This window comes from Bacillus sp. PS108, from assembly GCF_037963335.1.
Classification (GTDB): domain Bacteria; phylum Bacillota; class Bacilli; order Bacillales; family Bacillaceae; genus Bacillus; species Bacillus subtilis.
The window spans coordinates 35,001-150,343 of record NZ_CP150155.1; the positions used below are offsets into that span (position 1 = coordinate 35,001).

Consider the following 115,343-nt stretch of genomic DNA (forward strand, 5'->3'; position numbering starts at 1 on the left):
TTAATCATACATGTGTGATTTGTGATCAAGAGAAGAATAGAGGCATTCATCTTTATACGAAATTCATATGCTTAGATTGTGAGAGAAAAGTAATTTCTACATCAACTTCTGATCCTGACTATGCGTTTTACGTAAAAAAACTAAAGAGCATTCATACACCGCCATTATATTCATAGACCTGAAAAGGTCTTTTTTTGTACTCTTAATAATAAAAAGAAGATGAAACTTGTTTAAGGATTGAACGTAGTAGATAATAATATTAAAACTGAGTATAGACACAGGAGTCGATTATCTCATGCATAGATTTTTTCACTTTTTAATGTGGAGTTTAACTAGCAGTGCGACTTTTGTTTTCATAGGAATATTGAGCTTTTTTGGTTTAAACCAGTCGCTTTTTTTATCTATTGTTTATGGGCTTGCTTCTGGAGCAGCCGTATATATAGCTGGCATCTGGAATGCAAGACGGTTATTTCTTAAAAAGCATGAATTGACAGGAAGAGAGTATGCTTACATTAAGAAAAACTTAGAGGAAGCAAGGCAGAAAATGGTCCGTCTTAGGAAAGCCTTGTTTCAGGCTAAAAGCATTCAAATGTTTAAGCAAAATGCAGAAATGCTAAGGATTGTGAGAAGGATTTATCTCCTCACCAAAAAAGAGCCAAAGCGGTTTTATCAGGCAGAACGATTTTTTTATCAAACTCTCGATTCGGTTGTTGAATTGACAGAGAAGTATGCTTTTCTATCATCTCACCCAAAAAAAAGCAAAGAACTGTCGATGTCGTTAAGTGAGACACGCATCACTCTTACTGAATTGACCAAGCGTTTAGAGGAAGATTTAACTCAAGTAATGGGTGATGACATTGACGAGTTGCACTTTGAATTAGACGCAGCAAAACATTCATTAAAGAAATAAGGGAAGAGGGTAAGAGCGATGAACCGAGACCAAAGCGACCTTCATATAGATGAATTATTGGCAGATCCTTTTGGTGGTAACATAGAGATACCAGGTTCGGAGGCTGTAAAAGCAGAGAAAGAGCAAGTACGGCTTGTTGATGTTCTTCCTGAGGAAAACAAGGAAAAAGCAATTCAGCTTGCTGGACAGATTGATCATAAAAATATGCAAAGCATTGTCTTATACGGTTCACAAGCTCAATCTAAACTGCTGAACTTTTCTCATGATATGATTAATCATGTTCAAAAGAAGGATGTCGGGGAGATTGGCGAAATACTTGGAGAGCTGATGAAAAAGCTGGAGCAAGTAAATCCTGATGATCTCCAATCTAAGAAAAAGGGTTTTTTGGCACGCATGTTTGGAAGAGTATCAAGTTCTCTTCAAGAGGTGCTGTCTAAATACCAAAAGACCAGTGTGCAGATAGACAAAATCAGCTTGAAGCTGGAGCACTCTAAAAATGCTTTAATCAGTGACAACAAGCTGTTAGAGCAGTTATATGAAAAAAATAAAGAATATTTTGCCGCGCTGAATGTTTATATTGCTGCAGGAGAACTGAAGCTGGAGGAATTAAAAACAAAAACGATTCCTGAACTGAAGCAACAGGCTGAATCGAGTGATCATAACCAAATGGCCGTTCAAGAGGTGAATGATTTAATTCAATTTGCTGACCGGTTAGATAAAAGGGTGCATGATTTGCTGCTGAGCAGGCAAATTACAATCCAAAGTGCACCGCAAATCAGGCTGATTCAAAATACAAACCAAGCGTTAGCTGAAAAGATTCAGTCATCCATTGTGACAGCGATTCCGTTATGGAAAAATCAAGTTGCCATTGCACTGACGCTTTTAAGGCAGCGCAATGCAGTGGATGCACAGCAGAAAGTATCTGATACAACCAATGAGCTTTTGCTGAAAAATGCGGAGCTTTTAAAAACCAATACAATTGAAACTGTACGAGCAAATGAACGAGGCCTTGTTGATATAGATACCTTAAAAAAGGTGCAGGAAAGCTTAATAAGCACGCTTGAAGAAACACTGACTATACAAGAAGAAGGACGAATCAAACGCCGTCAGGCAGAAGAAGAGCTGATGATGATGGAAGGCGACCTAAAGCAAAAGCTGCTTACAATAAAGGAAAGATAGTTACCAGTAAGTCTGGCTTTAAGTTCTGTCAGAGGAACGATATAATAAGGTGTAAGAAGACACATTCAAAGGATTGTTTTCATGAACACACCTTTATATAAAGCATTAATTCAACATGCGAGAAGAAATTCTCATTCATTTCATGTTCCGGGACATCACAATGGAGATGTCTTTTTTGATGACGCTAAGTCAATATTCGATCCGCTTCTCACCATTGATGTAACTGAACTGGCAGGACTGGATGATCTCCATCATCCTTCTGGGGTGATTAAGGAAGCTCAGGAGCTTGCCAGTCAATTATATGGATCGGCGGAAAGTTTTTTTCTGGTAAATGGTACGACTGTCGGAAACTTAGCGATGATTTTATCTGTTTGTGAACCTGGTGATACAATTCTGGTTCAAAGAAACTGTCATAAGTCTGTATTTCATGCTGTTGATTTGTCCGGTGCTGAGCCGGTTTATCTTGCTCCTGACGTTGATTCAGCGATGCATGTGCCTACGCATGTTCCGCTTGGAACAATTAAAGAGGCCTTGGCAGCATATCCAGATGCGAAAGGCTTGGTACTGACCAATCCGACATATTACGGACATAGTGCTGATTTGACTGAGATCATTACTGAAGCCCATCATTACGGGATTCCTGTTTTGGTCGATGAAGCGCATGGCGCACATTTTATTTTAGGTGAGCCTTTTCCGGTCTCAGCTTTAAAAATGGGGGCAGATATTGTTGTTCAGTCGGCCCACAAAACGTTGCCTGCCATGACGATGGGTTCTTATTTGCATCTCAACAGCAGCTGCAGGATTAACAGGGATCGGGTGGCAGAGTATTTAAACCGATTACAAAGCAGCAGCCCGTCTTATCCGATTATGGCTTCGTTAGATATTGCCCGCGCTTATGTACAGCATATTATAGAAGAACAAAAGCTTTCTGACATTCTGCAGCGGATAGAAACACTTAAACAAACGTTTGATTCACTTACAAATGCAGAAGCTGTTAACCCTGCTAATCCACTGATCATCACGGATCCGCTAAAGCTCACAATTCGTTCAAAACGCGGGCATTCTGGCTATACGCTGCAAAGCATATTAGAGCGTGCCAACATATTCACTGAGCTTGCTGATGAAAATCAAGTTCTGCTCGTTCTCCCATTGGGGGGAAAACGGAGAATAAATGCTGAAACCATTAGAAGCATTGATGAAGAGATTGAGAAAACGCCTCCGGATCAGGCGTTTGTTTCTGCAGAATGGGGAGTGCAGCCTGTTACTGTCTTGCCTTATCCAAAAAAGGTCTTACATTCGTTTAAGAAAGAATATGTGGACTTTGAGGAAGCAGCTGGCCGGCTGAATGCAGAAGATATCATCCCTTATCCTCCGGGTATCCCGATGATTATGGCGGGAGAAAGAATAACAAAAGAAAGTGTGCAAAAGCTCAGCCGCTTGATCAGCATGAAAACGCATGTTCAAGGGAATATGAAAATCAAAGAGAAACAACTACTTGTTTATATAGAAGAGGAGAAATCATGAGCGGTTTATTTATTACATTCGAAGGTCCTGAAGGTGCAGGAAAAACGACTGTTCTGCAGGAGATCAAAAACATACTGACAGCAGAAGGCCTTCAGGTTATGGCAACTCGAGAGCCAGGCGGAATAGATATTGCAGAACAAATTCGAGAGGTTATTCTGAATGAGAACAATACATTAATGGACCCAAAAACAGAAGCTCTCTTATATGCGGCTGCAAGACGCCAGCATTTAGTTGAAAAAGTAAAACCTGCTTTAGAACAGGGGTTTATCGTTCTTTGCGACAGATTCATAGACAGTTCTCTTGCGTATCAAGGATATGCAAGAGGGCTTGGAATTGATGAGGTTCTGTCCATTAATGAATTTGCCATTGGAGATATGATGCCCCATGTAACGGTTTATTTTTCAATTGATCCGGAAGAAGGACTGAAGCGTATTTACGCAAACGGCTCACGGGAGAAAAACAGGCTCGATTTAGAGAAACTGGACTTTCATACAAAAGTACAGGAGGGTTATCAAGAGCTGATGAAGAGATTTCCGGAAAGATTTCATTCAGTTGATGCCGGGCAATCCAAAGACCTCGTCGTTCAGGATGTTCTAAATGTGATCGATGAAGCGTTGAAAAAAATTCAATTGTGACCTGTTTCCCAATAGTTGATATAATAATGTAAACGAGATCACGTTGTTTCCAATCTAAAGGAGGCCTTCACAGATGAAATTGATAGTGGCAGTTGTACAAGATCAGGACAGCAACAGACTTTTGAAAACCTTAACGGATCACAACTTCAGAGTCACAAAGCTTGCGACGACAGGAGGATTTCTTAAATCAGGCAATACAACGTTTATGATCGGTGTCGAGGATATACGCGTCAATAAAGCGTTGAGTCTCATTAAAGAAAACGGGCAGAAACGTGATCAAATGATTGCCCCTGTATCTCCAATGGGCGGAAATGCTGATTCCTATGTCCCTTATCCAGTCGAAGTTGAAGTTGGCGGAGCGACAGTATTTGTCCTTCCAGTCGATGAATTTCATCAATTTTAAGGATCTGAAACTGTGAAAATTAATAAAGATATACGTACATTTATAGATAATAAGCAGATTCCCTCTGTGAAAACATCTGAGATCACAGCATCGTTTAAAACATCAATGGAAAACCAAAGCAGCAAAATGAAGCTTGATCAGCTTACCAGGCTGTTATCTGATATAGAGGCATTCGGAAAAAGGCTAACGAAATCTCGGAATTTTAAAGACTTAGCGAGATTTAAAGGACTTGTGAAACGTTTTGTCAAAGAAGCTGTGGACAGCGGTCTTTCACATGAAACATCGAAAAGCTTTGACCTTTATGGGAACAGCAGAACGCTGGGGCTTGTGAAAGAAATAGATGACAAATTGATACAGCTTACGGAAGAGATGATGGATCAGGAAAAACCGGCAATAGATTTGCTGGAGCGTATTGGCGAAATAAAAGGTTTATTAATTAACCTTTACACATAGAGAGTGATACAATGGCAATATCCTGGAAGGAAATGAACGAGCTTCAGCCCAGAGTGATGAAGCTTTTATATAATAGTATTGAGAAGGACAGACTATCACACGCTTATTTGTTTGAGGGGAAAAAAGGAACAGGCAAGCTTGATGCCGCGCTGCTTCTTGCAAAAAGCTTCTTTTGTCTGGAGGATGGCGCCGAGCCTTGTGAGAGCTGTCGAAACTGTAAACGGATAGAGTCAGGGAACCATCCTGATCTCCATCTTGTTCAGCCTGATGGCTTATCAATCAAAAAGGCGCAAATTCAAGCGCTCCAAGAAGAGTTTTCTAAGACAGGACTTGAATCGCATAAAAAGCTGTATATTATTTCGCACGCAGATCAAATGACAGCAAATGCGGCGAACAGCCTGCTGAAATTTTTAGAAGAACCGAACAAAGACACAATGGCCGTCCTCATCACTGAGCAGCCCCAAAGGTTATTGGATACCATTATTTCAAGATGCCAAACCCTTCCTTTTCAGCCTTTGCAACCGAAAGCAATTGAAGACAGACTGATCGAACAGGACGTCTCGCCTCATATGGCAAGGCTTCTGGCCAACATGACTAATAATGTAGCAGAAGCAGTCGAATTAAGTCGAAATGATGAGTTTGCAGAGTCTAGAGCGAAAGTGATAAAATTGTATGAAGTCCTACACCAGCGGAAAGGACATGCTTTTTTCTTTATTCAAGATCAATGGATGCCCTTTTTCAAAGAAAAAACCCATCAAGAAATGGGTCTTGATATGCTCTTATTGATATATCGTGATGTGTTGTCCATCCAAATAGGAAATGAAGATAAATTGATTTATCAAGACTTATTCCAATCAATAAAACAGCATGCGCTACAATCAACACAACAAAGCGTTACGAATCAGATACTTGCTGTTTTAGAAGCAAAGAAACGGCTTCATTCCAATGTGAATGTACAAGGATTAATGGAGCACTTGGTGTTAATGTTGCAGGAGGGATAAGCTTGTACAATGTAATTGGTGTCCGCTTTAAGAAAGCGGGTAAAATATATTATTTTGATCCGAATGGATTTCATATAGAACATGACAGCTGCGTAATTGTAGAAACTGTCAGAGGCGTTGAGTACGGCCAGGTCGTAATTGCAAATAAACAGGTGGATGAGCATGATGTGGTGCTTCCCCTTCGAAAAGTGATACGTGTGGCTGACGAGCGCGATCTTCTCATTGTAGAAGAAAATAAACAGGAAGCACTATCAGCATTTGATATCTGCCAAAAGAAAGTGATTGAGCATGGCTTGGATATGAAGCTGGTCGATGTTGAATTCACGTTTGATCGCAATAAAGTCATTTTTTACTTCACTGCTGACGGCCGAGTCGACTTTAGAGAGCTTGTAAAGGATTTGGCTTCTATCTTTAAGACAAGAATTGAGCTGCGCCAAATCGGAGTGAGGGATGAGGCAAAAATGCTCGGAGGAATCGGTCCTTGCGGAAGAATGCTTTGCTGTTCAACGTTTCTTGGAGATTTTGAACCCGTTTCCATTAAAATGGCCAAGGATCAGAACTTGTCTTTAAATCCTACGAAGATTTCGGGTCTTTGCGGACGATTGATGTGCTGTCTAAAATATGAGAACGATGAGTATGAGACGGCAAAAGAACAGCTTCCGGATATAGGAGAAATGATTACGACAGCAAACGGTCCCGCGAAGGTCGTCGGACTAAATATTCTGGAACGGGTGCTTCAGGTGGAACTGATAAACCGTGAAAAAGTGATAGAATATACTTGGGAAGAGCTCTTGGAAGAGGGCGTCGTATCCGCACAAACCACAGATTAACGAGGTGTGGAACCTTGGATAAAAAAGAGTTATTTGATACAGTCATTAACTTAGAAGAACAAATTGGCTCACTGTACCGGCAGCTGGGGGATTTGAAGCAGCATATCGGTGAGATGATTGAGGAAAATCATCATTTACAGCTTGAAAACAAGCATTTGCGCAAACGGCTGGACGATACGACGCAACAGATTGAAAAGTTCAAAGCTGATAAAAAAGAATCAAAAACACAGAAGACAGAGCAAACTGATATAGGGGAAGGATATGATAATCTGGCACGTCTGTATCAAGAAGGATTTCATATCTGCAATGTCCACTATGGAAGTGTTCGAAAAGAGGATTGTCTTTTCTGTCTGTCATTCTTAAATAAAAAATAGGGAAAAGGCTTCCGCATAAGACGGGAGCCTTTTTCAAAGGTACTGAAAGGATAAGAAGATGGTTTCATTACATGATGATGAAAGATTAGACTATTTGCTGGCAGAGGACATGAAAATCATACAAAGCCCAACAGTGTTTGCTTTTTCGTTGGACGCTGTGCTTCTGTCCAAATTTGCGTACGTTCCGATTCAAAAAGGGAAAATTGTTGATTTATGCACCGGCAATGGTATTGTGCCGCTGCTGCTCAGTACAAGATCAAAAGCAGACATTCTGGGAGTCGAAATTCAAGAACGGCTGCATGATATGGCTGTTCGCAGCGTGGAGTATAATAAGCTGGACGATCAGATCCAGATCATACATGATGACCTGAAAAACATGCCGGAGAAACTTGGGCATAATCGATATGATGTTGTCACCTGCAATCCGCCGTATTTTAAAACGCCGAAACAAACTGAACAAAACATGAACGAGCATCTCCGAATCGCAAGACATGAAATCCACTGTACACTGGAGGATGTCATTTCAGTCAGCAGCAAGCTGCTCAAGCAAGGGGGAAAAGCAGCTCTTGTTCACCGGCCGGGAAGGCTTCTGGAGATTTTTGAACTGATGAAGGCTTATCAAATCGAGCCGAAACGTGTACAATTTGTCTATCCGAAGCAAGGGAAAGAAGCCAATACCATTCTGGTTGAAGGTATCAAAGGCGGGCGCCCAGATTTGAAAATTCTTCCTCCCTTATTCGTTTATGATGAACAAAATGAATATACAAAAGAAATCAGGACCATTTTATATGGAGACAAATAACCATTTCTTCTACGTCGTGAAATGTAAGGACAATAGCTGGTATGCCGGATATACCAACGATCTGCATAAACGAGTGAAAACGCACAATGATGGAAAGGGCGCAAAGTACACAAAAGTAAGACGTCCGGTTGAATTAATTTTTGCCGAGAGCTTTTCAACAAAGCGGGAAGCTATGCAGGCGGAATATTATTTCAAAAAACTAACTCGGAAGAAAAAAGAGCTTTATATAGAAGAAAAGCGGAACAGCAAGGAGGCTGTATATGTTAAGGCGCCAAATGAGCTTTAATGGAAAGTCGGACATGGGGATTCTTTACTTGGTCCCAACCCCAATCGGAAATTTAGAGGATATGACATTCCGGGCGATCGACACGCTGAAATCAGTGGATGCGATTGCTGCGGAAGATACGAGGCAAACGAAAAAGCTTTGTCATGTATATGAAATTGAAACACCGCTCGTCAGCTATCACGAACACAATAAAGAAAGCAGTGGGCACAAAATTATTGAATGGCTAAAATCGGGAAAAAACATTGCTCTTGTCAGTGATGCCGGTCTGCCGACGATTTCTGATCCCGGAGCGGAAATTGTAAAGGATTTTACGGATATAGGCGGTTATGTTGTTCCGTTGCCGGGAGCAAATGCTGCATTAACAGCTCTTATTGCTTCAGGTATTGTACCGCAGCCTTTTTTCTTTTACGGTTTTCTCAACAGACAGAAAAAAGAAAAGAAGAAGGAGCTTGAAGCCCTTAAAAAACGGCGGGAAACGATCATTTTTTATGAAGCGCCTCACAGATTGAAGGAAACCTTGTCAGCGATGGCAGAGATATTAGGAGATCGGGAAATTGCTGTAACACGTGAACTCACTAAGAAATATGAAGAGTTTATCCGAGGAACCATATCTGAGGTCATTGGATGGGCAAACGAGGATCAGATACGCGGCGAGTTTTGTCTTGTCGTAGAAGGAAGTAATAATGAAGAGGTAGATGAGGAAGAACAATGGTGGGAAACCCTCACTGCGAAAGAACATGTCGAGCATTACATCTCGAAAGGCGCTACGTCTAAAGAAGCCATTAAAAAAGCAGCAGTCGATCGCAATGTACCAAAGCGTGAAGTGTACGATGCTTACCATATTAAGCAATAAAAAAACGTTCTTGTGTCATAACAAGAACGTTTTTTGTACAAGAAATGATTATTTAAGGTTTTGAAGCTGGTTTTGGATTTCGCTGATGATTTGCTCAGCGCCTTCTTTACTAAGAACCAATTTACCGCCTGCAAGTTTAAGGTTATCATCAGAAACTTCACCAGTTACTTGGCAAGTCATGTTTGGTTTATATTTTTTAAGGATGATTTTTTCATCATCAACATAGATTTCAAGAGCATCTTTTTCTGCGATTCCAAGAGTACGACGCAGTTCGATAGGAATAACTACACGTCCTAATTCATCAACTTTACGTACAATACCAGTAGATTTCATAAACATTCTCCTCCCAAGAGATACTTATTTGTTTAAATTATATTTTTCTTCGTCATTATTCGACAAAATCCTTACCTTCATAGCATAACAAGGTTTCCAATAATCGTCAATCATTTTGTTTACTATTGATTGTAAGAATTAGTTCTTATAGTCAGTAATGTCTTAGAAACTACCGAAATAACAGCATTTTATAAATATTTAATAAAGCTATTATCCTACTAAAAATCCTTTTAAATCAAGACTTTCGAACCAAAGTTTTTTATTTCATTTGATTATATACGACAAAATTCGACACGAACAGACTTTTTTTATTTTCATTAAAGATTTTTAATTTTAATTATTCTTTTTCAGGGCGTATGTATATATTCTTGATCTTAAAGGCTAAGATGGTATCATAGATAAAGGATAAATATAAATAATATTCATATATGATTTGCACTTATCGCCGCTCTCGTCCTTTGGGCGGGAGCTTTTTGACATTCTGATTAGGAGGTTTCAAGATGCCGCAAGAAAACAATACATTTTACATTACAACACCGATTTATTATCCGAGCGGAAAATTACATATCGGCCATGCATATACGACAGTCGCGGGAGATGCAATGGCACGTTACAAAAGATTAAAAGGGTTCGATGTTCGCTATTTAACGGGAACGGACGAGCATGGACAAAAGATCCAGCAAAAAGCTGAACAGGAAAACATTACACCTCAGGAGTATGTGGATCGTGCAGCGGCAGATATTCAAAAACTGTGGAAGCAGCTTGAAATCTCAAACGACGACTTTATCCGCACGACAGAAAAACGGCATAAAGTTGTCATTGAAAAAGTGTTTCAAAAGCTTCTTGATAACGGGGACATCTATCTTGATGAGTATGAAGGCTGGTACAGCATCCCTGATGAAACGTTCTACACGGAAACTCAGCTCGTTGATATTGAGCGGAATGAAAAGGGAGAGGTCATCGGCGGAAAAAGCCCTGACAGCGGTCACCCAGTTGAATTGATCAAAGAGGAATCTTATTTCTTCCGCATGGGGAAATACGCGGATCGACTTCTGAAATACTATGAAGAAAACCCGACATTCATTCAGCCAGAATCACGCAAAAACGAAATGATTAATAACTTTATCAAACCTGGACTTGAGGATTTGGCAGTATCACGTACCACTTTTGATTGGGGCGTGAAGGTGCCGGAAAATCCAAAGCATGTTGTATATGTTTGGATTGACGCACTATTTAACTATTTAACGGCACTCGGTTATGATACAGAAAATGATGAGCTTTATCAAAAATATTGGCCTGCCGATGTTCATTTAGTCGGTAAGGAGATTGTACGATTCCATACTATTTACTGGCCAATTATGCTGATGGCGCTGGATCTTCCGCTGCCAAAGCAAGTATTCGCGCATGGATGGCTTTTGATGAAAGACGGAAAAATGTCGAAATCTAAAGGAAACGTTGTAGATCCGGTTACATTAATTGAACGCTATGGTTTAGACGAACTTCGCTATTACTTGCTTCGCGAAGTGCCGTTCGGATCAGACGGTGTTTTCACGCCGGAAGGATTTGTTGAGCGAATCAACTATGATTTAGCGAATGATTTAGGAAATCTATTGAATCGTACTGTTGCGATGATCAATAAGTATTTTGACGGACAAATTGGTTCTTACAAAGGTGCTGTTACGGAATTTGACCAAACGCTCACTTCTGTTGCTGAAGAAACAGTGAAAGCTTATGAGAAAGCAATGGAAAATATGGAGTTCTCGGTAGCACTTTCGACTTTATGGCAGCTCATCAGCCGCACAAACAAATACATTGACGAGACAGCTCCATGGGTGCTTGCGAAAGATCCGGCAAAAGAAGAAGAATTGCGATCAGTTATGTATCATCTCGCTGAATCATTGCGTATTTCAGCGGTACTGCTTCAGCCATTCTTAACAAAAACACCTGAAAAAATGTTCGAGCAGCTGGGCATTACTGATGAATCTTTAAAAGCTTGGGACAGCATTACAACTTTCGGCCAGCTGAAAGATACAAAAGTACAAAAAGGCGATCCATTGTTCCCTCGTTTAGAGGCAGAAGAAGAAATTGCTTACATCAAAGAGAAAATGCAAGGTTCGGCACCAGCGAAAGAAGAAACAAAAGAAGAAGAGCCGCAAGAGGTCGATCGTTTACCTGAAATTACGATTGATCAATTTATGGATGTAGAGCTTCGCGTAGCTGAGGTCATTGAGGCAGAACCAGTGAAAAAAGCAGACCGTTTATTGAAGCTGCAGCTTGATCTTGGTTTTGAAAAGCGCCAAGTGGTATCCGGCATTGCGAAGCATTATACGCCTGAAGAGCTTGTTGGAAAAAAACTCGTTTGTGTAACAAATCTAAAACCGGTTAAACTCAGAGGAGAGCTTTCTCAAGGTATGATCCTTGCAGGAGAAGCAGACGGCGTTTTAAAGGTCGTATCTATCGATCAGTCGTTACCAAAAGGCACAAGAATTAAATAATGATAAACAAAAGGTGTTTCACGTGTAACAATTCGTCGAACACCTTTTGTGTTTCGACAAGAAAGGAGTTTTTCACTTATGTTGTTTGACACTCACGCGCATTTAAATGCAGAACAATATGATACTGATCTTGAAGAGGTTATTGAACGGGCAAAAGCTGAAAAAGTTGAACGAATTGTCGTAGTTGGTTTTGACCGTCCGACGATTACCCGTGCGATGGAAATGATTGAGGAATATGATTTTATTTATGCAGCCATTGGCTGGCACCCTGTTGACGCTATTGACATGACAGAGGAAGACTTAGCGTGGATTAAAGAGCTTTCTGCTCATGAGAAAGTGGTAGCGATAGGGGAAATGGGACTGGATTATCATTGGGATAAATCACCTAAAGATATTCAAAAAGAGGTGTTTAGAAAACAAATCGCCTTAGCGAAAGAGGTCAATTTGCCTATTATCATTCATAACCGTGATGCAACGGAGGATGTCGTGACCATTTTGAAAGAGGAAGGCGCAGAAGCTGTGGGCGGAATCATGCACTGCTTTACAGGAAGTGCGGAAGTGGCAAGAGAATGCATGAAAATGAATTTTTATTTATCATTTGGGGGACCGGTGACATTTAAAAATGCGAAGAAACCGAAGGAAGTAGTGAAGGAAATTCCCAATGACCGGCTGCTGATTGAAACGGACTGCCCGTTTCTCACACCGCACCCTTTCCGCGGGAAAAGAAATGAGCCAAGCTATGTGAAATATGTGGCAGAACAAATCGCCGAATTAAAAGAAATGACCTTTGAAGAGATTGCTTCCATCACGACTGAAAATGCGAAAAGACTTTTCCGTATAAACTGACAAAAAACGCTAGCGGGTTTTGTAAGAGCTTGTCCCTTACAGCGTTTTTCTATAAAAGTTCTACATGCTTTCTTCTCCTCATAGGATAGGTTTGTCGACAAGTCTTTCTTCCGTTTCTCAGTGTATTTCAGGATAATGAAGAGGACACTGAGCTTTTGGGAGAAAGAGAAGGGAGGGTTGACAGCCTTTTAGATACTCTATATAATCTCTCCGAGGAGAAGGAGGCGTTTTTCATCACACAAAAAATGAAAAAGCTGTTTTCCGTAAAGCTTAGCAAAAGCAAAGTCATTCTGGTTGCTGCTTGTTTGCTTTTGGCAGGAAGCGGGACTGCGTACGCGGCTCATGAGCTGACGAAACAATCAGTCTCAGTTTCTATCAATGGCAAAAAGAAACATATACGCACACATGCAAATACAGTCGGTGATCTTTTGGAGACGCTTGATATAAAGACAAGAGACGAAGACAAGATCACACCTGCTAAACAGACAAAGATAACAGCAGACATGGACGTTGTGTATGAGGCTGCAAAACCTGTGAAGCTTACAATAAACGGGGAAGAAAAGACGTTATGGTCAACAGCAAAAACGGTCGGTGCATTACTGGACGAACAAGATGTTGATGTGAAAGAACAAGATCAAATTGATCCCGCAATAGATACAGATATTTCGAAAGACATGAAGATTAACATAGAGCCCGCATTTCAGGTTACTGTGAATGATGCAGGGAAACAAAAGAAGATCTGGACGACTTCGACTACGGTCGCTGACTTTTTAAAACAGCAAAAGATGAACATAAAAGACGAAGATAAAATCAAGCCTGCGTTAGATGCAAAGCTGACGAAAGGAAAGGCTGATATTACAATTACTCGTATCGAAAAGGTCACCGATGTAGTTGAAGAGAAGATTGCGTTCGATGTGAAAAAGCAAGAAGACGCTTCTCTTGAAAAAGGGAAAGAAAAGGTCGTCCAAAAAGGAAAAGAAGGCAAGCTAAAAAAACATTTCGAAGTCGTTAAAGAAAACGGTAAAGAAGTGTCCAGAGAGCTTGTAAAAGAAGAAACAGCTGAACAAAGCAAAGATAAAGTGATTGCTGTCGGCACAAAGCAAAGCAGTCCAAAATTTGAAACGGTCAGTGCTTCAGGTGATTCAAAAACAGTTGTGTCCCGCAGCAATGAATCAACAGGCAAAGTCATGACTGTATCATCTACGGCTTATACGGCAAGCTGCAGCGGTTGTTCAGGACATACAGCGACAGGCGTCAATTTAAAAAATAATCCGAATGCCAAAGTCATCGCTGTGGATCCAAATGTCATTCCGCTAGGCTCCAAAGTCCACGTGGAAGGCTATGGATATGCCATTGCTGCAGATACCGGTTCAGCGATTAAAGGGAACAAGATAGACGTCTTTTTCCCAGAGAAATCATCGGCGTACCGATGGGGAAATAAAACAGTCAAAATTAAAATCTTAAATTAGTATATACTTATGTATTCAGAGGGTTTTGCGCCCTCTGTTTTTTTCGTTATAATAGACAAAGTGCATTTTCTGCTTATTAGACGCTCGATATAAGAAAAAGTTTCATGAATATACAAAAGTTTTTATTTTGTCTTGGAGGAAATAATGAAAATTAAAGAGATCATTGTGGTCGAGGGGCGTGACGATACGGCCCGCATCAAATTGGCTGTTGATGCAGACACAATTGAAACAAATGGTTCAGCCATCGATGATCATGTGATTGACCAAATCCGTTTGGCCCAGAAGACGAGAGGCGTCATTATTTTAACGGATCCGGACTTTCCGGGAGAGAAGATTCGCAAAACCATCTCAGAGGCTGTACCCGGCTGTAAGCATGCATTTTTGCCAAAACATCTTGCCAAACCTAAAAACAAGCGGGGAATTGGTGTGGAGCATGCATCGGTTGAAAGCATTAGGGCATGTTTAGAAAATGTGCATGAGGAGATGGAAGCGCAGCCGAGTGACATTTCAGCTGAGGATTTGATTCATGCCGGACTAATAGGCGGGCCTGCGGCCAAATGCCGCCGGGAACGACTGGGTGATCTGTTGAAAATCGGCTATACAAATGGCAAACAGCTTCAAAAACGGCTGCAAATGTTTCAAATTAAAAAAAGTGATTTTATGAGTGCGCTCGATACCGTTATGCGGGAGGAACAGAATGAATAAAGATATTGCGACACCGATTAGAACGAAAGAGATACTGAAGAAATACGGTTTTTCTTTTAAAAAGAGCTTAGGACAGAATTTCTTAATTGATACGAACATTTTAAACAGAATTGTTGATCACGCGGAAGTGACGGAGAAAACAGGTGTCATTGAAATCGGCCCGGGAATCGGGGCTTTAACCGAACAGCTTGCCAAGCGGGCGAAAAAGGTCGTGGCATTTGAGATTGACCAGCGATTATTGCCGATTCTGAAGGATACACTGTCACCTTACGAAAATGTCACTGTCATTCATCAGGACGTGTTAAAGGCTGATGTCAAATCAGTCATTGAAGAACAATTTCAAGATTGTGATGAGATCATGGTAGTTGCCAACCTTCCTTATTACGTAACAACACCGATTATCATGAAACTGCTTGAAGAACATCTTCCGCTGAAAGGGATTGTGGTTATGCTGCAAAAAGAAGTGGCTGAGCGCATGGCGGCTGATCCTTCATCTAAGGAATACGGCTCGCTTTCAATCGCGGTGCAGTTTTATACAGAAGCCAAAACGGTGATGATCGTCCCGAAAACCGTATTTGTTCCTCAGCCTAATGTCGATTCCGCAGTCATTCGTCTGATTCTCCGAGACGGCCCGGCAGTGGACGTGGAAAACGAATCCTTTTTCTTTCAGCTCATCAAGGCAAGCTTTGCACAGCGCCGTAAAACGCTGCTCAATAACTTAGTTAACAATCTGCCTGAAGGAAAAGCACAAAAATCAACGATTGAACAAGTGCTCGAAGAAACAAATATTGACGGTAAGCGCCGAGGTGAATCCCTGTCTATTGAGGAATTCGCAGCGCTGTCTAACGGATTGTATAAAGCCCTTTTCTAAAAGGGCTTTTTGTTTTGCGCACCACATGGACTGCCGCTACATAGGCTAGAGAAGGACCTTTCATTCAATGATAAGAAAAAACTTGGACTCAGCGAAAAAAGGCGCTTTCTCAAGGCTCTTTCTTTCATGATGAGGCTTAGTCTATGTGTGGAGTGAGGAACGTGCAATTTCAAATAGGGGATATGGTAGCCAGAAAATCCTATCAGATGGATGTTTTGTTTCGAATTATAGGAATAGAGCAAACAAGCAAAGGAAATTCAATTGCCATTTTGCATGGAGATGAAGTCAGGCTGATTGCTGATTCGGATTTTTCTGATCTGGTGGCAGTGAAAAAGGATGAGCAGATGATGCGGAAAAAGAAAGATGAGAGCAGAATGAATGAGTCGCTCGAATTGCTCCGCCAAGATTATAAGCTGCTCAGAGAAAAGCAGGAGTACTATGCGACAAGCCAATATCAGCATCAGGAGCATTATTTCCATATGCCGGGCAAAGTGCTTCATCTGGATGGTGACGAAGCATATCTGAAAAAATGCCTGAATGTCTATAAAAAAATTGGAGTGCCGGTCTATGGCATCCATTGCCATGAAAAGAAAATGTCTGCTTCTATTGAAGAATTGCTCGACAAATATCGACCTGATATCCTGGTGATCACAGGGCATGATGCGTATTCGAAGCAAAAGGGCGGCATTGATGATTTGAATGCGTACAGACATTCTAAGCACTTTGTTGAAACTGTTCAAACAGCCCGAAAAAAGATCCCTCACTTAGATCAGCTTGTTATTTTTGCGGGGGCCTGCCAATCCCATTTTGAATCACTCATCAGAGCGGGTGCGAATTTTGCAAGTTCACCGTCAAGAGTCAATATTCATGCGCTTGATCCGGTATATATCGTCGCGAAGATCAGCTTTACGCCGTTTATGGAACGGATTAATGTATGGGAAGTGCTCCGTAATACGCTGACAAGAGAGAAAGGGCTTGGAGGTATTGAAACAAGAGGAGTTCTGAGAATTGGTATGCCTTATAAGTCCAATTAACAGTTGAAAACCTGCATAGGAGAGCTATGCGGGTTTTTTATTTTACATAATGATACATAATTTACCGAAACTTGCGGAACATAATTGAGGAATCATAGAATTTTGTCAAAATAATTTTATTGACAACGTCTTATTAACGTTGATATAATTTAAATTTTATTTGACAAAAATGGGCTCGTGTTGTACAATAAATGTAGTGAGGTGGATGCAATGGCGAAGACGTTGTCCGATATTAAAAGATCGCTTGATGGGAATTTAGGTAAAAGGCTGACGTTAAAAGCAAACGGTGGCCGCCGAAAAACGATTGAGCGTTCGGGCATTTTAGCTGAGACGTACCCTTCTGTTTTTGTGATACAACTAGATCAAGACGAGAACTCGTTTGAAAGAGTTTCATACAGTTATGCTGATATTTTGACTGAGACTGTTGAGCTGACATTTAATGATGACGCCGCAAGCTCAGTGGCATTTTAACGGGCAGTGAACCTTTTGTTTACTGCTTTTTGTTTTGCCCTTTTTTGGTTTCCAGTAATTTAAACGAAAGTTCCATCTGATTTAACAAAAGATAAAACAGTCACATATTATCGTGACGTGCACGAATGGCTATCACTTCTAAAAAAGGGGTTGTTTCGTTTGGGCAGACGTCGTGGAGTTATGTCAGATGAGTTTAAATATGAGCTGGCTAAAGACCTTGGTTTTTATGACACAGTAAAAAATGGCGGCTGGGGCGAAATTCGGGCTCGCGATGCCGGTAACATGGTAAAGCGCGCTATAGAAATCGCCGAACAGCAAATGGCTCAGAATCAGAATAACCGATAAGGATGTGACCCGGGGGACGTGCTGTTCCCTGGTTTTTTTATTTTGGATATAAATACATAATGGGCTGAATATGGATATGTTCATCCTGTACTTCAAATGTGATACAATGTTCATACTTATGTTTAGATGGAGAAGTAGGTGAAAGCTATGCGTATTTTAGAAAAAGCGCCAGCTAAGATCAATCTGTCACTTGACGTCACCCGAAAACGCCCGGATGGCTATCATGAAGTCGAAATGATCATGACGACAATTGATTTAGCTGATCGAATTGAATTGACGGAGCTTGCAGAGGATGAAGTGAGGGTCTCCTCCCACAACCGATTTGTGCCTGATGACCAAAGAAACTTAGCTTATCAGGCTGCCAAGCTGATCAAGGACAGATACAACGTGAAAAAGGGAGTTTCCATCATGATTACGAAGGTAATTCCGGTGGCTGCCGGTCTTGCCGGCGGAAGCAGTGATGCGGCGGCGACGCTCAGAGGGCTGAACAGACTGTGGAATTTAAATCTGTCCGCGGAAACGCTTGCTGAGCTTGGAGCGGAAATTGGCTCTGACGTTTCATTTTGTGTCTATGGCGGAACTGCATTAGCAACAGGGCGCGGCGAGAAAATTAAACATATCAGCACGCCTCCGCACTGCTGGGTCATTTTAGCGAAGCCGACAATCGGTGTTTCAACTGCTGAAGTGTACAGAGCGCTGAAACTGGATGGTATAGAGCATCCCGATGTACAAGGCATGATCGAGGCGATAGAAGAAAAGAGTTTTCAGAAGATGTGCAGCCGGTTAGGCAATGTGCTTGAATCTGTTACACTCGATATGCATCCTGAAGTTGCGATGATCAAAAACCAGATGAAACGCTTTGGTGCAGATGCCGTGTTAATGAGCGGGAGCGGCCCGACAGTGTTTGGACTGGTTCAGTATGAGTCGAAGGTGCAGAGAATTTATAACGGGTTAAGAGGCTTCTGCGATCAAGTTTATGCGGTGAGAATGATCGGCGAACAGAACGCTCTTGATTAAATCCGTATGTTAAGTTATATTGATCTTAAAATATTCGGATTTTGGGGGTAAGTTCATGAAGTTTCGTCGCAGCGGCAGATTGGTGGACTTAACAAATTATTTGTTAACCCATCCGCACGAGTTAATACCGCTAACCTTTTTCTCTGAGCGGTATGAATCTGCAAAATCATCGATCAGTGAAGATTTAACAATTATTAAACAAACCTTTGAACAGCAGGGGATTGGTACTTTGCTTACTGTTCCCGGAGCTGCCGGAGGCGTTAAATATATTCCGAAAATGAAGCAGGCTGAAGCTGAAGAGTTTGTGCAGACACTTGGACAGTCGCTGGCAAATCCTGAGCGTATCCTTCCGGGCGGTTATGTATATTTAACGGATATCTTAGGAAAGCCATCTGTACTCTCCAAGGTAGGGAAGCTGTTTGCTTCCGTGTTTGCAGAGCGCGAAATTGATGTTGTCATGACCGTTGCCACGAAAGGCATCCCTCTTGCGTATGCAGCTGCAAGCTATTTGAATGTGCCTGTTGTGATCGTTCGTAAAGACAATAAGGTAACAGAGGGCTCCACAGTCAGCATTAATTACGTTTCAGGCTCCTCAAACCGCATTCAAACAATGTCACTTGCGAAAAGAAGCATGAAAACGGGTTCAAACGTACTCATTATTGATGACTTTATGAAAGCAGGCGGCACCATTAATGGTATGATTAACCTGTTGGATGAGTTTAACGCAAATGTGGCAGGAATCGGCGTCTTAGTTGAAGCCGAAGGAGTAGATGAACGTCTTGTTGACGAATATATGTCACTTCTTACTCTTTCAACCATCAACATGAAAGAGAAGTCCATTGAAATTCAGAATGGCAATTTTCTGCGTTTTTTTAAAGACAATCTTTTAAAGAATGGAGAGACAGAATCATGACAAAAGCAGTCCACACAAAACATGCCCCAGCGGCAATCGGGCCTTATTCACAAGGGATTATCGTCAACAATATGTTTTACAGCTCAGGTCAAATCCCTTTGACTCCTTCAGGCGAAATGGTGAACGGCGATATTAAGGAGCAGACTCATCAAGTATTCAGCAATTTAAAGGCGGTTCTGGAAGAAGCGGGTGCTTCTTTTGAAACAGTTGTAAAAGCAACTGTATTTATCGCGGATATGGAACAGTTTGCGGAAGTAAACGAAGTGTACGGACAATACTTTGACACTCACAAACCGGCGAGATCTTGTGTTGAAGTCGCGAGACTCCCGAAGGATGCGTTAGTCGAGATCGAAGTTATTGCACTGGTGAAATAATAAGAAAAGTGATTCTGGGAGAGCCCGGGATCACTTTTTTATTTACCTTATGCCCGAAATGAAAGCTTTATGACCTAATTGTGTAACTATATCCTATTTTTTCAAAAAATATTTTAAAAACGAGCAGGATTTCAGAAAAAATCGTGGAATTGATACACTAATGCTTTTATATAGGGAAAAGGTGGTGAACTACTGTGGAAGTTACTGACGTAAGATTACGCCGCGTGAATACCGATGGTCGCATGAGAGCGATTGCATCCATCACGCTGGATCACGAATTTGTTGTACATGATATTCGTGTGATTGATGGAAACAATGGTCTTTTCGTTGCGATGCCGAGTAAACGCACCCCTGATGGAGAGTTCCGCGATATTGCTCATCCTATTAATTCAAGCACGCGAGGAAAGATTCAAGATGCCGTGTTAAATGAGTATCATCGTCTGGGTGACACTGAAGCATTAGAATTCGAAGAAGCTGGAGCTTCTTAAAAAATAACCAAAAAGCAAGGACTGCTGAAAGGGCTGACATAAGCCTTTTGCCGGCGGTCCTTTTTTAATTCTGATTTTTCAAACTTAGTTGCACTCAATAGAAAATTCTTGCACTTCATGAAGTCTCCTTGAAATCAGAAGATATTTAGGATATATTTTTCTATGGATAAAAGGGATATTGGAGGCCAATAAATGGATAAGCGGTTTGCAGTTGTTTTAGCGGCTGGACAAGGAACGAGAATGAAATCGAAGCTTTATAAAGTCCTTCATCCAGTTTGCGGTAAGCCTATGGTAGAGCACGTCGTGGACGAAGCCTTAAAATTATCTTTATCGAAGCTTGTCACGATTGTTGGACATGGTGCGGAAGATGTGAAAAAGCAGCTTGGTGATAAAAGCGAGTACGCGCTTCAAGCAGAACAGCTTGGCACTGCTCATGCTGTAAAACAGGCGCAGCCATTTCTTGCTGACGAAAAAGGCGTCACAATTGTCATTTGCGGAGATACGCCGCTTTTGACAGCAGAGACGATGGAACAGATGCTGAAAGAACATACACAAAGAGAAGCGAAAGCTACGATTTTAACTGCGGTTGCAGAAGATCCAACCGGATACGGCCGCATTATTCGCAGCGAAAACGGAGCGGTTCAAAAAATCGTTGAGCATAAGGACGCCTCTGAAGAAGAACGTCTTGTAACTGAGATCAACACCGGTACGTATTGTTTTGACAATGAAGCGCTATTTCGGGCTATTGATCAGGTGTCTAATGATAATGCCCAAGGCGAGTATTATTTGCCGGATGTCATAGAGATTCTTAAAAATGAAGGCGAAACTGTTGCCGCTTACCAGACTGGTAATTTCCAAGAAACGCTCGGAGTTAATGATAGAGTTGCTCTTTCTCAGGCAGAACAATTTATGAAAGAGCGTATTAATAAACGGCATATGCAAAATGGCGTGACGTTGATTGACCCGATGAATACGTATATTTCTCCTGACGCTGTTATCGGAAGCGATACTGTGATTTACCCTGGAACTGTGATTAAAGGTGAGGTGCAAATCGGAGAAGATACGATTATTGGCCCTCATACGGAGATTATGAATAGTGCCATTGGCAGCCGTACGGTTATTAAACAATCGGTAGTCAATCACAGTAAAGTGGGGAATGATGTAAACATAGGACCTTTTGCTCACATCAGACCTGATTCTGTCATCGGGAATGAAGTGAAGATCGGGAATTTTGTAGAAATTAAAAAGACTCAATTCGGAGACCGAAGCAAGGCATCTCATCTAAGCTATGTCGGCGATGCTGAGGTAGGCACTGATGTAAACCTGGGCTGCGGTTCAATTACTGTCAATTATGATGGAAAGAATAAGTATTTGACAAAAATTGAAGATGGCGCGTTTATCGGCTGCAATTCCAACTTGGTTGCCCCTGTCACAGTCGGAGAAGGCGCTTATGTGGCGGCAGGTTCAACTGTTACGGAAGATGTACCTGGAAAAGCACTTGCTATTGCCAGAGCGAGACAAGTAAATAAAGACGATTATGTGAAAAATATTCATAAAAAATAATCCTAAATTCGGAGGTTTATCCATGTCTAATCAATACGGAGATAAGAATTTAAAGATTTTTTCTTTGAATTCGAATCCAGAGCTTGCAAAAGAAATCGCAGATATAGTTGGAGTTCAATTAGGGAAATGTTCTGTCACAAGATTTAGTGACGGGGAAGTCCAAATTAATATCGAAGAAAGTATTCGTGGATGTGATTGTTACATCATCCAGTCTACAAGTGACCCCGTTAACGAGCATATTATGGAACTGCTGATTATGGTAGATGCGTTAAAACGCGCTTCTGCAAAAACGATTAACATTGTTATTCCTTATTACGGTTATGCGCGTCAAGACAGAAAAGCAAGATCCCGTGAGCCAATCACAGCTAAACTTTTCGCTAACCTGCTTGAAACAGCCGGTGCGACTCGTGTGATTGCACTTGACCTGCATGCGCCGCAAATTCAAGGATTCTTTGATATACCGATTGACCACTTAATGGGTGTTCCGATTTTAGGAGAATATTTTGAAGGCAAAAATCTTGAAGATATCGTCATTGTTTCACCAGACCATGGCGGTGTGACACGTGCCCGCAAACTGGCTGACCGACTAAAAGCGCCAATTGCGATTATCGATAAACGCCGTCCGCGTCCAAACGTGGCGGAAGTCATGAATATTGTAGGTAACATCGAAGGGAAGACTGCTATCCTCATCGATGACATTATTGATACTGCAGGTACGATTACACTTGCTGCTAATGCGCTCGTTGAAAACGGAGCGAAAGAAGTATATGCATGCTGTACACACCCTGTACTATCAGGCCCTGCGGTAGAACGGATTAATAATTCAACAATTAAAGAGCTTGTTGTGACAAACAGCATCAAGCTTCCTGAAGAAAAGAAAATTGAACGCTTTAAGCAGCTTTCAGTCGGACCGCTTCTGGCCGAAGCGATTATTCGCGTTCATGAGCAGCAATCTGTCAGCTACCTTTTCAGCTAAACCGATTTTGAAAGGTTTAAACCTTTATCGTTTTGGGTATTGTTTGTAATAGGACAACTAAAACGACAATAGGATGGTGCTGAATATGGCAACTTTAACGGCAAAAGAAAGAACGGACTTTACTCGTTCGTCTCTTCGGAATATCCGTACTTCAGGACATGTTCCAGGTATCATATATGGGAAGGATACGGGCAACAAACCTGTGTCACTAGACAGTGTGGAGCTCATCAAAACGCTGAGGGACGAAGGCAAAAATGCAGTCATTACGCTTGAGGTCAGCGGAGAAAAACACTCAGTCATGGTAACAGACCTGCAGACGGACCCGCTGAAAAATGAAATCACTCATGCTGATTTTCAAGTAGTTAATATGAGTGAGGACATTGAAGTGGAAGTTCCGATTCATCTGACCGGAGAAGCCATTGGAGTGAAAAACGGAGGCGTACTGCAGCAGCCGTTATATGCACTTACTGTAAAGGCCAAGCCAAAAGCCATTCCGCAAACGATTGAGGCTGATATTTCAAGCCTCGATGTAAATGAAGTACTGACGATTGCGGATTTGCCTGCTGGCGGTGACTACTCCTTTAATCATGAATCAGATGAGGTTGTGGCTTCAATCCTTCCTCCGCAGCAGCAGGAAGCAGCTGAGGTCGATGAAGAGGAATCTGCCGATGCTCAGCCAGAAGGTGAAAACGAACAATAATAGCTTAAGGCGTAACCCTCCCGCGGTTACGTCTTTTGTGCTAGAATGAGAAGAATTATAGCCCGATTATGAAGACGGGAGTTATGTGACTAAGGGAGGATTCGCCATGCTTGTGATTGCCGGTCTCGGAAACCCGGGGAAGAACTATGAAAATACACGGCATAATGTCGGATTTATGGTGATAGATCAGCTTGCAAAGGAATGGAATATAGAGCTGAATCAAAATAAATTTAACGGATTATACGGAACCGGATTTGTTTCCGGCAAAAAGGTTCTACTTGTTAAACCGCTTACATATATGAATTTATCAGGAGAATGTTTGCGGCCTTTAATGGACTACTATGATGTCGATAACGAAGATTTGACAGTCATTTACGACGACCTTGACCTTCCTACTGGCAAGATCCGTTTAAGAACGAAAGGAAGCGCCGGAGGGCACAATGGCATCAAATCACTGATCCAGCATCTTGGAACATCCGAGTTTGACCGTATCCGCATCGGAATCGGCCGGCCTGTAAACGGCATGAAGGTCGTTGATTATGTGTTAGGCTCCTTTACCAAGGAGGAGGCACCTGAGATCGAAGAAGCGGTTGATAAATCTGTGAAGGCTTGTGAGGCTTCTTTGAGTAAACCGTTTTTAGAAGTCATGAACGAATTTAACGCAAAGGTATAAAATGTAACAACAAAGTCCATACTACACCAAAATGACTTTTTCATCAGGAGGTCCCTTGTATGGCTTTGCATTATTATTGTCGTCATTGCGGAGTGAAAGTAGGTAGTCTCGAATCTTCAATGGTATCGACAGACTCACTTGGATTTCAGCACTTAACAAATGAGGAAAGAAACGATATGATTTCTTATAAAGAAAATGGAGATGTCCATGTTTTGACGATATGTGAAGACTGCCAAGAGGCGCTTGACCGAAATCCGCATTACCACGAATATCACACATTTATTCAATAAAAAGCTTTGGTGTAGACACTAGACCAAAGCGTTTTTCTGTTCTCGCAGGAAACAGAGAGGAGGGGCCATATGGACAACATTCAAACCTTTATAAAAGAAAGCGATGACTTTAAATCCATCATCAACGGTTTACACGAGGGCCTGAAGGAACAGCTGCTCGCGGGTCTGTCGGGTTCCGCGCGTTCTGTTTTTACTTCTGCTCTGGCTAATGAAACGAATAAGCCTATCTTTCTCATCACCCATAACTTATATCAAGCCCAGAAAGTAACAGATGATCTGACTTCACTTCTAGAGGATCGGTCTGTCCTTTTGTACCCCGTCAATGAACTCATTTCATCAGAAATCGCAGTTGCAAGCCCTGAATTGCGGGCGCAGCGATTAGATGTCATTAATAGACTAACGAATGGAGAAGCGCCAATTGTCGTTGCTCCGGTAGCTGCAATCAGAAGAATGCTGCCGCCTGTTGAGGTGTGGAAAAGCAGCCAGATGCTCATTCAAGTAGGCCATGATATTGAACCTGACCAGCTTGCCTCACGGCTGGTAGAGGTAGGGTATGAGCGGTCTGATATGGTTTCTGCGCCCGGGGAATTCAGTATTCGCGGGGGAATCATTGACATTTATCCGCTGACTTCAGAGAATCCGGTGAGAATTGAACTTTTTGACACCGAGGTGGATTCAATCCGCAGCTTTAATTCAGATGATCAGCGGTCAATTGAGACCCTTACCTCGATCAATATCGGTCCCGCGAAGGAATTAATTATCAGACCGGAAGAAAAAGCGCGGGCGATGGAGAAAATCGATAGTGGTCTTGCCGCGAGCTTGAAAAAATTAAAGGCTGACAAACAAAAAGAAATACTTCATGCGAATATTTCTCACGATAAAGAACGCTTGTCTGAAGGCCAGACAGATCAGGAGCTCGTGAAGTATCTCTCATATTTCTATGAAAAGCCTGCTAGTTTACTAGATTATACACCTGATAATACACTTCTGATTTTGGATGAAGTCAGTCGGATTCATGAGATGGAAGAACAGCTTCAAAAAGAAGAAGCGGAGTTTATAACAAATCTTCTTGAGGAAGGGAAGATTTTGCATGACATTCGTTTGTCATTCAGCTTCCAAAAAATAGTGGCTGAGCAAAAACGGACTCTGCTGTACTACTCTTTATTTTTGCGGCATGTACACCATACGAGCCCGCAAAATATCGTCAATGTGTCAGGCCGGCAAATGCAGAGTTTCCATGGCCAAATGAACGTGCTTGCGGGCGAAATGGAGCGTTTTAAAAAATCAAATTTCACTGTTGTGTTCTTAGGAGCAAACAAGGAACGTACGCAGAAATTGTCATCTGTTTTGGCTGATTATGATATCGAGGCCGCCATGACAGACAGCAAAAAAGCGCTTGTTCAGGGACAGGTCTATATCATGGAAGGCGAGCTCCAATCGGGATTTGAGCTGCCGTTAATGAAGCTTGCCGTTATCACGGAAGAAGAACTGTTCAAAAACCGTGTAAAGAAGAAGCCGCGAAAACAGAAGCTTACCAATGCAGAGCGCATCAAAAGCTATTCTGAGCTTCAAATTGGAGATTATGTCGTTCATATTAATCACGGGATCGGAAAATACCTGGGGATTGAGACTCTTGAAATCAACGGCATTCATAAAGACTATTTAAATATACATTATCAGGGCAGTGACAAGCTTTACGTCCCTGTAGAACAAATTGATCAGGTCCAAAAATATGTCGGCTCCGAAGGAAAAGAGCCAAAGCTGTATAAATTAGGCGGAAGTGAATGGAAGCGGGTCAAGAAAAAAGTAGAGACATCCGTTCAGGATATTGCTGATGACTTAATTAAGCTGTATGCCGAAAGAGAAGCGAGCAAGGGCTATGCGTTTTCTCCTGACCATGAGATGCAGCGTGAATTCGAATCGGCTTTCCCTTATCAAGAGACTGAGGATCAGCTCCGTTCGATTCACGAAATCAAAAAAGACATGGAAAGAGAACGTCCGATGGACCGCTTGCTGTGCGGAGATGTGGGCTACGGTAAAACAGAGGTTGCCATACGTGCCGCGTTTAAGGCGATCGGTGACGGAAAGCAGGTAGCTCTGCTCGTTCCGACAACAATTTTGGCACAGCAGCACTATGAAACCATAAAAGAGCGCTTCCAGGACTATCCGATTAATATCGGCCTTCTCAGTAGGTTCAGAACGCGAAAAGAAGCAAACGAAACAATCAAAGGGCTGAAAAACGGAACGGTTGATATCGTCATCGGGACGCATCGGCTGCTATCAAAGGATGTCGTGTATAAAGACTTAGGGCTCCTCATCATTGATGAAGAGCAGCGTTTCGGTGTAACCCATAAAGAAAAGATCAAGCAAATAAAAGCCAATGTTGATGTATTAACGTTAACAGCAACACCGATTCCGCGTACGCTGCATATGTCTATGCTTGGCGTAAGGGACCTTTCAGTCATCGAGACTCCGCCGGAAAATCGCTTCCCCGTACAGACGTATGTTGTGGAATATAACGGCGCTCTTGTCAGAGAGGCGATTGAACGTGAGCTTGCACGCGGAGGCCAGGTCTATTTCTTGTACAACCGGGTAGAGGACATTGAGCGGAAAGCGGATGAAATTTCAATGCTAGTCCCTGACGCGAAGGTAGCATATGCGCATGGGAAAATGACAGAAAATGAATTAGAAACCGTTATGCTAAGTTTCCTTGAAGGAGAATCAGACGTTCTCGTCAGCACAACCATTATCGAAACTGGCGTGGACATCCCGAACGTCAATACGCTGATCGTATTTGACGCCGACAAGATGGGACTTTCTCAGCTTTACCAGCTGCGGGGGCGTGTCGGCCGTTCTAACCGTGTGGCGTATGCGTACTTCACGTATCGCCGGGATAAAGTGCTGACAGAAGTGGCTGAAAAAAGGCTGCAGGCTATTAAAGAATTCACAGAGCTAGGTTCCGGTTTTAAAATCGCAATGCGTGACTTAACGATTCGCGGAGCTGGGAATCTTCTTGGTGCCCAGCAGCATGGCTTCATCGATTCGGTCGGATTTGACCTCTATTCACAAATGCTGAAGGAGGCCATTGAGGAGCGTAAAGGAGACACAGCGAAGACAGAGCAGTTTGAAACAGAAATTGATGTCGAGCTTGATGCGTATATTCCGGAAACTTATATTCAAGACGGCAAACAGAAAATTGATATGTATAAACGCTTCAGGTCTGTGGCGACAATCGAAGAGATGAATGAGCTTCAAGATGAAATGATCGACCGCTTTGGAAACTATCCAAAAGAAGTCGAATACTTGTTTACTGTTGCAGAAATGAAAGTCTATGCGAGACAGGAACGTGTCGAGCTGATTAAGCAGGATAAAGATGCTGTCAGATTGACGATTTCTGAAGAAGCAAGTGCTGAAATTGACGGGCAGAAGCTGTTTGAGCTTGGCAATCAATATGGCAGACAAATCGGACTGGGAATGGAAGGGAAAAAACTCAAAATCTCCATACAGACGAAAGGCCGTAGTGCTGATGAATGGCTCGACACCGTGCTGGGCATGCTGAAGGGCTTAAAAGATGTGAAAAAGCAAACCATTTCATCAACGTAAATTTTGTTACTCTCTGGTGTATATTACATTTGATGTGACGGATACTAATTTCAAGCGAGGCGGAAGGTACATAAAGTAACTGCTTTAGGTCTTTCCCACATGTATATACCATCAAATGAAAGAGAGGCACCAGAGATGAAAGCAACCGGTATCGTACGTCGTATTGATGACTTAGGTCGGGTCGTGATTCCTAAAGAAATTCGAAGAACTCTGAGAATCAGGGAAGGCGATCCGCTTGAGATTTTTGTAGATCGTGACGGAGAAGTGATTTTGAAAAAGTACTCTCCGATCAGTGAGCTTGGAGACTTTGCAAAGGAGTATGCAGACGCGCTTTACGACAGCCTCGGCCATTCAGTGCTGATTTGTGATCGTGATGTATATATTGCCGTGTCCGGCAGCTCCAAAAAAGATTACTTAAACAAGTCAATCAGCGAAATGCTGGAAAGAACAATGGATCAGCGCAGCTCCGTGCTTGAGAGTGATGCGAAATCAGTACAGCTTGTGAATGGAATTGATGAGGACATGAATTCTTATACTGTAGGCCCAATTGTGGCGAACGGTGATCCGATAGGTGCTGTGGTGATCTTTTCAAAAGATCAGACAATGGGCGAAGTAGAGCATAAAGCCGTTGAAACAGCAGCTGGATTTTTGGCTCGTCAAATGGAACAGTAGGTCTTATTCCTTTCTTCGAAAATAGGTATGTAAAGAACAGCTCTCCTTGGGACGCTGTTCTTTTTCATGCGTGCCGAAAAAGGAATCCAAGGGTTGGGATGTGGTATAATAACCTCGTTTTTATTTGTGCCGCGGTAATACGTGAACCGTATTGCCCCTGACGTTGGGAAGGAGCTTTTGGATGGACGATTCAATAGGCGTTAAACGGCATTGGATTTGGCAGGGGGCTTTTGTTTTAATTCTGGCAGGCATCATCACAAAAATTTTAAGCGCTGTTTACAGAGTCCCGTTTCAAAACATTGTCGGCGATGTTGGATTTTATATATATCAGCAGGTATATCCCTTTCTTGGTATTGCGGTCATGCTGTCCACATCAGGATTTCCAGTCATTATTTCAAAGCTGATGAATGATTATAGTGAAAAAAATCATCACACCATATTAAAAATATCAGCGTTATTTTTGTCTTTAATCGGTATTTTATTATTTCTTTGTTTATATCTGGGTGCTGTTCCTATTGCACTCTTTATGGGGGATTCGCATCTAGCCTTGTTAATTCAAGTGACCGCGTACGCGTTTCTGCTGTTCCCATTTGTCGCGTTGCTTAGAGGCGGTTTTCAGGGGCGGCAGGAAATGCTCCCTTCAGCCTTATCACAGATGACAGAGCAGTTTCTGCGTGTTGCAGTGCTCTTGGGTTTATCATTTTGGCTCGTGAAAAAGGGAGCCTCGCTTTATACTGCGGGAGCGGCAGCCGCTTCAGGCTCTCTTGCCGGAAGTTTGGTTGCATTGATGATACTGGGTTTTTTTTGGTTTAAAACGAAAAGAGACAACCAAACGGATAGGCAAAACGAAAATGTCATCACAACAAAAGAATTGACGAAAAAACTGCTTTTATATTCGGTTACAATTTGTGTAAGCAGTTTGCTGCTTTTGTTTATCCAGCTCGTTGATGCTTTGAATTTATATGCATTGCTTTCGGGTGGTGAGGCAAGCGAAGAAGCAAAACGCTTAAAGGGGATCTATGATCGGGGACAACCCTTGCTGCAGCTCGGCTCAGTTTTTGCCGTAAGCATTGCGACGTCACTCGTTCCGTATATTTCTATGGCTGTAAAAAACAAAGAGCTGAAGATCATGAAAGAAAAAATCACGTCATCTTTGAAACTATGCCTTGTGCTCGGTACAGGCGCATCGGCTGGGTTGATTTGCATTCTTAAGCCGGTTAATATCATGCTGTTTCAAAATGGAGAAGGGACAGGTGCGTTACAAGTATTTAGCTGCTCCATTTTATTTGCATCCTTGGCGGTAACGGCAGCGGCAGTCTTACAGGGAGCGGGGTACACAGTTTTTCCTGCGATAGCGGTGGGCGCGGGTGTTGCAGTGAAATGGGTGTTAAACACACTTTTGGTTCCGCGCTATGGGATTGAAGGCGCATCGCTTGCGACAGCTGCTTCCTTTGCGGCTGTCGCCGGCCTTAACTTGTATCAGCTTCGGCAAAAGGAATGGCTCGATAAGCTTAGAGGCGTTTTGATTCCGATTATTGGATCTGCTCTTTTGATGTCAGCTGTTTTGCTTGCGTATACGCGTCTCTGGACTTTCTTGTTTCCTGCAACAGGAAGAGGAGCGGCTGTGATTGAGAGTCTTTCTGCTGTTGCCATTGGTGGCGCGGTGTTTATTTATTGTATGATGAGATTGGGAATATTTACAGATGAAGAGCTGAACAGTGTGCCATTCGGCAGCAAGTTAAGCAAATTCATGAGAAGGAGAGAACAAAATGGCGGGTAAAATTACAGTCGTCGGACTTGGTGCCGGAGACATGGACCAATTGACAATTGGTATACACAAGCTGCTGACGAAGGCAGATACGCTGTATGTCAGAACCAAGGATCATCCTTTAATTGAGGAGCTTGAAAAAGAAACGAAGAACATCCGTTTCTTTGATGATATATATGAGAAACATGATCAGTTCGAGGCGGTATATGAAGAAATTGCGGATACCCTCTTTGAAGCGGCGCGGCGTGAGGACGTGGTTTATGCTGTGCCGGGACATCCGTTTGTCGCAGAAAAAACAGTTCAGCTGCTGACGGAGCGGCAGGAAAAGGAAAACGTTCAAGTGAAAGTCGCGGGGGGACAAAGTTTCCTTGATGCTACATTCAATGCCTTGCAAATTGACCCGATTGAAGGTTTTCAATTTGTGGATGCCGGCACATTGTCCGCGGATGAGCTTGAGCTCAGACATCATCTGATCATATGTCAGGTTTACGACCAAATGACGGCTTCTGAAGTCAAGCTGACATTGATGGAGAAGCTGCCTGATGATTATGAGGTCGTCATTGTGACTGCAGCAGGCAGCCGTGGCGAGGAGATCAGGACAGTGCCATTATTTGAGCTGGACCGCAATGTCGCCTTGAACAACTTAACAAGTGTGTATATTCCGCCGATTAAAGAAGAGAAGCTGCTTTATCACGAATTCTCCACGTTCCGAAGCATCATCAGAGAGCTTCGCGGACCTAATGGATGTCCGTGGGATAAAAAGCAGACGCATCAGTCATTAAAGCAGTACATGATTGAAGAATGTTATGAGCTTCTCGAAGCTATTGACGAAGAAGACACAGACCATATGATCGAAGAGCTTGGCGACGTTTTGCTTCAGGTCTTGCTTCACGCACATATTGGTGAAGATGAAGGTTATTTCACAATTGATGATGTCATAAAAGGAATCAGTGAAAAAATGGTCCGAAGACATCCCCATGTGTTTAAAGATGTTAAGGTTCAGGATGAAAACGATGTTTTGGCCAATTGGGAAGATATAAAAAAGGCCGAAAAAAATACGTCTGAATCATCGTTACTAGACAGCGTACCGAAAACCCTTCCAGCTCTTTCGAAAGCTGCTAAATTGCAGAAAAAAGCAGCGAAGGTCGGTTTTGACTGGGAAGACGTCAGCGATATTTGGGAAAAGGTAAGTGAGGAAATGAAGGAATTTTCTTCTGAGGTTTCTGAAGCTCCTCACGAACACAATCTTAAAGCTGAGTTTGGCGACATTTTGTTCGCGCTGGTGAATGTAGCCCGCTTCTACAAAATAGAGCCAGAGGAAGCGCTGACCATGACTAATGACAAATTCCGGAGACGGTTCTCGTACATTGAGGAAACAGCGAAGGAAAAGGGAGTCGAGCTGGCTGATATGTCCCTTGAGGACATGGACAAACTGTGGAATGAAGCAAAAGAAACTGAGAGGAGATCATAGATATGAGATTAGATAAATTTTTGAAAGTATCACGGCTGATCAAACGGCGTACACTAGCGAAGGAAGTAGCTGACCAAGGACGAATCTCTATTAACGGAAACCAAGCTAAAGCAAGCTCTGACGTAAAACCGGGAGATGAACTAACGGTCCGCTTCGGCCAAAAGCTTGTAACGGTTCAAGTTAATGAATTGAAAGACACGACGAAAAAAGAAGAAGCTGCAAACATGTACACGATTCTAAAAGAAGAAAAACTCGGCGAATAGGCTTGTTCTAAAAAAATCCCCCACCTCATACAATGCAGTAATAATGCTAAAAGTATCGAGGATATGGGGGCTGAATAGATGAATTCATATTATGATCAAAAAGGTTCTTCGTCTGTTCCGGAACAGCATGATGTGACAATGAAAGGCCGGAAGCATTTAGATATTTCTGGGGTTAAGCATGTGGAGAGTTTTGATAACGAAGAATTCCTGCTGGAAACGGTGATGGGAATGCTCTCCGTCAGAGGCCAAAACCTGCAGATGAAAAATCTTGATGTGGAAAAAGGGATTGTTTCGATTAAAGGCAGGGTATTTGATTTAGTGTACTTAGACGAACAACAAGGGGATAAAGCTAAAGGGTTTTTTAGCAAGTTGTTTAAATGACGCTGACGACACAATTCTATACAATGCTGGCGATGTCCGGTATGGGTCTCTGGCTTGGTGCTTCGCTTGATACATACCGGCTCTTTGTCATTCGTGCCAAAACAGCCAGATGGCTATTATTTATTCATGATATTCTTTTCTGGATTGTGCAAGGGCTGCTTTTCTTTTATGTCTTGCTTCATGTAAATGAGGGAGAATTCAGGATTTACATCTTTTTAGCGGTTCTGCTGGGCGTTGCGACGTATCAGAGCCTTTGCAAACGAATCTATATAAAAATACTGAAATTCGTCATTTACCTTGTTGTTTCTGTTTATCAATTCTTCAAAAAACTCATTCAGCACGTGTTATTTCGTCCTATTGTGTGGACATGCGGAGCGATCATCTGGATGGCGGCATTTTTATTCAAGAAAACATACAGCCTGATAGGTTTTCTCCTGCTGTGTCTATATAAAATAGTCATGGTTCTGTGTTTTCCGATCCGTTTTATCGCGAAACAATGTTTGAAACTTCTTCCTGTGAAAATGCGTCTAACTTTTAGACGTTATTTTGAAAAAGGTGCAGGATTTCTCAAAAAGAAGAAGAAACTATTGATAACCATAAGAACGACCATTACACGGTTTTTGAAGAAATGAAAGGAGGACCGTCTGGTTTGAATTTTTCCAGGGAACGAACGATAACTGAAATACAAAACGACTATAAAGAACAAGTAGAACGGCAAAATCAGCTGAAGAAACGAAGACGCAAAGGGCTGTACAGACGGTTAACTGTATTCGGCGCCCTAGTATTCCTGACGGCAATTGTGCTGGCAAGCTCTGTATGGTCCCAAACATCTTCCCTTAGTGCAAAAGAAGAAAAGAAAGAACAGCTTGAAAAAGAACTCAAAAGTTTAAAGACAAAACAAACGGATTTAAAAGAAGAAATATCCAAATTGAAGGATGAAGATTACGTCACAGAGCTTGCCAGAAGGGACTTATTCATGTCTGGAGACGGAGAAATTATCTTCAATGTGGAGAAGAAGAGCAAGTAGCCTTGTTGACACTTAAATTTTTATTTAGGTATAATTAAGCAAACGATCTTTTTATAAGCCTAAGGAGGAGCACTTTTTTTATGTCGATTGAAGTTGGCAGCAAGTTGCAAGGGAAAATTACAGGTATTACAAATTTTGGAGCATTTGTTGAATTGCCTGGAGGCTCAACCGGTCTCGTTCACATTAGTGAGGTAGCTGATAATTATGTCAAAGACATTAACGACCACTTAAAAGTCGGCGACCAAGTTGAAGTGAAAGTCATCAACGTTGAAAAAGACGGGAAAATTGGTTTATCTATTAAAAAAGCTAAAGACCGTCCGCAAGCCAGACCTAGAAATGATTTCCGTCCGAAAGAATCTTTTGAACAGAAAATGAATAAGTTTTTAAAAGACAGCGAAGATCGCTTGTCATCTTTAAAACGCAATACGGAATCAAAACGTGGAGGGCGCGGAGCAAGAAGAGGATAACTTGCTGCTTTCTATAAAATAAATGAAGCATCCGTTCATCCCGACGGATGCTTTTTTATTATCCTCACCCTCTTTAAGAGTCAGAAAATTACAACATTAAAGTTTCTGTTGACGAAAGAGACAAACCTTTGTATTATATAACTTGTGCTTAGAAGCACAAAACAATATGGCGGTGTAGCTCAGCTGGCTAGAGCGTACGGTTCATACCCGTGAGGTCGGGGGTTCGATCCCCTCCGCCGCTACCATATTTGTTTGGCCCGTTGGTCAAGCGGTTAAGACACCGCCCTTTCACGGCGGTAACACGGGTTCGAATCCCGTACGGGTCATCCTAAAAAATCGGTTTCTCTTGCAGAAGCCGATTTTTTTCATTTTTAGACAACATTCCAGAAATTCTTTTGATAAACGAATATCAAGGCAGAAACCGTCGAAGATTTCTTTGGTATTGTTACCTTCTTTTGACAAAATCCTATCTGTGCTTTCGCTATAATGACAGGCAACGAATATAACAGGTGGGAGATGAGAGGAATGGAAAAAGCAGAAAGAAGAGTGAACGGGCCAATGGCGGGACAAGCTTTGGAAAAACTCCAATCGTTTTTTAACAGGGGCACGAAGCTGGTGACTCATCATTTGCATTCACTGTTTTTCTATAAAGGATTCATTTATGTTGTTATCGGATTTTTGCTTGGACGGGCTTTCATATTATCCGAGGTGCTTCCTTTCGCACTTCCTTTCTTTGGAGCGATGCTTCTTATCAGAAGAGACAAAGCGTTTTATGCGGTTTTGGCTGTGCTTGCAGGTGCGCTGACCATATCTCCAAAGCACTCATTGCTCATACTGGCTGCATTGCTGGCATTCTTCGTATTTTCTAAAGTGGCTGCCTTCATTACCGACGATCGTGTAAAAGCACTCCCGATTGTCGTGTTCTTCTCCATGGCTGCAGCAAGAGCCGGGTTTGTTTATGCCCAAAATGGTGTATTTACAACCTATGATTATGTAATGGCTATCGTTGAGGCTGGACTATCGTTTATCTTAACACTGATTTTCCTTCAGAGCCTTCCGATTTTTACTGTGAAAAAAGTGAAACAATCATTAAAAATAGAGGAAATCATATGCTTTATGATTCTTATTGCCTCTGTTTTAACGGGGCTGGCCGGCTTGTCCTACCAAGGGATGCAGGCAGAACATATATTGGCTCGTTATGTTGTATTGAGTTTTTCCTTTATTGGCGGAGCAAGCATCGGCTGTACGGTTGGTGTTGTGACCGGCCTGATTCTTGGCTTGGCGAATATCGGAAACCTATATCAAATGAGTCTGCTTGCTTTTTCCGGTTTATTGGGCGGTTTGCTGAAGGAAGGAAAAAAAGCGGGTGCCGCAATCGGTCTTATCGTTGGATCACTGCTTATATCTTTATATGGTGAAGGCTCTGCCGGTCTGATGACAACGCTCTATGAGTCATTAATCGCAGTCGGCCTGTTTTTGCTCACACCTCAATCTATTACAAGGAAAGTGGCGAGATATATTCCGGGAACTGTCGAGCATCTTCAAGAGCAACAGCAATACGCTAGAAAAATCCGTGATGTCACTGCTCAGAAGGTAGACCAGTTCTCCAATGTATTTCACGCGCTGTCTGAAAGCTTTGCAACCTTTTACCAAGCATCAGACGAACAGACAGATGACAGCGAAGTTGATCTGTTCTTAAGCAAAATCACGGAGCATTCCTGTCAGACGTGCTACAAGAAAAACAGGTGCTGGGTACAGAACTTTGATAAAACATATGACTTAATGAAACAAGTTATGCTTGAAACAGAGGAAAAAGAATATGCATCAAACCGAAGGCTGAAAAAAGAGTTTCAACAGCATTGTTCTAAATCCAAGCAGGTTGAAGAGCTGATTGAGGATGAGCTCGCACATCATCATGCCCACTTGACACTCAAGAAAAAAGTCCAAGACAGCAGGCGTCTTGTTGCTGAACAGCTTTTAGGCGTTTCTGAAGTCATGGCCGACTTTTCTCGGGAAATAAAAAGAGAGCGAGAACAGCACTTTCTGCAGGAAGAGCAAATCATAGAGGCGCTTCAGCATTTCGGAATTGAGATTCAGCATGTTGAGATCTATAGTCTTGAACAAGGAAATATCGATATTGAAATGACCATTCCGTTCAGCGGACATGGAGAAAGTGAAAAAATCATTGCCCCTATGCTGTCTGACATTCTGGAAGAACAAATTCTTGTGAAAGCCGAACAGCACTCTCCGCATCCGAATGGATACAGCCATGTCGCCTTTGGATCAACAAAATCATACAGGGTGTCCACGGGAGCTGCTCACGCTGCGAAGGGCGGCGGCCTTGTCTCCGGCGACAGCTACAGCATGATGGAGCTTGGAGCCAGAAAATATGCTGCAGCAATCAGTGACGGAATGGGCAATGGCGCAAGAGCGCACTTTGAAAGCAATGAAACGATCAAGCTTCTTGAAAAAATCCTTGAATCGGGAATTGATGAAAAAATAGCAATTAAAACGATCAACAGCATACTGTCTCTAAGGACAACTGACGAAATATATTCCACGCTTGACCTGTCTATTATCGATCTTCAAGATGCCAGCTGTAAATTTTTGAAGGTTGGATCGACGCCTAGCTTTATCAAACGGGGTGACCAGGTCATGAAAGTTCAAGCGAGCAATCTGCCAATCGGTATAATTAATGAATTCGATGTGGAGGTTGTGAGTGAACAGCTGAAAGCGGGTGACCTCTTAATTATGATGAGTGATGGCATTTTTGAGGGGCCTAAGCATGTGGAAAATCACGACTTATGGATGAAACGTAAAATGAAAGGGTTGAAAACAAATGACCCGCAGGAGATTGCCGATTTGCTTATGGAAGAAGTCATCCGCACAAGATCCGGCCAAATTGAGGACGATATGACTGTTGTTGTTGTCCGGATTGATCACAATACACCGAAGTGGGCATCCATTCCTGTTCCGGCAATCTTTCAAAACAAACAAGAAATTTCATAACGCTTCCGTATAAATCAAATTTCTTCTGGCGAAGATGGGAATATATGAATCTGAGAATCCTCGTATTCTCCAGGAGGAATGAATGTGAACAACGGACATTTAAATCAAATTTTGCTGATAACGGATGGCTGCTCAAACCATGGGGAAGACCCGCTTGCAATGGCTGCTTTTGCTAAAGAGCAGGGGATTACGGTAAATGTCATTGGTATAATGGAAGAAAATCAAATTGACCCTGAGGCAATGAAGGAAGTCGAAGGGATTGCACTTGCCGGAGGAGGCGTGCACCAAGTCGTTTATGCATCTCAGCTTTCACAAACTGTTCAAATGGTAACAAAAAAAGCGATGACGCAAACCTTACAAGGTGTAGTCAATCAAGAACTGAAACAGATTCTCGGAAAGAATGTGGAAATGGAAGAGCTTTCTCCGGAAAAACGCGGCGAAGTCATGGAAGTGGTAGACGAGCTTGGAGAAACGGTGCATCTTCAGGTTTTGGTTCTTGTTGATACAAGTGCAAGTATGGCTCCAAAGCTTCCAACAGTAAAAGAGGCCCTGATTGATTTGTCTGTAAGCCTCAATTCCCGAATTGGGAATAACGAATTTGCGATGTGTATATTTCCCGGGAAAAAACAAGAGGTCGAGCTTGTGCTGAACTGGACACCGAAGCTGCAATCTCTTTCCACACTCTTTGAAAAGCTTTCGACAGGCGGCATCACGCCGACAGGTCCCGCGATTCGTGAAGCGACACTGCAGTTTGAAAAAATACGCTCAAGAAGGGGCATGCTGGCAGATGATGAACGACGCTTTGACGAGTTTGGCATGTAGCCTCAAGCCGGGTACTACAATCAAAGGCAAGTGGAATGGAAACACTTATACATTGCGTAAACAGCTTGGTAAAGGGGCCAATGGAATTGTGTATTTGGCAGAAGCATCAGATGGACATGTTGCCTTAAAGGTGAGTGATGACAGCCTGTCTATTACTTCTGAAGTGAATGTCTTGAAATCTTTCTCAAAGGCCCAGTCCGTTACGATGGGGCCTTCTTTTTTTGATACGGATGATGCCTATATTCCCAGTACCAATACGAAAGTTTCATTTTATGCAATGGAATACATAAAAGGGCCGCTGCTTTTGAAGTATGTCAGTGATAAAGGAGCAGAGTGGATACCGGTATTAATGATTCAGCTGTTATCCAGCTTATCGGTGCTTCACCAGCAAGGATGGATATTCGGCGATCTTAAACCTGATAATCTGATCGTAACTGGTCCGCCCGCAAGGATCCGCTGCATTGATGTGGGCGGCACGACAAAGGAAGGCCGGGCGATAAAAGAGTATACGGAATTTTATGACAGAGGCTATTGGGGGTATGGAACAAGAAAGGCAGAGCCATCCTATGATCTGTTCGCAGTTGCCATGATTATGATCAACAGTGTGCATAAAAAAGAATTTAAGAAAACGAACCAGCCCAAAGAACAGCTTAGGTCTCTCATCGAAGGAAACCCGCTGCTTCAAAAGTATAAAAAAGTGCTTTTTTCAGCCTTGAATGGAGATTATCAATCCGCAGATGAAATGAAAAAGGATATGCTAGACGCGGGGCAAAAAGCAGCACAAAGAAAACAGCCTATAAAAGCATCACCGCAGCCTGCCACACGACAAAGACAGCAAAAACCGCGCCAAGGAAAAATAACGAAGACGCGATATACCCCAAAACAGAAACCGGCTAAGTCGGGGGGGTTATTTGAAACAACGCTTATTGTGATCAGTGTTTTAGCGCTTTATTTCGCCTATATTATCTTTTTCTTAATCTGAATGGCGCAAACTGCAGAGCTTATGCTTCTTCTTTGCTTGGAGGGGTTGAAAGTGTTAGGATATGAATATCTTTAAAATACCTGCTCATTGTGAGGAGGACATTGTGAAAAGTGTCAAAGATTTTTTAAACAAACACAATCTTACGTTAAAAGGGGCGACAATCATTGTAGGCGTTTCCGGCGGTCCGGACTCAATGGCTCTTCTTCACGCGTTGCATACGTTATGCGGCCGTTCAGCGAATGTTATTGCAGCTCACGTTGACCATCGGTTCAGAGGTGCGGAATCCGAGGAGGACATGCGTTTTGTCCAAGCTTATTGTAAAGCTGAACAGCTCGTGTGCGAAACGGCTCAAATCAATGTAACCGCATATGCACAGGAAAAAGGACTCAATAAGCAGGCTGCAGCACGCGATTGCCGCTACCAGTTTTTTGAGGAAATCATGTCGAAGCACCAAGCGGACTATCTGGCTCTTGCGCATCATGGTGATGACCAGGTTGAAACAATGCTTATGAAACTGGCTAAGGGTACGCTTGGAACGGGACTTGCGGGAATGCAGCCGGTTAGACGTTTTGGGACGGGGCGGATCATCAGGCCGTTCTTAACCATTACAAAGGAAGAGATCCTTCACTATTGCCGTGAAAACGGCTTGAGCTACCGGACGGATGAAAGCAACGCCAAAGATGACTACACAAGAAACAGATTCAGAAAAACAGTGCTCCCGTTTTTGAAGCAGGAATCTCCGGATGTGCATAAAAGGTTTCAGAAAGTGAGTGAAGCACTGAGGGAAGATGAGCAATTCTTACAGTCATTAACGAAAGATGAAATGAATAAAGTAATCACAAGCCAGTCTAATACATCAGTTGAAATCAATTCCTCTCAATTGCTTGCCCTCCCGATGCCTTTACAAAGAAGAGGAGTTCAACTAATATTAAACTATCTTTATGAAAACGTTCCATCATCCTTTTCAGCCCATCACATTCAGCAGTTTCTCGATTGGGCGGAAAATGGCGGTCCTTCAGGAGTACTGGACTTTCCGAAAGGGCTGAAGGTGGTCAAATCATATCAGACATGTTTGTTTACATTTGAACAATGGCAGTGCAAAAATGTTCCCTTTGAATACCAAATTAGCGGAGCTGCTGATGAAACGGCAGTGCTCCCTAATGGATATCTGATAGAGGCAAAGCATTATGCGGACTCGCCTGAAGAACATGGGAATGCTGTTTTTATCACAAGTGAAAAAAAGGTGCAGTTTCCCTTAACAATCCGGACGAGAAAAGCTGGAGACCGGATCAAACTAAAAGGGATGAACGGCTCAAAAAAGGTAAAGGATATATTTATTGATAAGAAACTGCCTCTCCAAGAAAGAGACAACTGGCCGATTGTGACGGACGCAAGCGGTGAAATTATCTGGATACCTGGCTTGAAAAAATCAATTTTTGAAGATCTTGTGATTCCAAACAGCGACCGCATTGTATTACAATATAGACAGCATGAAAAGTGTAGGGGGCAAGCAAAATCATGATGAAACATGATATCGAGAAAGTACTGATCTCAGAGGAAGAGATACAAAAGAAAGTAAAAGAGTTAGGTGCAGAATTAACGAGCGAGTATCAAGATACATTTCCGTTGGCAATCGGTGTGTTAAAAGGAGCACTTCCTTTTATGGCGGATCTTATCAAGCATATTGATACATATTTGGAAATGGATTTCATGGATGTATCAAGCTACGGAAATTCTACGGTTTCTTCTGGAGAAGTAAAAATCATTAAAGATTTGGATACATCTGTAGAGGGCCGGGACATCTTAATTATTGAAGATATCATCGACAGTGGGTTAACCTTAAGTTATCTCGTAGAGCTCTTCCGATACCGTAAAGCAAAATCAATTAAGATTGTTACCCTTTTGGATAAACCGAGCGGAAGAAAAGCGGACATCAAAGCAGACTTTGTCGGTTTTGAAGTTCCTGACGCGTTTGTAGTGGGTTACGGACTTGATTATGCTGAGCGCTATCGCAATCTGCCTTATATCGGAGTGTTAAAACCGGCAGTTTATGAAAGCTGATCGGCAGCCTGCTTCCGAGATGGTTATTGTTTGTATTGGAATGATTTTCTATGGTACTATTGAACATAGTTGTGCTTACTGTGGGAGGAGGTAAGGAATGAATCGGGTCTTCCGTAATACCATTTTTTATTTACTTATTTTATTAGTAGTAATCGGGGTTGTGAGCTACTTCCAGACCTCAAATCCGAAAACAGAAAATATGTCGTACAGTACGTTCATCAAAAACCTGGATGACGGGAAAGTTGATAGCGTATCGGTTCAGCCTGTCAGAGGTGTTTATGAGGTAAAAGGGCAGCTGAAAAACTACGACAAAGATCAATACTTTTTGACTCATGTTCCTGAAGGAAAGGGAGCAGACCAGATATTTAACGCTTTGAAAAAGACAGACGTAAAGGTTGAGCCCGCGCAAGAAACAAGCGGATGGGTGACGTTCCTGACGACCATCATCCCATTTGTCATTATCTTTATTCTGTTTTTCTTCCTGCTCAATCAGGCTCAAGGCGGCGGCAGCCGTGTCATGAACTTTGGCAAGAGTAAAGCGAAGCTGTATACAGAGGAAAAGAAACGCGTCAAATTTAAAGACGTTGCAGGGGCTGACGAAGAAAAGCAAGAACTTGTTGAAGTTGTTGAGTTTCTGAAAGATCCCCGCAAGTTTGCCGAGCTCGGCGCCAGAATACCGAAAGGCGTGCTTTTAGTCGGGCCTCCGGGTACCGGTAAAACATTGCTTGCCAAGGCTTGTGCGGGAGAAGCCGGCGTACCTTTCTTCAGCATCAGCGGATCTGATTTCGTTGAAATGTTTGTAGGGGTCGGTGCTTCCCGTGTGCGTGACTTGTTTGAAAATGCGAAAAAGAATGCGCCTTGTTTGATCTTCATTGATGAAATTGACGCAGTCGGACGCCAGCGTGGCGCTGGTCTCGGCGGTGGACACGATGAACGTGAACAGACGCTAAACCAATTGCTTGTTGAAATGGACGGATTCAGCGCTAATGAAGGAATTATCATCATTGCTGCGACGAACCGTGCGGACATCTTGGACCCAGCCTTACTTCGTCCGGGACGTTTTGACCGTCAAATTACAGTGGACCGTCCAGATGTCATTGGCCGTGAAGCTGTATTGAAAGTCCATGCGAGAAACAAACCGCTGGATGAAACGGTTAACCTAAAATCAATTGCCATGAGAACACCAGGCTTCTCGGGCGCTGACTTAGAAAACCTCTTGAATGAAGCTGCGCTTGTAGCGGCTCGTCAAAACAAGAAAAAAATCGATGCGCGTGATATTGACGAAGCGACGGACCGTGTAATTGCCGGACCCGCTAAGAAGAGCCGCGTTATCTCCAAGAAAGAACGCAATATCGTGGCTTATCACGAAGGCGGACACACCGTTATCGGTCTCGTTTTAGATGAGGCAGATATGGTTCATAAAGTAACGATTGTTCCTCGGGGCCAGGCTGGCGGTTATGCTGTTATGCTGCCAAGAGAAGACCGTTATTTCCAAACAAAGCCGGAGCTGCTTGATAAAATTGTCGGCCTCTTGGGCGGACGTGTTGCTGAAGAGATTATCTTCGGTGAAGTCAGCACAGGGGCGCACAATGACTTCCAGCGTGCGACGAATATTGCAAGACGAATGGTTACGGAATTCGGTATGTCAGAAAAACTGGGACCATTGCAATTTGGACAGTCTCAGGGCGGTCAGGTATTCTTAGGCCGTGATTTCAACAACGAACAGAACTACAGTGATCAAATCGCTTACGAAATTGATCAGGAAATTCAGCGCATCATCAAAGAATGTTATGAGCGTGCGAAACAAATCCTGACTGAAAATCGTGACAAGCTTGAATTGATTGCCCAAACGCTTCTGAAAGTTGAAACGCTTGACGCTGAACAAATCAAACACCTTATCGATCATGGAACATTACCTGAGCGTAATTTCTCAGATGATGAAAAGAACGATGATGTGAAAGTAAACATTCTGACAAAAACAGAAGAAAAGAAAGACGATACGAAAGAGTAATTCGCTTTCTTTCTAAAAAAACTGCCGGCTGACGCTGGCAGTTTTTTTATGTAAATGATGTGCTCAGGTGCGGCTTTTACAATCATCCAATTCTGGTATCGATTTGTTTACAAATGAGCCGCTGATCGTGTATGGTATTGTAGAATGTTTGTAAAAAGTAAAGTAGAGAAACTATTCAAAAGTGGTGATAGAGGTTGTTACTGGTTATCGATGTGGGGAACACCAATACTGTACTTGGTGTATATCATGATGGAAAATTAGAATATCACTGGCGTATAGAAACAAGCAGGAATAAAACAGAAGATGAGTTTGGGATGATTTTGCGCTCCTTATTTGATCACTCAGGGCTTATGTTTGAACAGATAGATGGCATTATTATTTCGTCAGTAGTGCCGCCAATCATGTTTGCGTTAGAAAGAATGTGCACAAAATACTTTCATATCGAGCCGCAAATTGTTGGTCCAGGTATGAAAACCGGTTTAAATATAAAATATGACAATCCGAAAGAAGTGGGGGCAGACAGAATCGTAAATGCTGTCGCTGCGATACACTTATATGGCAATCCATTAATTGTTGTCGATTTCGGAACCGCCACAACGTACTGCTATATTGATGAAAACAAACAATACATGGGCGGGGCGATTGCCCCTGGGATTACGATTTCGACAGAGGCGCTTTACTCGCGTGCAGCAAAGCTTCCGCGTATCGAAATCACCCGGCCCGACAATATTATCGGAAAAAACACTGTTAGCGCGATGCAATCTGGGATTTTATTTGGCTATGTCGGCCAAGTAGAAGGAATCGTTAAGCGAATGAAATGGCAGGCAAAACAGGAACCAAAGGTCATTGCGACAGGAGGCCTGGCGCCGCTTATTGCGAACGAATCAGATTGTATAGACATCGTTGATCCATTCTTAACCCTAAAAGGGCTGGAATTGATTTATGAAAGAAACCGCGTAGGAAGTGTATAGGAGGTTTAGTAATGGATTATTTAGTAAAAGCACTTGCGTATGACGGAAAAGTTCGGGCTTATGCAGCGAGAACGACTGATATGGTAAATGAGGGGCAGAGACGCCATGGTACGTGGCCGACAGCATCCGCTGCATTGGGCCGCACAATGACAGCTTCACTTATGCTCGGCGCTATGCTGAAGGGCGATGATAAGCTGACTGTGAAAATCGAGGGCGGAGGTCCGATCGGAGCTATTGTAGCTGATGCCAATGCCAAAGGAGAAGTCAGAGCCTATGTCTCTAACCCGCAAGTTCATTTTGATTTAAATGAACAAGGCAAGCTTGATGTCAGACGTGCGGTTGGAACAAACGGAACGTTAAGTGTCGTAAAAGATTTAGGTTTGCGCGAGTTCTTCACAGGACAAGTAGAAATCGTTTCAGGAGAATTAGGAGATGATTTCACTTACTATCTTGTATCATCTGAGCAGGTTCCTTCATCAGTGGGCGTAGGTGTGCTCGTGAATCCTGACAATACCATTCTTGCGGCAGGGGGCTTTATTATTCAGCTGATGCCGGGAACAGATGATGAAACAATCACAAAAATTGAACAGCGTCTATCTCAAGTAGAGCCGATTTCTAAGCTCATCCAAAAAGGGCTGACACCAGAAGAAATTTTAGAAGAAGTCCTAGGCGAGAAACCTGAGATTTTGGAAACGATGCCTGTCAGATTCCATTGCCCTTGTTCAAAAGAACGGTTCGAAACAGCCATTTTAGGACTAGGCAAAAAAGAAATTCAAGATATGATAGAAGAAGATGGACAAGCCGAAGCAGTATGCCATTTTTGTAATGAAAAGTACTTATTTACAAAAGAAGAGCTGGAAGGGCTTCGTGACCAAACTACCCGCTAAGCTCTTTAGCGGGTTTTTAATTTGAGAAAAGGGGCTGAAAGCAGGTTTGAAATCAAGAACAATCTGGACCATTATTTTAGGGGCGCTGTTGGTTTGCTGTATTGCTGTTGCATATACGCTGACGAAATCCCAAGCCGGCGCATCGTCATCCGGTGAGTCTATTGCGACTATCGGGGGCAAGAGTGTGACAAGAGAAGAATGGCTGAAAGAAATGGAAGATCAGTATGGTAAGTCAACGCTTGAAGATATGATCAATGTCCGAGTTGTTGAGCAGCTGGCTAAAAAGAACAACCTTAAAATATCCAAAAGCGAAGTTGATCGTGAGTTTTTGCTGATTAAAGCGGTCAATAATTCCTTTTACGAAGATGAACATACGACGGAGAAAGAGTGGAAAGACCAAATTCGTTATAATATCCTCCTTGAGGAATTGTTAACAAGGGATATCGATATCTCAAACAAAGAATTGGAATCATTCTATAATAAAAATAAGGAACTATATCAGTTTGATGATTCGTATCGAATTCGGCACATTGTTGTAAAAGATGAAGAAGAAGCGAGAGAAGTCCTGAAAGAACTGAAAGGCGGATCAAGCTTTGAAGCTGTCGCTGCCGAAAGATCCACTGACAGATATACATCACCATACGGCGGAGATTTAGGTTTTGTCACAGAGGCATCAGACAACATTCCATCAGCATACATTGAAGAGGCGAAAACACTCAAAGAGGATGAATGGTCTCAGGAACCAATAAAGGTCAGCAACGGATATGCCATTATCCAGCTGAAAGAAAAACTAAAGGCAAGAACGTTCTCATTTGATGAAGTAAAGGACCAGATCAGACGGCAAATCGCAATGGATCAGCTAGGCGATAAAGCGACAGTTAAGACACTTTGGAAAGAAGCCGATGTATCTTGGTTTTATGGGGAAAAAAGTACTAAGTGATTGACAAAAAATTTTGAAATTGATAGATTATATACATAATACCAATACAAATAGTCGGAAATTGAGGTGTCGAGAATGGTACGTGTAGCAAACTCCATTACTGAATTAATTGGGAATACGCCAATCGTTAAATTAAATCGCCTTGCAGATGAAAACAGTGCGGATGTATATCTAAAACTTGAATACATGAACCCTGGAAGCAGTGTAAAAGACCGTATCGGTTTAGCCATGATTGAAGCGGCTGAAAAAGAAGGAAAATTAAAAGCCGGTGATACGATCATTGAACCGACAAGCGGAAATACAGGAATCGGGCTTGCAATGGTTGCTGCTGCTAAAGGATTAAAAGCCATTTTGGTTATGCCTGATACAATGAGCATGGAGCGCCGCAACCTTCTTCGCGCATACGGTGCTGAGCTTGTGCTGACTCCTGGTGCGGAAGGCATGAAAGGTGCCATTAAGAAAGCTGAAGAGCTTGCTGAAAAGCACGGATACTTTGTGCCGCAGCAGTTTAACAACCCTTCTAACCCAGAAATTCACCGCCAAACAACTGGTAAAGAAATCGTTGAGCAATTCGGTGATGACCAGCTTGACGCATTTGTAGCCGGAATCGGAACGGGCGGAACGATTACGGGAGCGGGTGAAGTGCTGAAGGAAGCATACCCTTCCATCAAGATTTACGCTGTTGAACCGTCAGATTCCCCAGTGCTTTCAGGAGGAAAACCAGGCCCCCACAAAATTCAGGGAATCGGAGCTGGATTCGTGCCGGACATCTTAAACACTGAAGTATATGATGAAATCTTTCCTGTGAAGAATGAAGAAGCATTCGAATATGCCCGCAGAGCTGCACGTGAAGAAGGAATTCTCGGAGGCATCTCATCAGGTGCGGCAATTTATGCTGCTCTTCAAGTAGCAAAAAAACTCGGAAAAGGCAAAAAAGTATTGGCCATCATTCCAAGTAACGGCGAACGTTATTTAAGCACGCCGCTGTATCAATTCGATTAAAAAAAGCCAAAACTCCCGGTCCGCCGGGAGTTTTTTTATATTTCGTGCATCAAATATGCCATGTCTGCGACGAATGTTATTCTTGGAAGAGAAATTCACTTTTTTCACTAACAACATTGCTTTACAATTAAAAACAAGTAAAAAAGAAAATAGAGGAATGATACAAATGGCACAACGCAGACCGGCAGGCAAAAAAGTACCTTTTCAAAAAGACTCATTCTTACAACAATTTGAGAAACTTGCGCAATCCCGGAAACATCATGTACTTCTTGAAAGTGCAAGAGGCGGCAGATATAGTATAGCCGGTCTTGATCCAATTGCGACTGTGAAAGGAAAAGACGGAATAACTACAATTAAGCATGGTGATGAGATGCTGTTTAAAGAAGGTGATCCATTACGGGCCTTCCACAGCTGGTTTAAAACGCTGGAAACAGAAACGAATCATGAGTTCCCTGACTTTCAAGGCGGGGCAATCGGGTTTCTCAGCTATGATTACGCACGGTACATTGAAAATTTTAAAATGCTCTCATTAGATGATCTAGAAACACCAGATATTTATTTTCTTGTTTTTGATGATATAGCAGTTTATGACCATCAAGAAGAGTCTCTATGGCTGATTACTCATGTTAATGGTTCTGATCATGAAACAGCGGATGTGAGGCTATCTGAGTTAGAGCAGATGTGGCTGACTGAGCTTCCCGCTGTCTCTTCGCGAAAGATGAAGCATGAAACAGATGGTTCCTTCGCGGCGCCATTTACCGAGGATGGGTTCTCACAAGCTGTAGAGAAAATCAAACAATACATTGCCAGCGGAGATGTGTTTCAAGTCAATCTATCAATAAGGCAGTCACAGTCACTGTCTGCCCACCCATATCAAATTTACAAAACCTTGAGAGAAGTAAATCCTTCTCCTTATATGGCGTATTTAGAAACACCTGATTTCCAAATCATTTGCGGATCGCCTGAACTGCTTGTCAGCAAAAAGGGCAAGCTATTAGAGACGAGACCGATTGCGGGCACCCGTTCCAGAGGGAAAACAAATGAAGAAGACGAGGCGCTTGCAAACGAATTGATACACAATGAAAAAGAACGCGCGGAACATGTCATGCTGGTTGATCTTGAGCGAAATGATCTGGGAAGAGTATCACGGTACGGGTCTGTGCGCGTAAATGAATTCATGGCAATTGAAAAATACTCGCATGTGATGCACATTGTGTCTAATGTCCAAGGTGAACTGCAGGATGGGTATGACGCTGTAGATATTATTCATGCTGTGTTTCCCGGAGGAACCATTACTGGTGCACCGAAAGTCAGAACGATGGAAATTATAGAAGAACTTGAGCCGACACGCCGAGGGCTTTATACTGGATCTATAGGGTGGTTTGGATATAATCACGATCTGCAGTTTAATATCGTCATTCGAACCATTTATGCAACCGGAGGGCAGGCATTTATGCAGTCCGGCGCAGGAGTTGTGATTGATTCTGTTCCGAAGCACGAATACAAGGAATCATTCAAAAAAGCTTTTGCGATGCAAAGAGCATTAGAGCTGAGCAAAGAAGAGACAAAAATTAGATGAGGTGAGCGGAGAAATGATTTTAATGATTGATAACTACGATTCATTCACGTACAACTTGGTACAGTATTTGGGCGAGCTTGGGGAAGAGCTGGTTGTGAAACGCAATGACAGCATCACAATCGAAGAAATTGAAGAACTGTCTCCGGACTTTCTGATGATATCTCCTGGACCGTGCAGCCCTGATGAGGCGGGAATCAGTCTCGAAGCAATTAAACATTTCGCAGGGAAAATTCCTATTTTCGGTGTATGTCTCGGACATCAGTCCATCGCACAAGTGTTCGGCGGTGATGTTGTTAGGGCAGAACGGCTTATGCACGGGAAAACCTCGGATATCGAGCATGACGGCAAAACCATTTTTGAAGGGTTGAAAAACCCCCTTGTTGCGACGCGATACCACTCGCTGATCGTAAAACCTGAGACGCTGCCAAGCTGTTTTACAGTAACAGCACAAACGAAAGAAGGAGAAATCATGGCTATTCGCCACAATGACCTCCCGATAGAGGGCGTGCAATTTCACCCAGAGTCTATTATGACCTCCTTTGGGAAAGAAATGCTCAGAAATTTTATTGAGACATATCGCAAGGAAGTTATTGCGTGATGATATATGTGAACGGCCGGTATATGGAGGAGAAAGATGCAGTTCTTTCTCCTTTTGACCATGGGTTTTTATATGGGATCGGTGTTTTCGAAACCTTCAGGCTCTACGAAGGCTGCCCGTTTTTGCTTGATTGGCATATAGAAAGGCTTGAACGCGCGCTTAAGGATCTGCAAATCGAATATACTGTTTCAAAGCATGAGATCCTTGAGATGCTGGACAAGCTGCTTAAGCTAAATGATATCAAGGAGGGCAATGCCCGCGTCAGACTGAACATATCAGCGGGAATCAGCGATAAAGGCTTTGTCGCTCAGACGTACGATAAGCCGACCGTTTTATGCTTTGTGAATCAGCTGAAACCAGAAAGTCTTCCTTTGCAAAAAGAAGGAAAGGTTTTATCGATACGGAGAAACACTCCAGAGGGATCGTTCCGGTTAAAATCTCATCATTATCTAAATAATATGTATGCGAAACGGGAAATTGGAAATGATCCGCGTGTCGAGGGAATTTTCTTAACGGAGGATGGAGCTGTTGCAGAGGGTATCATATCTAATGTCTTCTGGAGAAAAGGTCGCTGTATCTATACGCCATCGCTTGATACCGGTATTCTGGACGGCGTCACGAGACGTTTTATCATAGAAAATGCAAAGAATATCGGCCTGGAGCTCAAAACGGGCCGATATGAGCTAGAAGCTCTCTTGACAGCTGACGAAGCGTGGATGACGAACTCGGTTCTTGAAATCATCCCGTTTACTAAAATAGAAGAAGTAAACTATGGAAGCCAAAGCGGAGAAGCAACCTCCGCTCTTCAATTGTTATACAAAAAAGAAATAAAGAACATGATGTATGAAAAGGGAGGAAGAGCATGGCGCAGCACACAATAGATCAAACACAAGTAATCCACACTAAGCCCAGCGCTTTATCATATAAAGAGAAGACGCTGGTGATGGGAATTTTAAACGTAACGCCTGACTCTTTCTCGGACGGCGGAAAATATGACAGCTTGGACAAGGCGCTGCTGCACGCGAAAGAGATGATCGATGATGGTGCCCATATCATTGATATCGGAGGGGAATCGACAAGGCCTGGCGCTGAGTGCGTATCTGAGGATGAGGAGATGTCCAGAGTCATTCCGGTGATTGAGCGGATTACGAAAGAGCTTGGTGTTCCTATTTCTGTAGACACGTACAAGGCTTCTGTCGCAGATGAAGCAGTGAAAGCCGGCGCATCCATTATCAATGATATTTGGGGTGCTAAACATGATCCGAAGATGGCTTCCGTTGCAGCTGAACATAATGTTCCAATTGTTCTCATGCATAACCGCCCTGAAAGAAACTACAATGACTTATTGCCGGATATGCTGTCGGACTTAATGGAGAGTGTAAAAATTGCTGTTGATGCCGGAGTAGACGAGAAGAACATTATTCTTGATCCCGGTATCGGTTTCGCGAAAACCTATCACGATAACTTGGCAGTGATGAACAAACTAGAGATTTTCAGCGGGCTGGGGTATCCGGTTCTTCTGGCAACCTCCCGAAAAAGATTCATCGGACGTGTTCTGGATCTTCCGCCTGAGGAGCGGGCTGAGGGCACAGGCGCGACTGTGTGTCTCGGCATTCAAAAAGGCTGTGACATTGTCAGGGTCCATGATGTAAAGCAAATTGCCAGAATGGCGAAAATGATGGACGCGATGCTGAATAAGGGAGGGGTGCACCATGGATAAAGTTTATGTAGAAGGTATGGAGTTTTACGGATATCACGGTGTGTTCAAAGAAGAAAACAAACTTGGCCAGCGGTTTAAAGTCGATTTAACCGCTGAGCTGGATTTAAGCAAAGCTGGACAAACAGACGACCTTGAGCAAACGATCAACTATGCTGAGCTCTATCACGTATGTAAAGATATCGTGGAAGGGGAGCCTGTAAAATTGGTAGAAACGCTGGCGGAACGTATTGCTGGCACTGTTCTCGAAAAATTTCAGCCTGTTCAGCAATGTACGGTGAAAGTGATTAAGCCAGACCCGCCAATTCCCGGACACTATAAATCAGTAGCAATTGAAATTACGAGAAAAAAGTCATGAACAACATAGCTTATATTGCACTTGGATCTAATATTGGAGATAGAGAAACGTATTTAAGGCAAGCAGTGGCTTCACTGCATCAGCATGCTGCGGTGACAGTCACTAAAGTGTCGTCTATTTACGAAACTGACCCGGTCGGATACGAAGATCAAGCTCAATTTTTGAATATGGCTGTTGAAATCAAGACATCATTGAACCCTTTTGAACTCCTTGAACTGACGCAGCAGATAGAAAATGAATTAGGCAGAACAAGGGAAGTAAGATGGGGGCCGCGGACGGCAGACCTTGACATTTTGTTATTTAATCGTGAAAATATTGAAACAGAGCAACTAATTGTTCCGCATCCGAGAATGTATGAGCGTTTGTTTGTCCTTGCGCCGCTTGCGGAAATTTGCCAGCAGGTTGAAAAAGAGGCTACAAGCGCCGAAACAGACCAAGAAGGTGTAAGAGTATGGAAGCAGAAATCTGGGGTAGACGAATTCGTGCATTCAGAAAGCTGAAAGGTTATACTCAAGAAGGATTTGCAAAAGCATTAGGTATATCAGTTTCTATTCTCGGCGAAATTGAACGCGGAAACCGATTGCCGTCAGCTGCCATCATTCAAGATGCAGCAGATGTTTTAAATATAAGTGCGGACGAATTGGCGCCGCCAGAAAAATAGAACAAATGAAAGGAGGAGAAAAATTGTTCAAAATCGGAGATATTCAATTGAAAAACCGGGTTGTGCTCGCACCTATGGCTGGTGTCTGCAACTCTGCGTTCAGATTGACTGTAAAGGAATTCGGAGCCGGATTGGTATGCGCTGAAATGGTCAGTGACAAAGCGATCCTTTACAACAATGCAAGAACAATGGGTATGCTTTATATCGATGAACGTGAGAAACCACTCAGCCTTCAAATTTTCGGAGGAAAAAAGGAAACCCTTGTGGAAGCGGCGAAGTTTGTAGACCAAAACACAACTGCTGATATCATTGACATTAACATGGGATGTCCCGTGCCGAAGATTACAAAATGCGATGCGGGAGCCAAATGGCTTCTCGATCCTGATAAGATTTACGAAATGGTTTCTGCAGTAGTGGATGCTGTTAATAAACCAGTTACAGTGAAAATGAGAATGGGCTGGGATGAAGACCACATTTTCGCAGTGAAAAATGCACAGGCTGTAGAACGTGCGGGCGGTAAAGCAGTTGCGCTTCACGGCCGTACGAGAGTGCAGATGTACGAAGGAACGGCAAACTGGGATATCATCAAAGAAGTAAAACAATCAGTATCGATTCCGGTTATCGGAAACGGCGATGTTAAGACACCGCAGGATGCTAAGCGTATGCTCGATGAGACAGGAGTAGACGGGGTCATGATCGGACGCGCTGCATTGGGCAACCCGTGGATGATTTACCGTACGGTTCAGTATCTTGAAACAGGTGAATTAAAAGAAGAGCCGCAAGTACGCGAAAAAATGGCCGTATGCAAACTGCATCTTGACCGCCTGATTGACTTAAAAGGTGAAAACGTAGCGGTAAGAGAAATGAGAAAGCACGCTGCATGGTATCTGAAAGGCGTGAAAGGCAATGCGAACGTTCGTAATGAAATCAATCATTGCGAGACGAGAGAAGAGTTTGTACAGCTTTTAGATGCATTTACGGTTGAAGTTGAGGCAAAAGAGCTTCAAAATGCAAAAGTAGGATAATACTCACCTCTATTTGCTGCTCACTGCTAGTTTTACGCTGGCAGTTTTTCTGCTTTTTTCATGAAACAATATCTGTAATGGAGTGATAACAATGAGTCAAGAAGAGCATAACCATGAAGAATTGAATGATCAGCTGCAAGTCAGACGCGATAAAATGAATCAGCTGAGAGATAACGGCATCGATCCATTCGGCGCACGTTTTGAAAGAACTCATCAGTCTCAAGAAGTTATTTCGGCATATCAAGATCTAACCAAAGAAGAGTTAGAAGAAAAAGCGATTGAAGTTACAATCGCAGGCCGCATGATGACAAAACGCGGCAAAGGAAAAGCCGGCTTTGCCCATCTTCAGGATTTAGAAGGCCAAATCCAAATCTACGTAAGAAAAGACAGTGTCGGTGACGACCAATATGAAATCTTCAAGTCTTCTGACCTCGGTGATCTTATCGGCGTAACCGGAAAAGTCTTCAAAACAAATGTAGGCGAATTGTCTGTTAAAGCAACTTCCTTTGAATTGCTGACAAAAGCGCTTCGTCCGCTTCCTGACAAATACCATGGTTTAAAAGACGTTGAGCAGCGCTACCGTCAGCGCTACCTGGATCTTATCGTAAACCCAGACAGCAAACATACGTTTATTACACGAAGCAAGATCATTCAAGCTATGAGAAGATACCTTGATGATCATGGATACTTAGAAGTAGAAACACCTACAATGCACAGCATTCCTGGGGGAGCTTCTGCACGTCCGTTTATCACTCACCACAACGCGTTAGACATTCCACTCTATATGCGTATTGCTATCGAACTGCACCTAAAACGTCTAATTGTCGGCGGTTTAGAAAAAGTATATGAAATCGGCCGTGTTTTCCGTAACGAAGGTGTCTCTACACGCCATAACCCTGAATTTACAATGATTGAGTTATATGAAGCATATGCGGACTATAAAGATATCATGAGCTTAACTGAAAACCTTGTCGCTCATATCGCCCAAGAAGTGCTTGGCACAACTACGATTCAATACGGGGAAGAGCAAATCGACCTTAAACCGGAGTGGAAAAGAATCCATATGGTTGACGCAGTCAAAGAAGCGACCGGCGTTGATTTCTGGGAAGAGGTTACTGTTGAGCAGGCGCGTGAATATGCAAAAGAACATGGTGTAGAAATTAAAGATTCTATGACAGTAGGGCATATCATCAACGAATTCTTCGAACAAAAAATTGAAGAAACGCTTATTCAGCCAACGTTTATTTACGGGCATCCTGTAGAAATTTCTCCTCTTGCTAAGAAAAACCCTGAGGACCCGCGTTTTACAGACCGTTTTGAGCTGTTTATCGTTGGCCGTGAACATGCCAACGCGTTTACAGAGCTGAATGATCCTATTGATCAAAGAGAACGCTTTGAAGCGCAATTAAAAGAGCGTGAAGCCGGTAATGATGAAGCTCATCTAATGGATGAAGACTTTGTTGAAGCTCTGGAATACGGTATGCCGCCAACAGGAGGTTTAGGCATCGGTATCGACCGTCTGGTTATGCTGCTGACGAATGCCCCTTCTATTCGCGATGTGCTGTTATTCCCGCAAATGAGACAACGCTAATAAAGAAGAGCGGTATCCTCCATAGGGAAAGGATGCCGCTCTTTTTAAATTCCTTAGTATTTCTTCAAAAAAACTATTGCACTATTATTTACTAGGTGGTATATTATTATTCGTTGCCGCTAAACAAGGCGATAACGAAAAAAAAGAAATCAAAAAAGTTATTGACTTCACTGAGTCAACGAGTTATAATAATAAAGTCGCTTGAACGAAGTGAACAAAATGATCTTTGAAAACTAAACAAGACAAAACGTACCTGTTAATTCAGTTTTTAAAAAATCGCACAGCGATGTGCGTAGTCAGTCAAACTACTTTATCGGAGAGTTTGATCCTGGCTCAGGACGAACGCTGGCGGCGTGCCTAATACATGCAAGTCGAGCGGACAGATGGGAGCTTGCTCCCTGATGTTAGCGGCGGACGGGTGAGTAACACGTGGGTAACCTGCCTGTAAGACTGGGATAACTCCGGGAAACCGGGGCTAATACCGGATGGTTGTTTGAACCGCATGGTTCAAACATAAAAGGTGGCTTCGGCTACCACTTACAGATGGACCCGCGGCGCATTAGCTAGTTGGTGAGGTAACGGCTCACCAAGGCAACGATGCGTAGCCGACCTGAGAGGGTGATCGGCCACACTGGGACTGAGACACGGCCCAGACTCCTACGGGAGGCAGCAGTAGGGAATCTTCCGCAATGGACGAAAGTCTGACGGAGCAACGCCGCGTGAGTGATGAAGGTTTTCGGATCGTAAAGCTCTGTTGTTAGGGAAGAACAAGTACCGTTCGAATAGGGCGGTACCTTGACGGTACCTAACCAGAAAGCCACGGCTAACTACGTGCCAGCAGCCGCGGTAATACGTAGGTGGCAAGCGTTGTCCGGAATTATTGGGCGTAAAGGGCTCGCAGGCGGTTTCTTAAGTCTGATGTGAAAGCCCCCGGCTCAACCGGGGAGGGTCATTGGAAACTGGGGAACTTGAGTGCAGAAGAGGAGAGTGGAATTCCACGTGTAGCGGTGAAATGCGTAGAGATGTGGAGGAACACCAGTGGCGAAGGCGACTCTCTGGTCTGTAACTGACGCTGAGGAGCGAAAGCGTGGGGAGCGAACAGGATTAGATACCCTGGTAGTCCACGCCGTAAACGATGAGTGCTAAGTGTTAGGGGGTTTCCGCCCCTTAGTGCTGCAGCTAACGCATTAAGCACTCCGCCTGGGGAGTACGGTCGCAAGACTGAAACTCAAAGGAATTGACGGGGGCCCGCACAAGCGGTGGAGCATGTGGTTTAATTCGAAGCAACGCGAAGAACCTTACCAGGTCTTGACATCCTCTGACAATCCTAGAGATAGGACGTCCCCTTCGGGGGCAGAGTGACAGGTGGTGCATGGTTGTCGTCAGCTCGTGTCGTGAGATGTTGGGTTAAGTCCCGCAACGAGCGCAACCCTTGATCTTAGTTGCCAGCATTCAGTTGGGCACTCTAAGGTGACTGCCGGTGACAAACCGGAGGAAGGTGGGGATGACGTCAAATCATCATGCCCCTTATGACCTGGGCTACACACGTGCTACAATGGACAGAACAAAGGGCAGCGAAACCGCGAGGTTAAGCCAATCCCACAAATCTGTTCTCAGTTCGGATCGCAGTCTGCAACTCGACTGCGTGAAGCTGGAATCGCTAGTAATCGCGGATCAGCATGCCGCGGTGAATACGTTCCCGGGCCTTGTACACACCGCCCGTCACACCACGAGAGTTTGTAACACCCGAAGTCGGTGAGGTAACCTTTTAGGAGCCAGCCGCCGAAGGTGGGACAGATGATTGGGGTGAAGTCGTAACAAGGTAGCCGTATCGGAAGGTGCGGCTGGATCACCTCCTTTCTAAGGATATTATACGGAATATAAGACCTTGGGTCTTATAAACAGAACGTTCCCTGTCTTGTTTAGTTTTGAAGGATCATTCCTTCGAAACGTGTTCTTTGAAAACTAGATAACAGTAGACATCACATTCAATTAGTAACACAAGATATCACATAGTGATTCTTTTTAACGGTTAAGTTAGAAAGGGCGCACGGTGGATGCCTTGGCACTAGGAGCCGATGAAGGACGGGACGAACACCGATATGCTTCGGGGAGCTGTAAGCAAGCTTTGATCCGGAGATTTCCGAATGGGGAAACCCACCACTCGTAATGGAGTGGTATCCATATCTGAATTCATAGGATATGAGAAGGCAGACCCGGGGAACTGAAACATCTAAGTACCCGGAGGAAGAGAAAGCAAATGCGATTCCCTGAGTAGCGGCGAGCGAAACGGGATCAGCCCAAACCAAGAGGCTTGCCTCTTGGGGTTGTAGGACACTCTGTACGGAGTTACAAAAGAACGAGGTAGATGAAGAGGTCTGGAAAGGCCCGCCATAGGAGGTAACAGCCCTGTAGTCAAAACTTCGTTCTCTCCTGAGTGGATCCTGAGTACGGCGGAACACGTGAAATTCCGTCGGAATCCGGGAGGACCATCTCCCAAGGCTAAATACTCCCTAGTGACCGATAGTGAACCAGTACCGTGAGGGAAAGGTGAAAAGCACCCCGGAAGGGGAGTGAAAGAGATCCTGAAACCGTGTGCCTACAAGTAGTCAGAGCCCGTTAACGGGTGATGGCGTGCCTTTTGTAGAATGAACCGGCGAGTTACGATCCCGTGCAAGGTTAAGCAGAAGATGCGGAGCCGCAGCGAAAGCGAGTCTGAATAGGGCGCATGAGTACGTGGTCGTAGACCCGAAACCAGGTGATCTACCCATGTCCAGGGTGAAGTTCAGGTAACACTGAATGGAGGCCCGAACCCACGCACGTTGAAAAGTGCGGGGATGAGGTGTGGGTAGGGGTGAAATGCCAATCGAACCTGGAGATAGCTGGTTCTCTCCGAAATAGCTTTAGGGCTAGCCTCAAGGTAAGAGTCTTGGAGGTAGAGCACTGATTGGACTAGGGGCCCCTACCGGGTTACCGAATTCAGTCAAACTCCGAATGCCAATGACTTATCCTTGGGAGTCAGACTGCGAGTGATAAGATCCGTAGTCGAAAGGGAAACAGCCCAGACCGCCAGCTAAGGTCCCAAAGTATACGTTAAGTGGAAAAGGATGTGGAGTTGCTTAGACAACCAGGATGTTGGCTTAGAAGCAGCCACCATTTAAAGAGTGCGTAATAGCTCACTGGTCGAGTGACTCTGCGCCGAAAATGTACCGGGGCTAAACGTATCACCGAAGCTGCGGACTGTTCTTCGAACAGTGGTAGGAGAGCGTTCTAAGGGCTGTGAAGCCAGACCGGAAGGACTGGTGGAGCGCTTAGAAGTGAGAATGCCGGTATGAGTAGCGAAAGAGGGGTGAGAATCCCCTCCACCGAATGCCTAAGGTTTCCTGAGGAAGGCTCGTCCGCTCAGGGTTAGTCGGGACCTAAGCCGAGGCCGAAAGGCGTAGGCGATGGACAACAGGTTGATATTCCTGTACCACCTCCTCACCATTTGAGCAATGGGGGGACGCAGGAGGATAGGGTAAGCGCGGTATTGGATATCCGCGTCCAAGCAGTTAGGCTGGGAAATAGGCAAATCCGTTTCCCATAAGGCTGAGCTGTGATGGCGAGCGAAATATAGTAGCGAAGTTCCTGATTCCACACTGCCAAGAAAAGCCTCTAGCGAGGTGAGAGGTGCCCGTACCGCAAACCGACACAGGTAGGCGAGGAGAGAATCCTAAGGTGATCGAGAGAACTCTCGTTAAGGAACTCGGCAAAATGACCCCGTAACTTCGGGAGAAGGGGTGCTCTGTTAGGGTGCAAGCCCGAGAGAGCCGCAGTGAATAGGCCCAGGCGACTGTTTAGCAAAAACACAGGTCTCTGCGAAGCCGTAAGGCGAAGTATAGGGGCTGACGCCTGCCCGGTGCTGGAAGGTTAAGAGGAGCGCTTAGCGTAAGCGAAGGTGCGAATTGAAGCCCCAGTAAACGGCGGCCGTAACTATAACGGTCCTAAGGTAGCGAAATTCCTTGTCGGGTAAGTTCCGACCCGCACGAAAGGCGCAACGATCTGGGCACTGTCTCAACGAGAGACTCGGTGAAATTATAGTACCTGTGAAGATGCAGGTTACCCGCGACAGGACGGAAAGACCCCGTGGAGCTTTACTGCAGCCTGATATTGAATGTTGGTACAGCTTGTACAGGATAGGTAGGAGCCTTGGAAACCGGAGCGCCAGCTTCGGTGGAGGCATCGGTGGGATACTACCCTGGCTGTATTGACCTTCTAACCCGCCGCCCTTATCGGGCGGGGAGACAGTGTCAGGTGGGCAGTTTGACTGGGGCGGTCGCCTCCTAAAAGGTAACGGAGGCGCCCAAAGGTTCCCTCAGAATGGTTGGAAATCATTCGCAGAGTGTAAAGGCACAAGGGAGCTTGACTGCGAGACCTACAAGTCGAGCAGGGACGAAAGTCGGGCTTAGTGATCCGGTGGTTCCGCATGGAAGGGCCATCGCTCAACGGATAAAAGCTACCCCGGGGATAACAGGCTTATCTCCCCCAAGAGTCCACATCGACGGGGAGGTTTGGCACCTCGATGTCGGCTCATCGCATCCTGGGGCTGTAGTCGGTCCCAAGGGTTGGGCTGTTCGCCCATTAAAGCGGTACGCGAGCTGGGTTCAGAACGTCGTGAGACAGTTCGGTCCCTATCCGTCGCGGGCGCAGGAAATTTGAGAGGAGCTGTCCTTAGTACGAGAGGACCGGGATGGACGCACCGCTGGTGTACCAGTTGTTCTGCCAAGGGCATCGCTGGGTAGCTATGTGCGGACGGGATAAGTGCTGAAAGCATCTAAGCATGAAGCCCCCCTCAAGATGAGATTTCCCATTCCGTAAGGAAGTAAGATCCCTGAAAGATGATCAGGTTGATAGGTCTGAGGTGGAAGTGTGGCGACACATGGAGCTGACAGATACTAATCGATCGAGGACTTAACCATATTTTGAATGATGTCACACCTGTTATCTAGTTTTGAGAGAACACTCTCAATTTGTTTGGTGGCGATAGCGAAGAGGTCACACCCGTTCCCATACCGAACACGGAAGTTAAGCTCTTCAGCGCCGATGGTAGTCGGGGGTTTCCCCCTGTGAGAGTAGGACGCCGCCAAGCAATTGCACGTTAGTGCAATTATGGAGGATTAGCTCAGCTGGGAGAGCATCTGCCTTACAAGCAGAGGGTCGGCGGTTCGAGCCCGTCATCCTCCACCATTATGCCGGTGTAGCTCAATTGGTAGAGCAACTGACTTGTAATCAGTAGGTTGGGGGTTCAAGTCCTCTTGCCGGCACCACTTTTATATGATATAATACTCAAGTCTCTTGTAGAAGAGCCATTAGCTCAGTTGGTAGAGCATCTGACTTTTAATCAGAGGGTCGAAGGTTCGAGTCCTTCATGGCTCACCATTTTACGCGGGTGTGGCGGAATTGGCAGACGCGCTAGACTTAGGATCTAGTGTCTTTATGACGTGGGGGTTCAAGTCCCTTCACCCGCATTATATAGGATAACAGTTAGAAAAACTGGACATCCTGTCTGCGGAAGTAGTTCAGTGGTAGAACACCACCTTGCCAAGGTGGGGGTCGCGGGTTCGAATCCCGTCTTCCGCTCCAACTATACCATCCACGCCGGGGTGGTGGAATTGGCAGACACACAGGACTTAAAATCCTGCGGTAGGTGACTACCGTGCCGGTTCAAGTCCGGCCCTCGGCATTATGTTTTGCGCCCGTAGCTCAATTGGATAGAGCGTTTGACTACGGATCAAAAGGTTAGGGGTTCGACTCCTCTCGGGCGCGCCATATCTTTTAATAGAATAGATAGGGAATCGGGAAGTAGCTCAGCTTGGTAGAGCACATGGTTTGGGACCATGGGGTCGCAGGTTCGAATCCTGTCTTCCCGACCATTTTTTATGGGGCCTTAGCTCAGCTGGGAGAGCGCCTGCTTTGCACGCAGGAGGTCAGCGGTTCGATCCCGCTAGGCTCCACCAAAAGTTTTTAAAAAAGTTGTTGACTTTGAAGAAGTGACGTTGTATACTAATAAAGTTGCTTTAACAAAGCGGACAAACAAAATGATCTTTGAAAACTAAACAAGACAAAACGTACCTGTTAATTCAGTTTTTAAAAAATCGCACAGCGATGTGCGTAGTCAGTCAAACTACTTTATCGGAGAGTTTGATCCTGGCTCAGGACGAACGCTGGCGGCGTGCCTAATACATGCAAGTCGAGCGGACAGATGGGAGCTTGCTCCCTGATGTTAGCGGCGGACGGGTGAGTAACACGTGGGTAACCTGCCTGTAAGACTGGGATAACTCCGGGAAACCGGGGCTAATACCGGATGGTTGTTTGAACCGCATGGTTCAAACATAAAAGGTGGCTTCGGCTACCACTTACAGATGGACCCGCGGCGCATTAGCTAGTTGGTGAGGTAACGGCTCACCAAGGCAACGATGCGTAGCCGACCTGAGAGGGTGATCGGCCACACTGGGACTGAGACACGGCCCAGACTCCTACGGGAGGCAGCAGTAGGGAATCTTCCGCAATGGACGAAAGTCTGACGGAGCAACGCCGCGTGAGTGATGAAGGTTTTCGGATCGTAAAGCTCTGTTGTTAGGGAAGAACAAGTACCGTTCGAATAGGGCGGTACCTTGACGGTACCTAACCAGAAAGCCACGGCTAACTACGTGCCAGCAGCCGCGGTAATACGTAGGTGGCAAGCGTTGTCCGGAATTATTGGGCGTAAAGGGCTCGCAGGCGGTTTCTTAAGTCTGATGTGAAAGCCCCCGGCTCAACCGGGGAGGGTCATTGGAAACTGGGGAACTTGAGTGCAGAAGAGGAGAGTGGAATTCCACGTGTAGCGGTGAAATGCGTAGAGATGTGGAGGAACACCAGTGGCGAAGGCGACTCTCTGGTCTGTAACTGACGCTGAGGAGCGAAAGCGTGGGGAGCGAACAGGATTAGATACCCTGGTAGTCCACGCCGTAAACGATGAGTGCTAAGTGTTAGGGGGTTTCCGCCCCTTAGTGCTGCAGCTAACGCATTAAGCACTCCGCCTGGGGAGTACGGTCGCAAGACTGAAACTCAAAGGAATTGACGGGGGCCCGCACAAGCGGTGGAGCATGTGGTTTAATTCGAAGCAACGCGAAGAACCTTACCAGGTCTTGACATCCTCTGACAATCCTAGAGATAGGACGTCCCCTTCGGGGGCAGAGTGACAGGTGGTGCATGGTTGTCGTCAGCTCGTGTCGTGAGATGTTGGGTTAAGTCCCGCAACGAGCGCAACCCTTGATCTTAGTTGCCAGCATTCAGTTGGGCACTCTAAGGTGACTGCCGGTGACAAACCGGAGGAAGGTGGGGATGACGTCAAATCATCATGCCCCTTATGACCTGGGCTACACACGTGCTACAATGGACAGAACAAAGGGCAGCGAAACCGCGAGGTTAAGCCAATCCCACAAATCTGTTCTCAGTTCGGATCGCAGTCTGCAACTCGACTGCGTGAAGCTGGAATCGCTAGTAATCGCGGATCAGCATGCCGCGGTGAATACGTTCCCGGGCCTTGTACACACCGCCCGTCACACCACGAGAGTTTGTAACACCCGAAGTCGGTGAGGTAACCTTTTAGGAGCCAGCCGCCGAAGGTGGGACAGATGATTGGGGTGAAGTCGTAACAAGGTAGCCGTATCGGAAGGTGCGGCTGGATCACCTCCTTTCTAAGGATATTATACGGAATATAAGACCTTGGGTCTTATAAACAGAACGTTCCCTGTCTTGTTTAGTTTTGAAGGATCATTCCTTCGAAACGTGTTCTTTGAAAACTAGATAACAGTAGACATCACATTCAATTAGTAATACAAGATATCACATAGTGATTCTTTTTAACGGTTAAGTTAGAAAGGGCGCACGGTGGATGCCTTGGCACTAGGAGCCGATGAAGGACGGGACGAACACCGATATGCTTCGGGGAGCTGTAAGCAAGCTTTGATCCGGAGATTTCCGAATGGGGAAACCCACCACTCGTAATGGAGTGGTATCCATATCTGAATTCATAGGATATGAGAAGGCAGACCCGGGGAACTGAAACATCTAAGTACCCGGAGGAAGAGAAAGCAAATGCGATTCCCTGAGTAGCGGCGAGCGAAACGGGATTAGCCCAAACCAAGAGGCTTGCCTCTTGGGGTTGTAGGACACTCTGTACGGAGTTACAAAGGAACGAGGTAGATGAAGAGGTCTGGAAAGGCCCGCCATAGGAGGTAACAGCCCTGTAGTCAAAACTTCGTTCTCTCCTGAGTGGATCCTGAGTACGGCGGAACACGTGAAATTCCGTCGGAATCCGGGAGGACCATCTCCCAAGGCTAAATACTCCCTAGTGACCGATAGTGAACCAGTACCGTGAGGGAAAGGTGAAAAGCACCCCGGAAGGGGAGTGAAAGAGATCCTGAAACCGTGTGCCTACAAGTAGTCAGAGCCCGTTAACGGGTGATGGCGTGCCTTTTGTAGAATGAACCGGCGAGTTACGATCCCGTGCAAGGTTAAGCAGAAGATGCGGAGCCGCAGCGAAAGCGAGTCTGAATAGGGCGCATGAGTACGTGGTCGTAGACCCGAAACCAGGTGATCTACCCATGTCCAGGGTGAAGTTCAGGTAACACTGAATGGAGGCCCGAACCCACGCACGTTGAAAAGTGCGGGGATGAGGTGTGGGTAGGGGTGAAATGCCAATCGAACCTGGAGATAGCTGGTTCTCTCCGAAATAGCTTTAGGGCTAGCCTCAAGGTAAGAGTCTTGGAGGTAGAGCACTGATTGGACTAGGGGCCCCTACCGGGTTACCGAATTCAGTCAAACTCCGAATGCCAATGACTTATCCTTGGGAGTCAGACTGCGAGTGATAAGATCCGTAGTCGAAAGGGAAACAGCCCAGACCGCCAGCTAAGGTCCCAAAGTATACGTTAAGTGGAAAAGGATGTGGAGTTGCTTAGACAACCAGGATGTTGGCTTAGAAGCAGCCACCATTTAAAGAGTGCGTAATAGCTCACTGGTCGAGTGACTCTGCGCCGAAAATGTACCGGGGCTAAACGTATCACCGAAGCTGCGGACTGTTCTTCGAACAGTGGTAGGAGAGCGTTCTAAGGGCTGTGAAGCCAGACCGGAAGGACTGGTGGAGCGCTTAGAAGTGAGAATGCCGGTATGAGTAGCGAAAGAGGGGTGAGAATCCCCTCCACCGAATGCCTAAGGTTTCCTGAGGAAGGCTCGTCCGCTCAGGGTTAGTCGGGACCTAAGCCGAGGCCGAAAGGCGTAGGCGATGGACAACAGGTTGATATTCCTGTACCACCTCCTCACCATTTGAGCAATGGGGGGACGCAGGAGGATAGGGTAAGCGCGGTATTGGATATCCGCGTCCAAGCAGTTAGGCTGGGAAATAGGCAAATCCGTTTCCCATAAGGCTGAGCTGTGATGGCGAGCGAAATATAGTAGCGAAGTTCCTGATTCCACACTGCCAAGAAAAGCCTCTAGCGAGGTGAGAGGTGCCCGTACCGCAAACCGACACAGGTAGGCGAGGAGAGAATCCTAAGGTGATCGAGAGAACTCTCGTTAAGGAACTCGGCAAAATGACCCCGTAACTTCGGGAGAAGGGGTGCTCTGTTAGGGTGCAAGCCCGAGAGAGCCGCAGTGAATAGGCCCAGGCGACTGTTTAGCAAAAACACAGGTCTCTGCGAAGCCGTAAGGCGAAGTATAGGGGCTGACGCCTGCCCGGTGCTGGAAGGTTAAGAGGAGCGCTTAGCGTAAGCGAAGGTGCGAATTGAAGCCCCAGTAAACGGCGGCCGTAACTATAACGGTCCTAAGGTAGCGAAATTCCTTGTCGGGTAAGTTCCGACCCGCACGAAAGGCGCAACGATCTGGGCACTGTCTCAACGAGAGACTCGGTGAAATTATAGTACCTGTGAAGATGCAGGTTACCCGCGACAGGACGGAAAGACCCCGTGGAGCTTTACTGCAGCCTGATATTGAATGTTGGTACAGCTTGTACAGGATAGGTAGGAGCCTTGGAAACCGGAGCGCCAGCTTCGGTGGAGGCATCGGTGGGATACTACCCTGGCTGTATTGACCTTCTAACCCGCCGCCCTTATCGGGCGGGGAGACAGTGTCAGGTGGGCAGTTTGACTGGGGCGGTCGCCTCCTAAAAGGTAACGGAGGCGCCCAAAGGTTCCCTCAGAATGGTTGGAAATCATTCGCAGAGTGTAAAGGCACAAGGGAGCTTGACTGCGAGACCTACAAGTCGAGCAGGGACGAAAGTCGGGCTTAGTGATCCGGTGGTTCCGCATGGAAGGGCCATCGCTCAACGGATAAAAGCTACCCCGGGGATAACAGGCTTATCTCCCCCAAGAGTCCACATCGACGGGGAGGTTTGGCACCTCGATGTCGGCTCATCGCATCCTGGGGCTGTAGTCGGTCCCAAGGGTTGGGCTGTTCGCCCATTAAAGCGGTACGCGAGCTGGGTTCAGAACGTCGTGAGACAGTTCGGTCCCTATCCGTCGCGGGCGCAGGAAATTTGAGAGGAGCTGTCCTTAGTACGAGAGGACCGGGATGGACGCACCGCTGGTGTACCAGTTGTTCTGCCAAGGGCATCGCTGGGTAGCTATGTGCGGACGGGATAAGTGCTGAAAGCATCTAAGCATGAAGCCCCCCTCAAGATGAGATTTCCCATTCCGCAAGGAAGTAAGATCCCTGAAAGATGATCAGGTTGATAGGTCTGAGGTGGAAGTGTGGCGACACATGGAGCTGACAGATACTAATCGATCGAGGACTTAACCATATTTTTGAATGATGTCACACCTGTTATCTAGTTTTGAGAGAACACTCTCAATTTGTTTGGTGGCGATAGCGAAGAGGTCACACCCGTTCCCATACCGAACACGGAAGTTAAGCTCTTCAGCGCCGATGGTAGTCGGGGGTTTCCCCCTGTGAGAGTAGGACGCCGCCAAGCAAGTTTAAACCCAGCTCATTGAGCTGGGTTTTTTGTATTTTGGTTTATTGGTATCATAAAATTCCACTTAACTGTATAATATAATAACTTTATACCGAATTTTAAATCAGCAATCAGGTTTTGTGGACCGGGAAAATGGAAATAATAAAGGATAGAGCGAGAAAGTTGAAAATTCTCGAGAAACGGCTTATAGTAAGATTATAGTCAAATATAGTCAAAGTCAGTAAAGGAGGGGGTTGAGTGGGACATAATATTTCTGACATCATTGAACAATATTTAAAACGAGTGTTAGATCAAAATGGCAAGGAAATTTTAGAGATTAAACGAAGTGAAATTGCAGATAAATTTCAATGCGTTCCTTCCCAAATAAATTATGTCATCAACACCAGATTTACAAGCGAAAGAGGATATATTGTTGAGAGCAAACGCGGGGGCGGCGGTTACATCAGAATCATTAAAATTAAAATGAACAATGAAGTTGTCCTAATCAATAATATAATTTCTCAAATTAATACCCATTTGTCTCAAGCAGCCTCTGATGACATTATTTTAAGGCTATTAGAAGACAAGGTAATTTCAGAAAGAGAAGCAAAAATGATGGTCAGCGTAATGGACCGCTCAGTTTTACACATTGACTTGCCTGAACGTGATGAATTAAGAGCGAGAATGATGAAGGCAATGTTGACTTCTTTAAAATTAAAATAAGCGGGTGAAAAGATTGATTTGTCAAGAGTGCCACGAGAGACCAGCCACTTTTCACTTTACAAAGGTTGTTAACGGAGAAAAAATAGAAGTTCATATTTGTGAACAATGTGCCAAAGAAAATAGTGATTCATATGGTATAAGTGCAAATCAGGGTTTCTCTATTCATAATTTACTTTCGGGTTTACTGAACATGGATTCTTCATTTCAAAATGCAGGAACTCAAATGTTCAGTCACTCGGAGCAAATATCTGCTTGTCCGAAATGCGGAATGACTTTTCAGCAATTCAGAAAAATTGGCCGTTTTGGATGTTCTGAATGTTACAAAACATTTCATAGCAACATTACACCAATCCTACGTAAAGTGCACAGCGGAAACACTGTGCATGCAGGTAAGATACCGAAACGAATAGGCGGCAATCTTCATGTCAGACGGCAGATTGATATGCTAAAAAAGGAATTGGAATCCTTAATCCATCAAGAAGAATTTGAAAATGCAGCTCATGTAAGAGATCAAATTCGTTCATTAGAACAATCACTCAAAAGTACAGATAGTGAGGAGGAACAGGAGTAATGTCGCTAAAGCATTTTATTCAGGACGCACTAAGCAGTTGGATGAAGCAGAAAGGACCTGAAAGTGACATTGTACTCAGCAGCCGCATACGTTTAGCAAGGAACTTTGAGCATATTCGGTTCCCTACGCGGTATTCCAATGAAGAAGCCTCATCCATCATACAGCAATTTGAAGATCAGTTTTCAGAGCAAGAAATTCCCGGAATCGGCAAATTTGTTTTGATTAGAATGAATGATGCACAGCCTTTAGAGAAGCGTGTACTTGTTGAAAAACATCTAATCAGTCCGAATCTGACAGAGTCTCCTTTTGGCGGCTGTTTGCTTTCTGAAAATGAGGAAGTAAGCGTCATGCTAAATGAAGAGGACCATATTAGAATTCAGTGTCTTTTCCCTGGATTTCAGCTTTTAGAAGCAATGAAAGCCGCAAACCAGGTCGACGACTGGATTGAAGAAAAAGTTGATTATGCATTCAATGAGCAAAGAGGATACTTAACCAGCTGTCCTACAAACGTAGGTACAGGTTTAAGGGCTTCGGTCATGATGCATCTGCCGGCACTAGTTTTAACTAGGCAAATAAATCGAATTATACCGGCAATTAATCAATTAGGCTTAGTTGTTAGAGGAATTTATGGGGAAGGCAGCGAAGCAGTAGGGAATATCTTTCAAATTTCAAATCAGATCACGCTTGGTAAGTCAGAGCAGGATATTGTAGAGGATCTTAACAGTGTTGCTGCTCAGTTGATTGAACAAGAACGATCTGCCCGAGAAGCGATTTATCAAACTTCTAAAATTGAACTTGAGGATCGGGTATATCGGTCTTATGGGGTCTTGTCTAATTGCCGGATGATAGAATCGAAAGAAACTGCAAAGTGCCTTTCAGATGTTCGGTTAGGCATAGACCTAGGCATTATAAAAGGACTTTCAAGCAACATACTTAACGAACTTATGATTTTGACGCAGCCAGGGTTTTTACAGCAATACTCGGGAGGCGCTTTGCGTCCGAACGAAAGGGACATTCGAAGAGCGGCTCTCATCAGAGAACGGCTTCACTTAGAAATGAATGGGAAAAGACAGGAGGATGAATCGATATGATGTTTGGAAGATTTACAGAACGAGCTCAAAAAGTACTGGCGCTAGCACAGGAAGAAGCACTTCGGTTAGGTCATAATAACATTGGCACTGAGCATATTTTATTAGGACTGGTAAGAGAAGGAGAGGGCATTGCTGCTAAAGCTCTTCAAGCGCTTGGACTCGGTTCAGATAAAATTCAGAAAGAAGTAGAAAGTTTGATCGGGCGCGGGCAGGAAATGTCTCAAACGATTCATTATACTCCTAGAGCTAAAAAAGTCATTGAGCTTTCAATGGATGAGGCAAGAAAACTCGGTCATTCTTATGTTGGAACAGAACATATTCTTCTTGGTCTGATTCGTGAAGGAGAAGGCGTTGCTGCGAGAGTTCTGAATAATCTCGGTGTCAGCTTAAATAAAGCAAGACAGCAGGTGCTCCAGCTTCTAGGAAGTAATGAAACAGGATCATCAGCGGCAGGAACAAACAGCAATGCGAATACGCCTACGCTTGACAGCTTGGCAAGAGACTTAACTGCTATTGCGAAGGAAGACAGCCTTGACCCTGTAATCGGCAGAAGCAAGGAGATCCAGCGTGTCATTGAAGTGTTAAGCCGCAGAACGAAAAACAACCCTGTTCTCATTGGGGAACCAGGTGTAGGTAAAACGGCTATCGCAGAAGGTTTGGCACAGCAAATTATCAATAATGAAGTACCCGAAATTTTGCGTGATAAACGTGTGATGACATTAGACATGGGAACAGTTGTTGCCGGCACAAAATACCGCGGAGAATTTGAGGATCGCCTGAAGAAGGTCATGGATGAAATTCGCCAGGCAGGAAATATCATTCTATTCATCGATGAGCTCCATACATTAATCGGGGCAGGCGGAGCAGAAGGTGCTATTGATGCATCTAATATTTTAAAACCTTCACTTGCTCGCGGCGAACTCCAATGTATTGGTGCAACGACTCTTGATGAGTACCGTAAATATATTGAAAAAGATGCAGCACTGGAACGCCGTTTTCAGCCGATTCAGGTTGATCAGCCATCTGTAGATGAAAGTATTCAAATTTTACAAGGTCTGCGTGACAGATACGAAGCCCACCACCGCGTTTCTATCACTGATGATGCCATTGAAGCTGCGGTTAAGCTTTCTGACAGATATATTTCTGACCGCTTCCTTCCGGATAAAGCAATTGACTTGATCGATGAAGCAGGTTCAAAGGTGAGACTGCGCTCATTTACAACGCCTCCTAACTTAAAAGAGCTTGAGCAGAAGCTTGATGAGGTTCGTAAAGAGAAGGATGCGGCAGTGCAAAGCCAAGAGTTTGAAAAAGCTGCTTCCTTGCGTGATACTGAACAACGCCTGCGCGAGCAAGTAGAGGATACGAAGAAATCATGGAAAGAGAAGCAAGGGCAGGAAAACTCAGAGGTTACTGTGGATGATATTGCGATGGTTGTATCCAGCTGGACCGGTGTGCCTGTATCTAAAATCGCCCAAACTGAAACTGATAAGCTTCTCAATATGGAAAACATTCTTCATTCCCGCGTCATCGGCCAGGATGAAGCAGTTGTAGCTGTTGCAAAAGCCGTCAGACGTGCGAGAGCAGGATTGAAAGATCCTAAACGCCCAATCGGCTCATTCATTTTCTTAGGCCCTACAGGTGTAGGTAAAACAGAGCTTGCACGAGCACTCGCTGAATCCATTTTTGGCGATGAAGAATCCATGATCAGAATTGATATGTCTGAATACATGGAAAAACACTCAACTTCAAGACTTGTTGGTTCACCTCCGGGATATGTGGGATATGATGAAGGCGGTCAATTGACAGAGAAAGTCAGAAGAAAACCTTACTCTGTCGTGCTTCTTGATGAGATCGAGAAAGCGCACCCTGATGTCTTCAATATCCTTCTGCAAGTTCTTGAAGACGGACGATTGACTGATTCTAAAGGACGCACAGTCGATTTCCGCAATACCATTCTGATCATGACATCAAACGTCGGAGCAAGTGAGCTGAAACGCAATAAATATGTCGGCTTTAACGTTCAGGATGAAACTCAAAATCATAAAGACATGAAAGATAAAGTGATGGGTGAATTAAAACGAGCTTTCAGACCTGAGTTCATCAACCGTATCGATGAAATCATTGTCTTCCATTCACTTGAGAAAAAACATCTTACTGAAATCGTGTCATTAATGTCTGATCAATTAACGAAACGCTTGAAAGAACAAGATCTTTCTATCGAATTGACAGATGCTGCAAAAGCGAAAGTCGCGGAAGAGGGCGTTGACCTGGAATACGGTGCCCGTCCGTTAAGAAGAGCGATCCAAAAACATGTCGAGGATCGTTTATCTGAAGAACTCCTCAGAGGAAATATTCATAAAGGACAGCATATTGTTCTTGATGTAGAAGATGGCGAATTTGTCGTAAAAACGACTGCTAAAACGAATTAATATAGAAGACGGAAATGAGGCATACAGCATGTAAGTGTATGCCTCACTTTCATATCAAGAAATAGAACAAGGGAGAGGTCTTACACTATATATGGCTAAAACAAAATCGAAATTCATCTGCCAATCCTGCGGCTACGAGTCTCCAAAATGGATGGGGAAATGTCCGGGCTGCGGTGCTTGGAATACAATGGTGGAAGAAATGATTAAAAAAGCACCAGCCAATCGGAGAGCGGCTTTTTCTCATTCTGTTCAAACTGTACAGAAACCTTCACCTATTACATCAATCGAAACATCAGAAGAACCCCGCGTCAAAACCCAGCTTGGCGAGTTTAACAGAGTACTCGGCGGAGGTGTCGTTAAAGGCTCCCTCGTTTTAATTGGCGGTGATCCTGGTATCGGAAAGTCAACGCTATTACTGCAGGTTTCCGCTCAATTATCAGGCTCATCAAACAGTGTCCTGTATATTTCGGGAGAAGAATCTGTAAAGCAAACGAAGCTGCGAGCAGACCGTCTCGGCATTAATAATCCGTCACTGCATGTTTTATCTGAAACCGATATGGAGTATATTTCGTCTGCTATACAAGAGATGAATCCAGCGTTTGTCGTTGTTGACTCTATTCAAACGGTTTACCAAAGCGATATTACATCGGCTCCAGGCAGTGTATCACAGGTCAGAGAATGTACCGCTGAGCTGATGAAAATTGCAAAAACAAAAGGTATTCCGATTTTTATCGTAGGGCACGTGACGAAAGAAGGGTCTATTGCAGGTCCGAGACTGTTGGAGCATATGGTTGACACTGTTTTATATTTTGAAGGAGAACGCCACCATACTTTCCGTATTTTGAGGGCTGTAAAAAACCGTTTCGGATCTACAAACGAAATGGGCATTTTCGAAATGCGGGAAGAGGGGCTCACTGAGGTTTTGAATCCTTCGGAAATTTTCTTAGAAGAACGCTCTGCTGGTTCCGCAGGCTCGAGTATCACTGCCTCTATGGAGGGCACTAGACCGATTCTCGTTGAAATTCAGGCGCTCATCTCGCCAACAAGCTTTGGCAACCCAAGGCGTATGGCAACGGGAATAGACCATAACAGGGTTTCTCTGTTAATGGCTGTGTTAGAAAAAAGAGTTGGATTGCTGCTGCAAAATCAGGATGCTTATTTGAAAGTGGCTGGCGGCGTTAAGCTTGATGAACCGGCAATTGATCTTGCCATTGTGATTAGTATCGCATCAAGCTTTAGAGACACACCTCCAAATCCTGCAGATTGCTTTATTGGAGAAGTGGGATTAACCGGAGAAGTCCGGCGGGTTTCAAGAATTGAACAGCGTGTGAAAGAAGCGGCAAAGCTTGGCTTTAAACGCATGATCATACCCGCGGCAAATCTGGATGGATGGACAAAACCAAAAGGGATTGAGGTTATCGGAGTAGCAAATGTTGCAGAAGCGCTTCGTACTTCATTAGGAGGATAATAGATGGAAAAAGAGAAAAAAGGGGCGAAACACGAGTTAGACCTGTCATCTATATTGCAGTTTGTTGCTCCGGGTACACCGCTCAGAGCGGGGATGGAAAACGTCTTGAGAGCAAATACAGGCGGTCTGATTGTTGTTGGATATAATGATAAAGTAAAAGAAGTGGTGGACGGCGGCTTTCACATCAACACGGCTTTTTCTCCGGCGCATTTATATGAGCTGGCTAAAATGGATGGAGCGATCATTTTAAGTGATTCGGGTCAAAAAATCCTCTATGCGAATACTCAGCTGATGCCGGATGCCACAATTTCTTCATCAGAAACAGGAATGCGGCACAGAACTGCCGAAAGAGTAGCTAAGCAAACTGGCTGTCTTGTAATCGCTATTTCTGAAAGAAGAAATGTCATAACGTTATATCAGGAAAACATGAAGTATACACTAAAAGACATAGGATTTATTTTAACCAAGGCGAACCAAGCCATTCAAACACTTGAAAAATATAAGACAATCCTCGATAAAACGATTAATGCACTGAACGCGTTAGAGTTTGAGGAACTTGTTACCTTCAGTGATGTCTTGTCTGTCATGCATCGTTATGAAATGGTACTGAGAATCAAAAACGAAATTAATATGTATATCAAAGAGCTGGGGACAGAAGGGCATCTGATCAAACTGCAAGTCATTGAATTGATTACGGATATGGAAGAAGAGGCCGCTTTATTTATTAAGGACTATGTAAAAGAAAAGATTAAAGATCCGTTTGTTCTCTTGAAGGAGCTGCAGGATATGTCCAGTTATGATCTGCTGGATGATTCCATTGTGTATAAGCTTCTCGGTTACCCTGCTTCTACTAATCTTGATGATTATGTATTGCCGAGAGGATACAGGCTGTTAAATAAGATACCGCGTCTTCCGATGCCGATTGTTGAAAATGTTGTAGAAGCATTTGGAGTCCTGCCAAGGATTATTGAGGCGAGTGCAGAAGAATTAGATGAAGTAGAGGGAATCGGTGAAGTACGAGCCCAAAAAATCAAAAAAGGATTAAAACGCCTGCAAGAGAAGCATTATTTAGACAGACAACTGTGATTTCGGTTAAAACCTTATGAATACGGGTATATTAATGTTGGTTTTTGTTTATTCTGATATTCGTAGGATGCATAAGACTTTGTGAAATTAAAATGTTAAAAAAGGAGGTGGGGGTATGTTAAAACGAATAGTTCAGGCGTTCTTCATTATTTTTGGCGGCGTTGTTGGTATATTTTTGATACCTGAATTGTTTGTACTGTTAAATATACAGGACATACCTTTAATAACAAACGCATATACGTCTGCGGCAATAGGAGCAATTATCTTTTTTCTCATCAGTATATGGGGTACAGAATACGTTGTGAACTGGGTGAAGTGGATAGAGGATTCATTGTTAAAAGCGCCGGTTCCAGATTTGTTATTTGGAAGTCTTGGCTTAGTTTTTGGACTTATAATTGCTTATCTTATCGTAAATGTTATTCCTTTAGACAATATACCTTACCGCATATTCAGCACAATAATTCCTGTATTTTTGGCTTTCTTCCTCGGTTATCTCGGCTTCCAGGTGGGCTTTAAGAAAAAGGATGAATTGATCAGCCTGTTTTCCATTTCCGCCAGAATGCAAAAGAAAAAAGGAACAGCTGATGAAGAACATGAGGTTCAAGACAAGAAGCTGAAAATTTTGGACACTAGTGTTATTATTGATGGGAGAATAGCAGATATTTGTCAGACTGGTTTTTTAGAGGGAGTTATCGTGATTCCGCAGTTTGTCCTTGAGGAATTGCAGCATATTGCAGACTCTTCAGATGTTTTAAAACGAAACAGAGGACGCCGCGGTCTTGATATCCTGAACCGCATTCAGAAAGAATTAGACATTGAAGTTGAAATTTACGAAGGTGACTTTGAAGATATTCAGGAGGTTGACAGCAAGCTCGTCAAACTTGCTAAGCTGACATCCGGGGTCGTTGTGACGAATGATTTTAATTTAAATAAAGTGTGCGAGCTTCAGAAGGTAGCAGTATTAAACATTAATGACCTTGCCAATGCGGTCAAGCCTGTTGTGCTTCCTGGCGAGGAAATGAATGTTCAGGTCATTAAGGACGGGAAAGAGCATAATCAGGGAGTTGCCTACTTGGATGACGGTACGATGATTGTCGTTGAAGAAGGACGGAATTATATCGGCAAGCATATTGATGTACTCGTCACAAGTGTGCTGCAGACAGCAGCGGGACGAATGATTTTTGCGAAGCCTAAGCTGTTGGAGAAGGCGCTGTAAAGGGAGAAGAAACAATGAGTTATGATGTGGTGATTCCTGCAGCCGGACAGGGAAAGCGGATGAAGGCAGGGAGAAATAAACTGTTCATTGAGCTGAAGGGAGACCCGGTGATCATACACACGTTAAGAGTGTTTGACAGCCACCGGCAGTGCGATAAAATCATTTTGGTGATTAACGAGCAGGAGCGGGAGTACTTTCAGCAATTGCTGTCCGATTACCCGTTTCAAACTTCGATTGAGCTTGTTGCAGGCGGAGATGAGCGTCAGCACAGTGTGTATAAGGGGCTGAAAGCCGTAAAGCAGGAAAAGATTGTCCTTGTACATGACGGTGCCCGCCCATTTATAAAACATGAACAAATTGACGAACTGATCGCAGAGGCGGAACAGACAGGAGCGGCCATCCTTGCTGTTCCGGTAAAAGATACGATTAAACGCGTTCAAGATTTACAAGTCAGTGAGACGATTGAACGTTCAAGCTTGTGGGCTGTCCAAACGCCACAAGCTTTTCGTCTTTCTTTATTGATGAAGGCTCACGCTGAGGCCGAGCGCAAGGGATTTTTAGGGACGGATGACGCCAGCCTCGTTGAACAGATGGAGGGCGGTTCGGTCCGTGTTGTAGAAGGCAGCTATACAAATATTAAGCTGACGACGCCAGACGATTTGACGTCAGCTGAAGCTATCATGGAATCAGAAAGTGGGAATAAACATGTTTAGAATTGGACAAGGATTTGATGTGCATCAATTAGTGGAGGGCCGTCCTCTCATTATTGGCGGAATTGAAATCCCGTACGAAAAAGGGCTGCTTGGCCATTCTGATGCAGACGTATTGCTGCATACCGTCGCTGACGCCTGCCTGGGAGCTGTGGGTGAAGGAGACATCGGCAAGCATTTTCCTGACACAGATCCCGAGTTCAAGGACGCAGATTCTTTCAAATTACTTCAGCATGTCTGGGGAATCGTGAAACAGAAGGGGTATGTCCTTGGGAACATTGATTGCACCATCATAGCGCAAAAGCCGAAGATGCTGCCGTACATAGAAGATATGAGAAAAAGAATTGCTGAAGGCCTTGAGGCAGATGTTTCTCAAGTAAATGTAAAAGCAACAACGACAGAAAAGCTTGGATTTACAGGCCGGGCGGAAGGAATAGCGGCTCAGGCGACAGTACTGATACAAAAAGGCTAACTTGTTTTGATGCCGGGTCTATTTGGTGGTAGAATAGATTCATACATTTTTGCCTGAGGCCATACATGACATGAAAGGAAGTATTTGAAAATGGGAAACGAAGTACGCGTCCGTTATGCACCGAGTCCAACCGGACATTTGCATATTGGAAATGCCAGAACGGCGCTTTTTAATTATTTATTTGCCCGCAATCAAGGCGGTAAGTTTATCATTCGAGTTGAGGATACTGATAAAAAGCGCAATATTGAGGGCGGAGAACAAAGCCAGCTGAATTATCTGAAGTGGCTAGGTATTGACTGGGATGAGAGTGTGGATGTCGGAGGAGAGTACGGTCCATACCGTCAGTCAGAGCGTAACGATATCTATAAAGTGTACTATGAAGAGCTTCTTGAAAAAGGGCTTGCTTATAAATGTTACTGTACGGAAGAAGAGCTTGAAAAAGAGCGTGAAGAACAGATTGCCCGCGGAGAAATGCCTCGTTATTCCGGAAAACACAGAGACCTGACTCAGGAAGAACAGGAGAAATTTATCGCCGAAGGCAGAAAACCAAGTATTCGTTTCCGTGTGCCGGAAGGAAAAGTCATCGCCTTCAACGACATCGTAAAAGGCGAAATTTCTTTTGAATCAGATGGCATTGGCGACTTCGTTATTGTGAAAAAGGACGGAACGCCTACTTATAACTTCGCGGTAGCTATTGATGACTACTTAATGAAAATGACACACGTGCTGCGCGGTGAGGATCATATTTCTAACACACCGAAACAGATTATGATCTATCAAGCATTCGGGTGGGATATTCCTCAGTTCGGACACATGACGCTGATTGTAAACGAAAGCCGTAAAAAGCTCAGTAAACGTGATGAATCCATTATTCAATTCATCGAGCAGTACAAAGAGCTTGGCTACCTGCCAGAAGCGCTGTTCAACTTTATCGGACTGCTAGGCTGGTCACCGGTTGGAGAAGAAGAGCTTTTCACAAAAGAGCAGTTTATTGAAATTTTTGATGTAAATCGTTTATCTAAATCACCAGCTTTGTTTGATATGCATAAGCTAAAATGGGTTAACAACCAATATGTGAAGAAGCTGGATCTTGATCAGGTTGTTGAACTGACGCTTCCGCATTTGCAAAAAGCGGGCAAAGTTGGCACTGAGCTTTCTGCTGAAGAACAAGAGTGGGTTCGTAAACTGATTTCCCTGTATCATGAGCAATTAAGCTACGGTGCGGAAATTGTTGAGCTGACTGATTTGTTCTTTACGGATGAGATCGAGTATAATCAAGAAGCGAAAGCTGTTCTGGAAGAAGAACAGGTTCCTGAAGTGCTCAGCACATTCGCAGCGAAGCTTGAAGAGCTTGAGGAGTTCACTCCGGATAACATCAAAGCATCGATCAAAGCAGTGCAGAAAGAAACTGGCCATAAAGGGAAAAAACTGTTTATGCCGATTCGTGTTGCTGTAACAGGGCAAACTCACGGTCCGGAACTGCCGCAATCAATTGAATTGATCGGTAAAGAGACTGCAATTCAGCGTTTAAAAAATATCTAAATAAATGATTGTTGACAGGGAAGAGTATAAAGCTTTAGGCCATTACAGAAAGGATCTCCATTGGCTGAGAGAGATCCATGAGCCGGGTTTTAGAAGTGCGCCCTTAAGACCTTTGAAGAACGTCATTTGAAACCAGTATTCAAAGGCGGCCGCCGCCGTTACAGGCTGAAGTTGGGAGAGCAGAAGTCTGCTTTTCAAACAGAGTGGAACCGCGCGGTTAAAGCGTCTCTGTCATGTTTACATGCAGAGACGCTTTTTTTATTGGGTAGAGGAAATCAGATAGAGAAACGGGGGGAAGCATGTGTTTTTTAGAATGCTCAAAGAAGACATTGATACTGTGTTCGATCAAGATCCCGCAGCAAGAAGCTATTTTGAAGTGATTTTAACTTATTCCGGTTTACATGCTATATGGGCGCATCGGATTGCACATGCTTTATATAAACGAAAATTTTATTTCCTTGCACGCCTTATATCTCAAGTAAGCCGATTTTTTACCGGGATAGAAATCCACCCAGGCGCTACAATCGGGAGAAGATTTTTCATAGACCACGGCATGGGGGTTGTCATTGGGGAGACATGTGAAATCGGCAATAACGTAACCGTTTTTCAGGGGGTTACCCTCGGGGGAACGGGGAAAGAAAAGGGAAAAAGGCACCCAACGATTAAAGATGACGCATTGATAGCCACAGGTGCTAAAGTGCTCGGTTCTATTACGGTCGGTGAAGGCTCAAAGATTGGGGCTGGTTCAGTAGTGCTGCATGATGTTCCTGATTTTTCAACAGTTGTCGGTATCCCTGGTCGGGTCGTTGTACAAAATGGCAAGAAAGTAAGACGCGATTTAAACCATCAGGATTTGCCCGATCCAGTTGCTGACCGCTTTAAGTCTTTGGAACAGCAGATTTTAGAGCTGAAGGCAGAACTTGAAGACAGAAAAGAAAGGATCAATCAAAAATGACAATCACACTTTATAATACATTGACTAGACAGAAGGAAACATTTGTTCCTCTTGAAGAGGGAAAAGTGAAAATGTATGTATGCGGACCCACGGTTTACAATTACATTCATATCGGGAACGCGCGTCCGGCAATCGTTTACGATACGGTTCGAAACTATTTAGAGTATAAAGGCTATGATGTGCAGTATGTCTCTAACTTCACAGACGTAGACGATAAATTAATTAAAGCGGCAAATGAACTCGGTGAGGATGTACCCACCATTTCAGAGCGTTTTATTAAAGCATACTTTGAAGACGTAGGTGCGCTCGGCTGCCGAAAAGCCGACCTTCATCCGCGAGTAATGGAGAACATGGATGCCATTATCGAATTCGTAGATCAGCTCGTGAAAAAGGGCTACGCATATGAATCAGAAGGTGACGTATATTTCAAAACCAGAGCATTTGAAGGGTACGGAAAGCTTTCTCAGCAATCAATCGATGAACTTAGATCAGGTGCACGCATCCGAGTCGGCGAGAAAAAAGAAGATGCTCTTGATTTCGCATTGTGGAAAGCGGCAAAAGAAGGAGAAATCTCTTGGGATAGCCCTTGGGGAAAAGGACGTCCGGGCTGGCACATTGAATGCTCAGCAATGGTGAAAAAGTATCTGGGTGACCAGATTGATATCCATGCGGGCGGACAGGATTTAACATTCCCTCACCATGAAAACGAAATTGCGCAATCTGAGGCGCTAACAGGCAAAACGTTTGCGAAGTACTGGCTTCATAATGGTTATATCAATATTGATAATGAAAAAATGTCAAAATCACTAGGCAACTTTGTGCTTGTCCATGACATCATTAAACAGCATGATCCGCAGCTTTTGAGATTCTTTATGCTATCTGTTCATTATCGCCACCCGATTAACTATTCAGAAGAGCTTCTGGAGAATACGAAAAGCGCGTTCAACCGTTTAAAAACAGCGTACAGCAATCTTCAGCACCGTCTGAACAGCAGTACGAATTTAACCGAAGATGACGATCAATGGCTTGAAAAAGTTGAAGAACACCGCAAAGCATTCGAAGAAGCGATGGACGATGATTTTAATACGGCGAATGCCATTTCAGTCTTGTTTGACTTAGCGAAACACGCCAATTATTATCTTCAGAAAGACCATACAGCTGATCATGTAATTACGGCGTTTATCGAGATGTTTGACCGTATTGTTTCTGTCCTCGGTTTTTCGTTGGGTGAGCAGGAACTTCTCGATCAAGAGATTGAAGACTTAATCGAAAAGCGAAATGAAGCGCGCCGGAATCGCGATTTTGCATTGTCAGACCAGATCCGCGACCAGCTGAAAAGCATGAATATCATTCTTGAAGACACGGCTCAAGGCACTCGCTGGAAACGGGGACAATAACAGATGCTTGAATTTGATACGATAAAAGATTCTAAGCAGCTTAACGGTCTTGCGCTTGCTTATATAGGTGATGCCATTTTTGAAGTGTATGTCAGGCATCACCTGCTTAAGCAGGGCTTTACCAAACCAAATGATCTTCATAAGAAATCAAGCCGGATTGTTTCAGCAAAGTCACAGGCTGAGATCCTATTTTTTCTGCAGAATCAATCATTTTTTACGGAAGAAGAGGAAGCGGTGCTGAAAAGAGGCAGAAATGCCAAGTCAGGGACAATACCTAAAAATACAGATGTTCAGACGTACCGCTACAGTACAGCATTTGAAGCGCTTCTGGGCTACCTTTTTCTAGAGAAAAAAGAGGAACGACTTAGTCAGCTCGTAGCCGAAGCTATACAATTCGGGACGTCAGGGAGGAAAACAAATGAGTCAGCAACATGATTACGTCATAGGGAAAAATGCAGTGATCGAGACGTTAAAATCTGATCGGAAGCTGTATAAGCTGTGGATGGCGGAAAACACCGTAAAGGGACAAGCACAGCAAGTGATTGAGCTTGCCAAAAAGCAGGGAATCACGATTCAATACGTCCCGAGAAAAAAACTCGATCAAATGGTGACAGGACAGCATCAGGGCGTAGTGGCACAGGTTGCAGCGTATGAATATGCAGAACTGGACGATTTATATAAAGCAGCCGAAGAAAAAAATGAACAGCCTTTCTTCCTCATTCTGGACGAACTTGAAGACCCTCATAATCTTGGTTCCATTATGAGGACAGCAGATGCGGTCGGCGCTCATGGCATCGTCATTCCAAAACGGAGAGCTGTCGGGCTGACAACAACAGTGGCAAAAGCTTCAACAGGAGCAATTGAGCACATTCCTGTAGCAAGAGTCACCAATTTGGCACGGACGTTAGAAGAGATGAAAGAGCGGGGAATCTGGGTTGTCGGAACGGATGCGTCCGCGCGTGAGGATTACCGTAATATGGACGGCAATATGCCTTTGGCTCTAGTCATCGGAAGTGAAGGAAAAGGGATGGGCCGCCTTGTGAAAGAAAAGTGCGATTTTCTCATTAAACTCCCGATGGCCGGAAAGGTAACTTCACTAAATGCATCTGTCGCGGCTGGTCTTTTGATGTATGAAGTCTACCGGAAACGAAACCCTCTGGGAGAATAAAGACCCATGGATATCCTGTTAGTAGACGGGTACAACATGATTGGAGCCTGGCCGCAGCTGAAGGATTTAAAAGCGAACAGTTTTGAAGAGGCGAGAGACGTACTGATTCAGAAAATGGCAGAATATCAATCGTATACAGGAAACAGGGTTATTGTTGTTTTTGACGCGCATCTCGTAAAAGGGCTTGAGAAAAAACAGACCAACCATAGAGTTGAAGTAATTTTTACAAAAGAAAATGAGACGGCTGATGAGCGGATAGAAAAGCTCGCTCAGGCTTTGAATAATATTGCGACTCAAATTCACGTTGCGACCTCTGACTATACTGAGCAGTGGGCGATTTTCGGACAGGGGGCATTGCGAAAATCGGCCCGGGAGCTTTTGAGAGAGGTAGAAACGATTGAAAGGCGAATAGAGAGACGGGTAAGAAAAATCACTTCCGAGAAGCCGGCGGGTAAAATTGCTTTATCGGAAGAGGTTTTGAAAACGTTTGAAAAGTGGAGGCGGGGAGACTTAGATTAAGTTGACGCTTTTTTGCCCAATACTGTATAATATTTCTATCTACGTGCGCCGGGGGGATCGGAGTGAATCTACAGAACAACAAGGGAAAATTCAACAAAGAGCAGTTTTGCCAGTTGGAGGACGAGCAGGTCATTGAAAAGGTTCATGTTGGGGACAGTGATGCGTTAGATTACTTGATTACGAAGTACCGAAACTTTGTTCGGGCAAAAGCAAGATCCTATTTCTTAATAGGGGCGGACAGAGAGGATATTGTTCAGGAAGGCATGATAGGCCTCTATAAGTCTATTCGTGACTTCAAAGAGGACAAGCTTACCTCATTCAAAGCTTTCGCAGAATTATGTATTACCCGCCAAATTATTACCGCAATAAAGACAGCTACTCGCCAGAAACACATTCCTTTGAATTCCTACGTCTCATTAGATAAACCGATTTTTGATGAAGAATCAGACCGAACGCTGCTGGATGTCATTTCAGGAGCGAAAACCTTAAATCCTGAGGAAATGATCATTAATCAGGAAGAATTTGATGATATTGAAATGAAAATGGGAGAACTATTAAGTGATTTAGAGAGAAAAGTACTCGTCTTATATCTCGATGGGAGAAGTTACCAAGAGATTTCTGATGAACTGAACCGACATGTGAAATCGATCGACAATGCCCTTCAGCGTGTGAAACGCAAGCTGGAGAAGTACTTGGAAATTCGCGAAATCAGTTTGTAATAGGAATTTATGCTATATTGACAGTATTTTTCTGACTATGATATGTTACTAAAGATAAGAACTAATGTCTATTTAGAAAAAGGTGTAATGACATGAGAAAAAAGATTACGTTAGCATGCAAGACATGCGGAAACCGTAATTATACGACAATGAAGAGCTCTGCATCAGCGGCTGAGCGATTAGAAGTAAAGAAATACTGCAGTACTTGCAATTCACATACAGCTCATCTTGAAACAAAATAGTTTTTGCGCTTTTAAATTGTGGAGGTCTTTTACATGCGTATTATGAAATTCTTTAAAGATGTTGGGAAAGAAATGAAAAAGGTAAGCTGGCCTAAAGGAAAAGAGTTAACGCGTTATACCATTACGGTAATTTCAACAGTTATCTTTTTTGTTATCTTTTTTGCCCTCCTTGACACAGGAATTTCTCAATTAATTCGTTTAATAGTTGAATAATGATCAGCAATACGTGCTATAATAGATCATAATATTACTTGCCAAAACCCGTTCAGCGGGTTTTTTATTGTGGCTTAAAATGAAAGTTATCATAGGCTTGCCGCCTATTTTTTGAAGCGTTATGGTAATTCACTAAAACCAAATGCGGGGAGGGAAGGACTGGACAGTCCTGAATAGAATGGAAAAGAATTGGTATGTTGTTCACACGTACTCTGGTTATGAGAATAAAGTAAAAGCCAACTTGGAAAAGCGTGTTGAATCAATGGGGATGCAGGATAAAATTTTCCGTGTAGTCGTACCCGAAGAAGAAGAAACGGATATCAAAAACGGCAAGAAAAAAGTCGTGAAAAAGAAAGTATTCCCTGGTTATGTGCTTGTTGAAATTGTAATGACAGACGACTCTTGGTATGTCGTCCGCAACACGCCGGGCGTTACTGGATTCGTAGGATCTGCCGGGTCAGGTTCAAAACCGACGCCGCTTCTTCCGGGGGAAGCAGAAACCATTCTGAAGAGAATGGGCATGGATGAACGAAAAACTGATATTGACTTTGAACTGAAAGAGACAGTGAAAGTGATAGACGGACCTTTTGCTAACTTTACAGGATCAATTGAAGAGATTGATTATGATAAAAGCAAGGTCAAAGTTTTCGTTAATATGTTTGGCCGTGAAACGCCGGTTGAGCTGGAATTTACCCAAATCGATAAATTGTAATGTGAAAAAACTTGAAATTGCTATATATAAATGATAATATAGCAAAGGTACGTCTTGGACTTATCCAAGGCAACTAGCATGATATTTCGTCATTCATATAAAGAATGAAACCTTGAGTGGGAGGGTTTACCCTATTACCACATCACGGACTTAAGGAGGTGTGTCTCGTGGCTAAAAAAGTAGTTAAAGTTGTAAAATTGCAAATTCCTGCTGGAAAAGCTAACCCAGCACCACCAGTTGGACCTGCACTTGGTCAAGCCGGTGTTAACATCATGGGATTCTGTAAGGAGTTTAACGCTCGTACAGCTGACCAAGCTGGTTTAATCATTCCTGTTGAAATTTCGGTTTACGAAGACCGTTCATTTACATTTATTACAAAAACTCCACCTGCTGCAGTATTGCTTAAAAAAGCAGCTGGAATTGAGTCTGGTTCTGGTGAACCAAACCGTAATAAAGTGGCAACCGTTAAGCGCGATAAAGTACGCGAAATCGCTGAAACGAAAATGCCTGACTTAAACGCAGCAGACGTTGAAGCGGCAATGCGCATGGTTGAAGGTACTGCCCGCAGTATGGGTATTGTAATCGAGGATTAATTTGTTTCTTGTCGGGTTGCGAGTTTTAACAAGTTCGCAACCCTTATTCGTGGGAGGTTATTCCGCTATAACCACATAAGGAGGAAATTTTAAAATGGCTAAAAAAGGTAAAAAGTACGTTGAAGCTGCTAAGCTTGTAGACCGTTCTAAAGCTTACGACGTCTCTGAAGCAGTAGCTCTCGTTAAAAAAACAAACACAGCTAAATTCGACGCTACAGTTGAAGTGGCTTTCCGTTTAGGGGTTGACCCTCGTAAAAACGACCAGCAAATCCGTGGAGCAGTTGTGCTTCCAAACGGAACTGGTAAAACTCAGCGCGTTCTCGTTTTCGCAAAAGGCGAAAAAGCGAAAGAAGCTGAAGCTGCTGGTGCAGATTTCGTAGGCGATACTGACTACATCAACAAAATTCAACAAGGCTGGTTCGATTTCGATGTTATCGTAGCTACACCTGACATGATGGGTGAAGTTGGTAAAATCGGTCGTGTACTTGGACCAAAAGGTTTAATGCCAAACCCTAAAACTGGTACAGTTACTTTCGAAGTTGAAAAAGCTATCGGCGAAATCAAAGCTGGTAAAGTTGAATACCGCGTTGATAAAGCTGGAAACATTCATGTTCCTATCGGTAAAGTTTCTTTCGAGGATGAAAAACTTGTTGAGAACTTCACAACAATGTACGATACAATCCTTAAAGCTAAACCTGCTGCAGCTAAAGGCGTTTACGTGAAAAACGTTGCTGTAACTTCTACTATGGGACCTGGTGTCAAAGTAGACTCTTCAACTTTTAACGTAAAATAATATTGACATGACATCAACATTCTGATATTATTCGAAATGTTGTAAAATAGAATATCATTTATACCGTAGACAGTAGGGGCCTAACCGCTTAATTATCCTACCGAGGTGTATATTATCACAGCTATTACGTTACGTATGCTTGTATATACAGCCTCCATGTCTCATGGAGGCTTTTTATATGGAATCCGTCGTCTCAGTCGTGATCACCTAACGGTATAAGTGTTACACAAGAATCTACAGGAGGTGTAACCATGAGCAGCGCAATTGAAACAAAAAAAGTTGTTGTTGAAGAAATTGCTTCTAAACTGAAAGAAAGTAAATCAACGATCATCGTTGACTATCGCGGACTTAACGTTTCTGAAGTAACTGAACTTCGTAAACAGCTTCGCGAAGCTAACGTTGAGTTCAAAGTTTACAAAAATACGATGACTCGCCGTGCGGTTGAACAAGCTGAGCTTAATGGTTTGAATGATTTCTTAACTGGACCGAACGCGATCGCATTCAGCACTGAAGATGTTGTCGCTCCGGCTAAAGTTCTTAATGACTTCGCTAAAAATCACGAAGCTCTTGAAATCAAAGCTGGCGTTATCGAAGGTAAAGTTTCTACTGTTGAAGAAGTGAAAGCTCTTGCTGAACTTCCATCACGCGAAGGCTTGCTTTCTATGTTGCTTAGCGTACTTCAAGCTCCAGTTCGTAACCTTGCTCTTGCTGCAAAAGCTGTGGCAGAACAAAAGGAAGAACAAGGCGCTTAATCTAATCAGTTTTTCATAAATTAAAACAAAATGGAGGAATTACAAATGGCTTTAAATATCGAAGAAATCATTGCTTCCGTTAAAGAAGCAACTGTACTTGAATTGAACGACCTAGTAAAAGCAATCGAAGAAGAATTTGGCGTAACTGCTGCTGCTCCTGTAGCTGTAGCTGGCGGAGCTGCTGCAGGCGGAGCTGCTGAAGAGCAAAGTGAATTCGATCTTATCCTTGCTGGTGCAGGATCTCAAAAAATCAAAGTTATCAAAGTTGTACGTGAAATCACTGGTCTTGGCTTGAAAGAAGCTAAAGAACTTGTTGACAACACTCCAAAACCACTTAAAGAAGGTATTGCTAAAGAAGAAGCTGAAGAGCTTAAAGCTAAACTTGAAGAAGTTGGCGCTTCTGTAGAAGTTAAGTAATCTTCACTTACCTGTAGGGGAAGCTCGCTTTTATGAGGCGAGCTTTTTCTTTGCCATTCTTTAAGCCATGAAAAAAGGAGGTTCTAATAATGAGTGAGCACTATTATTCAGAAAAACCTTCAGTAAAAAGCAACAAGCAAACCTGGTCTTTTAGGCTTCGGAATAAAGATTTCACGTTTACCAGCGACAGCGGGGTTTTTTCTAAAAAAGAAGTTGATTTCGGCTCCCGCCTGCTGATTGATTCTTTTGAAGAGCCTGAGGTTGAGGGCGGCATTTTGGATGTAGGCTGCGGATACGGCCCGATTGGTTTATCGCTCGCCAGCGACTTTAAAGACCGGACTATCCACATGATTGACGTTAATGAGAGAGCCGTAGAACTATCAAATGAAAATGCGGAACAGAACGGAATAACAAACGTTAAGATTTATCAAAGCGATTTGTTTTCAAACGTTGATTCTGCTCAAACATTTGCTTCTATTCTTACAAATCCCCCAATCCGAGCCGGAAAAAAAGTTGTCCATGCTATCTTTGAGAAAAGCGCTGAACACTTAAAAGCTTCAGGTGAATTGTGGATCGTCATACAGAAAAAGCAAGGCGCGCCTTCTGCCATTGAAAAGCTCGAGGAACTGTTCGATGAAGTTTCCGTCGTTCAAAAAAAGAAAGGCTATTATATCATAAAAGCAAAAAAAGTTTGACTCGGTATTTTAACTATGTTAATATTGTAAAATGCCAATGTATATATTTTGCTTGATATGATGAATTGTCATTATCTATGTATAAATTATACAAGTATGGAAATGCTAATAAAATCGGTATTTGTTTTTGGATGTGGTTTTCTTAATTAGAAACCCTTTTTTCTTTTGTCTTGTAAAAGTATTTTCTTTCTTTGGAAGAAATGCTTATTACACATATAATACGCATGATTTGAGGGGTGAATCAGTTGACAGGTCAACTAGTTCAGTATGGACGACACCGCCAGCGCAGAAGCTATGCTCGCATTAGCGAAGTGTTAGAATTACCAAATCTCATTGAAATTCAAACCTCTTCTTATCAGTGGTTTCTTGATGAGGGTCTTAGAGAGATGTTTCAAGACATATCACCAATTGAGGATTTCACTGGTAACCTCTCTCTTGAGTTCATTGATTATAGTTTAGGTGAGCCTAAATATCCTGTAGAGGAATCAAAAGAACGTGATGTGACTTACTCAGCTCCGCTAAGAGTGAAGGTTCGTTTAATTAACAAAGAAACTGGAGAGGTAAAAGACCAAGATGTCTTCATGGGTGATTTCCCTATTATGACAGATACAGGTACTTTTATCATTAACGGTGCGGAACGCGTTATCGTTTCCCAGCTTGTTCGGTCTCCAAGTGTATATTTCAGTGGTAAAGTAGACAAAAACGGTAAAAAAGGTTTTACCGCAACTGTCATTCCAAACCGTGGCGCATGGTTAGAATACGAAACTGATGCGAAAGATGTTGTTTATGTCCGCATTGATCGCACACGTAAGTTGCCGGTTACGGTTCTTTTGCGTGCTCTCGGCTTCGGCTCCGATCAAGAGATTCTTGATCTCATAGGAGAAAACGAATACCTGCGAAATACGCTTGATAAAGATAACACAGAAAACAGCGACAAAGCGTTGCTGGAAATTTACGAGCGTCTCCGTCCTGGAGAGCCGCCTACAGTAGAAAATGCGAAAAGCTTGCTTGATTCTCGTTTCTTTGATCCGAAACGATACGATCTTGCCAATGTAGGACGCTATAAAATTAATAAAAAACTTCATATTAAGAATCGCCTCTTCAATCAGAGACTTGCTGAAACGCTTGTTGATCCTGAAACAGGAGAAATCCTTGCTGAAAAAGGCCAGATTCTTGATAGAAGAACACTTGATAAAGTACTGCCATACTTAGAAAACGGAATCGGTTTTAGAAAGCTGTATCCGAATGGCGGCGTTGTTGAAGATGAAGTGACTCTTCAATCAATTAAAATCTTTGCTCCGACTGATCAAGAAGGAGAACAGGTTATTAATGTAATCGGCAATGCTTACATCGAAGAAGAGATTAAAAACATCACGCCTGCTGATATTATTTCTTCAATCAGCTACTTCTTCAACCTGCTGCACGGAGTAGGCGACACAGATGATATCGATCATCTTGGAAACCGCCGTTTACGTTCTGTAGGCGAGCTTCTCCAGAACCAATTCCGTATCGGTTTAAGCCGTATGGAGCGTGTGGTTCGTGAGAGAATGTCAATTCAAGATACGAATACAATTACGCCTCAGCAGCTGATCAATATTCGTCCTGTTATTGCGTCCATTAAAGAGTTCTTTGGAAGCTCACAGCTTTCTCAATTCATGGATCAGACGAACCCGCTTGCTGAATTAACGCACAAGCGTCGTCTGTCAGCATTAGGACCGGGCGGATTGACACGTGAGCGTGCCGGAATGGAAGTGCGTGACGTTCACTACTCCCACTATGGCCGTATGTGTCCGATTGAAACGCCTGAGGGCCCGAACATCGGTTTGATCAACTCACTATCATCTTATGCAAAAGTAAACCGTTTTGGCTTTATTGAAACGCCATATCGCCGCGTTGATCCTGAAACAGGGAAGGTAACGGGCAGAATCGATTACTTAACTGCTGATGAAGAGGATAACTATGTTGTCGCTCAAGCGAATGCTCGTCTTGATGACGAAGGCGCCTTTATTGATGACAGCATCGTAGCTCGTTTCCGCGGGGAGAACACTGTTGTTTCCAGAAATCGTGTAGACTACATGGATGTATCGCCTAAGCAGGTTGTATCTGCTGCGACAGCATGTATCCCGTTCTTAGAAAACGATGACTCCAACCGTGCCCTCATGGGAGCGAACATGCAGCGTCAGGCTGTGCCTTTAATGCAGCCGGAAGCGCCATTTGTTGGAACTGGTATGGAATACGTATCAGGAAAAGACTCTGGTGCCGCTGTTATTTGTAAACACCCTGGTATCGTTGAACGCGTAGAAGCGAAAAACGTTTGGGTTCGCCGTTATGAAGAAGTAGACGGTCAAAAAGTAAAAGGAAACCTGGATAAATACAGCCTGCTGAAATTTGTCCGCTCTAACCAAGGTACGTGCTACAACCAGCGTCCGATCGTAAGTGTCGGCGATGAAGTGGTAAAAGGAGAAATCCTTGCTGACGGTCCTTCTATGGAGCTTGGTGAACTTGCACTTGGCCGTAACGTAATGGTCGGCTTCATGACATGGGATGGCTACAACTATGAGGATGCCATCATCATGAGTGAACGCCTAGTGAAGGATGATGTTTATACATCTATCCACATTGAAGAATACGAATCAGAAGCACGTGATACGAAACTTGGACCTGAAGAAATCACTCGCGATATTCCAAATGTCGGTGAAGATGCGCTTCGCAATCTTGATGACCGTGGAATCATCCGTATTGGGGCAGAAGTAAAAGACGGAGATCTTCTTGTTGGTAAAGTAACGCCTAAAGGCGTAACTGAACTGACTGCAGAAGAACGCCTTCTTCACGCCATTTTTGGCGAGAAAGCCCGCGAGGTTCGTGATACTTCTCTTCGTGTGCCTCACGGCGGCGGCGGAATTATCCATGACGTTAAAGTCTTCAACCGTGAAGACGGAGACGAACTTCCTCCAGGTGTTAACCAGTTAGTACGCGTATATATCGTTCAGAAACGTAAGATTTCTGAAGGGGATAAAATGGCCGGTCGTCACGGTAACAAAGGTGTTATCTCTAAGATTCTTCCTGAAGAGGATATGCCTTACCTTCCTGACGGCACACCAATTGATATCATGCTTAACCCGCTGGGCGTACCATCACGTATGAACATCGGGCAGGTATTGGAACTTCACATGGGTATGGCCGCTCGTTACCTTGGCATTCACATTGCATCTCCTGTATTTGACGGAGCGCGAGAAGAGGATGTCTGGGAAACACTTGAAGAAGCCGGCATGTCTCGTGACGCCAAAACAGTGCTTTACGACGGACGTACTGGAGAGCCGTTTGATAACCGTGTATCTGTCGGTATCATGTACATGATCAAACTGGCTCACATGGTTGACGATAAACTTCATGCACGCTCTACAGGTCCTTACTCACTTGTTACGCAGCAGCCTCTTGGCGGTAAAGCGCAATTTGGCGGACAGCGTTTTGGTGAGATGGAGGTTTGGGCACTTGAAGCTTACGGTGCGGCTTATACTCTTCAAGAAATTCTGACTGTTAAGTCTGATGACGTGGTTGGACGTGTGAAAACATACGAAGCCATCGTTAAAGGCGACAATGTTCCTGAACCAGGTGTTCCGGAATCATTCAAAGTATTAATCAAAGAACTTCAAAGCTTAGGTATGGATGTCAAAATCCTTTCTGGTGATGAAGAAGAAATAGAAATGAGAGATTTAGAAGACGAAGAAGATGCGAAACAAGCTGACGGCCTGGCATTATCAGGTGATGAAGAGCCGGAAGAAACAGCATCTGCAGACGTTGAACGCGATGTAGTAACAAAAGAATAATCTCTAGTTATAAAGGCAAGTGACATCGGTTAATCCGAAGATAAAAAGGGAGGTAGGCCCCTTGCTAGATGTGAACAATTTTGAGTATATGAACATCGGTCTTGCTTCACCAGATAAAATCCGTTCATGGTCTTTTGGTGAAGTGAAAAAGCCTGAAACGATAAACTATCGTACGTTAAAACCTGAAAAGGACGGTCTATTCTGCGAACGCATTTTCGGACCGACTAAGGACTGGGAATGTCATTGCGGGAAGTACAAGCGAGTTCGTTATAAAGGCGTAGTTTGTGACCGCTGCGGAGTCGAAGTAACACGGGCTAAAGTCCGTCGTGAGAGAATGGGGCACATTGAACTGGCTGCCCCAGTTTCCCACATTTGGTATTTCAAAGGTATTCCAAGCCGTATGGGTCTTGTGCTGGATATGTCACCTCGTGCTTTAGAAGAAGTCATTTACTTTGCTTCTTACGTTGTAACTGATCCGGCGAATACACCGCTTGAAAAGAAACAGCTTCTGTCTGAGAAAGAATATCGTGCTTATCTTGATAAATACGGTAATAAATTTCAAGCATCTATGGGTGCTGAAGCAATTCATAAACTTCTTCAAGATATCGATCTTGTCAAAGAAGTTGATATGTTAAAAGAAGAGCTGAAAACTTCACAAGGACAACGCCGTACTCGTGCGATCAAACGTCTTGAAGTTTTAGAAGCCTTCCGTAACTCAGGAAACAAGCCTTCTTGGATGATCCTTGATGTGCTTCCTGTTATTCCTCCGGAGCTTAGACCGATGGTTCAGCTAGATGGCGGACGTTTTGCGACTTCTGATTTGAATGACCTTTATCGTCGTGTCATCAACCGTAACAATCGTTTGAAACGCCTTTTGGACCTTGGTGCGCCTAGCATCATCGTTCAAAACGAAAAGCGTATGCTTCAAGAGGCTGTCGATGCCCTAATTGACAACGGCCGCCGCGGACGCCCTGTAACAGGTCCTGGAAACAGACCGTTAAAATCTCTTTCTCACATGCTGAAAGGGAAGCAAGGCCGTTTCCGTCAAAACCTTCTTGGTAAACGTGTCGATTACTCCGGACGTTCTGTAATCGTTGTTGGTCCTCATTTGAAAATGTACCAATGCGGATTACCGAAGGAAATGGCACTTGAACTTTTCAAACCTTTCGTTATGAAAGAACTTGTTGAAAAAGGTCTTGCTCACAACATTAAGAGTGCGAAACGCAAAATTGAGCGCGTACAGCCTGAAGTTTGGGATGTACTAGAATCAGTTATTAAGGAGCACCCGGTACTGCTGAACCGTGCCCCTACTCTTCACAGATTAGGTATCCAGGCGTTTGAACCAACGCTTGTTGAAGGACGCGCAATCCGTCTTCACCCGCTCGTATGTACAGCTTACAACGCTGACTTTGACGGTGACCAAATGGCGGTTCACGTACCATTATCTGCTGAAGCACAAGCTGAAGCACGCATCTTGATGCTTGCTGCTCAAAACATCTTGAACCCTAAAGATGGTAAACCGGTTGTAACACCGTCTCAGGATATGGTACTGGGTAACTATTACCTGACACTTGAGCGTGCCGGTGCTGTCGGTGAAGGCATGGTCTTCAAGAATACAGACGAAGCGCTGCTTGCTTATCAAAACGGATATGTTCACCTTCATACGAGAGTAGCTGTTGCAGCTAACTCACTTAAGAATGTGACATTTACCGAAGAACAGCGCTCAAAATTGTTAATTACAACTGTCGGTAAGCTTGTCTTCAATGAAATTCTTCCGGAATCATTCCCTTACATGAATGAACCAACGAAGAGCAACATTGAAGAGAAAACACCTGACCGTTTCTTTTTAGAAAAAGGTGCTGATGTTAAAGCTGTTATCGCACAGCAGCCAATCAATGCGCCGTTTAAAAAAGGCATTCTGGGTAAAATCATCGCGGAAATCTTTAAACGATTCCATATTACGGAAACGTCTAAAATGCTTGACCGCATGAAAAACCTAGGTTTCAAATATTCAACTAAAGCTGGTATTACAGTTGGGGTTTCTGACATCGTCGTACTCGATGATAAACAAGAAATTCTTGAAGAAGCGCAAAGCAAAGTTGACAACGTTATGAAGCAGTTCCGCCGCGGTCTTATCACTGAAGAAGAACGCTATGAGAGAGTCATCTCTATCTGGAGTGCTGCAAAAGACGTTATCCAAGGCAAACTGATGAAATCACTTGATGAACTCAACCCGATCTACATGATGAGTGACTCTGGTGCCCGTGGTAACGCGTCTAACTTTACGCAGCTTGCCGGAATGCGCGGCCTGATGGCCAACCCGGCTGGACGTATCATTGAGTTGCCGATCAAATCAAGTTTCCGTGAAGGTCTGACAGTATTGGAGTACTTTATCTCCACACACGGTGCGCGTAAAGGTCTTGCCGATACCGCTCTTAAAACTGCTGACTCAGGTTACCTTACACGCCGTCTCGTTGACGTTGCGCAGGATGTTATCATTCGTGAAACTGATTGCGGAACTGACCGAGGCATTCTTGCTAAGCCACTTAAAGAAGGAACTGAAACAATTGAGCGCTTAGAAGAACGCTTAATCGGACGTTTTGCAAGAAAACAAGTGAAGCACCCTGAAACAGGTGAAGTGCTTGTGAATGAAAACGAACTGATCGATGAAGATAAAGCACTGGAGATTGTCGAAGCCGGCATTGAAGAAGTGTGGATCCGTTCTGCCTTCACATGTAATACGCCTCATGGTGTATGTAAACGATGCTATGGCCGAAATCTTGCAACTGGCTCCGATGTTGAAGTCGGTGAAGCTGTCGGAATCATTGCTGCCCAATCAATCGGTGAGCCTGGTACACAGTTAACAATGCGTACATTCCATACAGGCGGGGTTGCCGGAGACGATATCACACAGGGTCTTCCGCGTATCCAAGAGCTTTTCGAAGCGCGTAATCCGAAAGGTCAGGCAACAATTACAGAAATCGACGGTACAGTCGTTGAGATCAATGAAGTTCGTGACAAGCAACAGGAAATTGTGGTTCAAGGCGCAGTGGAAACACGTTCTTATACGGCACCTTACAACTCCCGCTTGAAAGTAGCGGAAGGAGATAAAATTACTCGAGGCCAAGTACTGACAGAAGGTTCAATCGATCCGAAAGAACTTCTTAAAGTGACTGACCTGACGACTGTTCAAGAGTATCTTCTCCATGAGGTTCAAAAGGTTTACCGTATGCAGGGTGTTGAAATCGGTGATAAACACGTAGAAGTAATGGTTCGCCAGATGCTTCGCAAAGTACGCGTGATTGATGCCGGTGACACTGATGTGCTTCCAGGTACATTGCTTGATATTCACCAATTTACTGAAGCGAACAAAAAGGTATTGCTTGAAGGCAATCGACCTGCTACAGGCCGTCCTGTCTTACTCGGTATTACAAAAGCATCTCTTGAAACTGATTCATTCTTATCTGCTGCTTCCTTCCAGGAAACAACACGTGTCCTTACAGATGCAGCGATCAAAGGTAAGCGTGACGAGCTTCTCGGCTTGAAAGAGAATGTTATCATCGGTAAGCTTGTTCCAGCTGGTACAGGAATGATGAAATACCGTAAAGTAAAACCAGTATCAAATGTTCAGCCGACTGACGATATGGTTCCGGTTGAATAACTGATTTAACTCTGCTGAAAGACTGCAAAAACAGTCTTTCAGCAGATATTTATGAAAAAGTCACTCTATGAGAAGAACGAATCTAAAAAATGTCATACCTTGTTGACATTCGTCTCCTAGAATGATAATATAACCAAGGTGCTCGAAATAAACCTGTTACTTTGGAGGATATGTTTATGTCTTATGATAAAGTATCACAGGCCAAATCAATTATTATTGGTACGAAGCAAACAGTGAAAGCTCTAAAGCGAGGTTCAGTAAAGGAAGTAGTCGTTGCAAAAGACGCAGATCCGATACTCACGTCAAGTGTTGTTTCACTTGCTGAAGATCAAGGTATCTCTGTCTCAATGGTTGAATCCATGAAAAAGCTCGGCAAAGCCTGCGGAATTGAGGTAGGAGCAGCCGCTGTTGCCATTATTTTATAACGTACTTTTGTTTTTGCGTAAGATTCCATCTTGTGTAAAGACATTGTTTTTTGCCTTTTGATGAACCACCTGGGTATGTGGGTTATAAAACGTAATGAAGGGAGGAAAAATTCATGCCTACAATTAATCAGCTAATTCGCAAAGGACGCGTGAGTAAAGTAGAAAACTCAAAGTCTCCTGCACTTAACAAAGGATACAACAGCTTTAAAAAAGAGCACACTAACGTATCTTCTCCACAAAAACGCGGGGTATGTACTCGTGTTGGTACAATGACACCGAAAAAACCGAACTCAGCACTTCGTAAATATGCTCGTGTTCGTTTGACTAACGGAATCGAGGTTACTGCTTACATTCCTGGTATCGGTCACAACCTGCAAGAGCACAGTGTTGTACTTATCCGCGGCGGACGTGTAAAAGACTTACCAGGGGTACGTTACCACATCGTTCGTGGTGCGCTTGATACTGCTGGAGTTGAAAACCGTGCACAAGGCCGTTCTAAATACGGTACGAAAAAACCTAAAGCAAAATAATATACGAAAATACGCATAATTGATGAAGGGAGGATATTCAGATGCCACGTAAAGGTCCTGTAGCAAAAAGAGATGTTTTACCTGATCCGATTTACAACTCTAAGCTTGTATCTCGTTTAATCAACAAAATGATGATCGATGGTAAAAAAGGTAAGTCTCAAACGATCCTATACAAGTCATTCGATATCATTAAAGAACGTACTGGCAATGATGCAATGGAGGTTTTCGAACAAGCATTGAAAAACATCATGCCTGTACTTGAAGTAAAAGCACGCCGTGTAGGTGGTGCGAACTACCAAGTTCCTGTAGAAGTTCGTCCTGAACGTCGTACGACTCTTGGACTTCGCTGGTTAGTTAACTACGCTCGTCTTCGCGGAGAAAAAACGATGGAAGAGCGTTTAGCTAACGAAATCCTTGACGCAGCTAACAACACTGGTGCTGCTGTTAAGAAACGTGAAGACACTCATAAGATGGCTGAAGCAAACAAAGCATTTGCTCACTATCGCTGGTAGGATTTATAGATTAACAAAACACAATTTCCTAATAAGGAAGGAGAAATTACCCAATGGCAAGAGAGTTCTCCTTAGAAAAAACTCGTAATATCGGTATCATGGCTCACATCGATGCCGGTAAAACGACTACTACAGAACGTATCTTGTTCTATACTGGTCGTATCCACAAAATTGGTGAAACTCATGAAGGAGCTTCACAAATGGACTGGATGGAGCAGGAACAAGAACGTGGTATCACAATCACTTCCGCTGCGACAACTGCACAGTGGAAAGGATACCGCGTAAACATCATCGATACTCCAGGACACGTAGACTTCACAGTTGAAGTTGAACGTTCTCTTCGTGTACTTGATGGTGCTGTTGCTGTACTTGACGCGCAATCAGGCGTTGAGCCTCAAACAGAAACTGTTTGGCGTCAGGCAACAACTTATGGAGTACCGCGTATCGTTTTTGTTAACAAAATGGACAAAATCGGTGCAGACTTCCTTTACTCTGTAGGAACTTTAAGAGACCGTCTTCAAGCAAACGCTCATGCAATTCAATTGCCGATCGGTGCTGAAGATAACTTCGAAGGTATCATTGACCTTGTAGAAAACGTTGCGTATTTCTACGAAGATGACCTCGGAACTCGTTCTGATGCAAAAGAAATCCCTGAAGAGTACAAAGAGCAAGCTGAAGAGCTTCGCAACAGCCTTATTGAAGCTGTATGTGAGCTTGATGAAGAGCTTATGGATAAGTACCTTGAGGGTGAAGAAATCACAATTGACGAGTTAAAAGCAGGAATTCGTAAAGGTACATTAAATGTTGAATTCTACCCTGTTCTTGTTGGTTCTGCCTTCAAAAACAAAGGTGTTCAACTAGTACTTGATGCTGTTCTTGACTACCTTCCTGCACCAACTGACGTTGCTGCAATCAAAGGTACACGTCCTGATACAAATGAAGAGATTGAGCGTCATTCTTCTGACGAAGAGCCATTCTCTGCATTAGCATTTAAAGTTATGACTGACCCTTACGTTGGTAAGTTGACGTTCTTCCGTGTGTACTCTGGAACACTTGATTCTGGTTCATACGTGAAAAACTCTACTAAAGGCAAACGTGAGCGTGTTGGACGTATTCTTCAAATGCACGCTAACAGCCGTGAAGAAATCTCTACTGTATACGCAGGGGATATCGCAGCTGCTGTAGGTCTAAAAGATACAACTACTGGAGATACTCTATGTGATGAGAAGGATCTTGTTATCCTTGAGTCAATGGAATTCCCAGAACCAGTTATCGACGTTGCTATTGAGCCTAAATCAAAAGCTGACCAAGATAAAATGGGTATCGCTTTAGCGAAACTTGCTGAAGAAGATCCTACATTCCGTACTCAAACAAACCCAGAAACTGGCCAAACGATCATCTCTGGTATGGGTGAACTTCACCTTGATATCATTGTTGACCGTATGAAACGCGAATTTAAAGTAGAAGCCAATGTTGGTGCTCCTCAAGTTGCGTACCGTGAAACATTCCGTACCGGTGCAAAAGTTGAAGGTAAATTCGTACGTCAGTCTGGTGGACGCGGTCAGTTCGGACACGTTTGGATCGAATTCGAACCAAACGAAGAAGGCGCTGGCTTTGAATTTGAAAATGCGATTGTCGGTGGGGTCGTTCCTCGTGAATACATCCCAGCTGTTCAAGCAGGTCTAGAAGATGCACTCGAAAATGGTGTACTAGCAGGCTTCCCGCTTATCGACATTAAAGCTAAACTTTTCGACGGTTCTTACCATGATGTTGACTCAAACGAAATGGCATTTAAAGTCGCTGCTTCTATGGCATTGAAAAATGCAGTCAGCAAATGTAACCCAGTTCTTCTTGAACCAATCATGAAAGTGGAAGTGGTTATTCCAGAAGAATATATGGGAGATATCATGGGTGATATCACTTCACGTCGCGGACGCGTAGAAGGTATGGAAGCACGCGGTAACGCTCAAGTTGTTCGTGCTATGGTTCCTCTTGCTGAAATGTTCGGTTACGCTACTGCACTTCGTTCTAATACGCAAGGTCGCGGTACGTTCACTATGCACATGGATCACTACGAAGAAGTGCCGAAGAGCGTCGCAGAAGAAATTATCAAAAAAAATAAAGGCGAATAATTGATTTTGCCGCTTAACTCAAGTATAACTACTATTGTAAGATGAGGAAGTGAAAGCTTTCTTTCACTTCCTATCACTCTATACATTACTAATTAAAAGCTCTTAAGGAGGATTTTAGAATGGCTAAAGAAAAATTCGACCGTTCCAAATCACATGCCAATATTGGTACAATTGGACACGTTGACCATGGTAAAACAACTTTAACTGCTGCTATCACAACAGTACTTCATAAGAAATCTGGTAAAGGTACAGCTATGGCGTACGATCAAATTGATGGTGCTCCAGAAGAACGTGAGCGCGGTATCACAATCTCTACTGCACACGTTGAGTACGAAACTGAAACTCGTCACTATGCACACGTTGACTGCCCAGGACACGCTGACTATGTTAAAAACATGATCACTGGTGCTGCGCAAATGGACGGAGCTATCCTTGTAGTATCTGCTGCTGATGGCCCAATGCCACAAACTCGTGAGCACATCCTTCTTTCTAAAAACGTTGGTGTACCATACATCGTTGTATTCTTAAACAAATGCGACATGGTAGACGACGAAGAGCTTCTTGAACTAGTTGAAATGGAAGTTCGCGATCTTCTTAGCGAATACGACTTCCCTGGTGATGATGTACCAGTTGTTAAAGGTTCTGCTCTTAAAGCTCTTGAAGGAGACGCTGAGTGGGAAGCTAAAATCTTCGAACTTATGGATGCGGTTGATGAGTACATCCCAACTCCAGAACGCGACACTGAAAAACCATTCATGATGCCAGTTGAGGACGTATTCTCAATCACTGGTCGTGGTACAGTTGCTACTGGCCGTGTAGAACGCGGACAAGTTAAAGTCGGTGACGAAGTTGAAATCATCGGTCTTCAAGAAGAGAACAAGAAAACAACTGTTACAGGTGTTGAAATGTTCCGTAAGCTTCTTGATTACGCTGAAGCTGGTGACAACATTGGTGCCCTTCTTCGCGGTGTATCTCGTGAAGAAATCCAACGTGGTCAAGTACTTGCTAAACCAGGTACAATCACTCCACACAGCAAATTCAAAGCTGAAGTTTACGTTCTTTCTAAAGAAGAGGGTGGACGTCATACTCCATTCTTCTCTAACTACCGTCCTCAGTTCTACTTCCGTACAACTGACGTAACTGGTATCATCCATCTTCCAGAAGGCGTAGAAATGGTTATGCCTGGAGATAACACTGAAATGAACGTTGAACTTATTTCTACAATCGCTATCGAAGAAGGAACTCGTTTCTCTATTCGTGAAGGCGGACGTACTGTTGGTTCAGGCGTTGTTTCTACAATCACTGAGTAATAGTATGATTTTAAACGAGACCCCTGTGGGTCTCGTTTTTTGTTTGCTTATCTTTTTCTTGTATAATAGGATCTATCATATTCGAGGGGTTAATATTTATGATTCCTGAAAAGAAATCAATCGCAATCATGAAAGAACTAAGCATTGGAAATACAAAGCAAATGCTGATGATTAATGGAGTTGACGTGAAAAATCCATTGCTGCTTTTTTTACATGGCGGGCCGGGAACGCCGCAAATCGGATATGTTAGACATTATCAAAAAGAGCTGGAACAGTATTTTACAGTAGTTCATTGGGATCAGAGAGGATCGGGGCTTTCTTATTCTAAGCGAATTTCGCATCACTCTATGACAATAAATCACTTCATTAAAGATACAATCCAAGTCACTCAATGGCTTTTAGCTCATTTTTCAAAATCAAAACTTTACCTAGCCGGTCATTCTTGGGGATCAATACTGGCGCTTCATGTGCTGCAGCAGCGTCCTGATTTATTTTACACGTATTATGGAATCAGCCAGGTTGTTAACCCGCAAGATGAAGAATCAACTGCTTATCAACATATTCGTGAAATTTCCGAATCAAAAAAAGCCAGCATATTATCTTTCCTTACACGTTTCATTGGTGCTCCGCCTTGGAAGCAGGATATCCAGCACCTTATCTATCGGTTTTGTGTTGAGCTAACCAGGGGAGGATTCACTCACCGTCATCGTCAATCTCTAGCTGTATTATTTCAAATGCTTACTGGCAATGAGTATGGAGTGCGGAACATGCACAGCTTCCTTAATGGATTGCGCTTCAGTAAAAAACATTTAACTGATGAGTTGTACCGGTTTAATGCTTTTACATCAGTTCCTTCTATTAAAGTACCGTGTGTTTTCATTTCAGGGAAACATGACTTAATTGTTCCTGCAGAAATATCGAAACAGTATTATCAAGAACTTGAGGCACCTGAAAAGCGCTGGTTTCAATTTGAGAATTCAGCTCACACTCCGCATATTGAGGAGCCATCATTATTCGCGAACACATTAAGTCGGCATGCACGACACCATTTATGATAGATCCTTGATAAATAAGAAAAACCCCTGTATAATAAAAAAAGTGTGCAAATCATGCATATTTTAAATAAGTCTTGCAACATGCGCCTATTTTCTGTATAATGGTGTATGTTGGTCTTTGACTGCGATGAAGTGAGAGGTTGCTGACACACCCGGCCGCTTTGCCATGGCAAGGTGTTCAGGTTTTTCTCACGGAGAACTGTCTAACGTGATGTAGGCGAAAAGGAGGGAAAATAATGGCAAAACAAAAAATTCGTATTCGTTTGAAAGCATATGATCATAGAATCCTTGATCAATCTGCAGAGAAGATTGTTGAAACGGCAAAACGTTCTGGTGCCAGCGTATCTGGTCCAATCCCGTTGCCAACTGAAAAATCAGTTTACACAATCCTTCGTGCGGTGCACAAATACAAAGATTCTCGTGAGCAATTTGAAATGCGTACACATAAACGTTTAATCGACATTGTGAACCCAACACCACAAACTGTTGATGCTCTTATGCGATTAGACTTACCATCTGGTGTCGATATCGAAATTAAACTTTAATTCTAAAATATAGAATGATCTTAATAGGAGGTGTGACGAATGACCAAAGGAATCTTAGGAAGAAAAATTGGTATGACGCAAGTATTCGCTGAGAATGGTGATCTTATTCCGGTAACTGTTATCGAGGCTGCTCCAAACGTTGTTCTTCAAAAGAAAACAGCTGAAAACGACGGTTACGAAGCAATCCAGCTTGGTTTTGACGACAAGCGTGAAAAGCTTTCTAACAAACCTGAAAAAGGGCACGTTGCAAAAGCGGAAACTGCTCCTAAGCGCTTCGTTAAAGAATTACGCGGAGTGGAAATGGATGCGTATGAAGTTGGTCAGGAAGTCAAGGTTGAAATTTTCTCTGCTGGAGAAATCGTAGATGTAACAGGAGTATCTAAAGGTAAAGGTTTCCAAGGTGCGATCAAGCGCCACGGACAATCTCGCGGACCTATGTCTCACGGTTCACGCTACCACCGTCGTCCTGGTTCAATGGGACCTGTAGATCCTAACCGTGTATTCAAAGGTAAATTATTACCTGGACGTATGGGCGGAGAGCAAATCACTGTTCAAAACCTTGAAATCGTAAAAGTTGATGCAGAACGCAATCTTCTTTTGATCAAAGGTAACGTACCTGGTGCGAAGAAATCTTTAATCACTGTTAAAAGTGCTGTTAAATCTAAATAATTCTCTTAGGAAAGGAGGAAATTGATTATGCCAAAAGTAGCATTATACAACCAAAACGGTTCTACTGCTGGTGACATCGAATTAAACGCTTCTGTATTTGGTATCGAACCAAATGAGAGTGTTGTATTCGACGCTATTCTTATGCAAAGAGCTTCCTTACGTCAAGGAACTCACAAAGTAAAAAATCGTTCTGAAGTACGCGGCGGAGGTCGTAAACCATGGCGTCAAAAAGGGACTGGACGTGCCCGTCAAGGTTCAATCCGTTCACCGCAATGGCGCGGAGGTGGTGTCGTATTCGGCCCAACACCACGCAGCTATTCTTATAAATTACCTAAAAAAGTTCGCCGCTTGGCAATCAAATCAGTATTGTCTTCTAAAGTGATCGACAACAACATCATCGTTCTTGAAGATCTTACTCTTGATACGGCTAAAACAAAAGAAATGGCAGCTATCCTTAAAGGATTATCTGTTGAGAAAAAAGCTTTAATCGTAACTGCGGATGCAAACGAAGCAGTAGCTTTATCTGCTCGTAACATTCCTGGAGTTACTGTTGTTGAAGCTAACGGAATCAACGTTTTAGACGTTGTCAACCACGAGAAGCTTCTGATTACAAAAGCAGCGGTTGAAAAAGTAGAGGAGGTGCTTGCATAATGAAAGATCCTCGTGATGTTCTAAAGCGCCCCGTCATTACTGAACGTTCTGCCGATTTAATGACTGAAAAAAAATATACTTTTGAAGTTGATGTAAGAGCTAACAAAACAGAAGTGAAAGACGCGGTTGAAAGCATCTTTGGAGTGAAAGTTGACAAAGTCAACATCATGAACTACAAAGGCAAATCAAAACGTGTCGGACGCTACACTGGTATGACTAGCCGTCGCAGAAAAGCGATCGTAAAACTTACTGCAGACAGCAAAGAAATCGAAATTTTTGAAGCTTAATTATCTGTAAAAAGAAGGAGGGAAATTCAAAATGGCGATTAAAAAGTATAAACCGACCTCTAATGGACGTCGTGGCATGACAACTTCAGATTTTGCTGAAATCACGACTGACAAGCCGGAAAAATCCTTGCTTGCTCCCCTTCACAAAAAAGGCGGACGTAACAACCAAGGTAAATTGACTGTACGTCACCAAGGTGGCGGACATAAACGCCAATACCGTGTTATCGACTTCAAACGCGATAAAGATGGTATACCTGGACGCGTTGCTACAGTTGAATACGATCCAAACCGTTCAGCTAACATCGCTCTAATCAACTATGCAGACGGAGAAAAACGTTACATTCTTGCTCCTAAAGGAATTCAAGTAGGTACTGAAATCATGTCAGGTCCTGAAGCTGACATTAAAGTAGGTAATGCACTTCCACTTATCAACATCCCTGTTGGTACAGTTGTGCATAACATTGAATTAAAACCTGGTAAAGGCGGACAGCTTGTACGTTCAGCTGGTACATCTGCTCAGGTTCTTGGTAAAGAAGGTAAATACGTTCTTGTACGTCTTAACTCTGGTGAAGTTCGCATGATCCTTTCTGCTTGCCGTGCTTCTATCGGTCAAGTAGGCAACGAACAGCACGAACTTATCAACATTGGTAAAGCTGGACGTTCTCGCTGGAAAGGCATCCGTCCTACTGTTCGTGGTTCTGTAATGAACCCTAACGATCACCCACACGGTGGTGGTGAAGGACGTGCGCCAATCGGACGTAAATCACCAATGTCTCCATGGGGCAAACCAACTCTTGGATTCAAGACTCGTAAGAAAAAGAACAAATCCGATAAATTTATCGTACGTCGTCGTAAAAATAAATAACGGGGTTGTCTACGGTTCTTTTCGGACCGTAGTGCAATCACGAAGGGAGGTTCCAAAATGGCTCGCAGCTTAAAAAAAGGACCATTTGTCGATGGACACTTGATGACTAAAATCGAGAAATTAAATGAAACAGACAAGAAACAAGTCGTAAAAACTTGGTCTCGTCGTTCTACTATTTTCCCACAGTTTATTGGTCACACAATCGCAGTCTATGACGGACGTAAACACGTGCCTGTATTCATCTCTGAAGATATGGTAGGGCACAAGTTGGGTGAATTCGCTCCAACTCGTACGTACAAAGGTCATGCTAGTGATGACAAAAAAACAAGACGCTAAGAGAGGAGGCTTTTAAATGCAAGCTAAAGCTGTTGCAAGAACAGTCCGTATTGCTCCTCGTAAAGCACGTCTAGTAATGGACCTGATTCGAGGCAAGCAAGTAGGTGAGGCAGTATCAATCTTGAACCTTACGCCAAGAGCTGCTTCTCCAATTATCGAGAAAGTATTAAAATCCGCTATTGCAAATGCTGAGCATAACTATGAAATGGACGCTAACAACCTGGTTATTTCTCAAGCATTCGTTGACGAAGGCCCTACGTTAAAAAGATTCCGCCCACGTGCTATGGGACGTGCGAGCCAAATCAACAAACGTACGAGCCACATTACAATCGTTGTATCAGAAAAGAAGGAGGGATAAGTAGTGGGTCAAAAGGTAAATCCAGTCGGTCTTCGTATCGGAGTCATTCGTGATTGGGAATCTAAGTGGTACGCTGGTAAAGATTACGCTGACTTCCTGCACGAAGATTTAAAAATTCGTGAATACATTAGCAAACGCCTTTCTGACGCTTCTGTTTCTAAAGTAGAAATCGAGCGTGCAGCAAACCGCGTTAACATTACGATCCACACAGCTAAGCCTGGTATGGTTATCGGTAAAGGCGGTTCTGAAGTCGAAGCACTTCGCAAAGCCCTTAACAGCCTTACTGGCAAGCGTGTACACATTAACATTCTTGAAATCAAAAGAGCAGATCTTGATGCACAGCTAGTTGCTGACAACATCGCTCGTCAATTAGAAAACCGTGTTTCTTTCCGCCGTGCGCAGAAACAACAAATCCAACGTACTATGCGTGCTGGAGCACAAGGTGTGAAAACAATGGTTTCTGGTCGTCTTGGCGGTGCAGATATCGCTCGTTCTGAATACTACAGTGAAGGAACTGTTCCATTGCACACATTACGTGCGGACATTGACTATGCAACATCTGAAGCTGATACTACTTACGGTAAGCTTGGTGTAAAAGTCTGGATCTATCGTGGAGAGGTTCTTCCTACTAAGAAGAAAACTGAGGAAGGAGGAAAATAATATGTTATTACCAAAACGCGTTAAATATCGCAGAGAGCATCGCGGAAAAATGCGCGGCCGTGCGAAAGGCGGTACTGAAGTACATTTCGGAGAATTCGGTATCCAAGCTCTAGAAGCTTCTTGGATTACTAACCGTCAAATCGAAGCTGCACGTATTGCGATGACTCGTTACATGAAACGTGGCGGTAAAGTTTGGATCAAAATTTTCCCTTCTAAACCTTACACTGCTAAACCACTTGAGGTACGTATGGGATCCGGTAAAGGGGCTCCAGAAGGTTGGGTAGCTGTTGTAAAACCGGGCAAAGTTTTATTTGAAATTTCTGGTGTGTCTGAAGAGGTTGCTCGTGAAGCGCTTCGCCTTGCATCTCACAAATTGCCAATTAAAACGAAGTTCGTAAAACGTGAAGAAATTGGTGGTGAATCAAATGAAAGCTAATGAAATTCGTGACCTTACCACTGCTGAAATTGAACAAAAAGTAAAGTCTCTTAAAGAAGAACTTTTCAATCTTCGCTTTCAATTAGCGACAGGACAACTTGAAAATACTGCTCGCATTCGTGAAGTGCGCAAAGCTATCGCGCGCATGAAAACTGTGATTCGTGAAAGAGAAATTGCTGCTAATAAATAATCACTGAGGGGAGGTCGTGAGCATGAGCGAACGTAACCAACGCAAAGTTTACCAAGGCCGTGTTGTTTCTGACAAAATGGATAAAACCATTACTGTTGTTGTTGAGACATACAAAAAACATACACTTTACGGTAAACGCGTAAAATACTCAAAAAAATTCAAAGCACATGATGAAAATAATCAAGCTAAAATCGGTGACATCGTTAAGATCATGGAAACTCGTCCATTGTCTGCAACTAAGCGTTTCCGTCTAGTTGAAGTTGTCGAAGAAGCTGTTATTATCTAATAAAGTTCGGAATTCTTTTTCCGAAGGGAGGTAACAAATAATGATTCAACAAGAGACTCGTTTAAAAGTAGCTGACAACTCTGGCGCACGTGAAGTACTTACTATTAAAGTTCTTGGTGGTTCTGGACGTAAAACAGCTAACATTGGTGATGTAATTGTTTGCACGGTTAAACAAGCAACACCAGGAGGCGTTGTCAAAAAAGGTGAAGTCGTAAAAGCTGTTATCGTTCGCACTAAAAGCGGAGCGCGCAGAAGTGACGGTTCATACATCAGCTTCGATGAGAATGCATGTGTTATCATCCGTGACGACAAGAGCCCACGCGGAACTCGTATCTTCGGACCAGTTGCTCGTGAATTGCGTGAAAACAACTTTATGAAAATTGTTTCTCTAGCTCCAGAAGTTATCTAATGAAATAAATGCCTTACTCAAGGAGGTGCGATCAGGATGCATGTAAAAAAAGGCGATAAAGTTATGGTTATCTCTGGTAAAGATAAAGGCAAACAAGGAACAATCCTTGCTGCTTTCCCTAAAAAGGACCGCGTTTTAGTTGAAGGTGTTAACATGGTAAAGAAACACTCTAAACCAACTCAAGCTAACCCTCAAGGCGGTATTTCTAATCAAGAGGCGCCAATTCATGTATCAAACGTTATGCCGCTCGATCCTAAAACAGGTGAAGTGACTCGCGTAGGATACAAAGTGGAAGATGGCAAAAAAGTTCGTGTAGCAAAAAAATCTGGGCAAGTTCTAGATAAATAGTATTAAAAGGAAGGGAGGTCTATCTCATGAACCGCCTTAAAGAAAAGTACAATAAAGAAATTGCACCTGCTTTAATGACTAAGTTCAATTATGATTCAGTCATGCAAGTGCCTAAAATCGAAAAAATCGTAATCAACATGGGTGTTGGTGACGCTGTTCAAAACGCCAAAGCAATCGACAGTGCTGTTGAAGAATTAACGTTTATCGCAGGTCAAAAACCTGTCGTTACTCGTGCGAAGAAATCAATTGCTGGATTCCGTCTTCGTGAGGGAATGCCTATCGGTGCGAAAGTAACTCTTCGCGGAGAGCGCATGTATGATTTCCTTGATAAACTTATTTCTGTATCTTTACCGCGTGTACGTGACTTCCGCGGGGTTTCTAAAAAATCTTTCGACGGTCGCGGTAACTACACACTTGGTATCAAAGAACAGTTAATCTTCCCTGAAATTGACTACGATAAAGTAACAAAGGTTCGCGGAATGGACATCGTTATCGTAACAACTGCTAATACTGACGAAGAAGCTCGTGAGCTATTAACTCAAGTAGGTATGCCGTTCCAGAAATAATCAATGAAAGGGAGGCGAAATCGTGGCTAAAAAGTCTATGATTGCGAAACAACAACGTACACCAAAGTTTAAAGTACAAGAGTACACACGCTGTGAACGCTGCGGACGTCCGCATTCAGTCATTCGTAAATTTAAACTTTGCCGTATTTGTTTCCGTGAGCTTGCATATAAAGGACAAATTCCTGGCGTGAAAAAAGCCAGCTGGTAATCCCCAAGAAAGGGAAGGAGGTAATTATATAATGGTTATGACAGATCCAATTGCAGATATGCTAACTCGTATTCGCAATGCAAACATGGTACGTCATGAGAAGCTTGAAATTCCTGCTTCTAAATTGAAAAGAGAAATTGCTGAAATTTTAAAGCGTGAAGGTTTCATTCGTGACGTTGAGTTCGTAGAAGACAGCAAACAAGGTATCATCCGCGTTTTCTTGAAATACGGACAAAACAACGAGCGCGTTATCACTGGTCTTAAAAGAATCAGCAAGCCTGGTTTGCGTGTTTATGCTAAATCTAATGAAGTACCCCGCGTACTTAACGGTCTTGGAATCGCGATTATTTCTACATCACAAGGTGTTTTAACGGACAAAGAAGCCCGTGCAAAACAAGCTGGTGGAGAAGTTCTAGCATACGTTTGGTAAGAAGTTTAACATGAATGGAGGTGTTTGGTATGTCTCGTGTAGGTAAGAAGCTACTTGAGATTCCTTCTGATGTTACAGTAACGTTAAATGATAACAACACTGTAGCTGTGAAAGGACCAAAAGGAGAATTAACTCGTACGTTTCACCCTGATATGGAGATTAAAGTAGAGGACAATGTGCTTACAGTCGCTCGTCCTTCTGATCAAAAAGAGCACCGTGCCCTGCATGGTACGACTCGCAGTCTGCTTGGCAACATGGTTGAAGGTGTATCTAAAGGATTTGAAAGAGGTTTGGAATTAGTCGGTGTCGGTTACCGTGCTTCTAAATCCGGAAATAAACTTGTTTTAAACGTTGGATACTCTCATCCTGTTGAGATCGTTCCTGAAGAAGGCATCGAAATCGAAGTTCCTTCTCAAACAAAAGTAGTTGTAAAAGGTACAGACAAAGAACGCGTAGGAGCTATTGCTGCTAACATCCGCGCTGTACGTTCTCCAGAGCCTTACAAAGGTAAAGGAATCCGCTACGAAGGTGAAGTTGTTCGCCGTAAAGAAGGTAAATCTGCTAAGTAAGATCGCTTAAAGTGAAGAAAGGAGTGACCTAGATGATTACGAAAACTAGCAAAAATGCTGCTCGTCTTAAAAGACACGCTCGTGTTCGCGCTAAACTTTCCGGTACTGCTGAAAGACCGCGCCTGAACGTTTTCCGTTCTAACAAGCACATTTACGCTCAAATCATCGATGATGTAAATGGTGTAACACTTGCTAGTGCATCTACTCTCGATAAAGACTTGAACGTTGAAAGCACTGGAGATACTTCTGCTGCTACTAAAGTTGGAGAATTAGTTGCAAAACGCGCTGCTGAAAAAGGCATTTCTGACGTAGTATTTGACCGTGGCGGATACTTATACCATGGACGTGTAAAAGCTTTGGCTGATGCCGCTCGTGAAGCTGGACTTAAATTTTAATAAAAGAAGGAGGGACACATGATTATGCGTCGTATTGACCCAAGCAAATTAGAGTTAGAAGAACGCTTAGTTACGGTTAACCGCGTAGCGAAAGTTGTTAAAGGTGGTCGTCGTTTCCGCTTCGCAGCTCTAGTCGTTGTCGGTGACAAAAACGGACACGTAGGATTCGGTACTGGTAAAGCACAAGAAGTACCAGAAGCGATCCGCAAAGCTGTTGAAGATGCGAAAAAGAATTTGATTGAAGTACCAATGGTTGGAACTACAATTCCACACGAAATCATCGGACGTTTCGGTGCAGGTAACATCTTGTTAAAACCTGCTTCTGAAGGTACTGGAGTTATCGCTGGAGGCCCTGTACGTGCGGTACTTGAGCTAGCTGGTGTAGCTGATATCCTTTCTAAGTCTTTAGGTTCTAACACACCGATCAACATGATTCGTGCAACACTTCAAGGTTTAAGTGAGCTTAAACGTGCTGAAGACGTTGCGAAGCTTCGTGGAAAATCTGTAGAAGAACTGTTAGGATAAGGAGGGAACATTAATGGCTAAATTAGAAATTACCCTCAAACGAAGTGTAATCGGTCGCCCGGAAGACCAACGCGTTACTGTAAGAACACTTGGTTTAAAGAAAACAAACCAAACTGTTGTTCATGAAGACAACGCTGCGATCCGTGGTATGATTAATAAAGTATCTCATTTAGTTTCTGTTAAAGAACAATAAAAATATTTGATCGGATAAGGAGGTGTCCTAATGAAACTTCATGAATTAAAACCTTCAGAAGGTTCACGCAAAACGCGTAATCGCGTAGGTCGTGGTATTGGTTCTGGCAACGGTAAAACAGCTGGTAAAGGTCACAAAGGTCAAAACGCTCGTTCTGGCGGCGGTGTACGCCCTGGATTCGAGGGGGGACAAATGCCTTTATTCCAACGTCTTCCTAAACGCGGTTTCACTAACATCAACCGCAAGGAATACGCTGTAGTCAACCTAGACAAATTGAACGGTTTTGCAGAAGGAACGGAAGTCACTCCTGAACTTCTTCTAGAGACTGGTGTTATTAGCAAACTTAATGCAGGAGTAAAGATTCTTGGCAACGGTAAATTAGAGAAAAAATTAACTGTAAAAGCCAATAAATTCTCTGCTTCTGCGAAAGAAGCTGTTGAAGCTGCTGGCGGTACAGCTGAGGTGATCTAACTTGTTTAAAACAATCTCCAACTTTATGCGTGTGAGTGATATCAGGAATAAAATCATATTCACTTTACTCATGCTTATCGTCTTTCGCATAGGTGCGTTTATTCCTGTGCCTTACGTTAACGCTGAAGCGTTACAGGCACAGTCTCAAATGGGTGTTTTTGATCTCCTTAATACATTTGGCGGCGGTGCGCTTTACCAATTTTCCATTTTCGCAATGGGAATTACTCCTTATATCACGGCTTCGATCATCATTCAGCTGCTTCAGATGGATGTGGTACCGAAGTTTACCGAGTGGTCTAAGCAAGGTGAAGTTGGCCGCCGTAAATTAGCTCAGTTCACAAGGTACTTTACGATTGTGCTTGGTTTCATCCAAGCGTTAGGTATGTCATATGGATTCAACAATCTGGCAAACGGTATGCTGATCGAAAAATCCGGTGTATCGACATATCTTATCATTGCTTTAGTGCTCACTGGCGGAACTGCCTTTTTAATGTGGCTTGGGGAACAAATTACTTCTCATGGAGTAGGCAACGGAATATCGATCATTATCTTCGCGGGGATTGTGTCTAGTATTCCAAAAACAATTGGGCAAATATATGAGACTCAATTTGTCGGCAGCAACGATCAGTTGTTTATTCATATTGTGAAAGTCGCACTTCTTGTGATTGCGATTTTAGCAGTTATTGTTGGAGTTATTTTCATTCAGCAAGCCGTACGGAAAATTGCGATTCAATATGCTAAAGGCACAGGTCGTTCACCTGCTGGCGGAGGTCAGTCTACACACCTTCCATTGAAAGTGAATCCTGCAGGGGTTATTCCGGTAATCTTTGCGGTTGCGTTTTTGATAACGCCGCGGACGATCGCGTCATTCTTTGGAACAAACGATGTGACAAAGTGGATTCAAAACAACTTTGATAATACGCATCCGGTGGGTATGGCGATATATGTTGCGTTGATTATTGCCTTTACGTACTTTTATGCTTTTGTACAGGTAAACCCTGAACAAATGGCTGATAACCTTAAAAAACAGGGTGGCTATATCCCGGGGGTTCGTCCAGGGAAAATGACTCAAGATAGAATTACGAGCATTTTGTATCGACTTACGTTTGTGGGTTCTATATTCTTAGCCGTGATTTCCATTCTTCCTATCTTTTTCATTCAATTCGCTGGATTGCCTCAAAGTGCACAAATTGGCGGAACATCTTTGTTAATTGTTGTCGGGGTAGCCTTGGAGACAATGAAACAACTAGAAAGCCAGTTGGTGAAACGAAACTACCGTGGATTTATGAAAAACTAGAGGAAATGGATTTATCCATTCCCTCTTAATAAAGAGAGGACGGGGGAAATCCGAATGAACTTAGTCTTAATGGGGCTTCCTGGTGCCGGTAAAGGCACACAGGGCGAACGAATTGTTGAGGATTATGGGATTCCTCATATCTCAACAGGAGATATGTTCCGTGCTGCTATGAAAGAAGAAACACCACTCGGACTCGAAGCAAAATCTTATATTGATAAGGGAGAGCTCGTACCTGACGAAGTCACAATCGGAATTGTAAAAGAGAGACTTGGCAAAGATGATTGTGAAAGAGGTTTTCTTCTGGACGGATTTCCGCGAACAGTCGCTCAAGCCGAAGCTCTTGAAGAAATTCTTGAGGAATACGGCAAGCCGATTGATTATGTCATTAACATTGAAGTCGACAAAGACGCTCTGATGGAACGTCTGACTGGACGCAGAATTTGCAGTGTTTGCGGCACAACCTATCATTTAGTCTTTAATCCGCCGAAAACGCCGGGTATTTGTGATAAAGACGGAGGCGAACTCTATCAACGGGCAGATGATAATGAGGAAACAGTCTCTAAACGGCTTGAGGTAAACATGAAGCAAACTCAGCCTTTACTCGATTTCTATTCAGAGAAAGGTTATCTTGCAAACGTGAATGGCCAGCAGGACATTCAAGACGTGTATGCAGATGTGAAGGATCTTCTTGGAGGATTAAAAAAATGATTATCTGTAAAACCCCACGTGAACTTGGTATCATGCGGGAAGCAGGGCGAATTGTGGCTTTAACTCATGAAGAGTTAAAAAAGCACATTAAACCAGGAATCTCGACAAAAGAATTGGATCAAATTGCCGAACGTTTTATTAAGAAGCAGGGTGCAATCCCATCTTTTAAGGGGTATAATGGGTTTCGCGGGAGCATTTGCGTATCAGTTAATGAAGAACTCGTTCACGGCATTCCTGGCAGCAGGGTGCTGAAGGACGGAGACATCATCAGTATTGATATCGGTGCTAAATTAAATGGTTATCATGGTGACTCTGCATGGACATATCCGGTAGGAAACATCAGTGATGATGACAAAAAACTTCTGGAAGTGACAGAGGAGTCTTTATATAAAGGCTTGCAGGAAGCAAAACCAGGTGAACGTTTGTCGAATATTTCCCACGCAATACAAACGTATGTCGAAAATGAGCAGTTTTCAGTTGTTAGGGAGTATGTCGGACATGGTGTTGGTCAAGACTTGCATGAGGACCCGCAAATTCCTCATTACGGTCCGCCCAACAAAGGACCACGGCTTAAACCTGGCATGGTTCTCGCTATTGAACCTATGGTGAACGCTGGCAGCCGCTACGTGAAAACATTGGCTGATAACTGGACGGTTGTAACGGTAGATGGGAAAAAGTGTGCTCATTTTGAACATACGATTGCGATTACGGAAACGGGTTTTGATATACTGACGAGAGTCTAGATGATGAAAATAATTCCGAAGACAGATGTTTTTCAAGCTTGATAGGGCAGAAAGCTTGGGTGAACATTGGCAAGACCGAATTCATCTTGCTGCTTGTCGTTGGAATTTTAACCATCATCAATGTACTAACAGCATACGGAGAAAAGCGTACATTTCATTCTCCTAAGAAAAAGAATATCAATCATTTAACCCTTTATGATTGCGTATCTCCGGAAGTTCAGAACAGTATAAACGAAACAGGGCGTGTGACAAACTTCTTTTGAAATTTGTCAGAAAGCAAGTTACTGATTTGAAGAAGGGAGAACACTTGAATGGCGAAAGACGATGTAATTGAAGTGGAAGGTACTATAGTCGAAACACTGCCAAACGCGATGTTCAAAGTTGAACTTGAAAATGGCCACACTGTTTTGGCTCATGTATCTGGTAAAATCCGCATGCACTTCATTCGCATTTTACCTGGAGACAAAGTTACGGTAGAATTATCTCCATATGACTTAACTCGTGGCAGGATTACGTACCGTTACAAATAAAGCACTCCGGAAACTGAAGGAGGTTGGAAACACATGAAAGTGAGACCATCAGTTAAACCAATCTGCGAAAAATGTAAAGTTATTCGCAGAAAAGGAAAAGTAATGGTGATCTGTGAAAATCCAAAGCATAAACAAAAACAAGGATAATTTATAAGGAGGTGCCCAGAGAATGGCTCGTATTGCTGGTGTAGATATCCCACGTGACAAACGTGTTGTTATTTCTTTAACATACATCTTCGGAATTGGCCGCACAACGGCTCAGCAAGTTTTAAAAGAAGCTGGAGTTTCAGAAGATACTCGTGTGCGCGATCTTACTGAAGAAGAACTTGGTAAAATCCGTGATATTATTGACAAACTGAAAGTAGAAGGTGACCTTCGCCGTGAAGTTTCTCTTAATATCAAACGTCTGATCGAAATCGGAAGCTACCGCGGAATCCGTCATCGCAGAGGATTACCTGTTCGCGGACAAAACTCTAAAAACAATGCGCGTACTCGTAAAGGTCCGCGTCGTACTGTAGCTAACAAGAAAAAATAAGTAAGGGAGGTTCTTAAACAATGGCTGCTGCTCGTAAATCTAACACGCGTAAACGTCGCGTGAAAAAGAATATTGAGTCTGGAATTGCTCATATTCGTTCAACTTTCAATAACACGATCGTTACGATCACTGACACTCATGGTAATGCTATTTCTTGGTCTAGTGCCGGAGCTTTAGGATTCAGAGGTTCTCGTAAATCTACTCCTTTTGCTGCGCAAATGGCTGCAGAAACAGCTGCTAAAGGTTCAATCGAACATGGTCTTAAAACTCTAGAGGTTACTGTTAAAGGACCTGGTTCAGGCCGTGAAGCTGCAATCCGTGCACTTCAAGCTGCTGGACTAGAAGTCACTGCTATCAGAGACGTAACTCCTGTTCCTCATAACGGATGCCGTCCACCAAAACGTCGCCGCGTGTAATTTGTTTGTATAGATTTTGTGTCCCTGTCAATAATGGGTTATGATACAGTTATTTATGAAACGAATGCACCGACTCGTTGCCTGAGCACATACGGGACTAAACAATGGGGAATTTCGGATGGAATCTCATATGATTCTATTCGAGGTTTCGACGTTTTGAAGGAGGGTTTTAAGTAATGATCGAGATTGAAAAACCAAAAATCGAAACGGTTGAAATCAGCGACGATGCCAAATTTGGTAAGTTTGTCGTAGAGCCACTTGAGCGTGGATATGGTACAACTCTGGGTAACTCCTTACGTCGTATCCTCTTATCCTCACTCCCTGGTGCCGCTGTAACATCAATCCAGATAGATGGTGTACTGCACGAATTCTCGACAATTGAAGGCGTTGTGGAAGATGTTACAACGATTATCTTACACATTAAAAAGCTTGCATTGAAAATCTACTCTGATGAAGAGAAGACGCTAGAAATTGATGTACAGGGTGAAGGAACTGTAACGGCAGCTGATATTACACACGATAGTGATGTAGAGATCTTAAATCCTGATCTTCATATCGCGACTCTTGGTGAGAATGCGAGTTTCCGAGTTCGCCTTACTGCTCAAAGAGGACGTGGGTATACGCCTGCTGACGCAAACAAAAGAGACGATCAGCCAATCGGCGTGATTCCGATCGATTCTATCTATACGCCAGTTTCTCGTGTATCTTATCAGGTAGAGAACACTCGTGTAGGCCAAGTTGCAAACTATGATAAACTTACACTTGATGTTTGGACTGATGGAAGCACTGGACCGAAAGAAGCAATTGCGCTTGGTTCAAAGATTTTAACTGAACACCTTAATATATTCGTTGGTTTAACTGACGAAGCTCAACATGCTGAAATCATGGTTGAAAAAGAAGAAGATCAAAAAGAGAAAGTTCTTGAAATGACAATTGAAGAATTGGATCTTTCTGTTCGTTCTTACAACTGCTTAAAGCGTGCGGGTATTAACACGGTTCAAGAGCTTGCGAACAAGACGGAAGAAGATATGATGAAAGTTCGAAATCTAGGACGCAAATCACTTGAAGAAGTGAAAGCGAAACTAGAAGAACTTGGACTCGGACTTCGCAAAGACGATTGACTAGTTTCCCTTGTGAACTAGGATTTTCGTGTGTTTATTATTCAGAAACAGCATTCCAATAAAGGAGGGGACATCACATGTCATACAGAAAACTAGGACGTACGAGTGCACAGCGTAAAGCTATGCTTCGTGATCTTACAACTGATTTGATCATCAACGAAAGAATCGAAACAACTGAAACACGTGCGAAAGAACTTCGCTCTGTAGTTGAAAAAATGATCACGCTTGGCAAACGCGGTGATCTTCACGCTCGCCGTCAAGCTGCTGCATACATCCGCAACGAGGTTGCAAACGAAGAAAATAATCAAGATGCACTTCAAAAATTATTCTCTGACATTGCAACTCGTTACGAGGAGCGCCAAGGTGGATACACACGTATTATGAAGCTTGGTCCTCGCCGTGGTGACGGAGCACCAATGGCAATTATCGAATTGGTTTAATCACATATTTTTGTGTATCTAAAGAAGGGCGGGACAGTTTCTAACTGGATCTATGCCCTTTTTTTAGATACTGCAACTTTTAATAGAGAGAAAAGCAGAGCATTAGCTGAGAGGAGGCCGGTTTTCCATGAATCAAAATCAGTTGATATCGGTAGAGGATATCGTATTTCGATATCGGAAGGACGCAGAAAGACGAGCACTAGACGGCGTCTCCCTGCAGGTGTATGAGGGTGAATGGCTTGCAATCGTAGGTCATAACGGTTCAGGGAAATCAACACTGGCCCGGGCATTGAATGGTTTAATTCTTCCTGAATCAGGCGACATTGAGGTTGCCGGGATTCAATTGACAGAGGAATCTGTTTGGGAAGTGCGTAAGAAGATAGGTATGGTCTTTCAAAATCCGGATAACCAATTTGTCGGAACGACTGTTCGCGATGATGTGGCTTTTGGTTTAGAAAACAATGGTGTACCGCGGGAAGAAATGATTGAGAGAGTAGACTGGGCAGTAAAACAGGTGAATATGCAAGATTTTCTCGATCAAGAGCCGCACCATCTCTCCGGAGGCCAAAAGCA

At 43.5% G+C, this 115,343-nt stretch carries 122 protein-coding genes, 11 tRNA genes, 6 rRNA genes, 1 pseudogene and 2 other annotated features (2 of these 142 cut by a window edge); of the genes and pseudogenes, 139 read left to right on the top strand and 1 reads right to left on the bottom strand.

All coding sequences use genetic code 11. The annotated features are described in order from the left end of the window. The 13 genes from csfB to rsmI all read left to right on the top strand — a co-directional run. A protein-coding gene (csfB, locus tag NSQ16_RS00180; protein WP_003243294.1) for an anti-sigma-G factor crosses the window boundary here: on the top strand, positions 1–176 show its 3' portion. It extends 19 nt beyond the left edge of the window; only the last 176 of its 195 coding nucleotides appear in the window; its start codon lies beyond the left edge, outside the window; it ends in the stop codon at positions 174–176. A 119-nt stretch (positions 177–295) separates the two neighbouring features. Then, entirely contained in the window at positions 296–910 is a 615-nt protein-coding gene (locus tag NSQ16_RS00185; RefSeq protein ID WP_085187877.1) for a 5-bromo-4-chloroindolyl phosphate hydrolysis family protein, read from the top strand. 18 nt (positions 911–928) lie between these two features. Continuing rightward, on the top strand, positions 929–2,089 hold the full coding sequence (locus NSQ16_RS00190) for a toxic anion resistance protein (RefSeq protein ID WP_033885427.1): 1,161 nt from the start codon (positions 929–931) through the stop codon (positions 2,087–2,089). Positions 2,090–2,170: 81 nt separating this feature from the next. After that, positions 2,171–3,613 (top strand): aminotransferase class I/II-fold pyridoxal phosphate-dependent enzyme, encoded by a 1,443-nt coding sequence (locus NSQ16_RS00195; RefSeq protein WP_230488014.1) that lies wholly within the window; start codon positions 2,171–2,173, stop codon positions 3,611–3,613. Continuing rightward, positions 3,610–4,248, top strand: coding sequence for a dTMP kinase (gene tmk, locus NSQ16_RS00200; protein ID WP_041351138.1), 639 nt, complete (start codon positions 3,610–3,612; stop codon positions 4,246–4,248). Before NSQ16_RS00195 ends, tmk begins: the two co-directional genes overlap by 4 nt. 73 nt (positions 4,249–4,321) lie before the next feature. Then, the gene (gene darA, locus NSQ16_RS00205) at positions 4,322–4,651 is read left to right on the top strand and encodes a cyclic di-AMP receptor DarA (protein ID WP_003242755.1); all 330 of its coding nucleotides are present in this window, start codon (positions 4,322–4,324) and stop codon (positions 4,649–4,651) included. A gap of 12 nt (positions 4,652–4,663) precedes the next feature. Then, on the top strand, positions 4,664–5,104 hold the full coding sequence (locus tag NSQ16_RS00210; protein ID WP_009966249.1) for a YaaR family protein: 441 nt from the start codon (positions 4,664–4,666) through the stop codon (positions 5,102–5,104). 11 nt (positions 5,105–5,115) lie between these two features. Next, on the top strand, positions 5,116–6,105 hold the full coding sequence (gene holB / locus NSQ16_RS00215; protein WP_003226770.1) for a DNA polymerase III subunit delta': 990 nt from the start codon (positions 5,116–5,118) through the stop codon (positions 6,103–6,105). Between the two features lie 2 nt (positions 6,106–6,107). After that, positions 6,108–6,935 (top strand): competence/sporulation regulator complex protein RicT, encoded by an 828-nt coding sequence (gene ricT / locus NSQ16_RS00220; RefSeq protein ID WP_003226767.1) that lies wholly within the window; start codon positions 6,108–6,110, stop codon positions 6,933–6,935. A 14-nt stretch (positions 6,936–6,949) separates the two neighbouring features. Then, complete coding sequence (gene yabA, locus NSQ16_RS00225; RefSeq protein WP_003218308.1) at positions 6,950–7,309, top strand: replication initiation-control protein YabA; 360 nt, start codon at positions 6,950–6,952, stop codon at positions 7,307–7,309. Positions 7,310–7,367: 58 nt separating this feature from the next. Next, complete coding sequence (locus NSQ16_RS00230) at positions 7,368–8,111, top strand: tRNA1(Val) (adenine(37)-N6)-methyltransferase (RefSeq protein WP_003244526.1); 744 nt, start codon at positions 7,368–7,370, stop codon at positions 8,109–8,111. Beyond that, positions 8,098–8,397: a GIY-YIG nuclease family protein gene (locus NSQ16_RS00235; RefSeq protein WP_003242983.1), complete on the top strand. Its 300-nt coding sequence runs from the start codon at positions 8,098–8,100 to the stop codon at positions 8,395–8,397. Before NSQ16_RS00230 ends, NSQ16_RS00235 begins: the two co-directional genes overlap by 14 nt. Next, a complete protein-coding gene (gene rsmI / locus NSQ16_RS00240; protein ID WP_019712967.1) occupies positions 8,372–9,250 on the top strand; it encodes a 16S rRNA (cytidine(1402)-2'-O)-methyltransferase in 879 nt (292 codons plus the stop codon). Before NSQ16_RS00235 ends, rsmI begins: the two co-directional genes overlap by 26 nt. 48 nt (positions 9,251–9,298) lie before the next feature. Here rsmI and abrB read toward each other — a convergent pair whose 3' ends face one another. Beyond that, positions 9,299–9,589 carry a transition state genes transcriptional regulator AbrB gene (gene abrB, locus NSQ16_RS00245; RefSeq protein ID WP_003226760.1) on the bottom strand — a complete coding sequence of 97 codons (291 nt, stop codon included), beginning with the start codon at positions 9,587–9,589 and terminating at the stop codon, positions 9,299–9,301. 494 nt (positions 9,590–10,083) lie between these two features. On the opposite strand from abrB, the gene metG reads away from it, so the two are divergent. The 126 genes and pseudogenes from metG to NSQ16_RS00875 form a co-directional block, all read left to right on the top strand. Beyond that, entirely contained in the window at positions 10,084–12,078 is a 1,995-nt protein-coding gene (gene metG / locus NSQ16_RS00250; RefSeq protein WP_089172433.1) for a methionine--tRNA ligase, read from the top strand. A gap of 78 nt (positions 12,079–12,156) precedes the next feature. Then, a complete protein-coding gene (locus tag NSQ16_RS00255; protein WP_014475570.1) occupies positions 12,157–12,924 on the top strand; it encodes a TatD family hydrolase in 768 nt (255 codons plus the stop codon). A 155-nt stretch (positions 12,925–13,079) separates the two neighbouring features. Beyond that, a complete protein-coding gene (locus tag NSQ16_RS00260; RefSeq protein ID WP_003226754.1) occupies positions 13,080–14,393 on the top strand; it encodes a ubiquitin-like domain-containing protein in 1,314 nt (437 codons plus the stop codon). A gap of 144 nt (positions 14,394–14,537) precedes the next feature. Then, entirely contained in the window at positions 14,538–15,098 is a 561-nt protein-coding gene (gene rnmV, locus NSQ16_RS00265) for a ribonuclease M5 (protein WP_003226752.1), read from the top strand. After that, on the top strand, positions 15,091–15,969 hold the full coding sequence (gene rsmA, locus NSQ16_RS00270) for a 16S rRNA (adenine(1518)-N(6)/adenine(1519)-N(6))-dimethyltransferase RsmA (RefSeq protein WP_003226751.1): 879 nt from the start codon (positions 15,091–15,093) through the stop codon (positions 15,967–15,969). Before rnmV ends, rsmA begins: the two co-directional genes overlap by 8 nt. Before the next feature lie 161 nt (positions 15,970–16,130). Continuing rightward, positions 16,131–17,003, top strand: a complete 873-nt coding sequence (prtG, locus tag NSQ16_RS00275; RefSeq protein WP_014475574.1) for a sporulation-specific protease PrtG — start codon at positions 16,131–16,133, stop codon at positions 17,001–17,003. A gap of 210 nt (positions 17,004–17,213) precedes the next feature. Then, on the top strand, positions 17,214–17,474 hold the full coding sequence (locus tag NSQ16_RS00280) for a Veg family protein (RefSeq protein ID WP_003218330.1): 261 nt from the start codon (positions 17,214–17,216) through the stop codon (positions 17,472–17,474). 159 nt (positions 17,475–17,633) lie between these two features. Next, the gene (locus tag NSQ16_RS00285; protein WP_003218333.1) at positions 17,634–17,819 is read left to right on the top strand and encodes a small, acid-soluble spore protein, alpha/beta type; all 186 of its coding nucleotides are present in this window, start codon (positions 17,634–17,636) and stop codon (positions 17,817–17,819) included. Between the two features lie 147 nt (positions 17,820–17,966). Then, positions 17,967–18,836: a 4-(cytidine 5'-diphospho)-2-C-methyl-D-erythritol kinase gene (ispE, locus tag NSQ16_RS00290; RefSeq protein WP_003226742.1), complete on the top strand. Its 870-nt coding sequence runs from the start codon at positions 17,967–17,969 to the stop codon at positions 18,834–18,836. Between the two features lie 55 nt (positions 18,837–18,891). Beyond that, positions 18,892–19,749 carry a pur operon repressor gene (gene purR, locus NSQ16_RS00295; RefSeq protein ID WP_003218342.1) on the top strand — a complete coding sequence of 286 codons (858 nt, stop codon included), beginning with the start codon at positions 18,892–18,894 and terminating at the stop codon, positions 19,747–19,749. Then, complete coding sequence (gene ridA, locus NSQ16_RS00300) at positions 19,746–20,123, top strand: 2-iminobutanoate/2-iminopropanoate deaminase (RefSeq protein WP_003226738.1); 378 nt, start codon at positions 19,746–19,748, stop codon at positions 20,121–20,123. The genes purR and ridA overlap by 4 nt, the downstream gene beginning before the upstream one ends. A gap of 194 nt (positions 20,124–20,317) precedes the next feature. After that, entirely contained in the window at positions 20,318–20,611 is a 294-nt protein-coding gene (spoVG, locus tag NSQ16_RS00305) for a septation regulator SpoVG (RefSeq protein WP_003218346.1), read from the top strand. Between the two features lie 192 nt (positions 20,612–20,803). Beyond that, positions 20,804–22,174 (top strand): bifunctional UDP-N-acetylglucosamine diphosphorylase/glucosamine-1-phosphate N-acetyltransferase GlmU, encoded by a 1,371-nt coding sequence (gene glmU / locus NSQ16_RS00310; protein ID WP_230488015.1) that lies wholly within the window; start codon positions 20,804–20,806, stop codon positions 22,172–22,174. Positions 22,175–22,196: 22 nt separating this feature from the next. Beyond that, positions 22,197–23,150, top strand: a complete 954-nt coding sequence (locus tag NSQ16_RS00315) for a ribose-phosphate diphosphokinase (RefSeq protein WP_003218353.1) — start codon at positions 22,197–22,199, stop codon at positions 23,148–23,150. Positions 23,151–23,235: 85 nt separating this feature from the next. Further along, a complete protein-coding gene (locus tag NSQ16_RS00320; RefSeq protein WP_003243443.1) occupies positions 23,236–23,850 on the top strand; it encodes a 50S ribosomal protein L25/general stress protein Ctc in 615 nt (204 codons plus the stop codon). Positions 23,851–23,956: 106 nt separating this feature from the next. Beyond that, positions 23,957–24,523, top strand: coding sequence for an aminoacyl-tRNA hydrolase (pth, locus tag NSQ16_RS00325; protein ID WP_003226727.1), 567 nt, complete (start codon positions 23,957–23,959; stop codon positions 24,521–24,523). A 59-nt stretch (positions 24,524–24,582) separates the two neighbouring features. Beyond that, positions 24,583–24,813: an anti-sigma-F factor Fin gene (gene fin / locus NSQ16_RS00330; protein WP_003243417.1), complete on the top strand. Its 231-nt coding sequence runs from the start codon at positions 24,583–24,585 to the stop codon at positions 24,811–24,813. A 69-nt stretch (positions 24,814–24,882) separates the two neighbouring features. Beyond that, entirely contained in the window at positions 24,883–28,416 is a 3,534-nt protein-coding gene (gene mfd, locus NSQ16_RS00335; RefSeq protein ID WP_106074235.1) for a transcription-repair coupling factor, read from the top strand. 135 nt (positions 28,417–28,551) lie between these two features. Further along, positions 28,552–29,088 carry a stage V sporulation protein T gene (spoVT, locus tag NSQ16_RS00340; RefSeq protein ID WP_003218365.1) on the top strand — a complete coding sequence of 179 codons (537 nt, stop codon included), beginning with the start codon at positions 28,552–28,554 and terminating at the stop codon, positions 29,086–29,088. Positions 29,089–29,269: 181 nt separating this feature from the next. Further along, a complete protein-coding gene (locus NSQ16_RS00345) occupies positions 29,270–30,868 on the top strand; it encodes a polysaccharide biosynthesis protein (protein ID WP_230488016.1) in 1,599 nt (532 codons plus the stop codon). Next, on the top strand, positions 30,858–32,327 hold the full coding sequence (gene mazG, locus NSQ16_RS00350; protein WP_085187857.1) for a nucleoside triphosphate pyrophosphohydrolase: 1,470 nt from the start codon (positions 30,858–30,860) through the stop codon (positions 32,325–32,327). Before NSQ16_RS00345 ends, mazG begins: the two co-directional genes overlap by 11 nt. Positions 32,328–32,329: 2 nt before the next feature. Further along, a complete protein-coding gene (locus NSQ16_RS00355) occupies positions 32,330–32,590 on the top strand; it encodes a S4 domain-containing protein (protein WP_003226716.1) in 261 nt (86 codons plus the stop codon). 78 nt (positions 32,591–32,668) lie between these two features. Next, positions 32,669–32,971, top strand: coding sequence for a sporulation protein YabP (gene yabP, locus NSQ16_RS00360; RefSeq protein ID WP_003226714.1), 303 nt, complete (start codon positions 32,669–32,671; stop codon positions 32,969–32,971). Next, a complete protein-coding gene (yabQ, locus tag NSQ16_RS00365) occupies positions 32,968–33,603 on the top strand; it encodes a spore cortex biosynthesis protein YabQ (RefSeq protein ID WP_003226711.1) in 636 nt (211 codons plus the stop codon). Before yabP ends, yabQ begins: the two co-directional genes overlap by 4 nt. A 17-nt stretch (positions 33,604–33,620) precedes the next feature. Continuing rightward, a complete protein-coding gene (gene divIC / locus NSQ16_RS00370; RefSeq protein WP_003243211.1) occupies positions 33,621–33,998 on the top strand; it encodes a cell division protein DivIC in 378 nt (125 codons plus the stop codon). 80 nt (positions 33,999–34,078) lie between these two features. Next, on the top strand, positions 34,079–34,465 hold the full coding sequence (locus NSQ16_RS00375; RefSeq protein ID WP_003218379.1) for a S1 domain-containing RNA-binding protein: 387 nt from the start codon (positions 34,079–34,081) through the stop codon (positions 34,463–34,465). A 168-nt stretch (positions 34,466–34,633) separates the two neighbouring features. Continuing rightward, positions 34,634–34,710 (top strand) — tRNA-Met (locus NSQ16_RS00380). A 9-nt stretch (positions 34,711–34,719) separates the two neighbouring features. Continuing rightward, positions 34,720–34,791: transfer RNA gene (locus NSQ16_RS00385), tRNA-Glu, on the top strand. A 199-nt stretch (positions 34,792–34,990) separates the two neighbouring features. After that, entirely contained in the window at positions 34,991–37,474 is a 2,484-nt protein-coding gene (gene spoIIE / locus NSQ16_RS00390) for a stage II sporulation protein E (RefSeq protein WP_047181970.1), read from the top strand. A gap of 84 nt (positions 37,475–37,558) precedes the next feature. Next, positions 37,559–38,296: a VWA domain-containing protein gene (locus NSQ16_RS00395; protein WP_085187851.1), complete on the top strand. Its 738-nt coding sequence runs from the start codon at positions 37,559–37,561 to the stop codon at positions 38,294–38,296. Beyond that, complete coding sequence (gene prkT, locus NSQ16_RS00400; protein ID WP_029317179.1) at positions 38,262–39,278, top strand: serine/threonine protein kinase PrkT; 1,017 nt, start codon at positions 38,262–38,264, stop codon at positions 39,276–39,278. The genes NSQ16_RS00395 and prkT overlap by 35 nt, the downstream gene beginning before the upstream one ends. Before the next feature lie 103 nt (positions 39,279–39,381). Then, positions 39,382–40,800, top strand: a complete 1,419-nt coding sequence (tilS, locus tag NSQ16_RS00405; RefSeq protein WP_339232513.1) for a tRNA lysidine(34) synthetase TilS — start codon at positions 39,382–39,384, stop codon at positions 40,798–40,800. Then, positions 40,797–41,339 (top strand): hypoxanthine phosphoribosyltransferase, encoded by a 543-nt coding sequence (gene hpt / locus NSQ16_RS00410; RefSeq protein WP_003226700.1) that lies wholly within the window; start codon positions 40,797–40,799, stop codon positions 41,337–41,339. The genes tilS and hpt overlap by 4 nt, the downstream gene beginning before the upstream one ends. A 97-nt stretch (positions 41,340–41,436) precedes the next feature. Continuing rightward, a complete protein-coding gene (ftsH, locus tag NSQ16_RS00415; protein WP_003243881.1) occupies positions 41,437–43,350 on the top strand; it encodes an ATP-dependent zinc metalloprotease FtsH in 1,914 nt (637 codons plus the stop codon). 194 nt (positions 43,351–43,544) lie between these two features. After that, positions 43,545–44,321 (top strand): type III pantothenate kinase, encoded by a 777-nt coding sequence (locus tag NSQ16_RS00420; protein ID WP_106611066.1) that lies wholly within the window; start codon positions 43,545–43,547, stop codon positions 44,319–44,321. An 11-nt stretch (positions 44,322–44,332) separates the two neighbouring features. Continuing rightward, positions 44,333–45,208: a redox-regulated molecular chaperone HslO gene (gene hslO / locus NSQ16_RS00425; RefSeq protein ID WP_003226695.1), complete on the top strand. Its 876-nt coding sequence runs from the start codon at positions 44,333–44,335 to the stop codon at positions 45,206–45,208. A gap of 46 nt (positions 45,209–45,254) precedes the next feature. Continuing rightward, positions 45,255–46,148, top strand: a complete 894-nt coding sequence (locus NSQ16_RS00430; RefSeq protein ID WP_024571698.1) for a peptidyl-prolyl cis-trans isomerase — start codon at positions 45,255–45,257, stop codon at positions 46,146–46,148. A gap of 75 nt (positions 46,149–46,223) precedes the next feature. Then, positions 46,224–47,150: a cysteine synthase A gene (cysK, locus tag NSQ16_RS00435; protein WP_003218399.1), complete on the top strand. Its 927-nt coding sequence runs from the start codon at positions 46,224–46,226 to the stop codon at positions 47,148–47,150. 166 nt (positions 47,151–47,316) lie between these two features. Beyond that, positions 47,317–48,729: an anthranilate synthase component I family protein gene (locus tag NSQ16_RS00440; RefSeq protein ID WP_015715110.1), complete on the top strand. Its 1,413-nt coding sequence runs from the start codon at positions 47,317–47,319 to the stop codon at positions 48,727–48,729. A gap of 13 nt (positions 48,730–48,742) precedes the next feature. Next, positions 48,743–49,327, top strand: coding sequence for an aminodeoxychorismate/anthranilate synthase component II (gene pabA, locus NSQ16_RS00445; protein ID WP_014475585.1), 585 nt, complete (start codon positions 48,743–48,745; stop codon positions 49,325–49,327). Beyond that, positions 49,327–50,208 carry an aminodeoxychorismate lyase gene (gene pabC / locus NSQ16_RS00450; RefSeq protein WP_125121501.1) on the top strand — a complete coding sequence of 294 codons (882 nt, stop codon included), beginning with the start codon at positions 49,327–49,329 and terminating at the stop codon, positions 50,206–50,208. The genes pabA and pabC overlap by 1 nt, the downstream gene beginning before the upstream one ends. Further along, entirely contained in the window at positions 50,190–51,047 is an 858-nt protein-coding gene (gene folP, locus NSQ16_RS00455) for a dihydropteroate synthase (protein WP_032676915.1), read from the top strand. Before pabC ends, folP begins: the two co-directional genes overlap by 19 nt. Beyond that, positions 51,040–51,402, top strand: a complete 363-nt coding sequence (folB, locus tag NSQ16_RS00460; RefSeq protein ID WP_014478613.1) for a dihydroneopterin aldolase — start codon at positions 51,040–51,042, stop codon at positions 51,400–51,402. Before folP ends, folB begins: the two co-directional genes overlap by 8 nt. After that, positions 51,399–51,902, top strand: a complete 504-nt coding sequence (folK, locus tag NSQ16_RS00465; protein WP_003226679.1) for a 2-amino-4-hydroxy-6-hydroxymethyldihydropteridine diphosphokinase — start codon at positions 51,399–51,401, stop codon at positions 51,900–51,902. The genes folB and folK overlap by 4 nt, the downstream gene beginning before the upstream one ends. After that, positions 51,854–52,063, top strand: a complete 210-nt coding sequence (locus NSQ16_RS00470) for a helix-turn-helix transcriptional regulator (RefSeq protein ID WP_003226678.1) — start codon at positions 51,854–51,856, stop codon at positions 52,061–52,063. Before folK ends, NSQ16_RS00470 begins: the two co-directional genes overlap by 49 nt. A 23-nt stretch (positions 52,064–52,086) precedes the next feature. Then, a complete protein-coding gene (gene dusB, locus NSQ16_RS00475) occupies positions 52,087–53,088 on the top strand; it encodes a tRNA dihydrouridine synthase DusB (protein WP_014475588.1) in 1,002 nt (333 codons plus the stop codon). A 91-nt stretch (positions 53,089–53,179) separates the two neighbouring features. After that, positions 53,180–54,679 (top strand): lysine--tRNA ligase, encoded by a 1,500-nt coding sequence (gene lysS / locus NSQ16_RS00480; RefSeq protein ID WP_003226674.1) that lies wholly within the window; start codon positions 53,180–53,182, stop codon positions 54,677–54,679. 310 nt (positions 54,680–54,989) lie between these two features. After that, a 16S ribosomal RNA gene (locus NSQ16_RS00485) occupies positions 54,990–56,539 on the top strand. A 170-nt stretch (positions 56,540–56,709) separates the two neighbouring features. Further along, a 23S ribosomal RNA gene (locus NSQ16_RS00490) occupies positions 56,710–59,637 on the top strand. A 54-nt stretch (positions 59,638–59,691) separates the two neighbouring features. Then, a 5S ribosomal RNA gene (gene rrf, locus NSQ16_RS00495) occupies positions 59,692–59,807 on the top strand. 22 nt (positions 59,808–59,829) lie between these two features. Next, positions 59,830–59,905, top strand: a tRNA-Val gene (locus tag NSQ16_RS00500). Between the two features lie 4 nt (positions 59,906–59,909). Beyond that, positions 59,910–59,985 (top strand) — tRNA-Thr (locus NSQ16_RS00505). A 36-nt stretch (positions 59,986–60,021) separates the two neighbouring features. Then, positions 60,022–60,097, top strand: a tRNA-Lys gene (locus NSQ16_RS00510). A 6-nt stretch (positions 60,098–60,103) separates the two neighbouring features. Next, positions 60,104–60,186 (top strand) — tRNA-Leu (locus tag NSQ16_RS00515). A 40-nt stretch (positions 60,187–60,226) separates the two neighbouring features. Next, positions 60,227–60,301, top strand: a tRNA-Gly gene (locus tag NSQ16_RS00520). A 14-nt stretch (positions 60,302–60,315) separates the two neighbouring features. Continuing rightward, a tRNA-Leu gene (locus tag NSQ16_RS00525) sits at positions 60,316–60,401 on the top strand. A gap of 9 nt (positions 60,402–60,410) precedes the next feature. Further along, positions 60,411–60,487 (top strand) — tRNA-Arg (locus NSQ16_RS00530). A gap of 27 nt (positions 60,488–60,514) precedes the next feature. Continuing rightward, positions 60,515–60,591 (top strand) — tRNA-Pro (locus NSQ16_RS00535). 8 nt (positions 60,592–60,599) lie between these two features. Next, positions 60,600–60,675 (top strand) — tRNA-Ala (locus NSQ16_RS00540). A 172-nt stretch (positions 60,676–60,847) separates the two neighbouring features. Then, a 16S ribosomal RNA gene (locus tag NSQ16_RS00545) occupies positions 60,848–62,397 on the top strand. 170 nt (positions 62,398–62,567) lie between these two features. Next, positions 62,568–65,495, top strand: a 23S ribosomal RNA gene (locus tag NSQ16_RS00550). 55 nt (positions 65,496–65,550) lie between these two features. Beyond that, positions 65,551–65,666: ribosomal RNA gene (gene rrf, locus NSQ16_RS00555) — 5S ribosomal RNA — on the top strand. Together the 16S, 23S and 5S rRNA genes with 9 tRNA genes alongside form the textbook arrangement of a ribosomal RNA operon. 240 nt (positions 65,667–65,906) lie before the next feature. Further along, positions 65,907–66,371 carry a transcriptional regulator CtsR gene (gene ctsR, locus NSQ16_RS00560; protein ID WP_003225724.1) on the top strand — a complete coding sequence of 155 codons (465 nt, stop codon included), beginning with the start codon at positions 65,907–65,909 and terminating at the stop codon, positions 66,369–66,371. 13 nt (positions 66,372–66,384) lie between these two features. After that, the gene (gene mcsA, locus NSQ16_RS00565) at positions 66,385–66,942 is read left to right on the top strand and encodes a protein-arginine kinase activator protein McsA (RefSeq protein WP_015252993.1); all 558 of its coding nucleotides are present in this window, start codon (positions 66,385–66,387) and stop codon (positions 66,940–66,942) included. Then, complete coding sequence (locus NSQ16_RS00570) at positions 66,942–68,033, top strand: protein arginine kinase (RefSeq protein WP_003235007.1); 1,092 nt, start codon at positions 66,942–66,944, stop codon at positions 68,031–68,033. The genes mcsA and NSQ16_RS00570 overlap by 1 nt, the downstream gene beginning before the upstream one ends. Further along, complete coding sequence (gene clpC / locus NSQ16_RS00575; protein WP_014475592.1) at positions 68,030–70,462, top strand: ATP-dependent protease ATP-binding subunit ClpC; 2,433 nt, start codon at positions 68,030–68,032, stop codon at positions 70,460–70,462. Before NSQ16_RS00570 ends, clpC begins: the two co-directional genes overlap by 4 nt. A 91-nt stretch (positions 70,463–70,553) precedes the next feature. Beyond that, a complete protein-coding gene (radA, locus tag NSQ16_RS00580) occupies positions 70,554–71,930 on the top strand; it encodes a DNA repair protein RadA (RefSeq protein WP_014475593.1) in 1,377 nt (458 codons plus the stop codon). Between the two features lie 3 nt (positions 71,931–71,933). After that, entirely contained in the window at positions 71,934–73,016 is a 1,083-nt protein-coding gene (disA, locus tag NSQ16_RS00585) for a DNA integrity scanning diadenylate cyclase DisA (protein ID WP_003225736.1), read from the top strand. 115 nt (positions 73,017–73,131) lie between these two features. Beyond that, the gene (locus NSQ16_RS00590; protein WP_003235014.1) at positions 73,132–74,232 is read left to right on the top strand and encodes a PIN/TRAM domain-containing protein; all 1,101 of its coding nucleotides are present in this window, start codon (positions 73,132–73,134) and stop codon (positions 74,230–74,232) included. A gap of 14 nt (positions 74,233–74,246) precedes the next feature. Beyond that, positions 74,247–74,945, top strand: a complete 699-nt coding sequence (gene ispD / locus NSQ16_RS00595; protein ID WP_106074229.1) for a 2-C-methyl-D-erythritol 4-phosphate cytidylyltransferase — start codon at positions 74,247–74,249, stop codon at positions 74,943–74,945. Beyond that, positions 74,938–75,414, top strand: coding sequence for a 2-C-methyl-D-erythritol 2,4-cyclodiphosphate synthase (gene ispF / locus NSQ16_RS00600; protein ID WP_003225745.1), 477 nt, complete (start codon positions 74,938–74,940; stop codon positions 75,412–75,414). The genes ispD and ispF overlap by 8 nt, the downstream gene beginning before the upstream one ends. A gap of 90 nt (positions 75,415–75,504) precedes the next feature. Next, the gene (gltX, locus tag NSQ16_RS00605) at positions 75,505–76,956 is read left to right on the top strand and encodes a glutamate--tRNA ligase (RefSeq protein WP_004399675.1); all 1,452 of its coding nucleotides are present in this window, start codon (positions 75,505–75,507) and stop codon (positions 76,954–76,956) included. A 2-nt stretch (positions 76,957–76,958) separates the two neighbouring features. Beyond that, positions 76,959–77,189: a binding site (T-box leader), on the top strand. A gap of 68 nt (positions 77,190–77,257) precedes the next feature. After that, positions 77,258–77,911: a serine O-acetyltransferase gene (gene cysE, locus NSQ16_RS00610; protein WP_003225749.1), complete on the top strand. Its 654-nt coding sequence runs from the start codon at positions 77,258–77,260 to the stop codon at positions 77,909–77,911. Further along, positions 77,908–79,308 (top strand): cysteine--tRNA ligase, encoded by a 1,401-nt coding sequence (gene cysS, locus NSQ16_RS00615; protein WP_038827787.1) that lies wholly within the window; start codon positions 77,908–77,910, stop codon positions 79,306–79,308. The genes cysE and cysS overlap by 4 nt, the downstream gene beginning before the upstream one ends. A 3-nt stretch (positions 79,309–79,311) precedes the next feature. Next, the gene (locus NSQ16_RS00620; RefSeq protein WP_014475597.1) at positions 79,312–79,743 is read left to right on the top strand and encodes a mini-ribonuclease 3; all 432 of its coding nucleotides are present in this window, start codon (positions 79,312–79,314) and stop codon (positions 79,741–79,743) included. After that, positions 79,727–80,476 carry a 23S rRNA (guanosine(2251)-2'-O)-methyltransferase RlmB gene (rlmB, locus tag NSQ16_RS00625; protein ID WP_014475598.1) on the top strand — a complete coding sequence of 250 codons (750 nt, stop codon included), beginning with the start codon at positions 79,727–79,729 and terminating at the stop codon, positions 80,474–80,476. The genes NSQ16_RS00620 and rlmB overlap by 17 nt, the downstream gene beginning before the upstream one ends. Before the next feature lie 6 nt (positions 80,477–80,482). Then, a complete protein-coding gene (gene rae1, locus NSQ16_RS00630; RefSeq protein WP_003235032.1) occupies positions 80,483–80,995 on the top strand; it encodes a ribosome-dependent mRNA decay endonuclease Rae1/YacP in 513 nt (170 codons plus the stop codon). A gap of 62 nt (positions 80,996–81,057) precedes the next feature. After that, positions 81,058–81,714 (top strand): RNA polymerase sporulation sigma factor SigH, encoded by a 657-nt coding sequence (gene sigH, locus NSQ16_RS00635; RefSeq protein WP_003225758.1) that lies wholly within the window; start codon positions 81,058–81,060, stop codon positions 81,712–81,714. A 92-nt stretch (positions 81,715–81,806) separates the two neighbouring features. Beyond that, the gene (gene rpmG, locus NSQ16_RS00640; RefSeq protein WP_003156421.1) at positions 81,807–81,956 is read left to right on the top strand and encodes a 50S ribosomal protein L33; all 150 of its coding nucleotides are present in this window, start codon (positions 81,807–81,809) and stop codon (positions 81,954–81,956) included. A 33-nt stretch (positions 81,957–81,989) separates the two neighbouring features. Then, positions 81,990–82,169 (top strand): preprotein translocase subunit SecE, encoded by a 180-nt coding sequence (gene secE / locus NSQ16_RS00645; RefSeq protein WP_004399676.1) that lies wholly within the window; start codon positions 81,990–81,992, stop codon positions 82,167–82,169. 178 nt (positions 82,170–82,347) lie between these two features. Continuing rightward, positions 82,348–82,881 carry a transcription termination/antitermination protein NusG gene (nusG, locus tag NSQ16_RS00650; protein WP_003225764.1) on the top strand — a complete coding sequence of 178 codons (534 nt, stop codon included), beginning with the start codon at positions 82,348–82,350 and terminating at the stop codon, positions 82,879–82,881. A gap of 167 nt (positions 82,882–83,048) precedes the next feature. Then, the gene (rplK, locus tag NSQ16_RS00655; RefSeq protein ID WP_003156430.1) at positions 83,049–83,474 is read left to right on the top strand and encodes a 50S ribosomal protein L11; all 426 of its coding nucleotides are present in this window, start codon (positions 83,049–83,051) and stop codon (positions 83,472–83,474) included. 94 nt (positions 83,475–83,568) lie between these two features. Further along, on the top strand, positions 83,569–84,267 hold the full coding sequence (rplA, locus tag NSQ16_RS00660) for a 50S ribosomal protein L1 (protein WP_003235040.1): 699 nt from the start codon (positions 83,569–83,571) through the stop codon (positions 84,265–84,267). 45 nt (positions 84,268–84,312) lie between these two features. Beyond that, positions 84,313–84,453 (top strand) — a sequence feature (ribosomal protein L10 leader region). A gap of 65 nt (positions 84,454–84,518) precedes the next feature. After that, a complete protein-coding gene (rplJ, locus tag NSQ16_RS00665) occupies positions 84,519–85,019 on the top strand; it encodes a 50S ribosomal protein L10 (RefSeq protein WP_003235042.1) in 501 nt (166 codons plus the stop codon). A 45-nt stretch (positions 85,020–85,064) separates the two neighbouring features. Continuing rightward, positions 85,065–85,436 (top strand): 50S ribosomal protein L7/L12, encoded by a 372-nt coding sequence (rplL, locus tag NSQ16_RS00670; protein WP_003156436.1) that lies wholly within the window; start codon positions 85,065–85,067, stop codon positions 85,434–85,436. An 89-nt stretch (positions 85,437–85,525) separates the two neighbouring features. Then, positions 85,526–86,131 (top strand): class I SAM-dependent methyltransferase, encoded by a 606-nt coding sequence (locus tag NSQ16_RS00675; RefSeq protein ID WP_003235045.1) that lies wholly within the window; start codon positions 85,526–85,528, stop codon positions 86,129–86,131. 245 nt (positions 86,132–86,376) lie between these two features. Further along, complete coding sequence (rpoB, locus tag NSQ16_RS00680) at positions 86,377–89,958, top strand: DNA-directed RNA polymerase subunit beta (protein WP_009966326.1); 3,582 nt, start codon at positions 86,377–86,379, stop codon at positions 89,956–89,958. 61 nt (positions 89,959–90,019) lie between these two features. Next, positions 90,020–93,619 (top strand): DNA-directed RNA polymerase subunit beta', encoded by a 3,600-nt coding sequence (gene rpoC / locus NSQ16_RS00685; RefSeq protein WP_004399688.1) that lies wholly within the window; start codon positions 90,020–90,022, stop codon positions 93,617–93,619. 176 nt (positions 93,620–93,795) lie between these two features. Further along, entirely contained in the window at positions 93,796–94,044 is a 249-nt protein-coding gene (locus NSQ16_RS00690; protein ID WP_003225778.1) for a 50S ribosomal protein L7ae-like protein, read from the top strand. Between the two features lie 113 nt (positions 94,045–94,157). Then, a complete protein-coding gene (gene rpsL, locus NSQ16_RS00695; protein WP_003225781.1) occupies positions 94,158–94,574 on the top strand; it encodes a 30S ribosomal protein S12 in 417 nt (138 codons plus the stop codon). A 41-nt stretch (positions 94,575–94,615) separates the two neighbouring features. Then, positions 94,616–95,086, top strand: coding sequence for a 30S ribosomal protein S7 (gene rpsG, locus NSQ16_RS00700; RefSeq protein WP_003225784.1), 471 nt, complete (start codon positions 94,616–94,618; stop codon positions 95,084–95,086). A gap of 53 nt (positions 95,087–95,139) precedes the next feature. Next, positions 95,140–97,218, top strand: a complete 2,079-nt coding sequence (gene fusA / locus NSQ16_RS00705; RefSeq protein ID WP_003235056.1) for an elongation factor G — start codon at positions 95,140–95,142, stop codon at positions 97,216–97,218. Positions 97,219–97,337: 119 nt separating this feature from the next. Further along, complete coding sequence (tuf, locus tag NSQ16_RS00710) at positions 97,338–98,528, top strand: elongation factor Tu (protein ID WP_003235058.1); 1,191 nt, start codon at positions 97,338–97,340, stop codon at positions 98,526–98,528. A gap of 98 nt (positions 98,529–98,626) precedes the next feature. Next, positions 98,627–99,583, top strand: coding sequence for an alpha/beta hydrolase (locus NSQ16_RS00715; protein ID WP_003235060.1), 957 nt, complete (start codon positions 98,627–98,629; stop codon positions 99,581–99,583). A 236-nt stretch (positions 99,584–99,819) separates the two neighbouring features. Beyond that, positions 99,820–100,128, top strand: a complete 309-nt coding sequence (gene rpsJ, locus NSQ16_RS00720) for a 30S ribosomal protein S10 (protein WP_003156464.1) — start codon at positions 99,820–99,822, stop codon at positions 100,126–100,128. Positions 100,129–100,167: 39 nt separating this feature from the next. Further along, positions 100,168–100,797: a 50S ribosomal protein L3 gene (rplC, locus tag NSQ16_RS00725; protein WP_004399671.1), complete on the top strand. Its 630-nt coding sequence runs from the start codon at positions 100,168–100,170 to the stop codon at positions 100,795–100,797. Between the two features lie 27 nt (positions 100,798–100,824). Next, on the top strand, positions 100,825–101,448 hold the full coding sequence (rplD, locus tag NSQ16_RS00730) for a 50S ribosomal protein L4 (protein ID WP_004399658.1): 624 nt from the start codon (positions 100,825–100,827) through the stop codon (positions 101,446–101,448). After that, the gene (rplW, locus tag NSQ16_RS00735; protein ID WP_003156467.1) at positions 101,448–101,735 is read left to right on the top strand and encodes a 50S ribosomal protein L23; all 288 of its coding nucleotides are present in this window, start codon (positions 101,448–101,450) and stop codon (positions 101,733–101,735) included. The genes rplD and rplW overlap by 1 nt, the downstream gene beginning before the upstream one ends. A gap of 31 nt (positions 101,736–101,766) precedes the next feature. Further along, complete coding sequence (rplB, locus tag NSQ16_RS00740) at positions 101,767–102,600, top strand: 50S ribosomal protein L2 (protein ID WP_003225795.1); 834 nt, start codon at positions 101,767–101,769, stop codon at positions 102,598–102,600. A gap of 57 nt (positions 102,601–102,657) precedes the next feature. Continuing rightward, positions 102,658–102,936 (top strand): 30S ribosomal protein S19, encoded by a 279-nt coding sequence (rpsS, locus tag NSQ16_RS00745; protein ID WP_003156472.1) that lies wholly within the window; start codon positions 102,658–102,660, stop codon positions 102,934–102,936. Between the two features lie 16 nt (positions 102,937–102,952). Continuing rightward, complete coding sequence (rplV, locus tag NSQ16_RS00750) at positions 102,953–103,294, top strand: 50S ribosomal protein L22 (protein ID WP_003156475.1); 342 nt, start codon at positions 102,953–102,955, stop codon at positions 103,292–103,294. A 3-nt stretch (positions 103,295–103,297) separates the two neighbouring features. Further along, positions 103,298–103,954, top strand: coding sequence for a 30S ribosomal protein S3 (gene rpsC, locus NSQ16_RS00755; RefSeq protein WP_003242001.1), 657 nt, complete (start codon positions 103,298–103,300; stop codon positions 103,952–103,954). Between the two features lies 1 nt (position 103,955). Then, positions 103,956–104,390: a 50S ribosomal protein L16 gene (rplP, locus tag NSQ16_RS00760; protein WP_003225801.1), complete on the top strand. Its 435-nt coding sequence runs from the start codon at positions 103,956–103,958 to the stop codon at positions 104,388–104,390. Continuing rightward, positions 104,380–104,580, top strand: coding sequence for a 50S ribosomal protein L29 (gene rpmC / locus NSQ16_RS00765; RefSeq protein ID WP_003156482.1), 201 nt, complete (start codon positions 104,380–104,382; stop codon positions 104,578–104,580). The genes rplP and rpmC overlap by 11 nt, the downstream gene beginning before the upstream one ends. Before the next feature lie 22 nt (positions 104,581–104,602). Beyond that, complete coding sequence (gene rpsQ, locus NSQ16_RS00770; RefSeq protein WP_003225804.1) at positions 104,603–104,866, top strand: 30S ribosomal protein S17; 264 nt, start codon at positions 104,603–104,605, stop codon at positions 104,864–104,866. Between the two features lie 40 nt (positions 104,867–104,906). Continuing rightward, entirely contained in the window at positions 104,907–105,275 is a 369-nt protein-coding gene (rplN, locus tag NSQ16_RS00775; RefSeq protein WP_003225805.1) for a 50S ribosomal protein L14, read from the top strand. A 36-nt stretch (positions 105,276–105,311) separates the two neighbouring features. After that, the gene (rplX, locus tag NSQ16_RS00780; protein ID WP_003156486.1) at positions 105,312–105,623 is read left to right on the top strand and encodes a 50S ribosomal protein L24; all 312 of its coding nucleotides are present in this window, start codon (positions 105,312–105,314) and stop codon (positions 105,621–105,623) included. A 26-nt stretch (positions 105,624–105,649) separates the two neighbouring features. Continuing rightward, positions 105,650–106,189, top strand: a complete 540-nt coding sequence (gene rplE, locus NSQ16_RS00785) for a 50S ribosomal protein L5 (protein WP_003225809.1) — start codon at positions 105,650–105,652, stop codon at positions 106,187–106,189. Positions 106,190–106,211: 22 nt separating this feature from the next. After that, positions 106,212–106,397, top strand: a complete 186-nt coding sequence (gene rpsN, locus NSQ16_RS00790) for a 30S ribosomal protein S14 (protein ID WP_003156488.1) — start codon at positions 106,212–106,214, stop codon at positions 106,395–106,397. A 31-nt stretch (positions 106,398–106,428) separates the two neighbouring features. Next, positions 106,429–106,827: a 30S ribosomal protein S8 gene (gene rpsH / locus NSQ16_RS00795; protein WP_003241998.1), complete on the top strand. Its 399-nt coding sequence runs from the start codon at positions 106,429–106,431 to the stop codon at positions 106,825–106,827. A 29-nt stretch (positions 106,828–106,856) separates the two neighbouring features. Continuing rightward, complete coding sequence (gene rplF, locus NSQ16_RS00800) at positions 106,857–107,396, top strand: 50S ribosomal protein L6 (protein ID WP_004399690.1); 540 nt, start codon at positions 106,857–106,859, stop codon at positions 107,394–107,396. A 32-nt stretch (positions 107,397–107,428) separates the two neighbouring features. Continuing rightward, positions 107,429–107,791 carry a 50S ribosomal protein L18 gene (gene rplR / locus NSQ16_RS00805; RefSeq protein ID WP_003225816.1) on the top strand — a complete coding sequence of 121 codons (363 nt, stop codon included), beginning with the start codon at positions 107,429–107,431 and terminating at the stop codon, positions 107,789–107,791. Positions 107,792–107,815: 24 nt separating this feature from the next. Further along, a complete protein-coding gene (gene rpsE, locus NSQ16_RS00810) occupies positions 107,816–108,316 on the top strand; it encodes a 30S ribosomal protein S5 (protein WP_003328273.1) in 501 nt (166 codons plus the stop codon). A 13-nt stretch (positions 108,317–108,329) separates the two neighbouring features. Next, entirely contained in the window at positions 108,330–108,509 is a 180-nt protein-coding gene (gene rpmD / locus NSQ16_RS00815) for a 50S ribosomal protein L30 (RefSeq protein ID WP_003156497.1), read from the top strand. A 30-nt stretch (positions 108,510–108,539) separates the two neighbouring features. Next, positions 108,540–108,980: a 50S ribosomal protein L15 gene (gene rplO / locus NSQ16_RS00820; protein ID WP_003225819.1), complete on the top strand. Its 441-nt coding sequence runs from the start codon at positions 108,540–108,542 to the stop codon at positions 108,978–108,980. A 1-nt stretch (position 108,981) separates the two neighbouring features. Beyond that, on the top strand, positions 108,982–110,277 hold the full coding sequence (gene secY / locus NSQ16_RS00825; RefSeq protein ID WP_004399662.1) for a preprotein translocase subunit SecY: 1,296 nt from the start codon (positions 108,982–108,984) through the stop codon (positions 110,275–110,277). 54 nt (positions 110,278–110,331) lie between these two features. Further along, a complete protein-coding gene (locus NSQ16_RS00830) occupies positions 110,332–110,985 on the top strand; it encodes an adenylate kinase (protein ID WP_003241987.1) in 654 nt (217 codons plus the stop codon). Next, positions 110,982–111,728: a type I methionyl aminopeptidase gene (gene map, locus NSQ16_RS00835; protein WP_003225828.1), complete on the top strand. Its 747-nt coding sequence runs from the start codon at positions 110,982–110,984 to the stop codon at positions 111,726–111,728. The genes NSQ16_RS00830 and map overlap by 4 nt, the downstream gene beginning before the upstream one ends. 65 nt (positions 111,729–111,793) lie before the next feature. Then, positions 111,794–112,062, top strand: a pseudogene (locus NSQ16_RS00840) (ribosome-binding protein ybzG). Further along, positions 112,040–112,258 carry a translation initiation factor IF-1 gene (gene infA, locus NSQ16_RS00845; RefSeq protein WP_003156508.1) on the top strand — a complete coding sequence of 73 codons (219 nt, stop codon included), beginning with the start codon at positions 112,040–112,042 and terminating at the stop codon, positions 112,256–112,258. The pseudogene NSQ16_RS00840 and the gene infA overlap by 23 nt, the downstream one beginning before the upstream one ends. Before the next feature lie 33 nt (positions 112,259–112,291). Further along, positions 112,292–112,405: a 50S ribosomal protein L36 gene (gene rpmJ, locus NSQ16_RS00850; RefSeq protein ID WP_003156543.1), complete on the top strand. Its 114-nt coding sequence runs from the start codon at positions 112,292–112,294 to the stop codon at positions 112,403–112,405. A gap of 22 nt (positions 112,406–112,427) precedes the next feature. Next, positions 112,428–112,793, top strand: a complete 366-nt coding sequence (gene rpsM, locus NSQ16_RS00855) for a 30S ribosomal protein S13 (RefSeq protein WP_003235095.1) — start codon at positions 112,428–112,430, stop codon at positions 112,791–112,793. 20 nt (positions 112,794–112,813) lie between these two features. Continuing rightward, complete coding sequence (gene rpsK, locus NSQ16_RS00860; protein ID WP_009966385.1) at positions 112,814–113,209, top strand: 30S ribosomal protein S11; 396 nt, start codon at positions 112,814–112,816, stop codon at positions 113,207–113,209. Between the two features lie 176 nt (positions 113,210–113,385). Continuing rightward, the gene (locus NSQ16_RS00865) at positions 113,386–114,330 is read left to right on the top strand and encodes a DNA-directed RNA polymerase subunit alpha (RefSeq protein WP_003225835.1); all 945 of its coding nucleotides are present in this window, start codon (positions 113,386–113,388) and stop codon (positions 114,328–114,330) included. A gap of 77 nt (positions 114,331–114,407) precedes the next feature. Continuing rightward, on the top strand, positions 114,408–114,770 hold the full coding sequence (gene rplQ, locus NSQ16_RS00870) for a 50S ribosomal protein L17 (RefSeq protein ID WP_003225836.1): 363 nt from the start codon (positions 114,408–114,410) through the stop codon (positions 114,768–114,770). A 127-nt stretch (positions 114,771–114,897) separates the two neighbouring features. Continuing rightward, positions 114,898–115,343, top strand: the 5' portion of a protein-coding gene (locus NSQ16_RS00875) for an energy-coupling factor ABC transporter ATP-binding protein (RefSeq protein ID WP_004399689.1). It continues 400 nt past the right edge of the window; the window shows 446 of its 846 coding nt (coding positions 1–446); its start codon is at positions 114,898–114,900; the stop codon falls past the right edge of the window.

Bases quoted from the DNA above. Each gene is read 5' to 3' on its own strand.
- NSQ16_RS00185 (WP_085187877.1), top strand. From the start codon at position 296: ATGCATAGATTTTTTCACTTTTTAATGTGGAGTTTAACTAGCAGTGCG.
- NSQ16_RS00190 (WP_033885427.1), top strand. From the start codon at position 929: ATGAACCGAGACCAAAGCGACCTTCATATAGATGAATTATTGGCAGAT.
- NSQ16_RS00195 (WP_230488014.1), top strand. From the start codon at position 2,171: ATGAACACACCTTTATATAAAGCATTAATTCAACATGCGAGAAGAAAT.
- tmk (WP_041351138.1), top strand. From the start codon at position 3,610: ATGAGCGGTTTATTTATTACATTCGAAGGTCCTGAAGGTGCAGGAAAA.
- darA (WP_003242755.1), top strand. From the start codon at position 4,322: ATGAAATTGATAGTGGCAGTTGTACAAGATCAGGACAGCAACAGACTT.
- holB (WP_003226770.1), top strand. From the start codon at position 5,116: ATGGCAATATCCTGGAAGGAAATGAACGAGCTTCAGCCCAGAGTGATG.
- NSQ16_RS00230 (WP_003244526.1), top strand. From the start codon at position 7,368: ATGGTTTCATTACATGATGATGAAAGATTAGACTATTTGCTGGCAGAG.
- NSQ16_RS00235 (WP_003242983.1), top strand. From the start codon at position 8,098: ATGGAGACAAATAACCATTTCTTCTACGTCGTGAAATGTAAGGACAAT.
- rsmI (WP_019712967.1), top strand. From the start codon at position 8,372: ATGTTAAGGCGCCAAATGAGCTTTAATGGAAAGTCGGACATGGGGATT.
- abrB (WP_003226760.1), bottom strand. From the start codon at position 9,589: ATGTTTATGAAATCTACTGGTATTGTACGTAAAGTTGATGAATTAGGA.
- metG (WP_089172433.1), top strand. From the start codon at position 10,084: ATGCCGCAAGAAAACAATACATTTTACATTACAACACCGATTTATTAT.
- NSQ16_RS00255 (WP_014475570.1), top strand. From the start codon at position 12,157: ATGTTGTTTGACACTCACGCGCATTTAAATGCAGAACAATATGATACT.
- rnmV (WP_003226752.1), top strand. From the start codon at position 14,538: ATGAAAATTAAAGAGATCATTGTGGTCGAGGGGCGTGACGATACGGCC.
- rsmA (WP_003226751.1), top strand. From the start codon at position 15,091: ATGAATAAAGATATTGCGACACCGATTAGAACGAAAGAGATACTGAAG.
- NSQ16_RS00280 (WP_003218330.1), top strand. From the start codon at position 17,214: ATGGCGAAGACGTTGTCCGATATTAAAAGATCGCTTGATGGGAATTTA.
- ispE (WP_003226742.1), top strand. From the start codon at position 17,967: ATGCGTATTTTAGAAAAAGCGCCAGCTAAGATCAATCTGTCACTTGAC.
- purR (WP_003218342.1), top strand. From the start codon at position 18,892: ATGAAGTTTCGTCGCAGCGGCAGATTGGTGGACTTAACAAATTATTTG.
- ridA (WP_003226738.1), top strand. From the start codon at position 19,746: ATGACAAAAGCAGTCCACACAAAACATGCCCCAGCGGCAATCGGGCCT.
- glmU (WP_230488015.1), top strand. From the start codon at position 20,804: ATGGATAAGCGGTTTGCAGTTGTTTTAGCGGCTGGACAAGGAACGAGA.
- NSQ16_RS00315 (WP_003218353.1), top strand. From the start codon at position 22,197: ATGTCTAATCAATACGGAGATAAGAATTTAAAGATTTTTTCTTTGAAT.
- NSQ16_RS00320 (WP_003243443.1), top strand. From the start codon at position 23,236: ATGGCAACTTTAACGGCAAAAGAAAGAACGGACTTTACTCGTTCGTCT.
- pth (WP_003226727.1), top strand. From the start codon at position 23,957: ATGCTTGTGATTGCCGGTCTCGGAAACCCGGGGAAGAACTATGAAAAT.
- fin (WP_003243417.1), top strand. From the start codon at position 24,583: ATGGCTTTGCATTATTATTGTCGTCATTGCGGAGTGAAAGTAGGTAGT.
- mfd (WP_106074235.1), top strand. From the start codon at position 24,883: ATGGACAACATTCAAACCTTTATAAAAGAAAGCGATGACTTTAAATCC.
- spoVT (WP_003218365.1), top strand. From the start codon at position 28,552: ATGAAAGCAACCGGTATCGTACGTCGTATTGATGACTTAGGTCGGGTC.
- NSQ16_RS00345 (WP_230488016.1), top strand. From the start codon at position 29,270: ATGGACGATTCAATAGGCGTTAAACGGCATTGGATTTGGCAGGGGGCT.
- mazG (WP_085187857.1), top strand. From the start codon at position 30,858: ATGGCGGGTAAAATTACAGTCGTCGGACTTGGTGCCGGAGACATGGAC.
- NSQ16_RS00355 (WP_003226716.1), top strand. From the start codon at position 32,330: ATGAGATTAGATAAATTTTTGAAAGTATCACGGCTGATCAAACGGCGT.
- yabP (WP_003226714.1), top strand. From the start codon at position 32,669: ATGAATTCATATTATGATCAAAAAGGTTCTTCGTCTGTTCCGGAACAG.
- yabQ (WP_003226711.1), top strand. From the start codon at position 32,968: ATGACGCTGACGACACAATTCTATACAATGCTGGCGATGTCCGGTATG.
- NSQ16_RS00375 (WP_003218379.1), top strand. From the start codon at position 34,079: ATGTCGATTGAAGTTGGCAGCAAGTTGCAAGGGAAAATTACAGGTATT.
- spoIIE (WP_047181970.1), top strand. From the start codon at position 34,991: ATGGAAAAAGCAGAAAGAAGAGTGAACGGGCCAATGGCGGGACAAGCT.
- prkT (WP_029317179.1), top strand. From the start codon at position 38,262: ATGATGAACGACGCTTTGACGAGTTTGGCATGTAGCCTCAAGCCGGGT.
- hpt (WP_003226700.1), top strand. From the start codon at position 40,797: ATGATGAAACATGATATCGAGAAAGTACTGATCTCAGAGGAAGAGATA.
- ftsH (WP_003243881.1), top strand. From the start codon at position 41,437: ATGAATCGGGTCTTCCGTAATACCATTTTTTATTTACTTATTTTATTA.
- hslO (WP_003226695.1), top strand. From the start codon at position 44,333: ATGGATTATTTAGTAAAAGCACTTGCGTATGACGGAAAAGTTCGGGCT.
- cysK (WP_003218399.1), top strand. From the start codon at position 46,224: ATGGTACGTGTAGCAAACTCCATTACTGAATTAATTGGGAATACGCCA.
- NSQ16_RS00440 (WP_015715110.1), top strand. From the start codon at position 47,317: ATGGCACAACGCAGACCGGCAGGCAAAAAAGTACCTTTTCAAAAAGAC.
- pabA (WP_014475585.1), top strand. From the start codon at position 48,743: ATGATTTTAATGATTGATAACTACGATTCATTCACGTACAACTTGGTA.
- pabC (WP_125121501.1), top strand. From the start codon at position 49,327: ATGATATATGTGAACGGCCGGTATATGGAGGAGAAAGATGCAGTTCTT.
- folP (WP_032676915.1), top strand. From the start codon at position 50,190: ATGGCGCAGCACACAATAGATCAAACACAAGTAATCCACACTAAGCCC.
- folB (WP_014478613.1), top strand. From the start codon at position 51,040: ATGGATAAAGTTTATGTAGAAGGTATGGAGTTTTACGGATATCACGGT.
- folK (WP_003226679.1), top strand. From the start codon at position 51,399: ATGAACAACATAGCTTATATTGCACTTGGATCTAATATTGGAGATAGA.
- NSQ16_RS00470 (WP_003226678.1), top strand. From the start codon at position 51,854: ATGGAAGCAGAAATCTGGGGTAGACGAATTCGTGCATTCAGAAAGCTG.
- lysS (WP_003226674.1), top strand. From the start codon at position 53,180: ATGAGTCAAGAAGAGCATAACCATGAAGAATTGAATGATCAGCTGCAA.
- NSQ16_RS00570 (WP_003235007.1), top strand. From the start codon at position 66,942: ATGTCGCTAAAGCATTTTATTCAGGACGCACTAAGCAGTTGGATGAAG.
- clpC (WP_014475592.1), top strand. From the start codon at position 68,030: ATGATGTTTGGAAGATTTACAGAACGAGCTCAAAAAGTACTGGCGCTA.
- radA (WP_014475593.1), top strand. From the start codon at position 70,554: ATGGCTAAAACAAAATCGAAATTCATCTGCCAATCCTGCGGCTACGAG.
- disA (WP_003225736.1), top strand. From the start codon at position 71,934: ATGGAAAAAGAGAAAAAAGGGGCGAAACACGAGTTAGACCTGTCATCT.
- NSQ16_RS00590 (WP_003235014.1), top strand. From the start codon at position 73,132: ATGTTAAAACGAATAGTTCAGGCGTTCTTCATTATTTTTGGCGGCGTT.
- ispD (WP_106074229.1), top strand. From the start codon at position 74,247: ATGAGTTATGATGTGGTGATTCCTGCAGCCGGACAGGGAAAGCGGATG.
- ispF (WP_003225745.1), top strand. From the start codon at position 74,938: ATGTTTAGAATTGGACAAGGATTTGATGTGCATCAATTAGTGGAGGGC.
- gltX (WP_004399675.1), top strand. From the start codon at position 75,505: ATGGGAAACGAAGTACGCGTCCGTTATGCACCGAGTCCAACCGGACAT.
- cysS (WP_038827787.1), top strand. From the start codon at position 77,908: ATGACAATCACACTTTATAATACATTGACTAGACAGAAGGAAACATTT.
- NSQ16_RS00620 (WP_014475597.1), top strand. From the start codon at position 79,312: ATGCTTGAATTTGATACGATAAAAGATTCTAAGCAGCTTAACGGTCTT.
- rlmB (WP_014475598.1), top strand. From the start codon at position 79,727: ATGAGTCAGCAACATGATTACGTCATAGGGAAAAATGCAGTGATCGAG.
- rae1 (WP_003235032.1), top strand. From the start codon at position 80,483: ATGGATATCCTGTTAGTAGACGGGTACAACATGATTGGAGCCTGGCCG.
- rpmG (WP_003156421.1), top strand. From the start codon at position 81,807: ATGAGAAAAAAGATTACGTTAGCATGCAAGACATGCGGAAACCGTAAT.
- secE (WP_004399676.1), top strand. From the start codon at position 81,990: ATGCGTATTATGAAATTCTTTAAAGATGTTGGGAAAGAAATGAAAAAG.
- nusG (WP_003225764.1), top strand. From the start codon at position 82,348: ATGGAAAAGAATTGGTATGTTGTTCACACGTACTCTGGTTATGAGAAT.
- rplA (WP_003235040.1), top strand. From the start codon at position 83,569: ATGGCTAAAAAAGGTAAAAAGTACGTTGAAGCTGCTAAGCTTGTAGAC.
- rplJ (WP_003235042.1), top strand. From the start codon at position 84,519: ATGAGCAGCGCAATTGAAACAAAAAAAGTTGTTGTTGAAGAAATTGCT.
- rplL (WP_003156436.1), top strand. From the start codon at position 85,065: ATGGCTTTAAATATCGAAGAAATCATTGCTTCCGTTAAAGAAGCAACT.
- NSQ16_RS00675 (WP_003235045.1), top strand. From the start codon at position 85,526: ATGAGTGAGCACTATTATTCAGAAAAACCTTCAGTAAAAAGCAACAAG.
- NSQ16_RS00690 (WP_003225778.1), top strand. From the start codon at position 93,796: ATGTCTTATGATAAAGTATCACAGGCCAAATCAATTATTATTGGTACG.
- rpsL (WP_003225781.1), top strand. From the start codon at position 94,158: ATGCCTACAATTAATCAGCTAATTCGCAAAGGACGCGTGAGTAAAGTA.
- rpsG (WP_003225784.1), top strand. From the start codon at position 94,616: ATGCCACGTAAAGGTCCTGTAGCAAAAAGAGATGTTTTACCTGATCCG.
- fusA (WP_003235056.1), top strand. From the start codon at position 95,140: ATGGCAAGAGAGTTCTCCTTAGAAAAAACTCGTAATATCGGTATCATG.
- tuf (WP_003235058.1), top strand. From the start codon at position 97,338: ATGGCTAAAGAAAAATTCGACCGTTCCAAATCACATGCCAATATTGGT.
- NSQ16_RS00715 (WP_003235060.1), top strand. From the start codon at position 98,627: ATGATTCCTGAAAAGAAATCAATCGCAATCATGAAAGAACTAAGCATT.
- rpsJ (WP_003156464.1), top strand. From the start codon at position 99,820: ATGGCAAAACAAAAAATTCGTATTCGTTTGAAAGCATATGATCATAGA.
- rplC (WP_004399671.1), top strand. From the start codon at position 100,168: ATGACCAAAGGAATCTTAGGAAGAAAAATTGGTATGACGCAAGTATTC.
- rplD (WP_004399658.1), top strand. From the start codon at position 100,825: ATGCCAAAAGTAGCATTATACAACCAAAACGGTTCTACTGCTGGTGAC.
- rplW (WP_003156467.1), top strand. From the start codon at position 101,448: ATGAAAGATCCTCGTGATGTTCTAAAGCGCCCCGTCATTACTGAACGT.
- rplB (WP_003225795.1), top strand. From the start codon at position 101,767: ATGGCGATTAAAAAGTATAAACCGACCTCTAATGGACGTCGTGGCATG.
- rpsS (WP_003156472.1), top strand. From the start codon at position 102,658: ATGGCTCGCAGCTTAAAAAAAGGACCATTTGTCGATGGACACTTGATG.
- rplV (WP_003156475.1), top strand. From the start codon at position 102,953: ATGCAAGCTAAAGCTGTTGCAAGAACAGTCCGTATTGCTCCTCGTAAA.
- rplP (WP_003225801.1), top strand. From the start codon at position 103,956: ATGTTATTACCAAAACGCGTTAAATATCGCAGAGAGCATCGCGGAAAA.
- rpmC (WP_003156482.1), top strand. From the start codon at position 104,380: ATGAAAGCTAATGAAATTCGTGACCTTACCACTGCTGAAATTGAACAA.
- rpsQ (WP_003225804.1), top strand. From the start codon at position 104,603: ATGAGCGAACGTAACCAACGCAAAGTTTACCAAGGCCGTGTTGTTTCT.
- rplN (WP_003225805.1), top strand. From the start codon at position 104,907: ATGATTCAACAAGAGACTCGTTTAAAAGTAGCTGACAACTCTGGCGCA.
- rplX (WP_003156486.1), top strand. From the start codon at position 105,312: ATGCATGTAAAAAAAGGCGATAAAGTTATGGTTATCTCTGGTAAAGAT.
- rplE (WP_003225809.1), top strand. From the start codon at position 105,650: ATGAACCGCCTTAAAGAAAAGTACAATAAAGAAATTGCACCTGCTTTA.
- rpsH (WP_003241998.1), top strand. From the start codon at position 106,429: ATGGTTATGACAGATCCAATTGCAGATATGCTAACTCGTATTCGCAAT.
- rplF (WP_004399690.1), top strand. From the start codon at position 106,857: ATGTCTCGTGTAGGTAAGAAGCTACTTGAGATTCCTTCTGATGTTACA.
- rplR (WP_003225816.1), top strand. From the start codon at position 107,429: ATGATTACGAAAACTAGCAAAAATGCTGCTCGTCTTAAAAGACACGCT.
- rpsE (WP_003328273.1), top strand. From the start codon at position 107,816: ATGCGTCGTATTGACCCAAGCAAATTAGAGTTAGAAGAACGCTTAGTT.
- rpmD (WP_003156497.1), top strand. From the start codon at position 108,330: ATGGCTAAATTAGAAATTACCCTCAAACGAAGTGTAATCGGTCGCCCG.
- rplO (WP_003225819.1), top strand. From the start codon at position 108,540: ATGAAACTTCATGAATTAAAACCTTCAGAAGGTTCACGCAAAACGCGT.
- NSQ16_RS00830 (WP_003241987.1), top strand. From the start codon at position 110,332: ATGAACTTAGTCTTAATGGGGCTTCCTGGTGCCGGTAAAGGCACACAG.
- map (WP_003225828.1), top strand. From the start codon at position 110,982: ATGATTATCTGTAAAACCCCACGTGAACTTGGTATCATGCGGGAAGCA.
- infA (WP_003156508.1), top strand. From the start codon at position 112,040: ATGGCGAAAGACGATGTAATTGAAGTGGAAGGTACTATAGTCGAAACA.
- rpmJ (WP_003156543.1), top strand. From the start codon at position 112,292: ATGAAAGTGAGACCATCAGTTAAACCAATCTGCGAAAAATGTAAAGTT.
- rpsM (WP_003235095.1), top strand. From the start codon at position 112,428: ATGGCTCGTATTGCTGGTGTAGATATCCCACGTGACAAACGTGTTGTT.
- rpsK (WP_009966385.1), top strand. From the start codon at position 112,814: ATGGCTGCTGCTCGTAAATCTAACACGCGTAAACGTCGCGTGAAAAAG.
- NSQ16_RS00865 (WP_003225835.1), top strand. From the start codon at position 113,386: ATGATCGAGATTGAAAAACCAAAAATCGAAACGGTTGAAATCAGCGAC.
- rplQ (WP_003225836.1), top strand. From the start codon at position 114,408: ATGTCATACAGAAAACTAGGACGTACGAGTGCACAGCGTAAAGCTATG.